This is a genomic window from Lentzea sp. NPDC055074, from assembly GCF_053608005.1.
The window spans coordinates 342,090-454,081 of sequence record NZ_JBSGUQ010000005.1 but is presented as its reverse complement, the minus strand read 5'-3'; the positions used below and the strand labels follow the sequence as shown (position 1 = coordinate 454,081).

Sequence of the window (111,992 nt, the reverse complement as noted above, 5' to 3'; positions counted from 1 at the left end):
ACACGGCCGCCGTTGGCGAGGTACGTCTCCAGCGCCGCACGCATCTCCGGCGTCCAGTACTCGGGGTGCGTGGCGAGCACGAGCGTCTTGTACTGCGCGAGCCATGACGGGTCGTGCAGGTCCAGGTCCTGGTAGCAGTCGTACGCGACGTTGTTGTCCGCGAACCACTTCATCAGCAGCAGATCACCGTAGAACCGCACGTCGATGAACCCGGGAGCCTCGATGTAGGCGTTCGCGAACGGCCGCCTGATGGAGAACTGACGGCGCCCGTAGGCCGGCTCCCAGGAGTACTGGAAGTGCCCGCCCCAGTGGTTGTAGGCGTTGTGCGTCAGGTACGGCAGGAGCAGCGCCACCTTCTCTCGCGGCTGCTTCGGCTTCACCACGAACGGGATGTACTGCCTCATGCCGTGCGGGCCTTCGAGCTTCACGACGTGGAACCCGGACTGCCAGTCGTCCGGCACGGTGAACGAGAACGCCGCAGGCCAGCCCGGTCCGTTCGCCCGGTAGCCGGACCTGAGCAGGTGCCGCTGTCCCCGGTACGTCTGCGGTGCCCTGACCTGCGTCGCGCCGCCCTGCTCGATCGGGCCGGTCAGCCGCAGGACGCTGGCGCTGAACGCGTCGAACGTCGTCGAGACCGCCACGTCGAGCCTCTGACCAGGGGCGACCGACCAGCTGGTGTACCCCTGCAGGTTCGCGGTCCTCGCCACGCTGAAGCCCGTGCCGACCAGCGCGCCCGTGCCGTTGGGCCAGAACACGCCGGACGTGTCGATCGTGAGGTGGTTCGCGAGCTTGTACCAGCGGAGCTCGTGGTCGGTCTGCGTGTGGTCCCGGTTGACCCACACGACGTAGACGGCGCCGTTCTCGGCGAACCGCTCGACGCCCGAGCCGAAGTCGAAGCCGGTGCCGAGGTGGATGGCGTTGCCGTTGTTCGCCCACGCGCCCGGCCCGTTGGTCCCGTCACCGGCGAGGTAGCGGAACCAGTGCAGCACGGCGCCGTGCCGCACGCCGTAGATGACGCCGTTCAGGTCGGCGAAGAACATGTCGTAGTCGCGCTTCTCGCTCGCGATCTTCTGCCCGACACCGTTGTTCTCCCACGCGCCGGGACCGTTCGAGCCGTCACCCGCGATGTACTTGAACCAGTACATGTCGCCGTGGGCGTCCACGGCGTAGAAGACGCCGTCCCAGCCGCCGAAGACGTACGAGTACTGGCCGAAGCCGCGGTGGATGATGTTGTTCGTGCCGGGCGCCCAGTAGCCGTCGCCGTTGGCGGGGTTCGTGAGCACCCACTTGTGCCACCACATCGTGCCGTCGCCGCAGAGCCCGAAGAGCTGGCCGTGCTGGTCCGCGAGCACGTTCGTGTGGATCTGCCAGCCGCTGCCGATCTCCCGGCCGTCACCGCTGGCCCAGCTGTAGGTGCCGTTGTCGCGGCCCAGGTGCTTGAACCACTTGATGCGCCCGTCGGCGTACAGCGTGTAGATGATCCCGTTGCCGCCCGGCACGATCTGCAGCAGCCGCTGTTCCGGGTCCTCCGCGGCCGCGTGTGCGACCGGCTGCTGACCCGCCGCGAGCGCGACCCCGGCGAGTGCGGCCGCCGTGCCCTTCAGGACGGTCCGGCGCGCGACGGATCCCTTTTCGTCATCCCCCAGATGCATGCGGCCATCGTGCAGCACAATGCGAGGCGTTATGAGCAACTGTGTTGATTTCAGATGGGCACCGTCACCCGCTGACTGGCGGGCCAGCCTGCGAGCGATGGTCCCGATGTTCAAGTGGGCGCCGTGGTTCGCGCTCGTGCTCGGGATCTTCTCGCTCGTGCTGCTCGCCGGCTTCGAGGACACGCTCGTCGTGGCGCTGTTCGGCCTGGTGTGCGCGCTCGTCATCGGTCTCATGGAGCCGGTCGCGGTGTGGTGGCGCTTCTCGTCCGACGAGATGATCAGCCGGACCGTGATGGGCAGCGCCGACGCCCGGTCGTTCCGGCTGGCCGTGGGCACCGCGGTGCGCGAGGAGATCGTCTGGGAGGAGCTGCCGGGCTGGACCGAGACGCGGCAGGGCTTCGTCCTGGAGACGCTGGACGAGGGCGCGGCCTCGCTTTCCGTGCCGCACCGGGCCTTCGCGTCCGATGAGGACCTCACGTCGTTCCGGTCGCTGCTCGAGCAGCACATCGGTCCGGCCAAGTAGGTGTCTCGGATCGGGCACACCGGGTGGGGCTCGCGGGGCCGGGCAACGTAATCTCGTCGGGTGTCCTGTGCGAGTGCCACGCTGGTCGTGTGGACGTCGGGCTGGCTGCACGGTCTAGCCGCCGCCGACGACGTCCTCGACGCCCTGCACACGTGGGCCGAGCAGCACGAGGTGGTGGCCGACGACGACGGCACCGCCACGGCGCTCGACCTCCCCGGTCCCGACGAGGCCCCTGTGGGCCCCGCCCTGCTGCTGGCCGCCCTGCGGCGCGCGGGCGCGACCTCAGCCCGGCTGGTGCTACCAGTACCGGGCGACGTGCGGGGCCTGGGAGGCAAAGGCACCCTCGCGACGTGCGCGCTGCGCTCCGGCGAGGCGCTCGTCGTCCCGTCCGTGCACATCGGGCTGGTGCCGAAGATCGTGGCCGACGGCGTGATGCGCTGGACGGTGTTCGACCTGCCGTCCTCCAACGGCCTCGAGCACATCCCGATCGGCGAGGCGGAGCACGGCCTGGGAGCGGCCCTGCGCGAGGCGACGTCGGCACTGGCCGCTCTCGACGTGGCCAAGCACCGCCCGAACGTCCGCAAGGAGATCGCCGACCTCGCGGCCGAGAACTCCACCCTCCCGTGGCCCGACGCGATGCCTCCGCGCTCGCTGCGCGTGCTGCAACGGGCGGCCGAGGTGGCCGCGATCGTGTCCGTGGCCAGCTCGGACTCCCCCGGCGGCGCCCTGTCCGCCTCCGCGGTGACCGCCCGCGCCGAAGCACTGCGTCCGGTCGCCGAGGCCGTGCGCCGCGCACGCTGCGCAGCCGTCGACGAGGCCGTACGGGTCCTGGCGGACAGCGGCGCCGGAAGGCACTGACCCAAACGAGTGGTTCTCCCCCGGTGACCTCTCCGGAGCGCGCAACTCCGCCAGAACCGTCGGTGCCCCCGCATAGGGTGCCGGTGGGGAGGACGCCGAATGGAGGACGTCGACCAGCGCCGGTCGAGCACCGCGCCTCGGTACGCGGGTGCCCTCATGCTGGCCGCGGTCGCCGGGCACCTGCTGTCCGAGACGGCGACGGGGGCGCTCACGACCTGGCAGTCGTGGGTGCTCTACGGCATCGGCACCTCGCTGCTGGTGCTGTCGGCGTCCGCGATCGACTCGCTGAACCAGTGGGTCAAACGCATCCGGCTGCGCTGGGTCGTGTTCACGGCCGTGCTGGTGGTCTGCGCGGGGCTGGCCGCGGTCGCCGGGCCGCCCGTGGTCGCGTGGGGGCGGGTACTGGTGCTGGGCTGCCCACAGCCGACCGAGGTGCGGGTGCTGACGTCGCAGGACGCGGCGCCCGCGATCGGTGAGGTGGCGCGGAAGTTCGAGCGGCACACGGCGCAGAAGAACCACGGCTGCCGCACGGCGCGGCTCTACGTGTTCTCGGCACCCGGCGACGAGGGCGCGGTCGCGTTGCGGTCCTCGTGGTCGTCCCAGGACCTGAGGAGGATCGGGCCGCACCCGGACGTGTGGCTGCCGGACTCCACAGCGGAGGCGGACGAGGTCGTGCGCCGCACGGGCGGTCCCGGGTCGGCGGTGCGCATCACGCCGGGTGGGTCGATCGCGTTCTCACCCGTCGTGCTCGCGGTGCCCCCGCCGATCGCGCGGGACGTCGCCGCCGGCCCCCAGGAGAAGTGGGGCGACCTGCTGACCAAGGTCGGCAGGACGGGCATCGAGATCGGCAGGCCGAACCCGCTGACGAAGATCGACGGCAGGTTCGCCACGACAGCGTTGTACGAGACGCTCGACCCGGCCGTCGTCGAGCGCCGGCTCACCGAGGCCGACCGGCCGCAGCCGGACGCCGCGATGATCACGACCGAACAGGTCCTGTTGCGGCACAACAAGACCGCCTGCGCGCAGGTGCCCTGTCTCACCGCGCTGTACCCGTCGGACACCTACCGCGCCGACTACCCGCTGAACCTCGTCGACTGGGTCGCGGCGGACGTGTCGAACGTCGCCGCCCGCGAGCCGGCGAAGGAATTCCGGACGTGGCTCGGCACGCAGGAGGGCATGACGGCGCTCAACACCGCCGGGCTGCGTCCCGCAGGGCAGGCCGCGGGTGCGGAGTTCCGCGAGGAGTTCGGCGTGCGGGCGGGGCTGGCGCTCGACCGCACCGAGGCCGCACCCGGCGAGCAGGTCCAGACCGAGTTCCAGAAGAAGTACGACCAGGCCAAGAGGAACGGCCGGGTCTGGCTCACGCTCGACGCCTCCGGGTCGATGGTGGAGCCGACGGCCACCGGGGAGACGCGGTTCGCCGTCGCGGTCGACGGTGTCGGCAAGGCCCTCACGCAGATGGGCCCCAAGGACACGTACGGCCTGTCGGTGTTCAACAACACCGAGGTCCGGCCGCTCATCCCCCTCGGCCGTCGTGACAAGGAGGCCGCGGCCGCCGCGCTGAGCACGGTCGCGCCGTCCGGTGGCACGCCGCTGCACCAGGCGATCGTCGACAGCCTCGACCGGGTCGGTGCCGACGACGCGGACCACGTCAGCGCGGTGATCGCGTTGACCGACGGCGAGGACACGGCGAGCGCGCAGACGCGGCAGGACGTCGTGGACGCGGTGCGGCTGAAGGGGATCCGCGTGTTCGTGATCGCCGTCGGCGGTGCGAGCTGCGCGACGCACGCGCTGACGACGATCACGGACGCGTCGGGCGGCGAGTGCCGCGACTCGACGACGGACACGCTCGGGGACGACCTGGCGGAGCTGTTCCGCCGGGTGTGGGGAGGTTCCGCTTGAGATGGGTGCGGCGCGTGTGGGCGGGGTTGCCGAGGCTGGGCCCGCCTGGCGTGGTGTGGGCGAACCGCTCGTGGCTCGCGATGGGCGTGGCCGTCGGCGTCGTGCTGACGATCCTGTTCACGAACGGGGTGCAGCCGCTCTTCCGCGAGTCGACGGAGTGGGAGAAGGGCACGCTCGTCGTGCTCAGCGGCCGCGACCAGAGCGACGGCGGCCAGCGGCGCGCGCTGATCAACCAGTGGAACGCCGAGCACCCCGAACAGCCGGCGGAGATCGTCGAGCTGCCCTCGGAGGCGGACGGTCAGCGCAGTGAGATGGTCGCCCGCGCCAGGGAGAAGACCGACAACGTGGACGTCTTCAACCTGGACGTCACGTGGACCGCCGAGTTCGCCCAGTCGGGTCACCTGCGTCAGCTGTCCACCGTGGACACCAGCGGGTTCCTGCGCCGGCCGCTGGAGAGCTGCCGCTACCAGGGCGTCCTGTGGGCACTGCCGTTCAACACCGACGCGGGTCTGCTCTTCCACCGCAAGGACCTGGTGAAGGAGGAGCCGCTCGACCTCGACGACATCGCCACCACCTCCACCCGCACGCTGCGCGCGTCACAGGACGCCCGCCTCACCGCCGGTTACGCGGGCCAGTTCGCCGACTACGAGGGCCTCACCGTGAACGCCCTGGAGCTGATCTGGGCGGAGAAGGGCGACGTCGTCGACGAGAACGGCAAGGTCGTGATCGACTCCGAGCGCACCCGCCGCGCCCTGCGCTGGCTCGCGGACGGGCTCAAGGGCGAGAACCCCGTGGTGCTGCCCGAGTCCCGCACGCAGAACGAACAGCTGACCACGCAGGCGTTCCGCGACGGCAAGATCGCCTTCATGCGGAACTGGCCGGTCGCCCACCGCACCCTGCAGGGCAACCAGGACGAGTCTGCGGGCAGACCGCGGATCGACTTCGGGGTGACGCAGCTGCCCGGGCCGAGCGTCCTGGGCGGGCAGAACCTCGCCATCTCCTCCAAGTCCACCAAACCCCGCGCGGCCCAGGCCCTCATCGAGTTCCTCACCGGCCCGCGCAGCCAGCAGCTGCTCTTCGAACGGGGAGGCCTCGCCGCCACCCGCGGCATCGTCTACCAGGACAGCCGGGTCGCCACCGAACATCCCTACGCGAGCACCCTGCTGGACGCGATCGAGGACGCCCGGCTGCGCCCGGTCACGCCCTACTACTCCCGTTTCAGCGACGAGTTCCGCGCCGTCGTCCGCTACGCCCTCGACCACGACGGCGCCTTGCCCGCCAACGCGGAGCAGGCGCTGACCGAGGCGCTACAAGGCCGTTAGGTGCGCGCGGGCCTCTTGACCGGTTCGCAGCACAACGGCGCACACGGCGCACCGTTCACCGTGCACCCCGCCACCACGAACGACGACAACTTCCGCACGGGCGCACCGGAAGTGTGCTCGGCGACGAGTTCGGTCACGAGCTCGGCGAACCGCGGGTCCGCGTTGGGCGTGGCGGCGCGGGCGAACTCCATCCCGAGCTCCAGCGCACGGTCGCGGGCCTCGGTGTCGAGGTCCCACACCACCTCGAGGTGGTCGGACACGAACCCGATCGGGCAGATCACCACCCCGGTGACACCCTTGGCGTGCAGGGCGTCGATGTGGTCGACGACGTCCGGCTCGAGCCACGGGATCTGGGGCGGCCCGGACCGCGACTGCCACACCACGTCGTACTCGGTGATGCCCAGTTCCGAAGCCACCAAACGGGAGGCCTCGACGACCTGACGCGAGTAGCGGTACCCGCCCTCGGCAGGCGGCCCGGCAGCCTTGTCGGCGGACACCGGCACCGAGTGCGCGGTGAACACGAGGCGGTAGGCGCCGTTCAGCGACGCGGCGGCGGCGCGCACACCGTCGGCGAAGGACGAGACGAACAGCGGGTGGTCGAAGAAGTGGCGCAGCTTCACCAGTTCGGGGCCGCCCGGCACGGCCTGCAGGGCGCGGACGATGTCCTCGTCGTACTGCCGGCACGCGGAGTAGCCGCCGTACGCGCTCGTCGGGAACACGAGCGCACGCTGGACGCCGTCGGCCTTCATCTGCGCGACGACGTCCTCGACCATGGGGTGCCAGTTGCGGTTGCCGAAGTAGATCGGCAGCTCGAAACCGGTGGCGCGCACCGCCTCGATGGCTTCGAGGTTCAGGCGGTTGATCGGCGACACGCCGCCGAAGTGCTGGTAGTGGGCCTCGACCTCGTCCAGCCGCTCCGGCGGCACGCCACGTCCGCGAACCACGTTCTCCAGGAAGGGACGGACGTCCTCAGGACCTTCTGGGCCGCCGAAGGACAGCCAGAGCAGCGCGTCGAAACTCACCACTCCATCCAATCAGACGCCCGAACACCTCACATGACGAACGGATGTGACGTCAGAGACCCAGGAAGTGGACGCCGCCGTCGACGAACACCATCGAGCCCGTGGTGGCCGGGAACCAGTCGGACAGCAGGCCGCAGACGGACTTCGCGACCGGCGTGGGGTCGTCGACGTCCCAGCTCAGCGGAGCCTTCTCGCCCCACATCTTCTCCAGCTCGCCGAAGCCCGGGATGGACTTCGCGGCCATGGTGCGGACCGGGCCGGCGGAGATCAGGTTCACGCGGATGCCGTCCGGGCCGAGGTCGCGCGCCATGTAGCGGTTGATCGACTCGAACGCCGCCTTCGCCGCGCCCATCCAGTTGTAGGCGGGCCACGCCTGGCGGGCGTCGAAGTCGAGGCCGACGACCGACGAGCCGTGTGACAGCAACGGGCGGACGGCCTGCACGAGCGACTTGTACGAGAACGCCGAGACGTGCATCGCGACGGAAACGTCCTCCCACGGCGCGTCCATGAACGGGGCGCCGAGGCAGCTCTGCGGGGCGAAGCCGATGGCGTGCACGACGCCGTCGAGGCCGTCGACGTGCTCACGCACCCGGTCGGCGAGCGTGTCGAGGTGATCCTGGTTCTGCACGTCGAGCTCGACGACGGGCGCGGGCTTGGGCAGGCGCTGGGCGATGCGCGTCACGAGGCTCATCCGGCCGAACCCGGTCAGCACGACCTCGGCGCCCTGTTCCTGGGCGACGCGTGCGACGTGGAAGGCGATCGACGCGTCGGTGATCACACCGGTGATCAGCAGTCGCTTGCCTTCGAGCAGTCCGGTCACTTGATCCAACCCTTTCGCAGTACGGGAAACCAGCCGTGGTTCGGGTAACTCAGTGGCCCATGCCGAGGCCGCCGTCGACCGGCAGCACGGCACCGTTGACGTAGCCGGACTCGTTCGCCGCGAGGAACGTGACGGCGCGCGCGATCTCGTCGGCGGCGCCGTAGCGGCCGGCCGGGATCTGCTTCAGAGCGGCTTCGCGGACGGCCTCGGGCAGCTCGTTCGTCATGTCCGTGGTGATGAAGCCGGGCGCGACGACGTTCGCGGTGATGTTGCGCGAGCCGAGCTCCAGCGCGATCGAGCGCGCCATGCCGACCATGCCCGCCTTGGACGCGGCGTAGTTCACCTGGCCCGCGCCACCGGTCAGGCCGACGACCGAGGAGATGAAGACGATGCGGCCGAACTTCTTGCGCAGCATGCCGCGAGAGGCGCGCTGGGCGAAGCGGAACGCGCCGGTGAGGTTCGCGTCGACGACCGACGTGAACTGCTCCTCGCTCATGCGCAGCAGCAGCGTGTCCTGCGTCATGCCCGCGTTGCAGACGAGCACCTCGACGGGACCGTGCGCGGCCTCGACCTCGGTGAACGCGGCGTCGATCTCCTCCGAGCTCGTGACGTCGCACTTCACGCCGAGCAGACCTTCGGGAGCGCCGGACCCGCGGTGCGTCACCGCGACCTTGTCGCCCTGCGCCGCGAACGCCTGCGCGATCGCGAGGCCGATGCCGCGGTTGCCTCCGGTGACCAGAACGGACCGACTCACTAGCTCTCCTGAGAATCGCTGCTGGTTGACCGGGTGAGGCTATCGGCTACCGGCAGGTAGTCCGGCATCGGCGGAGCCATGTCACATCCATCCAGGCATGATCGGGTGATGCGGGCCTTTCTCGACCAGCTCCGGCGCGACGTGGACGGTGACGTCCTGGACGACCCGGCGAGCCGTGCCCTCTACTCGGCGGACGCGTCGAACTACCGCCACGTGCCGCGGGTGGTCGTCCGTCCACGCACGACGGACGCGGTGGTGGCGGCGGTCGCGATCGCGGCCGAGCACCGCGTGCCGATCACCAGCCGGGGCGCGGGAACGTCCATCGCGGGCAACGCGTGCGGCACCGGCCTGGTGATCGACTTCAGCCGGTACCTGACCGCGTTCGAGATCTCCGGCGACCGGGCGTTCGCCCAGCCCGGCGCGGTGCTCGACCAGATCAACGCTCGGGCGGGCGAGTACCTGTTCGGCCCGGACCCGTCCACGCACTCGCGCTGCACGATCGGCGGGATGATCGGCAACAACGCGTGCGGCGCGCACTCGGTGAAGTGGGGCAAGACCAGCGAGAACGTCGCGAACCTGAGCGTGCTCACCGCCGATGGCCGCACGTTCGACACCACGAACCCGCCCGAGCTCGCGCTCCCCGGTCACGACCCGGCGTGGTTCCCGCGGCTCACCCGCCGGGTCAGCGGGTACGCGCTGGACGCTCCGACGCTGACGCAGCAGCTCGTCGGCACCGAGGGCACGTGCGTGGTCCTGCTGGGCGCCGAGCTGAAGCTGGTGCGCAGGCCGGAACGCCGCGTCCTGGTCGTGCTCGGCTTCGCGGACACCTACGACGCCGCCGACAGCGTCACCGGCATCGAGGACGCGCTCGCGATCGAGGGCCTGAACGAGGCGCTGGTGCACAGCGTCCGCACCCGCCCCGACCTGCCGGAGGGCCGCAGCTGGCTGTTCGTCGAGGTCGAGGACCACCCCGAACGCGTCGCGAAGCTCTCCAAGAACTCGATGGTCATCCACGACGCGGCGCAGCAACGGGCGCTGTGGCGGATCCGCGAGGACGGCGCCGGCCTCGCCACCCGCATGGCCGACGGCAGCGAGGCCTGGTCGGGCTGGGAGGACGCGGCCGTCCCGCCGGAGCGCCTCGGCACCTACCTGCGCGAGTTCGACCAGCTCCTGAGCAGGTACGGACGGCGCGGCATCACCTACGGCCACTACGGCGAGGGCTGCCTGCACGTCCGCATCGACTTCGACCTCGCCCACGGCTACCGCGAGTTCCTGCAGGACGCCGCGGACCTGGTCGTCGGCCACGGCGGCAGCCTGTCGGGCGAGCACGGCGACGGCCAGGCGCGCTCCGAACTGCTCGGCCGGATGTACCCGCCGGAGGCGATCCGGGCGTTCGGCGAGTTCAAGCGCGCCTTCGATCCGGGGAACCTGCTCAACCCGGGCCGGATCGTGGAACCGCTGAAGCTCGACGACGACCTGCGGATCCTCGTGGCGCCGCCGAAGATCCCGACCAGGGCGGAGTTCGCGAGCGACACGCGCCGGTGCGTCGGCGTCGGCAAGTGCCTGAACACCAAGGGCGGCGTGATGTGCCCGAGCTACCGCGTCACCCGCGAGGAGAAGCACTCCACCCGAGGGCGCGCGCACCTGCTGTTCGAGATGCTCAACGGCGACGTGGTCAAGGGCGGCTGGAGGTCGCCGGAGGTGGCCGAGGCCCTCGACCTCTGCCTGGGGTGCAAGGGCTGCAAGCGCGACTGCCCGGTCGACGTCGACATGGCGAGCTACAAGGCCGAGTTCCTGCACGAGCACTACAAGAAACGGGTCAGGCCGCTGTCTCACTACAGCATGGGCTGGCTGCCGACGTGGCTGAAGTACGGGCTGGTCAACAGGTTCACGACGAAGCTCGGCCGGTTCGCGGGCATCACCCCGCAACGCGAGCTGCCGACGCAGACCACCCGTCTGGTCCGCCAGCTGCACCCGCTCGGCACCGGCGACCCGGTGCTGCTGTTCCCCGACACGTTCACGAACTACTTCGAGCCGGGCATCGGCCTCGACGCCGCGACCGTGCTGGCACACCTCGGAAACCGCGTCGAGGTGCCGTCCGCGAACGTCTGCTGTGGACTGACGTGGCACTCGACCGGCCAGCTCGCCAAGGCCCGCCGGGTGGTCGAGCGCACCGCGCGGGCGTTGCTGCCGTGGACGAGCCGGGGCGTCCCGGTGATCGGCCTGGAACCGAGCTGCACGGCGTTCCTCCGCGTGGAGGCCCCGAAACTGTCGGACGACCTGGCGGTGCAAGCGCTTGCCAAGGCCACCCGGACGTTCGCCGAGCACGTCGCCCCGAAGCTGCCCGCACTCGACGGCGCACGCGAGGCCGTCGTGCAGACCCACTGCCACCAGTACGCCGAACTGGGTTTCGCCCCGGACCGCGAGGCGATGGCCAAGGCGGGGCTGCAGCCGAAGGTCGTCGAGGGCTGCTGCGGCCTGGCCGGCAACTTCGGCTTCGAACAGGGCCACTACGACGTCTCGATCGCGTGCGCCGAGCAGGACCTGCTACCGGCGTTGCGGGACAACGAGGACGCGCTGGTGATCGCGGACGGTTTCAGCTGCCGCACGCAGATCCGCCACACCACCGAACGCGAGCCGGTGCACCTGGCCAGCGCGCTCGCGGCCCGCCTGGGCGTGTCCACCGGTCAGTAGTCCAGTTCGAAGTCCCGGTGGTCGTCGGGATCGACTGTCGCGACGAGCTCGTTCCCCGGCCTCAGGGCGGGGTCGTACCTGGTGTCGTGCTCGATCACGAACTCGGGCACGTCCGGACCCCTGATCAGGAGCCGGACGCGGACCGTGGCGTCCTCGCTGATCGACTCCGTGGTCAGGACGTGGGCGGTCGCGGGTAACCCCACCTCGTCCAGGCGCAGCAGCCGCCGCTTGGCGCGCGTGATGCCCCGCCACACGGCGATGCCCAGTGGCAGCAGCACCACGGTGAGCACGATCCCGACGGTGCCACCGTCGTTGGCCGCGCAGACGATCGGCCCGGTGACCATCAGCCCCACGGCGAAGAGGCGCAGGACCACGTTCCTGTCCCGGTTGGCCCCGCGCACCTCGACGAACCCGTCCCCCGCCATTCCGGCACCTCATCTCGTCAGTCGCGGTCGAGGACGGAGTCCTTCGACGTCTCGCGCATGAACCCGTAGACCAGCAACGAGATCAGCACGCACCCGGCCACGTAGTAGAAGAACACGGACTCCATGCCGGCCTGCTTGAACCACAGCGCCACGTACTCGGCCGTGCCACCGAAGATCGCCACGGTCAGGGCATACGGCAGGCCCACGCCCAGCGCGCGGATGTTCGTGGGGAACAGCTCAGCCTTCACGATCGCGTTGATCGACGTGTAGCCGGTGACGATCACCAGTCCGCCGAGCATCAGCAGGAACGCGGGCAGCGCCTCGGACGTCTTCGCGAGCGTCGAGAGCAACGGCACGGTCGCGAGCGTGCCCAGCACACCGAACCCGAGCAGCAGCGGACGGCGCCCGATCCGGTCCGACAGCGCGCCCGCAAGCGGTTGCAGCACCACGAACACGAGCAGCGCGGCGAAGTTGATCCAGCTGACCGTCGCGGCGTCGATCTTGCTCGTGTTCACCATGAACTTCTGCAGGTAGGTCGTGAACGTGTAGAACGCGACCGTGCCGCCCAGCGTCAGGCCGACGACGAGCAGACATTCCCTGGGGTGCCTGAGCAACGCCCTGAACGTGCCCTTCTCCGGGTTCTCCTTCTGCTTCTCGTAGTTGGCCGACTCGTCCATGCCGCGCCGCAGCCACATCACCACGACGGCCCCGGTCGCGCCGATGACGAACGCGATCCGCCAGCCCCACTCCATCATCTCGGTCTTGGAGAGGAACTGCTGCAACACGATCTGCACGCCCAGCGCCACCAACTGGCCCGCCGTCAGCGTCACGTACTGGAAGCTGGAGTAGAAACCGCGCCGTGCCGGAGAGGCCACTTCGGACAGATAGGTCGCCGACGTCGCGTACTCACCGCCGACCGACAGGCCCTGCAACAGCCGGGCGAGCACCAGCAGCACCGGCGCGGCCACACCGATCGTCGCGTACGACGGCGTCAACGCGATGATCAGCGACCCGAACGCCATCAGCGTGACGGACAAGGTCAGCGCGGCACGGCGTCCGTGGCGGTCGGCGTAACGCCCGAGCAGCCAGCCGCCCAGCGGGCGCATGAGGAAGCCGACGGCGAACACGGCGGCGGTGTTGAGCAGCTGCGCGGTCTGGTCGCCCTTGGGGAAGAACGCGGCCGCGAAGTAGATGCTGAACGCCGTGTAGGCGTACCAGTCGTACCACTCGATGAGGTTGCCGACCGACCCGCGCAGCACGTTCGCCACCACACGGCGTTCGCTGCTCTTCTCCTGAACGACTGTCATGGCGGACACCATCGCGACGCGGCAGCACCCCTCACAACCAGGGCTAAGGCTTCTTTACAGTCACTTAAGCGCGTCGGTACGCGCGGGCAACAGTCTTCATGGCCGATACTGCTCCCATGCGGGTGCTGTTGGTCGAAGACGACGACGGTGTCGCGAACGCCCTGGTGGAGGCGCTGCGGGCGAACGGACACCGGCCTACCCGCGTGCGCAGGGGCGCCGACGCCCTGATCGCCCACCGGGACGCCGACGTGGTGCTGCTCGACCTCGGGCTGCCCGACCAGGACGGCCTGGAGGTGCTGCGCAAGCTCCGCAAGATCGATCCGGTGCCGGTGCTCGTGCTGACGGCACGCGGCGACGAACGCACCGTGGTGCGCGGCCTGCGGCTCGGTGCGGACGACTACCTGGTCAAGCCGGTGCGGCTGGCCGAGCTCCTCGCCCGGATCGACGCGGTGGCGCGCAGGAGTGCGGCGCGGTCTCAGGAACCGGACGAGCTCGTGCGGGTGTCCGATGTGGAGATCGACCTGCAGAGCCGTCAGGTCGTGGTCGGCGGGCGTGAGATCTCGTTGACCACCAAGGAGTTCGACGTGCTCGCGGTGCTCGCGCGCAGGCCCGGCACGGCGGTGAGCCGGCAGCAGCTGATGGACGAGGTGTGGGGCAACGCGTTCGTGGCGGTGTCGCGGACGCTGGACGTGCACCTCACGCAGTTGCGCGCCAAGCTCGACCGGCCGGGGCTGCTGCACACGATCCGCGGTTTCGGCTACCGGCTCGGTGAATAGATGCGGCAACGGCTTCTGTTGGTGCTGCTGCTGTTCTCGCTGTCGGCCGTCACGGCGTTCGCGTTCCCGTTGCTGATGAGCGTGGCCTCGGAGCGCACCCAGCAGTTCGTGATCAGCCGCACCGCGGACCTGGACCGCTTCGCGACGCTGCCCGTCGACGTCGTGGTGTCCGAGGCCGAGCGCTACGCCGAGGTCTACGGCGAGGAGATCGTGGTCGTCGACGCGTCCGGCACGCCCGTCGTCGAGTCGGGCATGACGGTCGAGGACGTGTCCGCGCAGATCGACGCGGCGTTGCGCAACCAGCCCGCCGCACCCGTGCCGACGGTGATGCCGTGGAGCGGTGGCGACGTCCTGTTCGCCCGGCCCGTCGGCATCGGCACGAAGGTCGCGGGTGCGGTGGTGCTGCGTGCCTCCACACGGGTGGCGGCCCTGGACGTGGCACGGCGGTGGGCGCTGGTGCTGGCCGGGGCGTTGCTGGCGGCGTGCGCGTGCGTGCTGCTGGCTCTCGTCGTGTCCCGCTGGTTGATCAGGCCGCTCAAGGAACTCGATCGCGGTGTTCGGGCCGTCGCGGAGGGACAGCGGCGCACGCACGTCGCGGACACCGCAGGCCCGGCCGAGCTCCGGGCGTTGTCGGAGTCGTTCAACCGCATGTCCGACGCCGTCGCCGAGGCCGCCGACCAGCAACGACGCCTGATCGCCGACGCCTCGCACCAGCTGCGCAACCCGATGGCGGCGCTGCGGCTCCGGGTCGACATGCTGCCGTCCAACGGCTCGCTGCTCACCGAGGTCGAACGCCTGGAGTCGTTGCTGGACGGGCTCCTGGCGCTCGCCTCGGCCGAGAGCACCGCCACCGAACGCGCCGCGGGCGGTGTCGAACCCGAACTGGCCGATCTGCAGGTCGTGGCGCACGACCGAGTCGACGCGTGGCGCGCCGCGGCGCAGGCGGAGAACGTCACGATCACCATCGACGACCGCGCTCCCGGACTCGTGCGGTGCGCGGTGTCGGACCTCGCGCAGGTGCTGGACGTGTTGCTGGACAACGGCATCAAGTACGGCGCCACCGAGGTCACCGTGATCTGCGACCGCGCCACGCTGACCGTGCGGGACAACGGACCAGGACTGTCCAAAAAGGACATCAAGCACGCCACCGAACGGTTCTGGCGCGGCGACGACTCCCGCCGCGGCACGGGCCTGGGCCTCGCGATCGCGGAACGCATCGTCACCGCACACGACGGAAAGCTCGAGCTGCACACCGACAACGGCCTGGTGGCCACGGTCGAGCTGCCGAAGGAGCCGCTGCTGTGAAGCGCCGGACGTTCCTGCTCGGAGCACTCGCCCTCACCGCCTGCGGGACGAGCGAGCCCGACGGCACCATCAGGATCGCCGGCGGCGAGCCCGGCGGTTTCTACAACGACTTCGCCGCCCTGATCTCCCGCCTGGCCCCCGCCCCGCTGACCATCACCCCGCTCCAGACCGGCGGCAGCGCCGACAACCTCAGACACCTCCGCGAGGGCGGCGCCGACATAGGCCTCTCCCTCAGCGACAGCGCCCACATGGAGCCCGGCCTCGTCGCCCTGGGCCGCGTCTACGAGAACTACCTGCAGCTCGTGGTCCTGGCCGAGTCGCCGTACAGGTCCGCCGCCGACCTGATCGGCAAACCGGTGTCACTGGGCGCGGACGGCTCCGGCGCCGCCCTGCAGGGTTCGCGGCTCGCACTGGGCGTGCAGGAGGAGCACTACCCGTTGCGCAACGCCATCGACGCCCTGAAGTCCGGTGAGATAGCCGGCCTGCTGTGGTCCGGCGGCGTCCCGACACCGGAGCTCGACAAGGCCAGCGGCATCCGGCTTCTCGCGCTCGACGGCTTCCTGCCGAGACTGCGCCAGGACTACGGCAAGGTCTACGAACGCGTCGACGTCCGCATGGGCGTCTACGGCTCCCCCGTCGACGTCCCCACGATCGGCACGCCGAACCTGCTGGTGTGCAGGCCTGATCTCAGCGCCGAGTTCGCCGGTGCGGTCGTGCGGCTGCTGGTGGGCCGGGCCGCCGAGCTCGTGCCGGAACAGGCGCTCGGCACCCAGTACCTCGACGTGCGCAGTCTCATCGACACGGGCAAGGTGCCACTACATCCCGGCGCGGCGGCGGAGTACCGGAGGTTGCACGGATGATCAGCACGATGGCGTCGGTCTCGCTGGACGGGTTCTTCGAGGGCCCCGATCACGACATCGACTGGCACCACATGAGCGACGAGCTGCACTCCCACATCAACGCCGAGCTCGCGCGGTTCGGCACGTTCGTCGACGGCCGCCGCAACCACGAGCTGATGCTCGGCGCGTGGCCGCACGCCGAGGACAACCCCGACTGGCCGCAGGCGATGCTCGACTTCGCGCCGATCTGGCGGAACACGCGCAAGATCGTCTACTCGCGCACGAAGAAGTTCACCGGCTGGAACACCGAGACCCGCACCGAGGTGGACCCGGACGAGGTCCGCGCGCTCGAGGGCGACGTCATGGTCGGCGGCAACGAGCTGCTGCAGACGTTCTTCGAGCACGACCTGATCGACGAGATCCGGCTCTACGTCAACCCGGTCGCGATCGGCGCCGGCACGCCGTTCTTCCGCAAGCCGAACGCCCTGGCGCTCAAGGGCACCAGGGCGTTCGACAACGGAGTCGTGCTGCTCACCTACGGCAGGCGCTGACCCAGCAGCAGAGCGGCGGCGGCCGCGAACATCGCCGTCATCGTGCCGAGCAGCAGCCACGGCTTCGACGCGTCCGCCTGCTTCTTCTCGTACCCGATCTGCTCGCCGAGCGTGTCGTAGACGCGCTTGAGCTCCTCGGCCGAGGCGGCCTTGAAGAACTCGCCGCCGGAGATCTTCGCGATCTCCTTCATCGAGTCGTCGTCGACGGGCACGGACTGCTGCCGGCCCTCGATGTCGACCACACCGTCCTCGGTGCCGAACGAGATCGTGGAGATCGGGATCCCGGCCTTCTTCGCGTCTTCCGCCGCGTCGAAGGCCTTCCTGGTGCCCACGGTCTCCTTGCCGTCCGTCATCAGCACGATGCGGGCGGGCGGAGGTCCTTCGGCGCCACCGACGACCTTGCCGAACGAGTCGATCGACGCCATCGCGGCCACCAGCGCGTCGCCGGTCGCGGTCGACTGGGCGAGCTTGAGCCCGTCGATCGACTGCGTCACGGCGGGACGGTCGGTGGTCGGCGCGACCAGCACGGTCGCGGAGCCCGCGAACGAGATCAGGCCGAGGTTGATGCCCGGCGTGAGGCCCTCCGCGAACGACTTGGCGGCCACCTGCGCGGCCTCCAGGCGGGACGGCTTCACGTCCGTCGCCTTCATCGACAGCGACACGTCGACCACCAGCATCACGGTCGCCCGGTTGCGCGGGACCCGCTGCTCGGACGTCGGACCGGCCAGCGCGACCGTCAGCAACGCGAGCGCCGCCAGCAGGAACGCCGCCGGGACGTGCCGCGACCAGCGTTCCCGCTTGGGCGCGACCTTCTCCAGCAGCTCGAGGTTCGTGAACCGCAGCACGCGCTTGCGGCGGATCCGTTGCGCCACCACGTATCCGGCGGCGAGCAGTGCCACGCCGAGCAGCAGCAGGAACCACCACGGGGTGACGAAGTTCGAGAAGCTCATGCGACACCCCCGGACCAGCGGCGCTTGCGCGCCACCACGAAACGAACCGTGTCCGCGATCCAGTCCGAGTCGGTCCGCAGCACCAGGTGCCCGGCGCCGGCGCGGCGCAGCCCGGCGGCCACCTCGCCCCGGTGTTCCGCGGCCGCGGCGTTGAACTCCTTGCGCAGCAAGGCGGACGCGGTCACCTCGCGCTGCCGCCCGCTCTCCGGGTCGGACAGCACGACGGTGCCGACCTCGGGCAGGTCGACGTCACGCGGGTCGACGATCTCGATGGCCACGATGTCGTGGCGCGCGGACAGGGCGCGCAACGGCCGTTGCCACTCCATGCCGCCGAGAAAGTCGGAGATCACGACGATCAGGCCGCGGCGGCGCGGCGGCCGGCGCAGCTGTTCCATCAACGCGGCCAGGTCTCCGCGCGTGCCCTCGGGCGCCCGATCGATCTCGGCGATCTTGCGGATCATGCCGCGCGCGTGCGCCAGGCCTCCGCGCGCCGGGATGCGGACGCTCTCCGCACCCGTCGAGACCGCGGCGCCGATCCGGTTGCCGCCACCCCGCGTCAGGTGTGCGACGGCGGCCGTCGCGGCGATGACGAGATCGCGCTTCTCGCACGCGGCGGTGCCGAAGTCGAGCGACGGCGACAGGTCGATCGCCATCCACGTCTCCAGCTCGCGGTCGGCGACCGTCTCGCGGATGTGCGGGACCGTCGTGCGGGCCGTGACCGCCCAGTCCATCCGGCGCACGTCGTCACCGGGCTGGTAGGTGCGCGCCTCGCCCGGTTCGGTGCCCGGCCCCGGCACGAGGCCGAGGTGGTTGCCCTGCAGCAGACCGTCGAGACGGCGCCGGACCTCGAGCTCCAGCATGCGCAGCGCGGCTTCCATCCGGACGCCGCGCAGGACGGGCGGCGCCCAGGACGGGCGCTCCTCGGCTTTCTCCCGGCTCACGGCCTACCAGCCGGAACCGGCTGCTGCGGACGGGCCGACACCTGCGGCAGCGGCACGATCTGCAGCACTCGGGTGATGATGTGGTCGATCGGCACGCCGTCGGCCAGCGCGTCGTACGAGAGCACCAGGCGGTGGCGCAGCACGTCCGGGACGACGTCCACGACGTCCTGCGGCAGCACGTAGTCACGGCCGCGCACGAGCGCGAGGCCGCGGGCGGCGGCGATGATGCCGAGCGACGCACGCGGCGAGGCACCGTAGGCGACCCAGCCGGCGACGTCGGTGAGACCGTGCTCGCCGGGCGCGCGGGTCGCGATCACCAGGCGCACCACGTAGTCGACGAGTGCGTGGTGGACGAAGACGCGCGACGCGACGCCCTGCAGGCGCACCAGTTCCTCGGGCGAGAGGACCTGGTTCGGCGTGGGCGCCTCGACGCCCATGCGGTAGACGATCTCGCGCTCTTCCTCGGCCGTGGGGTACTCGACCTGGATCTTGAACAGGAAGCGGTCGCGCTGCGCCTCGGGCAGCGGGTACACGCCCTCGTTCTCGATCGGGTTCTGCGTCGCCAGCACCAGGAACGGGTTCGGCATCGGGAACGTGCGGCCACCGATGGACACGTGCCGTTCGGCCATGACCTCGAGCATCGCGGACTGCACCTTGGCGGGCGCGCGGTTGATCTCGTCGGCGAGCACGAAGTTCGCGACGACGGGACCGAGCTCGACGTCGAACGTCTCGGTGGACTGGCGGTAGATGCGGGTGCCGAGGATGTCGGCGGGCACCAGGTCGGGCGTGAACTGCACGCGGGAGAACGAGCCTCCCACGACGCGGGCGAACGTCTCGACGGCGAGCGTCTTCGCGACGCCCGGCACACCTTCGAGCAGCAGATGGCCTTTGGCCAGCAGCCCCACGAGCATCCGCTCGACGAGCCGGTCCTGGCCGACGATGACCCGCTTCACCTCGAACACGGTGCGTTCGAGCAGCTGGGCGTCACGAGCCGGGGTGACGGGCGCCGATGCGTTCGGCGTTGCCTCGGCGGCGGGCTCGGTCACGTGCGGGCCTCCATGCGGAACAGGGTTTACCGATCGTTGACAGTCTTACTCCTCGCCTGTTCAACCGCTGTGAAGGGTGTCCAGGTCGGCGGGTGTGTCGACGTCCTGGGCCTCACCGGGCAAAGCGGACACTTCGACGGGGTCGAGTCGCAGGAGGGTCTTGCGCAGCGGCAGGTCCCGGGGCTCTTCGGGCAGTGCTTCGCGCAGCTCAGCCGCGTTCCAGTAGCCGATCAGCCACTGCACCCGGTCGTCCTTGAGCACGGCGTTGCGGCCGGCTTCCCTGAGCCGCGCGATCGTGTCCCTCGTGAGGCCGGGCTGGTCCACGGCGAGCACCGCGACCCACTCCTCGGTGACCTTCGCGAGGCCGGCGGCCAGACCGGCGAGCGGGCCGCCGCCAGGTGGGTCCTCCCGTGCCCAGACGACTCCCGGCAGATCCTTTTCCGGCCCGACAACGACTTTCTGCGCCGCGTCGTCCACAACGGACAGCACGTGGTCGAGCAGGGTGGCGTCCCGATAGGACAGCGCGGCCTTGTCGACGCCCCCGAGCCGTTCGCCCCTGCCTCCGGTGAGAACGATCACCGCGTACGTCATGACCGGCCTCCGATGTGCGCCGAGACGCCTTCCAGGAACAGGTGCAGGCCGAAGTCGAACTCGGCGGCCATGTCGTCGGCGTCGAGCAGGTCGTCCACGTCGAAGACACCGGACGCGACGATCTTCGCGAGCGCGGGCATCCTGCGCGGGTCGACGACCTCGCGCAGCCGCTGCCCGTACTCGCGGCTGAACTGCGCCGGGTCCTTCTCGAAGCCCTGCGTCAGCGCGATGTTCAGCCACGCCTCGCCGTGCACGAACGTCATCAGGCTCATCACCACGCCGACCTTCTCCCCCGGCTCCAGCGGGGTGTCGTCGAGCGCCCCCAGCGCGCTGTCGAACCAGAGCAGGCTCTTGGGTCCGCTCGGTGGGCCGTTCAGGGGGATCTGCAGGAACCACGGGCGCTTGCGGATGCCCGCGAGCAGCGACTTCGCCCAGACCTCGAACTTGGCGCGCCACTCGCCGTCCGGCAACGGGGGCGGGTCCTCGAACGCGGCGTCGGCCATCAGCTGGAGCAGCTCGTCCTTGCTCTTCACGTGCCGGTAGAGCGCCATCGTCGCGTTGCCCATCTCCTGCGCGACGCGGGCCATCGACACGGCGGCGAGCCCCTCGGCGTCCGCGATCGCGATGGCGGCGCGCGTGATGTCGGCGGCGTCGATGGTCGGCTTGCGCCCCCTTTTCATACCCCCTAGTCAAACAGATGCGTATGTCATACGCTAATTTAGGTTTTGCGTATGAAGTACGCATAAAGGGGGTTCGATGATCGTCGAGACAGAGGGTCTGACGAAGAGGTACGGCTCGGCCACGGTGCTGGACGGGCTGGACCTGAAGGTCGCGGAGGGTTCCGTGCTCGCGCTGCTCGGCCCGAACGGCGCCGGCAAGACCACCACGATCCGCATCCTGAGCACGCTGACCAGGCCGGACGGCGGCGAGGCGCGGGTGTGCGGGTTCGACGTGACGCGCTCGGGCGCCGACGTGCGCGGCGTGATCAGCCTGACCGGGCAGTACGCGGCGGTGGACGAGGAGCAGACCGGGCGCGAGAACCTGGTCATGATCGCCCGGCTGCGCCGTTTCGCCAGGCCGGCGGCACGCGCACGGGCCGTCGAGCTGCTGGAGCGGTTCGGCCTGACCGACGCGGCGGACCGGCGGGTGCGCACCTACTCGGGTGGCATGCGCCGCCGCCTGGACCTCGCGATGAGCCTGGTGACCCGGCCGCGGCTGCTGTTCCTGGACGAGCCGACCACCGGCCTCGACCCGGTCAGCCGCACGACGATGTGGGACGCGATCGGCGACCTGGTGCGCGACGGCGTGACGATCTTCCTCACCACCCAGTACCTGGAGGAGGCGGACCGCCTCGCCGACCGGATCGTGGTGCTGCACAACGGGGGCGTCGTCGCGGACGGCACCGCGGACGCGTTGAAGAACTCGGTCGGCGGCACCCGCCTCGACCTCGTGTTCTCCTGCGCCGAGGACGCCCTGCGCGCCCGGGACGTGGTCGGCGGGGCAGCCGAGGGGCCGACGTTGAGCGTGCCGTCCGACGGCGGCGCGGCCCACCTGCACCGCGTGCTGGACGACCTGCTCGCGGCGCGGGTGACCGTGCTGCGGGTGTCCGCGCACCGCCCGACGCTGGACGACGTCTTCACCTCGCTGACGGCGGTGGCCGCATGACCGCCTCCGTGACGATGATCGGCCGCAGCATCCGGCTGAGCCGCCGCAACTTCGACCTCGTGATCATGGCGATCGTGCTGCCGGTGCTCATGATGGCGCTGTTCGTGTACGTGTTCGGCGGCGCGATCAGCTCGACGCAGTCCTATGTGGACTACGTCGTGCCCGGCATCCTGGTGCTGTGCACGGGGTACGGCGCCACGTCCACCGCGATGTCCGTGACCGACGACATGCGCAAGGGCGTGGTCGACCGGTTCCGCTCGATGCCGATCAGCGGGTTGTCCGTGCTGACCGGGCACGTCGTCGCCTCGGTCGCCCGCAACGCGCTCGCGACGTCCGCGGTGGTGCTCGTGGCGTTCCTGATGGGCTTCCGGCCGTCCGCCTCGGTCCTCGCGTGGGCCCTGGCGATGGGCGTGCTGCTGCTCTACGTGCTGGCCCTGTCGTGGCTCGCGGCGGGCTTCGGCGTGATCGCGCGGACCGTCGAGTCGGCGAGCCTGCTCGGGTTCTTCATGCTGTTCATCCCGTACCTGAGCAGCGCTTTCGTGCCGGTGGCGACGATGCCCGCGTGGCTGCGCGCGGTCAGCGAGCACCAGCCGATCACTCCGGTCATCGAGACCGTGCGGGCGCTGCTGACCGGTCAGCCGGTCACCTCGGGCTGGCTCGCGCTGGCCTGGTCGGGCGGTCTGCTGCTCGTGGCGTTCGGGTGGGCGACCTGGTTGTTCGGCCGGATCAGCCGTCGCTGAGGTGGGCGGCGTCGAGGCGGGTGAGCTCGTCGGCGGTGAGCCGCAGCTCGCCCGCCTCGACGTTCTGCCGCAGGTGTCCGGGGTCGCCCGTGCCGGGGATGACGAGCACGTGCGGCCCGCGCGCGAGGGTCCACGCCAGCCGGACCTGCGCGGGCGTGGCGTCGTGGGCGTGGGCGATCTCGGTGACGACGTCGTCCTCGGCCGACGTCCCGGCCTCCTGGTTCGCGCCGGCGAGCGCGAAGAACGGCACGAACGCGATGCCCCGCTCCCCGCAGACGCCGAGGAAGTCGTCCTGCTCGGGGTGGTGGCCGAGCCCGTAGGCGTTCTGCACGCACACGACCTCGGCGACGCGTTGCGCCTGGTCGAGGTGGTGCGGCCGGACGTTGGACAGCCCGAGGTGCCGCACCAGCCCGGCCCGCTGCAGCTCCGCCAGCGCCTCGAAGTGCGCCGTGACGTCGTCGAGCCCGCTGATCCGCAGGTTCACCACGTCGAGGTGGTCGCGCCCGAGCTGGCGCAGGTTCTCCTCGACCTGGCCCCTGAGCTGTCCCGGCGTCGCGAGCGGCAGCCACTCCCCCTGCGGCGTGCGGCTCGGCCCGATCTTGGTGACGATCACCAGGTCCTCCGGGTACGGCGCGAGCGCGCTGTTGATCAGCTCGTTCGCCGACCTCGTGGCGGAGAAGTAGAAGGCGGCCGTGTCGACGTGGTCGACGCCGAGCTCCACCGCCGTCCGCAGGACCTCGATCGCCTGCGCCCGGTCCCGTGGCAGCGCGGCGGGGTCGAACGCCGTCCCCCGCTGCGGCAGCCGCATCGCGCCCAGCCCGACCCGGTTCACGGTGAGGTCACCCAGTCGCCACGTCATTCCGCCCACTGTGCCAGCCTTGGCGCCGTGGGACTGTTCACGCTGGACGAAGCACGGACCGAACTGGCGAAGCTGCTGCCGGTGCTGGACGAGATCGTGCGCCTGCGCGCCGATGCCGCCGAACTGGCCGTGGGCGGGTCCTCGCTGGGCGGGCTGCCGGAGTTCAAGGCGGCGCAGGCGCGGCTGGACGAGCTGATGGAGTCCGTGCAGCAGACCGGGGCGGAGCTGAAGGGCCTGGCACCGTTGCTCGTCGACTTCCCCAGCGAGAGGGACGGGGTTCCGGTGCTGTTGTGCTGGCTGGAGGGTGACCGGTCGTTGAGCTGGTACCACCGGACGGATCTGGGCTTCGCGGGCCGCCGCCCTCTCTGATCTTGCCGTGGTGACCGGATCCGTCCGCTCCTCAGCCGGGTCGTGCCTGCCTGCCACCGTCGTGACCCGCGAGGCTGGAGGTCATGAAGCGAGCATTGATCGTCATCGACGTGCAGGAGTCGTTCCGCCAGCGCCCCAACTGGGCCGAGGTGTCCAACCCCGACGTCGTCGGCAAGGTGAACCGGCTGGTCGACATGAGCCGCGACGCCGGTGACCTCGTCGTGTGGGTGCTGCACTCCGAACCTGGTTCCGGCGACGTGTTCGACCCCGCACTGGGGCACGTGCGGCTGATCGACGGGCTGAAGCCGCTCGACGACGAGCCCGTGCTGACCAAGACCGCGCACAACGCGTTCACCACGACGAACCTGCAGCAGACGCTGACCACGCGGGGTGTGCGGGAGCTGCTGGTCAGCGGCATCCGCACCGAGCAGTGCTGCGAGACGACCACTCGGGTGGGGTCGGACCTCGGGTTCGACATGACGTTCGTGACCGACGCGACCGCGACCACGCCGTTGCCGCACTGGCGGACCGGGAAGGTGCTCGGGGTCGAGGAGATCATCGAGCGCACCGAGTACGTGCTGGCGGGCCGGTTCGCGCGGATCTCGGATGTCGCTACGCTGACCGGATCGTGACCAGAGTCGTCTTCCTGCTCGTTCCCGGAGTGCACCTGCTCGACCTCGCGGGGCCGGCGCAGGTGTTCTCCAGCGCTGCCGATCTCGTGGACGGGTACGCGTTGTCGTACGTGGGCGACATGGAGACCGTGCTCAGCCATCAGGGCGTGCCGCTCGGCGCGTCACGCGAGCTGCCCTCTCTCGAGGCGGACGACCTCGTGTTCGTGCCGGGCTGGCGGTCGCCGAAGATCGTGGGCACCGGGCACTTGAGCGAACGGGCGTTGGCGTGGGTGCGCGCTCACCACGGCAACGGTGGCACGGTGGCGAGTGTGTGTGCCGGCGCGGATGCGTTGGGGCGCGCCGGTTTGCTCGACGGACGGCGTTGCACCACGCACCACGAACTGCAGGAGGAGCTCGCACGGCGGTACCCGTCCGCACACGTCGTGCGTGACGTGTTGTTCGTGGAGGACAACAGGGTCGTGACGTCCGCGGGCATCGCGAGCGGTATCGACCTCGCGTTGCATCTGGTCGCCGTACGTCATGGGCCCGTTGTCGCCGCCGCGATCGCACGCACGATGGTCATCTACGCGCGCAGGAACGGTGACGACCAGCAGGCCAGTGTGCTGATGCGGCACCGTTCGCACGTCAACGAGACGGTGCACCGCATTCAGGACGTCATCGAGTCACGGCTCGCCGACAGGCTTTCGCTCGCGGAACTGGCCGTCCACGCCGGGTGCAGCGAACGGACCGTCACGCGGTTGTTCGGCCGCGCGACGGGCATGACGCCGTTGAGGTACCAGCAGGCGTTGCGCGTCGAACGGGCCGAACACCTCATCGGACAGGGCGCGACGGTCGAGACGGCGGCACGCCGAGTCGGGTTCGAGGACGCGAGGATGTTGCGCCGGCTGCGTTCGCGCTGAGCCGCACGCGTGCGGCCGTCCACTGCCGACGGAACACCCTTGCACCCCATCGGAACAGGCCTAAGCTGAGCCGGGTGACGACTCTGGCGAACCGCCCCAACACCGCGTTGCTCGTGATCGACGTGCAGAACGGCGTCGTGAACCACGCCCACAACCGCGACGAGGTCGTCGCCAACGTGGCCGCTCTGGTCGACAAGGCGCGCGCGGCCGGTGTCGACGTCGTGTGGGTGCAGCACAGCAACGCGGAGTTCATGCCCAAGGAGTCCGACGGCTGGCAGTTCGTGCCCGAGCTGAAGGTCGCCGAGGGCGAACCCGTGGTGCACAAGACCTACGCCGACTCGTTCGAGGCGACCGATCTCGAGGAAGTGCTGGCGAGCAAGGGGATCGGCAGCCTCGTGGTGTCCGGCGCGCAGACCGACGAGTGCATCCGCTCGACCCTGCACGGCGCCCTCGTGCGCGGCTACGACGCCCTCCTGGTCAGCGACGCGCACACGACCGAGGACCAGTCGGAGTGGGGCGCCCCCACCCCGGACAAGGTCATCGCGCACACGAACCTCTACTGGGAGAACCACACCGCGCCGGGCCGCAGCGCGGGTGTCGTGAAGACGGAGGACGCGTTCAAGCCCGCGTGACGAGGTGCCCGCTGGGCGTGTAGTCGATCTTCCAGTCCTCGTACACGCCGCACAGCCCGCATCCCAGGCACCGCAGGCCGACGGTCAGCCAGCGCACCTCGCCGTCCGGCAGGCACGACGACCCGAGAGCGGCGGCGAACTCCTCGCCGCCGCACGTGCACGCGCACTCCTCCGCGTCGTCGGCGTCCCAGTGCTCGTCGGAGTCGCCGATGAACTCCGCGAGACCGCAGGCGAGGCACGTGCGGCGCATCGCCTGGTCCTCGGTCAGCTGCACCACGAACGACCTGCCACCGCACCCGCCGCACACGGACTCGACGACGTGCGTGACCTCGTACCCGTCCTCCTGGTACTCCCGGATCGCCTCTTCGAGCGTCATCCGGCGAGCCGGTTGATCTCGTCGCTGCGCAGGACCCGCGACGCCGGCGCGCCCTTGGCCAGCGCCACCATCGCGCGGCCGAGCAGGTCGGTGGCCGTGACGTAGCCGGGCGCCACCTTCCGCAGCACCGGGAAGAGCCACGAGGACCACGAGTAGAGGTACCGGTAGATCCGGGTGCGCGAGGTGATCCCGTGCCGCGGCTGGATGAACCCGGGCCGCACCACGAACACCGGCCGGTCGAGCGCCAGCAGTTCGTTCTCCGTGCGCCCCTTCACCCGCGCCCACATCGTCTTGCTGTCCGCGCCCGCACCTTCACCGGACACGTACACATAGGTGCCGCCGACGACCCGTGCGGCCTCCAGCGCGTAGTCGTGCGTCACGGGCGTGTACTCGGCCTCGGTCAGACCCGCGGACGTGACGCCCATGCAGTAGAAGCACGCGTCGGCGCCGGCCAGTTCCGCGGCGACCGGCGACAGGTCTCCGAAGTCGGCGTGCACGACGTGCCGCAGCTTGGGATCGCTCGCACTCGACGGCGACCGCCCCACTGTCACCACGGACTCCACCGCGGGGTCGAGCAGGCATTCGCGCAACGCGCCTCGGCCGACCATTCCGGACGCACCGAAAATCACTACCTTCACGGCGTCAACCTAGTCGCCAGCGCCGCGGTGACGCGGTCACCGTCCCCGGTCGCCAGCAGGTCCAGCAACGCTCCTCGCAGCAACGCGAGCTCTCGCGTGCGCGACACCAGCCCGGCCTCGGTGTCACGCACGTCCTCGGGCTGAGCCGCGCGCAGCACCTCCAGCCAGTCCTCCACGGTCGCGCGCGCGAAGCCCGCCCACGGCCCGTCGGGCTCCACGAGAGAGCGCGCGTACGCCTCCAGCCACAACGTCAGCAACGGCCGGTGCGCGGGCGCGGCCAGCCAGTCCCACAGCCGCGCGACCACGTCCGGTCCGGTGCCGATGTCGGCGAGCAGCGCCAGTTCGTCGGTGCGCGCCCGCGCCAGCAACGCCTTGACCAGTCCTTCCTTGCTGCCGAACAGGTAGAGCAGCACGCGCGTGCTCGACCCGATCGCCGCCGCCAACGGCCGCAGCGAGACGTCGGCGAGGCCGTGCGTGAGCACGTACCGGTAGGCGGCTTCGAGCAGTTCGGTCTCCCGGGCGGACGGCATGGGCGCTAGTGTCGCACTACTGAAACACTCGTGTCAGTGGAGGCGACCATGCTGATCCGCCCGCTCGGCCACCCCGGCGACCTGGGCTGGGTGGTCCAGGCGCACGGTGAGCTCTACGCGTCCGAGCTCGCCTGGGACACCTCGTTCGAGGCGCTCGTCGCCAAGATCGTCGGTGACTACGCGGCGGACCACGATCCCGCGAGAGAGGGCGCCTGGATCGCCGACCTCGACGGCCAACGCGTCGGATGCGTGATGTGCGTTCGTGAGGACGACACGACAGCGAAGTTGCGCGTGCTGCTCGTGCATCCGGACGCTCGCGGGCACGGTGCGGGCAACAAGCTCGTCGGCACGTGCATCGAGTTCGCGCAAAAGGCGGGTTACGAACGCATGGTGTTGTGGACGGTCGCCGGTCTCTCGTCCGCGAAAAAGATCTACGAAGCGCACGGCTTCACACTGGAGGAGGAGACCCCGCAGCACAGCTTCGGCCACGACGTCACCGGCCAGCTCTGGGCGCGCGACCTGCGGATTTCATGATCGCCGAAGAGTCCCGCAATCGCGCTTCGCCACGTTCTCCCCAGCGTCACCACAGAGAGGGGAACGAGCATGAAGGTGGTCACCACCGCGGTCGTCGGCGTCCTCGCCGCGGCGTTCGCGAGCACCCTGGCCATGGGCACCGCCCAGGCCGCACCGGGGCAGTACCGCATCGAGGTCCGCACCTGCAACGTCGACAAGGCGGGCACGGACTCCCGTGTCGAGGTGCGCCTGAACGGCACCACGTCGTCGGGCTGGATCAACCTCGACAACCCGGGCGACGACCGCGAGCGCGGCAAGACCGACGTCTACGACTTCACGCTGTCCGAGGTCGGTCCGCTCACGTCGTTCGACATCGCGTTCGACAACAAGGGCGACAGCTCGCACTGGTGCCTGGAGGAGGTCGTCGTCCGCGGTCCGCAGGGCGTGACGATCCACCCGCACCACAACTGGCTGCGCAGCGCCACCACGAAGACCAACCCGCTGCGTCTCGGCGCGGCCTGAGTGGACGGTGGCCCGCTCACGGGCGGGCCACCGGTTCCTCGCTACGAACAGGCCCAGGTGGACGGACCCCAGAAGTTGTCCTCGGTGCGCCACCGGCGGTAGCCCGCCAGCAGGCCGGTGTCCGTCACGCCCACGACGTGCAGGTCCTGGCTGGAGCCGACGTCACCGACGAGCGTGCTGCCCTGCCACGCGCCGTACCTGTTGCCGGACTTGAAGTACCCGCTGGCGAGCAGGCCGTCGCGGTTGATGCCGATCGGGCTGCTCGGGTTGATCACGTAGTCGCGCACCACCACGCCCGCCGGGGTCCACTCCCGCAGCTTGGTGAAGGCGCGGTCGACGCGGCCGACCACCCGGCCGCGCTGGAACTTCTCGATCGTCACCGCGGGGAAGCCGGCGATCTGCACGATGGTGCCGTCGGCCGACCGGATCGTCCCGTCGCGGAACGCGATGCGGCCCTCGTCGTCGATGGCGACCGGGTCGGCCTTCTCGATCAGCTCGTACGCACCGGGGTTCGCGGCCTTCCACACGACCGTCGTGTTCCCGCCGTCGAGGTACCCGACGACGTCGCCCGCCTCGTTGATGTTCCGGAGGAAGGACCTGCGGCCGGCGGGCAACGGCAGGTACTGCCGGGCGCCGTCGCGGTACACGAAGGAGCCGGTGTCGTCGATGGCGGCGACGTGCCCGCTGTTGTTCACGCCGAACACCCTCCAGGCGCTCTCCGTGCCCGGCAGCTCGATCAGCTCGCGGTCGTGCCAGAGCAGCAGCACGCCCTCCTCGACCTGCCCGGCGAAGTACCTGCCGTCCGGGCTGGCGGCGCTCAGCGTCCCGCTGGGCGCGGTCGCGGGGAGCGGCAGGTCGGTCGATCTCCACACACAGCCGGACTGTGCCTGAGCGGGCACGGCGGCCGTCAGAACGGTGATGACGGCAGCGCACAACGCAACTACACGCATGATGGATCCCCCAGGTCGAAATGATGCCGCTGTCGCGGAGCGACATCATCTACGACGAGGTCACAACATGCGAGTGACATACGGCATGATGCCGCCGTACCGCACCGGAGAGATCCTCACGACGGCACCGGAATGCGGCGCCTCCACCATCATCCCGCCGCCGAGGTACAGCGCCACGTGCGTGCCACCGCCCGGTCCCCAGAAGATCATGTCGCCGGGAGCCATCTGCGACAGCGGCACCTTGCGGCCGGAGTTGTACTGGTAGCCGCTGTAGTGCGGCAGGTACACGCCGGCGCCCGCGAAGGCGTACATCATCAGGCCGGAGCAGTCGAAGCCGATCTTGCGGTAGTCGCCGTAGGAGTCGGCGACGCCGCCGTCGCGCACGCCGTACGTCGGCCCGTAGTGGTTGCCGCCGCCCCACGCGTAGATGACACCGCGTTGCGCCAACGCCCGGTTGATCACCGTCTGCACGCGGTTGCCGGACGGCGCGGGGGCCGAGGCGATCGGGCGGGGCGACTGGGGCTGGGGCCTCGGCGCGGCCGCGGCGGCTGCCGCGGCGGCGGCGCGACGGGCGTTCTCCTCGTCCTCGCGCCTCTTCGCCTCGGTCCACTGGTCGTACTGCTGGCGTTGCGCCTCGAGCCCGTTGACCGCGCCCCGCGCGGCGGCGAGCTCACGTTCGACGGCGTCCTTGTTGGACTGGAGCTCCTCGGTGGCCGCGGCCTGCGCGGAGTGCGCGTCGACGGCGACCTGCTGGGCCTGCTCGGCGACCTTCTTGGCCTCGTCGGCGGCCGCCTGCTTGATCTCGGCCTTCTTGAGCGCGGCACGGGCGGCGGAGTCGAGGTTCGCCGCGGTGCCCTGGTCGCGGGTGACCTGGTCGAGGCGGTTGAGGCTGGACGCCGACACCGCCTCCAGCATCTGGGCTCGGGCCAGCAGGTCCTCGGGCGACTTGGCGCCGATGTACGCGGAGAACGAGCCGACGGTGGTGCCCTGCGCGTAGGAGGCCGCCGCGAACTCGTCCAGTTCCAGACGGCTCTTCTCCACGGCCTTGGTGGCCGCGTCGGCCTCGACCCTCGCGTTGGTGGCGTCCCGCCGGGCGGCCTCGGCCTCGGAGATCGCCGTCTCCAGGTCGACGCGCGCCTTGTTGGCGAGCTCTCGCTTGTACGAGACGTCGTCGAACAGCTCCTGCAGGCGTGACTCGGCCTGCGTGAGCCTCCCGGTCAGCTCGCCCACACGGGCCGCCTTCGCGTCCGCTTCCGCCCGCGACGCCGAGATCTCCGAGTCGCTGGGGTTCGGCGGCGGAGGTGGCACAGCGGCGGCCGTCCCTGTGAGGACGGCCGTCATCATCACCGCTACGACGGCGGAGAGTCGTGTCAGCACGGGACATCACCTCCGACCGCATTAGACCAATCAGACGCATCCGGCGCATCAGGAACTAACGCACCGTCAACCACTCGTGTCACAGTGGAACACGGGCGGTGGTCCTTTTGGGACGATCGGAGTCCGGCGTGTCGCCGGTATGGACTAGTCGGGCTCCAGCGGCCTGGCTCAGAACGTCGCCGGTGCATTCGCGGTCAGACGGGTGCATCGTGCTGCCGCCCCCACGTCCTCGTACTGGTTGTACGGGGGCGTGGGGGCGGTGCCGCGAGGCGCCCTGCTGAGCGTGAACGCACCGCCGACGTTCTGTGTCACGCCGCTAGTTCACGCCGCGGTCCCGGCCCGCCCAGAACGGCTCGCGGAGCTTGAACTTCTGGATCTTGCCGGTCGCCGTGCGCGGGATGGAGTCGCGGAACTCGATCGACGTCGGCGCCTTGTACCCGGCGAGCCGCTCCTTGCAGTGCTTGATCAGCTCGGCCTCGGTGGCCTCGCCGGAGAGCACGACGAGCGCCTTGATCGTTTCACCCCACTTCTCGTGGGGCACGCCGATGACCGCGACCTCGGCGACGGCCGGGTGCGAGAACAGGCAGTCCTCGACCTCGATGGACGAGACGTTCTCGCCTCCAGTGATGATCACGTCCTTCTTGCGGTCCGAGATCGTCAGGTGGCCCTCGTCGTCGAAGAAGCCGCCGTCGCCGGTGTGGAACCAGCCGTCCTCGAGGGCGTCCGCGGTGGACTCCGGGTTCTCCCAGTAACCCTCCATGACCACGTTCGAGCGGGCCATCACCTCGCCGTTCTCCGAGATGCGCAGCTTCGCTCCCAGGGCCGGCGCCCCCGCCCGCGACTGCTTCTTCGCCTTCTCCTCGCCGACAGGCCCCGGCCGGGCGCGGTTGAAGGTGAGCAGCGGGGCAGTCTCGGTCAGGCCGTAGATCTGCAGGAACTCCCAGCCGAGCTCCTCGGTCACGCGCTGGATCGTGCGCGAGGGCGGCGGCGCGCCGGCACACACGATCCGCACGGTGTCACGGCCGGGGATCTCGCCGTCCCACGTCTGCGCGGCGTCGAGCACCGCGTTCCACACGGCCGGTGCGCCGCACATGAGCGTGACGCCGTGGTCGCGCACACGGCGCAGGATCTCGGCGCCGTCGACCTTGCGCAGCACCACCTGGGGCACGCCGAGGCCCGCGAGCCCGAACGGCATTCCCCAGCCGTTGCAGTGGAACATCGGCAGCACGTGCATGTACACGTCGCCCTCCCACGCACGCGTGTGCATGGCGAACGTGACCGCGTTGAGCCAGATGTTGCGGTGCGTCAGCTGCACGCCCTTGGGACGCGCCGTCGTTCCCGACGTGTAGTTGATCGTCGCCGTCGCGTCCTCCGAGGGCTCGCTCCACGGCCGTGGCTCCACGTCGAACCGGAGCAGCGACTCGGACTCCTCGCCGAGCGTGAACCGGTGGCGTGCCACGACGTCGTCCAGCTCCAGCTCGGGGTCGACGAACAACGCGGAGGCGCCGCTGTGCTCGACGATGTACTTCACCTCGTCGGGGCGCAGGCGGAAGTTCACCGGCACGCAGATCCGCCCGCTGCCGGGCAGCGCGTGCAGCAGTTCCAGCATCCGCGCGGAGTTGTGGCTGACGACGGCGACCCGTTCGCCCTCGCCGACGCCGAGCGCGTCGAACCCCGCCTGCCACGCGCGCACCCGGGCCGCCATCTCCGCGTAGGTCGTCGTCGCGACCGGTTTCGCGGGCTGCTCGGGTTCGTCGATGGTCGCCGTGGTCGCCGCGAACGCGAACGACGCCCGGTCCAGGAAGTCCGTGGTGATCAGCGGTACGCGCATGGGCCCGACCCTACGACCAGGTGCTCGGATCTCCCCAGGACGAGAATCGGCCTCCCCCGGATGGAGGAACGGAGCTGAGGTCCGGAAGCACGTCTCCAACAGGTTCGTGCAGCACAACGGCTGCCACGGAGTCGTACGGCGTCGGCTCGGCGTTGCAGATGATGACCTGCGCGCCTGCTTTGGCCGCCAACGGCACGAGGCCCGCGGCGGGCTGCACCGACAACGATGTTCCCGCCACGAGGAGCACGTCGCAATCCAGGGCGGCGAGCCGGGATCGGCGCAGCACCTCGGCGTCGAGGTGCTGGCCGAACGAGATCGTGGCGGACTTGAGCACTCCCCCGCACCGCTGGCAGTCCGGGTCCTCCTCACCCTCGGCCACGCGCTTGAGCGCGTCCCGCATCGGGCCCGAGGCCCCGCATCCCATGCACACGGTGGTGTGCAGGGTGCCGTGCACCTCCAGCACCCGATGGGGGTCCGAGCCCGCCCTCTGGTGCAGGCCGTCGATGTTCTGGGTGATGACGGTGCGCAACCGGCCGGACCGTTCCAGTTCCACGAGGGCCTTGTGCGCGGCGTTCGGCTTGGCCGTCCACACGGGACTGGTGAGCTTCGTCTGCCAGGAGAGCCTGCGCAGTGCGGGGTCCGCGAGGTAGGCCTCGAGCGACGACCCGCGCCCGGCGTCCGCGTCGCGGGTCCACAGCCCGTCCGGCCCCCGGAAGTCGGGGATGCCCGAGTCGGTGGAGACCCCGGCCCCCGTCAGCACCGTGATCCGGTGGGCTGACGCGACCAGCTCTCGTGCCACTGCGCACGCCTGGGAGGCCATCAGTTCACACTAGTCCGGTGCGCAGCGCTGTGGGAGCCGCCATCGCGGCAGTGGGCTTGGTCACCACCATCGCAGGGACTTTCCTGCCGTGGCTCAAATCGGGATCGACCACGAGGGACAGTTACGAGGTGCTCTCGCTCCGTGATCTCGCCGGGTTGGACGGGGTGGCGGGCACCGTCGTGACGTCGGTCTGGGTGGGACTGACACCTCTCGCGATGGTCACGATCGCGCTGTACGTGGTCCGATTTCCACGAATTGCCGCGTGCGTTGGCATTCTCTTTGGCACGATCGGGGGAACCGTGGCCCTAGTCGCCACAGTCCAAGGGGGTAGCAAGGGCTCGTTGGTCGGAATCTCCACCTCCGGACCAGTCACGACCCTTGCCGGTGCCGTACTGACGATCGTGGGGGCGATCACGGTGCTCACCTCGACCAGGCGCAGCGCAGTGAGAACCTCAGGAGGGAACCCGTGAGCTACCCAGGTGGTGGCGGCCAGTGGCAGCCGCAGAACAACCCGTACGGGCAGCAGCCCCAGCAGGGCGGCTACCCGCAGCAGCCCCAGCAGCCGGGTGGCTACCCGCAGCAGGGCGGACACCCGCAGCAGCCGGGCGGTTACCCCCAGCAGGGCGGACACCCGCAGACCGGACCCCAGGGGTTCCCCCAGCAGGGCTTCCCGCAGACGGGTCCGCAGGGCTTCCCGCAGCAGGGCTTCGACCAGCAGCCCTACGGTTACGCGCCGATGGGCGGCGAGCCGCCGAAGAAGAAGCGCACCGGCCTGGTCGTCACGGCCGTCGTCGCCGTGTTGCTGCTGATCGGTGGCGGTGTCACGTTCTTCGCGCTGAAGAAGGCCGACCCCGGTTCGAACGCGGGCCAGGACACCCCGGCCGTCGCGGCGAAGAACCTGGTCGAGCAGCTCGGCAGCGGTGACGTCGTCGGCATCATGGCCTCGCTCGCGCCCGCCGAGGCCGCGTTGTCGAAGGACTACATGGAGTCGATGACGAAGGAGATGAAGCGTCTCGAGATCCTGAAGCCCGACGCCGACCCGAACAAGCTGACGGGCGTCGAGTTCAAGAGCGAGAACATCAAGTTCGACGAGGCCGCCGCCGAGAAGATCAACGACCACCTCACCATCAACAAGCTGGTCGAGGGCAAGATCACGATCACCTCGGACGCCTCGAAGATCCCGCTCACCGACAAGCTCGTGGACGCGCTCGGTGACGACCTGAACCTGACCTCGTCGAAGTCCGAGACCCTCGACATCACGGCCGAGGTCAAGAAGCGCGGCACGCCGATCGGCATCGCGTCGATCAAGGTCGGCGACAAGTGGTACCCGAGCGCCTTCTACACGATCGCCAACGCGGTCCTGGAGGAGGAGAAGCTGAAGTGGCCGTCGCAGGGCATCGCGGCGCAGGGCGCGAGCTCGGCCGAGGACGCCGCGAAGCAGATGGTGAACGCCGCGCTGGACGCCGACCTGACGAAGGTCATCGCGCTGCTGCCGCCCGACGAGGCCGGTGTGCTGCAGGACCTCGGCCCGCTGCTGCTGAAGGAGGCCGGGACGCAGAAGCCGACCGGCGCCAAGCTGAACGCGCTGGAGACCGACGTCAAGGACGTCACCGGCGGCAAGCAGGTCACGATCAAGAAGCTGTCGATCACCGCCGAGGGTGAGACGGTGACGATCACCCGCGAGGGCGACTGCTACGCGGCCGAGGTGCCCGGCCAGGGCAACCAGAAGCTGTGCGCGGACGAGATCACGCAGCTCCTGCAGCAGCAGGGCGGCAAGAAGATCCCCGCCGAGGCCGTCGAGATCATCGGCCGGGTCGCCGGTTCGATCATGAAGACCGGTGTCGGCGTCGTCGCCACCGAGGTCGACGGCAAGTGGTACGTCAGCCCGGTCCGCTCCTACTACGAGCTGGCCCTGACGCTGTTCCGCGGCTTCGAGCCGAAGGACGTCGACGCGCTGATCGAGCTGCTCAAGAAGTAAGTTCCCGCAGTTCGCACGAGGCCCTGTCACCCGCAACAGCGCGGTGACAGGGCCTTGGCAGTTCCGGGGCCGAGCGTGGACGCCATGGACACACAGGTTCTGATCATCGGCGCCGGCCCGACCGGACTCACCCTCGCCCTCGACCTCGCCCGCCGCGGCGTCCCGTTCCGGATCGTCGACGCCTCGCCCGCGCCGTTCGCCGGCTCGCGCGGCAAGGGCCTGCAGCCGCGCAGCATGGAGGTCTTCCACGACCTGGGCGTGATCGAGCAGGTGCTCGCGTCCGGACGGCTCGACATGACGATGCGCGCCTACAACGGCCGCGAGGTGGTGCGCGAGTGGGACGTGCACGAGGGCCGCCACCCGACCGCGGAGCGCCCGTACGCGCGCACGATGCTCATCCCGCAGTTCCGAGTCGAGCAGATCCTGCGCGAGGCGCTCCCCCAGTCCGTCGAGTACGGGATGCCGCTGACCTCCTTCGCCCAGGACGACTCGGGTGTCACCGCGGTGGTCGGCACGGAGACCGTGCGCGCCCGGTACCTCGTCGGGTGTGACGGCGGGAAGTCGTTCGTGCGCAAGGAGCTCGGCGTCTCGTTCGTCGGCGAGACCCACGAGGACATGCGGATGCTCGTCGGCGACCTCCGGATCTCCGGCCTCGACCGCGACCACTGGCACCAGTGGGGTGGCCGCGCCGACCGCTGGCTCGCCCTGTGCCCGTTGCCCGGCACGGACCTCTTCCAGTTCCAGGCGACCGGCGACGGCGAACCGTCGCTGGAGCTGTACCGGGAGATCGTCCGCGAACGCACCGGCCGTGACGAGGTAGTCGTGCGGGAGGCGACGTGGATGTCGTTGTACCGCATGAACGTCCGCATGGTGGACAGGTTCCGCGCCGGCCGGGTGTTCCTCGCGGGCGACGCGGCGCACGTGCACTCCCCCGCCGGCGCGCAGGGCATGAACACCGGCATCCAGGACGCGTACAACCTGGGCTGGAAGCTCGCGATGGAGACGTTGCTCGACACCTACGAGTCGGAGCGCAAGCCCGTCGCGGAGTGGTTGCTGGGCATGACGACCGCGATCATGACGTCCGGCACCCCGTTCGAGAAGCGCGACGACGAGACGCTGCAGCTCTCCCTGTCGTACCGGACCGAGGACGGGCCGGGCCTGCGACCCGGCGACCGCATGCCCGACGGCGTCACCGAGCAGGGCCGGATCTTCGACCTGCTGCGCGGCCCCGACTTCGTGACGCTCGACCTCCCCGACGGCTTCCCCGACGGCCCGGTGCTGGTGCGCCCGGACGGCTACGTCGCCGCGATCGGCAGGTCAGCGATCGACGCCTACTTCGGCGCGAACCCGGTCACGCAGCTGCACCACCGCCGGGTCGGTGCTAGGACCGCCGCGTAGCCGTTCCGCCTCGTCCAGGGCCTCCCCCGCACCGCGGGGGTCGCCCTGGGCGGACAGCCAGTCCGCGTACTGCTCCAGGATCATCGCGCGAGCGGGCCCGTCCGCACTCCGCTCGACGGCCGCCAGCGCCAGCACGTGCTCCTCCCGCGCCTCGCCCAACCGGCCGAGCCGCGTCAGCGCCAGCCCGAGTCCGGCGTGGACGGTCGCCCGGAACTGACTCGACGGAAACCCCGCGTTGCTGTGGAGCGCTTCGCGGTACAACGCCACGGCCTCCTCGAAGTCACCGCTGAAGTACGCCACCTCGCCGTGTGCCAGAGCGACCCGCCCCTGGTCGAGCTCGACCTGCGACGAGGCCATCCGAGCCAGCTCGTCACGAGCCCCAGCGAGATCCCCGAGCCGGATCTTGATGCGCGCCGTCTGCACCAGCACCGACATCGGCACGAGCATCATGTCGGGCTCGCCGAGCTCCTCCGCGACCTCACGGGCCTCGGACACCGCCTTGAACCCCTCGGCGAACGCACCGCGGTTCACGAGCACCATCACCAGGCACGACAGTCCGAACACCACGGCCCACCGATCACCGACGGCCCTGAACCGCTCCAACGCCCACCGGTACTGCTCCTCCGCCCTCGGCGCCGCGCCTTCACTGAACTCCCCGGCCACCACCCCGCGGATCAACGCCGAGAAGGCCCGCATCCACTCGTCGGACGACCGCTCCAGCTGGTCCGCCAGCACGTCGAGCCGCCCACCCAGCCCAGCGTCGCCCCACACCCGCCCACTGGTCAGCATCAACGCGCACAGCGCCGTGGGAACGTCCTCGTCCCACAACCGCTCCGCCGCGACCATGGCGTCCGGCGTGCCGAGCGACAGCAGCACCTCCGACAGCGGGTCGTCCGGCGTCAGCGGCGCCCACCGCCGGATCTCCTCGAACCGCTTGGTCATCACCAGCCAATGCCACGTGCGGGCGGCCATCATCCGCCGGGCGATCACGGCGTCGTGCCCGACGGCCCACGCCTGCGCGGCGTCGAGGTTGGCCCGCTCGACGTCGAAGACCGCGAGCGCCTCCAGCTGCCGCGGCCCGCGCAGCAGCGGCTCGTACCGCTCGGCCAGCTCCACGTAGTAGGCGGCGTGCGCGCCCGGGTCGGTCCGGCGCTGGTCCGCGGCGTACTCGCGGACCGTCTCCAGCAGCCGGTAGCGCTCGCCGGTGCGGACCACCAGGGACTTCTCGACCAGGGCGGCGAGGAGGTCCTCGGTGTCCCAGAGATCTCCGCTGCCGCACACGAAGTGCACCGCCGCCGCACTGGCCCCGCCCGCGAACACCGCCAGCCGCGCCAGCAACCCCCGCTCGGCCTCGTCCAGCAGCTCCCAGCTCCAGTCGATCACCGCCCGCAACGTCCGGTGCCGCGCCGGCCCCGTCCGCGCGCCGCGGTCGAGCAGCCGCAGCCGGCTGTCCACACGCGACTCCAGCTGCGCGGCCGAGAGCGACCGCGCCCGCGCCGCCGCGAGCTCCACGGCGAGCGGGATCCCGTCCAGCGCGGCACACACCCGCCGCGCCACGTCGGGATCGAACGCCGAGCCGACCCGCGCCGAGAACAACCGCACCGCGTGGTCCAGGTCGAGCGGTGCCACCGGGCACACCACCTCGCCCGGGATGCCCAGCGGCTCGCGTGACGTCGCCAGCACCCGTGTGTCCGGCGCCTCGGCCAGCAGGCGCTCGCACAGAGCGGCGGCCGCGTCCACGACGTGCTCGCAGTTGTCGAGCACGACCAGGGACGACCCGAGCCGGGAGAACAGGGGCGCTGCCAACGGGTTCGGGCCCAGGGCGGCGTCCAGCGCCGCAAGTGGTTCGGCCGTCGAGTCCAGCTCGACGAACCACGCTTGCGGTACCGAGGCGGCGTGCGTCAGCGCGAGACGTGTCTTGCCCACGCCGCCGAACCCGGTCAGCGTCACCAACCGGTTGGCGCGCAACAGCGACGCCAACGCGGCCAGGTCCGCGTCGCGCCCGACGAACGAGCCGACCGGGGCCGGCAGGTTGCCGCGCGCGACGCGTTCGCGCAGCACCGTCAGGTGGGCGGCCGCCAGCGCCTCGCCGGGGTCCACGCCCAGGTCGTCGGCCAGGGCCGTGCGCACGCGCGCGAACACCGCCAGCGCGTCCGACCGCCGTCCGGCAGCGTTCAACGCCAGCATCAGCCGGGCCTGCACGTCCTCGCGCAACGGGTGCGCGGCCGCCAGTGCCTCCAGCCCCGCGAGGTCGTCGCGCAGCAACGCCAGCCGCACGGCCTCGTCCACCGCGAACGGTGCCTCCTCGAACGCCGCACCGCGCCACAGCGAGGCGTCCCGCGTCCGCGCGAAGGCCTCGACGTCGGTCGACGCCTCCAGCCGGTACCCCGACGCGTGCGACGAGATCGCGGCGGCACCGAGCACCCGCCGCAGCCGCGACACGAGCGACTGCAACGCCGCGGCACCGTCCACCGGCGGCTCGTCCGGCCACAGGTCCGCGATCAGCCGATCGGGAGCGACGACGGATCCAGGTTCCATCGCCAGCCTGATCAGCAACCACCGCAGCCGCCGGCCGCGCACCTCGACCGGTGCGCCGTCCGCGGCCACGACCCGCAACGGCCCGAGCGCGTCGACCCTCATCAGGCCCGCCGCACCCCGGCCACCACCGCGGCCGCCACGAGCGCGACGCCGACCGCCGCCGTCCCCAGCAGGGACAGCGACACCCGGTTGTGCCCCAGGGCGTCCAGCACCCACCCGAGCGGGGTGACCCGGCCGAGCGGATAGGTCAGCACCACCACCGCGAACACCGCCAGCACGGTGCGCCCGATGGAGTCGAGGACGGGGCGGGCGAACAGCAGGCCCACACCGACGCCGAGCAACGCGCATCCAGTATGCGCGGCGAGTCCGACAAAAAATTTGCCGAGCGTGTACGGGTGCGGGTTCGTCACCACCGGCCACACCGCCGCCAGCAACGCCATCGCCAACGCGATCAGCACCGCGACCAGCGCCGCCGCCGTCAGCACCCGCGACCACCCACCGGCGGACACGACCGTGATCTCACGCCGCACCACGTCCTCGGACGTCGCCACCACGACGGCCATCCACGCCGCGATCGGGTACAGCAACGCCGACGACCCCGAGTAAGCCTCCAGCGGCTGCCCCGCGTCGGACGAGAACAACATCCCCAGCACGCCGAGGAACACCAGCAACGGCGCCAAATACCGTTGCCCGCGAAAGACGTCGGCCGCGAGGTACCGGACGAGGGAGATCACCGCACGCTCCGCACCGAGCACCCGAGCCGCAAAGCCTCCGCCAGCACCTGATCACTGCGGTCCGGCGCCACGACCACCCGCACCGACGACCCGCGAGCCTGCACGGACTGCACGCCTTCCAACGCCTCCAAGACGTCCAGCGCCGCGACCCGGCTGAGATCGATCGTCACGTGCCCGCCGGCGAGGTCGACGCGCGTCGCCGACGCGAGGTGTCCCTCGTGGTCGGACACCAGCGCCGTCCGTCCCTCCAGCATCGACACGAGCTCCGCGGAGGCCGCGGGGTCGAGACCCGTCCACGGCTCGTCGAGCACCAGCGCGTCCGAGGCCAGGAAAGCCTGTGCCAGAGCCACTTTCTGCGCGTTGCCCTTCGACAGCTCGGACATCGGCGCCGTCATCGAACCGACGAACCCCAGCCGCTCCAGCACATCCCCCGCCGTGGCGCCCCGGATCCGTCCCATGTGCGCCAAATACGATGAAGCGGACATCTTGACGTCCGAAGGGAAGCGTTCGGGCACGTACCCCACCGAGGCGGGCCGCGAGACACGGCCGGTCGTCGGCCTCAGCACCCCTGCGGCGATCTTGAGCAACGTCGACTTGCCGGTGCCGTTCGCGCCGGTCAGCACGGTCAGGCCGGACACCTCCAGCGTGAGGTCGCGCAGCACCCAAGGCCCGCGTCCGTACCGCTTCGAAACCTGATCGAGGAGCACCACGCCAAGATAACCACCTATGACACCGCTACCGCTCGCTTTGGCGTGCATCTGGCTCGGCATGGTGCTGGCGATCTCGATCGAGGCGCCGTTGAAGTTCCGCGCGCCCGGCATCACGCTGCCGCTGGGACTCGGCATCGGCCGGCTCGTGTTCCGCGCCCTGAACTCGGCGGAGATCGTGCTCGCGGCGGCCACGGCGATCACGTTCGCGCTCGCCGCGCGCCCGGCGGCCGCGACCGTGCTGCTGGTCGCGCTCGCCGTGACACTGGCCGTGCAGGTGACGGTGCTGCGGCCCCGGCTCGAAGCCAGGGCCGCGGTCATCATCGCGGGCGAGACCCCGCCGAAGTCCCGCACGCACGTCGTCTACATCGCGCTCGAAGGTGTGAAGGTGCTGATGCTGATCGCGTTCGCGGTCATCCTGCTGTGATCAGGTCCGCCAGCTGAGCCGGACGCGACAGGAACGGCGAGTGCGAGCCCGGCAGCTCCAGCGCACCCCGTGCCCGGAGCCGGTCCGCGAACAGCGCAGGGAAGGCCACGTCCTCCGCGCACACGATCGACGTCGTGGGCACGGTCCGCCACGCCGCCGCCGTCACCCGCTCCTCGAACGACCGCGCGCTCTGCGGCCGCAACCGCTCGGCCGCCCACGCCGCGCGCTCGTCGGGCACGTCGGCGAACAGCACGTCCCGCGCGGGCTCCGGCACGTCCAGCAGCTTCGTCCCCGCCTCGTACCAGGGCCCGCCCAGCGGGGAGACCACGGACTCGCCGAGCTCCAGCAGGTGCGCGGCCAGGTAGACGAGCCGGTCAGCGGCCTGGGCGGCCTCGCCGACAGGCACACCGGCGTACGAGTGGGCCAGCACGGTCACCCGTCCGCCGAGGGCGTCGATCGCCTCCCGCACCACGTCGGCGTCCTCACGAACGCCCGCGGCCGGTGCTCCCGACGCGCTCGGCAGGTCGACCACGGCCGGAGTCCAGCCCCGCGCCTCCAGCTCGGGAACGAGCAGGTCCCAGCACCACGATCCGTGCCAGGCACCGTGCACGAGCAGCAGGTTCCCCCGGTCCATCACGATCTCCTTCATCCGTTTGGCCCTACGCTAACCGGGCAAGATCAGCGGTCACCGTCGTCAGAGTCCGCCGTCGTGTCGGGAGAGTCCGTGCTCAAGACAGGTGCTGTCGGCGCTGAGCGTGAACTGGGTCGTCGCGACGCCCCTGCACGCGGGCGGGCGGTGGGCGCTGCACTTCGTGGGACGGCTGGACCTGCGGGTGGAGGTCGTCGTACGCGGCCGCGTGCACGTGACCGTGGGCGGCGAGGGCTTCTGGGCCGAAGAGGGCGACTGCTACGTCATCGCCGGCCGCCGGCCGTACCGCATCGCCGCCGATTCGGACACACCGTCGGTGTTCGCCGCCCCCTACTACGAGGACGAGCACGCCACACCGCGCGACCGGGCCCAGGTCGGCGAAGGCCACGACACGACGTTGCTCGGGGCGGGCTTCGTCTGCGCACCGGAGGACGCCCGGCTCCTCGACGTCCTGCCACCGGTGATCCACGTCCGCGCGGGCGTGGCGGCGGCGACCATCGAGCTCATCCGGTGCGAGATCAACGGCGGCCGGATGATCCTGGACCGCCTCTGCCAGGTCCTGCTGCTCCAGGTCCTGCGCGACCACGTGTCGGACGACCCGCGGCTCGGACCGGCCCTGACGGCGATGCACGACGACCTGAGGCATCCGTGGACGGTCCGCGAACTGGCGGCGGTGGTGGCGATGTCGCGGTCGACGTTCTTCCTGCGGTTCCGCGAAGCGACGGGCATGACCCCGCTCGACTACCTCTACCGCCTGCGCATGCGGCACGCGGCCCGGCTGCTGCGGGACACCTCGGACACCGTCGGCTCGATCGCCACCGCGGCCGGATATGGCACCGAAAGCGCGTTCGGCGCGGCGTTCAGGAGGTTCGCGGGACGATCACCGGGTGAGTACCGGACGGCCGAGTGACTTAGGGCAACCTGGCTTGAACCGGCTTACAGGACAAGCGTACTGTTTGGGGTCGAGGGGCAGCGGTCAACCGCTTGAGGAAGACTCTGACCCATCCCGAACTGACCACCGCGCTGTCACCAGTTATGGAGTTGCACGTGACTGCACCAGCTAGCAAGGACAGCTTCGGCGCCCGCGGCACGCTCAACGTCGGCGACGCCTCGTACGAGGTGTTCCGGCTGAGCGCCGTGGAGGGCGCCGAGCGTCTTCCGTTCAGCCTGAAGATCCTGCTGGAGAACCTGCTGCGGACCGAGGACGGCGCGAACATCACCGCCGACCACGTGCGCGCTCTCGCCAACTGGGACCCGGCCGCCGAGCCCAGCACCGAGATCCAGTTCACGCCGGCCCGCGTCGTGATGCAGGACTTCACCGGTGTGCCCTGCGTCGTCGACCTCGCCACCATGCGCGAGGCCGTCACCCAGCTCGGCGGCGACGCCGAGAAGGTGAACCCGCTCGCGCCCGCCGAGCTCGTGATCGACCACTCGGTCATCGCCGACATCTTCGGCCGCCCGGACGCGTTCGAGCTGAACGTCGACCTGGAGTACGAGCGCAACCGCGAGCGCTACCAGTTCCTGCGCTGGGGCCAGACCGCGTTCGACGAGTTCAAGGTCGTCCCGCCGGGCACCGGCATCGTCCACCAGGTCAACATCGAGCACCTGGCCCGCGTCGTCATGGTCCGCAACGGCCAGGCGTACCCGGACACCCTCGTGGGCACCGACTCGCACACCACGATGGTCAACGGCATCGGCGTGCTGGGCTGGGGCGTCGGCGGCATCGAGGCCGAGGCCGCGATGCTCGGCCAGCCGGTCTCCATGCTGATCCCGCGCGTCGTCGGCTTCAAGCTCTCCGGTGAGCTGCCCCCCGGCGCCACCGCGACCGACCTCGTGCTCACGATCACCGAGATGCTGCGCAAGCAGGGCGTCGTCGGCAAGTTCGTCGAGTTCTACGGCGAGGGCGTCAGCGCCGTGCCGCTCGCGAACCGCGCCACGATCGGCAACATGTCGCCGGAGTTCGGCTCCACGGTCGGCATCTTCCCGATCGACGGCGAGACCATCGACTACCTGCGCCTGACCGGCCGTTCCGAGGAGCAGATCGCGCTCGTCGAGGCCTACGCCAAGGAGCAGGGCCTCTGGCACGACGCGTCCCGCGAGCCGGTGTTCTCCGAGACGCTGGAGCTCGACCTGGCGACGGTCGTCCCGTCCATCGCCGGCCCGAAGCGCCCGCAGGACCGCATCGAGCTGACCAACGCCAAGGAGTCGTTCCGCCAGGCCCTGGGCGCCTACGTCGCGCACGCCGACTCCCCGGAGCTGTCCGGTGTGGACGAGGCCGTCGACGAGTCCTTCCCCGCGAGCGACCCGGCCGCCATCCACGAGGGCGGCAACGGCTCCGGCACGCCGAAGGTGTTCCAGTCCGCCGCGGAGGGCGCCACCGGCCGCGTGTCGAAGCCGGTCAAGGTCACCCTCGACGGTGCCGAGTTCGAGCTGGACCACGGCGCCGTCGCGATCGCCGCGATCACGTCGTGCACCAACACCTCGAACCCGTCCGTGATGCTGGGTGCCGCCCTGCTGGCCAAGAAGGCCGTCGAACGCGGCCTGGAGCGCAAGCCGTGGGTCAAGACGACCCTGGCGCCGGGCTCCAAGGTCGTCATGGACTACTACGAGCGCGCCGGCCTCATGCCGTACCTGGAGAAGCTCGGCTTCCACCTGGTCGGCTACGGCTGCACCACCTGCATCGGCAACTCGGGCCCGCTGCAGGAGGAGATCTCGGCGGGCGTGCAGGAAGGCGACCTCGCGGTCGTCTCGGTGCTGTCCGGCAACCGCAACTTCGAGGGCCGGATCAACCCGGACATCAAGATGAACTACCTCGCGTCGCCGCCGCTCGTCGTGGCGTACGCGCTGGCCGGTTCGATGGACAAGGACATCACCACCGAGCCGCTCGCGTACGACCCCGAGGGCAAGCCGGTGTACCTGTCGGAGATCTGGCCGACCCCGGCCGAGATCGCCGAGGTCATCTCGACCTCGATCTCCGCGGAGGGCTTCACCAAGGGCTACACGAACGTGTTCTCCGGTGACGAGCGCTGGCAGTCGCTGCCCACGCCGACCGGCAACACGTTCGAGTGGGACAGCGAGTCCACCTACGTGCGCAAGCCCCCGTACTTCGAGGGCATGGAGATGGAGCCGAAGCCGGTCACCGACATCTCGGGCGCTCGCGTGCTCGCGCTGCTGGGCGACTCGGTCACGACCGACCACATCTCCCCCGCCGGTTCGATCAAGGCCGACTCGCCCGCGGGCAAGTACCTGACCGAGCACGGCGTGGAGCGCAAGGACTTCAACTCCTACGGCTCCCGCCGCGGCAACCACGAGGTGATGATCCGCGGCACGTTCGCGAACATCCGCCTGCGCAACCTGCTGCTCGACGACGTCCAGGGCGGCTTCACCCGCGACTTCCTGGCCGACGGCGCCCCGCAGACCACGATCTACGACGCCTCGGTGTCGTACGCGGAGGCCGGCGTCCCGCTCGTCGTCCTGGCGGGCAAGGAGTACGGCTCCGGCTCGTCGCGCGACTGGGCGGCCAAGGGCACGTCGCTGCTCGGCGTCCGCGCCGTCATCGCCGAGTCCTACGAGCGCATCCACCGCTCGAACCTGATCGGCATGGGCGTGCTGCCGCTGCAGTTCCCGCAGGGCGACAACGCGTCCTCGCTGGGCCTCGACGGCACCGAGACGTTCGACTTCAGCGGCGTCACGGAGCTGAACAACGGCACCACGCCGTCGACGGTCCACGTGACCGCCACGAAGGCGGACGGCTCGAAGGTCGAGTTCGACGCGGTCGTCCGCATCGACACGCCCGGTGAGGCCGACTACTACCGCAACGGCGGCATCATGCAGTACGTGCTGCGCAAGATGGTCCGCAGCTAGTCACCTCTGACGAAAGGGCCGTCCACCGCTGGGTGGGCGGCCCTTTCGCCGTCAATGCACTCGTAACGGTCGGCGTGCGGCTCGCGATGCCAAGTAACCCTGATCATTGCGGAGACCTCATGAGCTTGAGCGTGCTCGGCGACCTGAACTGGTTGGCCGTCGTCGTTGCCACGATCGCGTACTTCGCGCTGGGCATGGTCTGGTACGCCGACTACGCCTTCGGCCGGGCGTACCAGCGCGCATCCGGCCAGGACCTGAGTCCGCCGGAGAACCAGAGCGCTGCCGTCTACGCCATCCCGCTGCTCACGTGCTTCGTCATCACCCTCGCGACCGCGATGCTCGGCAACGCCTCGGGCACCGACAACATCATGGAAGGCATCCTGCTCGGCCTCGTCGTCGGTCTCTGCATCGCGCTGCCCGTCCGGATGGTGACGGGCGCCTACGACATGACGAAGCCCGGTCCGATCACCTTCGCGGCGATCGGAGCGGGCTATCACGTCGTCGGACTCACGCTCGCGGGCGCGATCCTCGGGTTGTGGACTTAGATCCGTGCTGCCTTGTGCAGTTCACGCAACGCGCGCACTGACGACACGGCGTACTCACGATCCACGGCCTGCACGGCCATCACCGAGATGTACTCGTCCTCCGGCAGCTCCAGCCGGGCCCACGCGGCACCGTCCGGGAAGCTGACCGACAGCACGTCGTTCCAGTCGAAGTGGTGCGACGTCACGACGTTGCGCACGTCGACACCCGTGGCGTCGGCCGTGACGCGCGGACGCGTCAGCAGCAGCACACCGCCGGCCAGCAGGAAGCCCAGGAAGATCATGGCGACCTGGTCGGACGTCCGGAAGATCACGCCGGTCGGCGTGTTGCCCAGCAGCAGGCCCACCACCGTGAACACCGCGACGAGGCCGACCGCGCACGCCCACGCGACGCGGCGGATCTTCTTGGGACGCAGGACGATCGCTTCCGCCGTCATCATTCGAAACCCCGCTCGGTCCAGGGCTGGCGCAGGCCGCGCAGCACCAGTGCCGTGTCGATCGCGGCAACGGTCGCCTCGTACCCCTTGTCCTCCACCGACTCCGGCAGCCCGGCGCGGGCCAGGGCCTGCTCCTCGGTGTTCGTCGTCAGCACGCCGTTGCCCACCGGAGTGGACTCGTCGAGCGCGACGCGCGTCAACCCGTCCGTCACCGAGTCGCAGACGTACTCGAAGTGCGGGGTGCCACCGCGGATGACCACGCCCAGCGCGACCACCGCGTCGTGGTGACGCGCGAGTTCCTGCACCACGACGGGAAGCTCGATCGCTCCCGCCACGCGCACGACCGTCGTGTCGACACAACCGGCGTCCTCGGCGGCCTTGAGGGCGCGCTCGACGAGCTGGTCGGTGATCTTGGTGTGCCAGCGCGTCGCCGCGATCGCGACGCTCAGCCCCTTGCCGTCGAGCTTGGCCTGATCTGGACGGCCCTCGCCGCTCATTCCTTGTCCTCCGTAGCGGAAACAACGGCCTCGTACTGCTCCAGCTGAGTCAGTTCGTGGCCCATCCGGTCGCGCTTGGTGCGCAGGTACCGCAGGTTCTCCGGGTTCGGGGAGATCGGCAGCGGCACCCTGTCGAGCACCCGCAGACCGTATCCGGCCTCCAGTCCGACGCGCTTGGCCGGGTTGTTCGTCAGCAGCCGCATGGACTTGATGCCGAGTTCCACGAGGATCTGCGCGCCCGTGCCGTAGTCGCGCGCGTCGGCGGGCAGGCCCTGCACGAGGTTCGCGTCCACGGTGTCGGCGCCCTGGTCCTGCAGCTGGTACGCCTGCAGCTTGTGCATCAGGCCGATGCCGCGACCCTCGTGGCCGCGCATGTACAGCACGACGCCACGCCCTTGTGCCGCAACGGCTTCCAGCGCCGCGTCGAGCTGCGGGCCGCAGTCGCAGCGCAACGAGCCCAGCACGTCACCGGTGAGGCACTCCGAGTGCACGCGCACCAGGACGTCCTCGCCGTCGCCGATCTCGCCGTACACCATCGCGACGTGCTCGATGCCGTCGAGCAGGCTGTCGTAGCCGAACGCGGTGAACACGCCGTGCGCGGTCGGGATGCGGGCCTCGGCGGCGCGCACGACCTGGGTCTCGACCCGGCGGCGGTACGCGATGAGGTCGGCGATCGTGATCAGCGCGAGGTCGTGGTCGGCCGCGAAGACCTCCAGCTCCTCGCGGCGGGCCATGTCGTTCTCGTCCTTCTGCGACACGATCTCGCAGAGCACGCCGGCGGGCGACAGGCCCGCGAGACGCGCGAGGTCGACGGACGCCTCGGTGTGGCCTGGACGGCGCAGCACGCCGCCGTCGCGGGCGCGCAGCGGGACGACGTGGCCGGGCCGGTTGAAGTCGTTCGCCTTCGCGGTCGGGTCGGCGAGCAACCGGATCGTGCGGGCGCGGTCGGCCGCCGAGATGCCCGTGCTGATGCCCTCACGCGCGTCCACCGTGACCGTGTACGCGGTGCCGCGCTGGTCCTGGTTCGTGTGGTACATCGGCGGCAGGTCGAGGCGGTCGCAGTCGGAGTCCGTCAGCGCCACGCAGACGTACCCGGACGTGTAGCGGACCATGAACGCGAGCAGCTCGGGCGTCGCCTTCTCGGCGGCGAAGATCAGGTCGCCCTCGTTCTCGCGGTCCTCGTCGTCCACCACGACCACGGGCCGTCCGGCGGCGATGTCCTTGACCGCGCGCTCGATGTCGGCGAAGTCGGTGCTCACTGGGCCTCCTCGCCCGCGATGGCCCGCAGGTGCGGGATCGCCAGTCGTTCAACGTACTTCGCCAGCACGTCGACCTCCAGGTTCACCAGGTCGCCAGGCAGCCGTCGCCCGAGCGTGGTGAGGTCAAGGGTCGTCGGGATGAGGCTCACGGTGAACTGGTCCTCGGAGACGGTCACGACCGTCAGCGAGACCCCGTCGACCGTGATGGAGCCCTTCTCCACGACGTAGCGGGAGAGGCTGGGCGGGAGTCCGATGTGGACCATCTCCCAGTGCTCCGCCTTCTCCCGCGCGAGAATCGAGCCGGTGCCGTCGACGTGGCCCTGCACGATGTGGCCGCCGAGGCGCTGGCCGACGGCGGCCGCGCGCTCCAGGTTGACCCGGTCGCCCGCGGCGACCTTCGCGAGGCTGCTGCGGTTGAGGGTCTCGCGCATCACGTCGGCGGTGAACGCGCCGTCCTCCACCTCCACGACGGTGAGACAGACGCCGTTCACCGCGATGGAGTCGCCGTGCTTCGCGTCGCTGGTGACGATCGGCCCGGCGATGCGGATCCGTGCCGCGTCCGGCAGGTCCTCCGTCGCTACGACGTGGCCGAGTTCCTCGACGATCCCGGTGAACACCGCTCCTCCTAAGTTCGCGGAACCGCGCTGATCCGCAAGTCCGGTCCGCTCATGGTGACGTCTTCCACGGTCAGCCTCACAGCGTCCGTGATGGTTGACACGCCCGCGTCCAGCACCGCCGCGGGACCGTTCCCGAGCAGCGCGGGCGCGATGTAGGCGAGCACGCGGTCGACCCGGCCGGCGCGCCAGAACGCACCGGCCAGCGTCGGGCCGCCCTCCAGCAGCACGTCGACCACACCCCGTTCGGCGAGCGCCTTCAGGACGTCGTCGGGTTCGTGCGTGCGCAGGTGCAGCGCGGTGTGCCGGAGCTTCGCCCCGGCCGGCAGGTCACTCGTGCCCACGACCACGGGCAACGGCTGGCGGGCCAGCGGCATTCCATCGGCGCCCCTGGCCGTCAGCGCGGGGTCGTCGAGCCTCACCGTGTTCATGCCGACGACGATCGCGTCGAGCTTGGTGCGCAGGGCGTGGACCTCCTCGCGGGAGGTCTCCGAGCTGATCCACCGGCTGGTGCCGTCGCTCGCCGCGATCCGGCCGTCTAGCGAGGCCGCGTACTTCCACGTGACGTGCGGACGGCCCGTGCGCGCGTAGTGCAGCCACGCCCTGAGGGGACCTCGACTGACCTCCTGCTCCAGCAGGCCGCTCTGCACCGTGATGCCGGCGTCTTCGAGGACCTTCGCACCGCCCGCGGCCCTGGGGTTCGGGTCGCTGAGGGCGTGGAAGACGTGCTTGATGCCGGCTTCTCGCAGCGCCTCGGTGCAGGGTGGCGTACGGCCGTAGTGCGAACACGGTTCGAGGGTGACCACGGCCGTGCCGCCGCGTGCCTTCGCGCCGGCAGCTTTGAGCGCCATGACCTCGGCGTGCGGACCGCCGACCGGCTGCGTGCCGCCGAAGCCGGCCGCGTCGCCGTTCTCGTCGAGGATCACGCACCCGACCGGCGGGTTGGGGCTCGTGGTGCCCCGCACCCGCTCGCTCTCCGCGATGGCCAGCGCCATCGCGTCCTCGGGGGTCACCGCGCGCCGGCTGCCTGCGCGCGCAACGCCTCGACGGCCTTGCCGGGGTCCGCGGCGTCGTACACGGCGGACCCGGCGACGAAGCAGTCCACCCCGGCCTGCGCGGCCTGTTCGATCGTGTCGGCGTTGATGCCGCCGTCGATCTCCACGAGCAGCTTGAGGTGCCCGGTGTCGACGAGGTGACGGGCCTGGCGGACCTTGTCCAGCACGTCGGCCATGAAGCTCTGCCCGCCGAAGCCCGGCTCGACCGACATGACCAGCAGCGTGTCGTAGTGCTTGAGGACCTCGACGTACGGCTCCAGCGGCGTGCCCGGCTTGATGCTCAGACCGGCCTTGCTGCCCGCGGCCCGGAGGTTCTTCGCGAGCGCGACCGGGTCGTTCGCCGCCTCGACGTGCACGGTCACGTTGTACGCGCCCGCCTCCGCGTAGCCGATGGCCCAGCGGTCCGGGTCCTCGATCATGAGGTGGCAGTCGATCGGGATGTCGGTGACCTTCAGCAGCGACTTCACCACGGGCAGGCCGAGCGTCAGGTTCGGCACGAAGTGGTTGTCCATGACGTCGACGTGGATCCAGTCCGACGTGGGCACCGCGGCGAGCTCGTCGGCGAGGCGCGCGAAGTCGGCGGACAGGATGCTGGGGGCGATCATCGGCGTGTGGACCACAAGGGTGAAGTCTAGGTGTCCAGCAGGTCGAGCAACGTGCCGGGAGCCACGTCTGAGACCACGACGACACCCGCATTGGTGAGCGTCGTGACGTGCGTCTCCCACATCGGGTGACGGCGCTTGTCCGCGTTGGCCTGGGGCATGACGACGACCCGGCAGTCCTCGACGCCGATGGCCTCGTTCAACGCGGTCAGCGCCTGGTTGTCGCCGATGCCCAGGGCCAGCTTGGCCACGGAGTTCGCGCTGGCGGGGGCGAAGACGAACGCGTCCGGCGTCGGGTAGGGCTTCGGCTGGCTAGGCAGCCTCGGCTCCCAGCGGATCTCCAGATCGGTCAGCGCCTGGATCCTGCCGAGCTCGCCCGCCTCCTCGAACCACGGGACGACGGCGGGAGTGAACGTGATGGCCAACCGCCACCCCCGTCGCACGGCGGGCTCGGCCAGTTCCGTGCGGAACCAGGTCTCGACGCCGCCGCAGCCGGAAGCGACCAATCCGAGCAGTCCACGCGTCGTCACCGCTGCGATGTTAGGCGGTCCTCCTGGCCGTTCTCCGTCGATAGCGTCCGGTGCGGCGGGTGATCACCCGCACACTGAGGGGAGCAAGATGCGCAAGTGGAACCGGTGGCTCAGTGCCACCGCGATGACGGCCGCCCTGGTGGCCGCCACCGCTCTGCCCGCGAACGCCGAACCGCCGCAGCGCACCGTGCCGCTGGCGCTGAAGTCGTTCTCGGACATCGTGGTGGACCCGACGCTCGGGCACGTGTTCGTGAGCAGCAAGGCTGACAACGCTGTCGCCGTCACGGACCTGTCCGGCAACGCGGTCACGAAGCTGTCCGACCTGCCCGGCGCCACGGGTCTGGCGCTGAGCCCGGACGGGAGCACCGTCTTCGTCGCGCTGTCGCAGTTCGGCGCGATCGCCGCGCTGGACACGCTCACGCTGACCGAACGGGCCCGGTACCCGGTCGGTGAGGTGTGCCCGTCCGATCTCGCGATCACCAACGACCGCCTGTACTTCAGCTACGGCTGCGACACGTGGGGCGGCGGGATCGGCCGTGTCGCGTTCAACGGCGCGGAGGCCCGGACGGGTCTCGTGACCGGGCACTACAGCCCGCAGCAGCTCGCGACGTCGCCCGCCAGGCCCGGTCTGCTGGCGGCGGGCCAGCCGAGCCTGTCGCCCTCGGCGCTCGTGGTCCTGCGGGAGCAGGGCGACGGGCTGGCCGTCCAGGCGACGCGGGACGCGGGCAGCAACCTGGCCGACGTCGAGTTCTCGAAGGACGGCAGCCAGGTCCACGTGGCGGGCGGGGCGCCGTACCAGATCCAGTCCTACACGACCGACACCCTCGCGGTGCGCGGCAGCTACAACACCGGCCCCTACCCGGTGGCGGTGGCGGTGAGCGCCGACTCGGGCGCCCTCGCCGCGGGCGTCAACAGCGACACCTCCGTGCGGCTCTACCCGTCGGGCTCGCTCGACGAGTCGCGGTCGTACGAGGCGCCGTACCTGTACCAGGCGTGCCTGGCGTGGGGTCCCGGCGGCCGCTGGGTCTACGCGGTGGGCAACCGGTTCGGCCAGCCCGCGCAGCTGCACGTGCTGAAGGCCTGACGTGTCCGGCCGGGCGGGCTGCGGCCCGCCCGGCCTCTCCGGCTTCGGACGTCACTCGAACCGGTGAACCCCGAAGCCGTTGTGCCCCAGTGCGGGCCGACGGGGCCCGAACCTGTCAGACCCCGTCGCTAGCGTCCTTTGCGAGCGCTCAAACCGGGCGTCGCAGCACCGCGCAGAACATGGCGTCGGTGCCGTGCAGATGAGGCCAGAGCTGAACGTGCGGTCCTTCCCCGAGGTCCGGAACTCCAGGGAAGAGCTCCCGCGTGTCCAGCACCTCGGCCCCCGTCCGCTTCGCGACGTCCGTCACCACCCCTACGGTCTCCGAGAGATGAGGTGAGCACACGACATAAGCCACCACACCGCCAGGGCGCACCAGCCGCAACGCCTCGGTCAGCAGCTCGCGCTGCAGCTTCGTGAGCGTGCCGACGTCGGCGGGCTGGCGCCTCCACCGCGCCTCCGGGCGCCTGCGCAGCGCACCGAGACCGGTGCAGGGCGCATCGACCAGCACGCGGTCGAACGCTCCTTCGACGAAGCCGGTCTCGAGGCCGTCGGCCACCTCCACGGTGACCGGCAGGCCCGAGGTGAGCTTGCGCACGAGCTCGGCGCGGTGGGGTGCCTTCTCGACGGCGATCAGCTCGCCGCCCTCGATGCCGACCAGCGCGGCCAGCAGGGCGGCCTTGCCACCGGGGCCCGCGCAGAGGTCCAGCCAGCGGTCGTCCGTGCCCCCGTTGTCGCCGCCCTCCAGCGGCGCCCGCGTCAGGGCCAGCGCGCAGAGCTGGCTGCCCTCGTCCTGGACGTTGGCGAGGCGTTCCCGGACGGGCTCGAGATCGCCCGGGTCGCCCGCACCGGCTTCCAGGTGCACGCCGTAGGGCGAGTACGGCGCCACGTCGCCACCGGTGATGGCGGCGAGCTCGTCGGCGCTGACCTCGCCGGGACGTGCCACCAGGTGCACGGCCGGGCGCGCGTCGTCGGCCGCGAGGGCCAGCTTCAGCGGTTCCTCGCGGCTGCCGAGGGCCTCCGCGAACGCCTGCGCGATCCAGCGCGGGTGGGCGTGGGTGAAGGCCAGGTTGCCGATCGGGTCGGTGTCCGGGTCGGGTGCGAGCTCGTCGACCCAGGCGGCCTCGTCCTGCTCTGCCACCCGGCGCAGGACGGCGTTGACGAAGCCGGCGATGCCGGACCCGAGCTCGGCCCGCACGAGGTCGACGGTCGAGGCGACCGCGGCGTGCGACGGGATCCGGGTGCGCAGCAGCTGATACGCGCCCAGCCGCAACGCGTCGAGCGCCGAGCCGTCCACTTCGGACAGCGGGCGGTCCGAGCACGCCTCGATGACGGCGTCGAGCAGGCCCTGGGCCCGTGACGCGCCGTAGGTGAGCTCGGTGGCCAGGGCGGCGTCGCGGCCGGTGATGCGCCGGTCGCGGAGCATCTGCGGCAGCACCAGGTTCGCGTACGCGTCCCGTTGCCGCACGGCGCGCAGGGTCTCCAGCGCGGCGAGGCGTGCCGGGTCCTCCACGGGTGGCCGGGAGGGTCCGGTGCGCCGGCGCGGCGGGTGCGGCCTGCTCGGGCGGGACGGCTTGGAGGCGCCTCGCGAGTGGTTGGTCATGCGGTGTACTCCACTGTCTCGGGCTCCCCTGCGGCGGCACGGATCACGCGCGCCGCGGTCGTGTCCTGCCACTCGGGGGCGATGCCCGCCGAGCTCGGCCGGGTGCGCCTCATGCGATGCGCTCCCCTGCTTCGATCCGCACGCCGCGCGCCCAGTCGGTGGCGGCCATGCGCTTCTTGCCCTGCGCCTGGACCTCACCGAGGGCCACGGCGGTGGTCGCGGTGCCCACGAGCACGCGCTTGCGCTCGACGAGCACCTCGCCCGCCGGCAGCGTCACGTCGGCGACCGGTGTCACGGGGCCGAGCTTGAGCCGCTCTCCCCGGAACTCGGCCCACGCGCCGGGCTCCGGCGTCACGGCGCGCGCCAGGCGGTCGACGGCCGCGGCGGGCGTGGTGAAGTCGAGGCGCGCGTCCTCGACGGAGATCTTCGCGGCGTAGGTGACGCCGTCGGCGGGCTGGTCGACCGCGACCAGGCTGCCGTCCTCGATGCCGTCCACAGTGGACAGAAGCAGGTCGGCTCCCGAGACGGACAGCCGGGTCAGCAGGTCGCCGGAGGTGTCGCGGTCGCGCACCTTCTCGGTGACCACGCCGAACACCGGGCCCGCGTCGAGCTCCTTGACGATGCGGAACGTCGAGGCGCCCGTGATGTCGTCGCCGTTGCGCACGGAGGCCTGCACCGGCGCGGCGCCGCGCCACGCGGGCAGCACGGAGAAGTGGAGGTTGACCCAGCCGTACCGCGGCACGTCGAGCGTGCGCTGCGGGAGCAGGTTGCCGTAGGCGACGACCGGGCAGAGGTCGGGTTCGAGGGCGCGCAGGCGGTCCAGGAACTCGGGGTCCCCTGCCTTGGCCGGGGTGAGGACCTCGATGCCGTGCTCGTCGGCGAGCGCGCCCACCGGGGAGCGCTCGAGCCGGCGGCCGCGGCCCGAGGGGGCGTCGGGGCGGGTGACCACGGCGACGACGTCGTGGCGGGAGGAGTCGATGAAGGCGCGCAGCGAGGGCAGTGCGACCTCGGGCGTACCGGCGAACACGAGTCGCATGGTCAGCTGGACCTGCCGAAGAGTGGGTGCGGGCTCTGCTTCAAGGTGGGGACCGTACCGTCGAACCACTCGGCCTGCCGGATTTCCCGCATGGCCTGCTTGCGGGTGTCGGCGTCGAGGCGGTCGAGGAACACCACGCCGTCGAGGTGGTCCGACTCGTGCTGGATGCAGCGGGCCAGCGTCTCGGTGCCCTCGACCTCGACGGGCTCACCGTGCATGTTCCAGCCCTTGGCCACGACGTGCAGGTGGCGCTTGCAGTCCCACGACATGCCGGGGATGGACAGGCAGCCCTCGGAGCCGTCCCGCATCTCCTCGCCCACCACGTCCCAGGTGGGGTTGACGAGGTGGCCCGCGAAGCCGTCGCAGTGGTACGTGAACACACGCAGTCCAACACCGAGCTGAGGCGCGGCGAGTCCTGCTCCTCCCGCGTCCTGCATCGTGTCCCACAGGTCCTTGACCAGGGTGCGCAGTTCCTTGTCGAAGTCGGTGACCTCGGTCGCCGCGGTGCGCAGCACGGGGTCGCCGAACAGGCGGATGGGTTGGACGGTCACGCAGTGCTCCTCGTGTGGACTGGAGGCCAGTCTACGAGGAGCGCGCTCAGTGCTCGGACGCGCTGCCGAGGAAGATCACGCCCACCAGCGCCACGACGAAGTGGCCGGTGAACCGCAGGGCCGTGAGCACGGGCCGCAGCAGTGCGTGGAAGTCGAAGTGGGCAACCGGGGCGTGTGAAACGGTGGTCGTCGTCATGCCATGAACTGTGCCGTTCGCGCAGGTCAGCACACATCGGCTCGGAGTATCGAGCCTGCATCAGCCCACAGTAGGAAGATCACGGCCGAGCCTCGGCCACAAGGTGGAGACACCCCGGTCATGAGGCTGATGCAATGAGCGCATGACCTGGACGGCACCCGAAGTCACCCCGGCCGACGAACCACTGCTCGGCGCCGAGCGCCCGATGCTCGAGGCGTGGCTCGACCGCCACCGAGCCACCTTCCTGGCCAACTGCGCGGGCCTGACCGGCGAACAGCTCGCCCTCGAGTCCACGCCCCCGTCGAACCTGTCGCTGCTGGGCCTGATCCGCCACCTCACGGACGTGGAACGCGTGTGGTTCCGCCGCCGTCTCGCCGGCGAGGACGTCCAGGGCCTCTACAGCGTGCCGGGCCGCGGCGGCGGTGCCTTCGAGAGCCTCGACCCCGGCCGGGCGGAGGCGGAGTACGCCGCTCTCGTCGCCGAGATCATCGAGTCCCGCGCGGCAGCGGCGGGCCGGGACCTCGACGACACCTTCGTGCACGAGCGCGTCGGCGAGATCTCGGTGCGGTGGCTCTACATCCATCTGATCGAGGAGTACGCGCAGCACAACGGCCACGCCGACCTCATCCGCGAGCGCATCGACGGCCGCACCAACGCCTGACAGCCTTCCCCGCTGTGCGAGCGCGTCCGGACTGTCGGTGCCTCGTGCCGGCATCAGGCTGACCACCATCGGAGGGCAGCCGAGCACGCTCACCGTGCGCGGTGCCTACCGGCTGCTCGGCACGGTCCCGGCCACGTCGCCGACGACAGCACCGCTGATGGCCGACGGCTGGGGCGTGTGACTGAAGCTCGACATGGACGTGCTGGGGCCCGAGCTTCGCGGCGTGCGACGGGGCGTTCGCGGCCTCACCTTCGACCAGCTCGCCGCCGGAGTCGCCGGCCAGGCGTCCGACGTGTGGTTCACCTGCCACACGTTCACCGACCCGCAGACGTGCATGAGCGCCGACACCGCGGATCCCGGCCAGGACCTGTTCCGGAGCGAGCCCCTCGTCGCGTGACCGGCCCGGGCGGAGCGCGGCGGTCCGCGTTCCACCCAGGCCGGCTGGTGCTATCCGACCTTCACGACGCGGGCCGCTCCACCTCCGCGCCTGGTCGGCTCGGCGACAGCGCGCCAGCGGCCGTCCTTCGCGCGTTCGACGGCCGTGGCGGCGCCGATCTCGGCGTTCTGGCTGAACTTGTGCCCGATGGCCTGCAGGCCCGCCGTGGTCGAGGCCGCGATGAACGCCGCCTCGGCCGGGGTGGTGGCCGCGTTGCGCTGGGAGGCGCGCGGGGCCGCCACGGCGTCGACGAGGGACATCTTGCGGTCCAGGCGGGCGGTCAGGATCTGGGTGACCGTGGTGATGATCGTGGCGCCGCCCGGTGAGCCGACGGCGAGCAGGACCTTGCCGTGGTCGAGGACGATCGTCGGGGCCATCGACGAGCGCGGGCGCTTGCCGGGGCCGGGGAGGTTCGGGTGCGGAACGCCGGGGGTCGGCGCGACGAACTCGAAGTCGGTGAGCTCGTTGTTGAGCAGGAAGCCGCGGTTCGGGACGACGATGCCGCTGCCGCCCTCCGCCTCGATGGTCAGCGTGTAGGCGACGACGTTGCCCCAGCGGTCGGCGGTCGTCAGGTGGGTGGTGCGCTCGGCGTCCTCGCGCAGTGCCGAGATGCCGGCGGTGGCTTCGCAGGCCCGGGGGTTGCGCGGGTCGGCGGCGGGCTGGGGTGCGGGCAGCACGGCGTCCGGCTTGATCAGGCACGCGCGGCTGTCGGCGAACTTCTGCGAGAGCAGCCCCTCGGTGGGCACGCGGGAGAACTTGGGGTCGCCGACCCAGCGCAGGCGGTCGGCGAAGGAGAGCTTGGTCGACTCGATGAAGCGGTGCAGGTACTCGACGTCGGAGACCTTCGCGAGGTCGGTCGACTCGAGGATGTTGAGCGCCTCGCCGACGGTCGTGCCGCCGGACGACGGCGCCGCCATGCCGTAGACGTCGAGGCCTCGGTAGCGCGTGTGCGTCGGGTCGCGGCGTTCGACCTGGTAGCGGGCCAGGTCGGAGACCTGCATGTCGCCGGCGCGGACGTTGCGGGTCGAGCCGGGCACGACCGGCGGCTTGCGCACGGCGTTCACCAGGTCGCGGCCGACCGCGCCGCCGTACAGCGACGCCAGTTCGGTGCGGGCGAGCTCGCGGTAGGTGTCGGCGAGCTGCGGGTTGCGGAACGTGCTGCCGACCGCGGGCGGCTGGCCGCCGGGCAGGTAGAGGTCGCGGGTCGAGGTGAAGTCGGCGAAGCGGGCGGCGTTGTTCGTGATCTGCGAGTTGAACGTCTGGTCGACGACGAACCCACGCCGTGCCAACGCTTCCGCGGGCGCCATGGCCTCGCGCAGGTTCAGCGTGCCCCACTTGCGCAGCGCCTGCTGCCACGTCTTGGGAGTGCCGGGGACGCCGACGGACTTGCCGCTCGTCATCGCCTCAGCGAACGGCAGGGGCTGGCCGTTCTCCACGAAGAGCTGGTCGGTGGCGGACCGCGGCGCGGTCTCACGTCCATCCAAAGTGGACACACGACCGGAACGGGCGTCGTAGTGGACGAAGAACCCGCCGCCGCCGATGCCCGCGCTGAACGGGTCGGTCACGCCGAGCGCGGCGGCGGTGGCGACGGCGGCGTCGACGGCGTTGCCACCGCGGCGGAGCACGTCGACGCCGATCTGGGACGCGTCGGGGTCGACGCTCGAGACCGCGCCTCCCCAGCCCACCTGCTCGGGCACGCGGGGCGCTTGTTCCGCCGCGCCTGCCGGAGCAGGCGCGACCATCACGACGGAGAGTGTGAGCGCGGCAACCGTTCGCAACATGCGGAAACTTCTACTCCGTTGCGACCGGATGGCAACACTCCTTGAGGAAGGCCTAAGGTGCGGGCGTGTCGATCGATCTTGACCAGTTGCGAACCAGTTTCACGAACACCCCGCTCGACGAGGCCGACCGCGAGGAGGCGTTGCACCTCCTGCTGCGCGAACGCCGCGACAGCGACGCCGACCTGCTGCGTCACCTGCTCGCCGAGGAGACCGCCGCGCACCAGGAGGGCTGGGGCGTCAGCGAGGCGCTGGGACTCGCCGCCCTGCTGCTCGCCGAGTGCGGCCGCGAGGACGACGTCTGGGCGCTGTGGGAGGCCAAGAACGCCTCCTTCGACACCATGGCGGGCCTCGACGGCTTCCTGCTGTTCCCGGCGGGCATCGCGGGCACGACGGCCCACGTGATCGCGGGTGAGGACCACCCCGAACGCGGCGACCTCATGACCTACCTCAGCGAGTACCTCGAGTACGAGAAGCTCACCGACGAGGACATCCGCGAGCACATGGCGGGCCTGCGCTCCCACTACGAGGGCTGAACCGCCGCCCTACAGGACCTCCAGCGGGTCGAGCTTGATGCGCACCAGGTCCTGTTCCTTGCGGGCCGTCCGCACGGCCTGCGCCTCGGCCAGTACGGCGGCGAGCTGACGGCCCTCGCCGCGCGCGACCCGCACCAGCGCGCGTTCCTTGGTCTCGTCGTCGCCCAGCGGCACCGGGCCGAGGATCTCGCCGGTCGGCGGCAGGTGGAGCTCGTCGAGCATGGCGTTCACCGCGTCCGGGGTGCCGTCGACGGTCGCCATCCGCACCGCCGGCGGGAAACCGAGCTCGGTGCGCGCGGCGAGCTCGGTGGCGGCGTGCCACACCGGGTCCCACCGGACCAGCGCCTGCACCGGCGTGAGCGACGAGTCCGCGATCACGACCACGCGCCCGGTGCCCGGCCGGACCAGCCCCGCCGCCGTCATCCACCGCCGCAGCGCCTCCTCGGAGGCACGGAGGTCGGCCCGGCCCAGCAACGCCCACCCGTCCAGCAGCAGCACGGCCCCGTAGCCGCCCTCGGCCACCGGTTCGGCGCCTGGCGTGGCGACCACCAGCGACGGCTTGCCCGGTACCTTGGTCAGCACCTCGTCCGCGCCGCTGGTCCGCACCGGGTACCCGGGAAACGCCCGTCCGAGCTCCTCCGCCGTGCGCCGGGCACCGATGATCTGCCCGCGCAGCTTGCGCGACCCGCACGTGGGACAGCGGAACCCGGCCTCCGTGGCCGCGCACCACCGGCAGTACGCGGGCTTCGGCACCCCGTCCTGGGTCCCGCCGGGCAACGCCAGCGGCCCAGCACACCGACGGCACCGAGCAGGCCCCCGGCACTGCCCGCAGGCGAGCGACGGCACATACCCGCGACGCGGCACCTGGATCAACACCGGCGAGTCGGCCAGGGCGAACCGAGCGGCGTCGAACGCGATGGACGGCAACCGAGCCGTGCGCGCGGCCGAGTCCTTGACGTCCTGCCAGTCGTTGTCCCCCACCGACACCACACGCGGCGCGACAGCCCTCAACGTCTCGCGCGACGCCACGATCTCGTGTGCCCACCCGGTCTCCACCAGCAACTGAGCCTCGGCCGTCCGCGCGAAGCCACCGATGAGCAGCGCCGCCCCCGTCATGTGCGCGCGCTGCACCAGCACGTCGCGCACGTTCGGATACGGCGAGCGCTGCTCGACGTGCAGGTCGTCCCCGTCGTCCCACACGACGAGCAGCCCGGGGTCCTTGACCGGCGCGAACGCCGTCGCACGAGTGCCCACGACGACCCGGGCGACACCCCGGCGCACCGCCAGCCAGCGCTTGTACCGCTCCGACGGCCCGAGGTCGGCCGACAGCGTCACCACGCCCTCGATCAACGCGGCGCACGCCTCGGCGACACGGGCCAGGTCGCGGTGATCGGGCACCACGATGGCCACACCGCGCCCGGACGACGCGACCGCGGCGGCGGCCTCCGCGAGGCGGGCGGGCCAGTCCTCGGAGGGCAGCGCCTGCCAGACGGCGTGGGCGGGGCGGCCCTCGCGCAGGGCCTCCAGGTACTTGGGCCCGCGGGGGTAGCGCGACCAGGCGTCGGCGGGGACGGGCGGCAGCTGCGACCGCGCGGGCTTTCCGGCGGGAGCAGGTGCCTCGGCCGCCTGCTCCGCGGAAGTCCCGCCGGCCGCACCGGCCGACTGCTCCGCGGAAGTCCCGTCAGCCACCTCGGCCAGCTGATTCCCGGAAGCCCCGTCGTCCACCTCGGCCAGCTGATTCCCGGAAGCCCCGTCGTCCACCTCAGCCTGCCGACCCCCGGAACTCCCGTCAGCCACCTCGGCCTGCCGATCCCCGGAAGCCGCGTCGGCCACCTCAGCCTGCCGATCCCCGGAAGCCGCGTCGACCACCTCGGCCGGCTGCTCCTCGGCCACGGCGGCCGGCTCCCCCACCCAGGCGGGAACCTGCGGCAACGGCGGCGCCTCCCCCGACGAAGCCGCCTCCGCTCGCGCGTGCCGAGGCGGGATCGCCAGCCGCAGCACGTCGATCATCCCGCCCGCGTACCGGTCCGCGATCGCCCGCGCCAGCACCGCGATCTCCGGCGCGAGCACCGGCTCCGGCGACACCACCTTCTCGATGAACGCCAGCTTCTTGCCGTACTCCGACGTCTCGACGCGCTCCAGCAGGTACCCGTCGACCAGCTGCCCCGCGAACCTCACCCGCACGCGGCAGCCGGGCACCGCGGCACCGTCGAGTTCGGACGGAACCGAGTAGTCGAAGGGCCTGTCCAGGTGGGCCAGCGGCACGTCCACCACGATCCGGGCGACCGGCAGCGACTCCGCGGGGACCCGCTCCCCTTTTCTCGCTCCGGTCTTCACGCTCATGCCTCCTGGTGTATCAGACACCCCCGACAGTCACGCGTTGCGCCTCACCAATCCGGTGAAGCCCGCCACGAACAGGGTGGCGAACGCCCATGCCAGGATCTGCAGCAGCCACGTGGACGCCAGCACCAGCCGGCCGGCGCCGGAGCCCGCGTCCACGGTGCAGCGGGCGGCGTCGACCTTCACCAGCGGCGTCGCCACGTTCAGGGCGTAGCCGACCTGTTCGACCGTCGAGCACCGCACCGCGCCGGAGACCAGCACCACACCGATCGACACCGCGAGCACCCCGGCCAGCCACACGAGGGCGAGGCCGGGGCGGTACCCGTGCCCGACCGTCACACCGCGCACGAGGTGCCAGGCGCGTCCCCACCGCGAGAGCTGGCCGCGGCGGCGCAGATCGCGTTGCTGGGCAACGCGGATGCGTCGCACGTCCTGTTCGTGACCGGCGGCCTGGTGCGCCGAGGCGAGCTGGGCCCACGGCTGGGCCGAGTAGCGGAGTGTGCGCGTCGAGAGCAACGACATCCATTCGTCCACAGTGGCGTCGCGCGGCAGTCCCTCGTAGACGAGCCCTTCGAGCTGGACGTCGCCGTCGATCCCGGCGAACGGCATCAGCAGGTCCTTGCCGACGCGCACGTGCCGCAGGTCGAGCGCGACGCCGGAGCTGAAGCGGCCCTCCCGCGCGACGACCTGGCCGTCCACGCGGGTTCCGCGCAGCCGCACCGCCGCGTGCCTGCCGCCGCCGGAGACGTCGCACCCCTCGTTCAGGAAGATCCCGTCGCCGATCTGCATGTCCACCAGCGTCAGGCCCGCCTCGAACCGCCCGCCGCCGCACATCAGCACGCCGGACACGCGCGACCCGCTGAGCGTCACGGAGCCCGCGGCGTGGAACCCCTCGTCCAGGTAGACGCTGCCGCCGATGCGCATGTGCAGCGCGTCGATCGACTCCTCGGCACCCAGCCGGGCGCCGCTGAGCCGGAGGTGGTGGTCCACGGTCAGGCCGCGGGCCTCGATGCCCGGCGCGTCGAGCCCCGCCAGGTCGAGCAGGGTGAACTGCGCCCTGCTGAGCAGCACCGGCTGCTCCGTCGTGCAGTCCTGCAGCACCAACGGCCTCTTCGCCACGACGTCGGACAGGTCGAGCTGCCCGGTGATCTTCGCCCCGATGATCCTCAGCCCACCGGGATCCAAAGATTCGTGATCGATCATCCGCCGCCGGATCTCGTCCCCCGTGATCTCCACGGGAGCAACGTTAACCGGAGATCGACTCCCGGCCGTTCTCGATGTGACCGCACAGACGGCGGCGGAACGTCGGCTCCTCCTCCACCGTCACCGTCAGGTCGTACCAACCGGAGTTCATGACGGTCAGCCACGGGATCACGTGCCGATGCCCCGGCCTCACGGCGTAACGACGCCGCCCCAGCACAAACGTCAGCCGCGTCGATCCGCTGTTCTCGAACGTCAACGTCAGCACACGGCTGTATCCACGCACCGACGACGAGACGCGCGCACGGTCCGTGGAGGAGCCGGCGAACTCACGGCGGAACCCGTTGGGACCCAACAACACGAGGTCGTGATCACCTGTGACCTCGACCGAAGCCGATGAGGCGACATCGAAGTGCTGTGGCAGTGCGAACTGCCCGGAGTACGGGTACAGCGCGAAGTGCACGGACTCCGCCCCGGAGTTCGACATCTCCAGCGAGGCCCCGCGCAACGACGCGTCCGGCTGGTACGGAAGGGCGCGCGCTCGCCGTCGTCCGGTCTCCTGCTCGGGCATCTTCTGCTCGGACGGGGGCACGGGCCGCCAGCGCGGCGTGGCGGGTGGCACCGGGGCGGGCTCGCCCACGTCGGGCCACGTGCGGCGCCGGTCGAAGTCGAACGCCGAGGTCAGGTCACCGGCGACGGTCCGGCGCCACGCGGAGATCTCCTCCGACCGCACCCCGGTCCACTTCTCCAGGAACCGCGTCATCGACGTGTGGTCGAACACCTGCGAGTTCACGTAACCGCCCACGGACCACGGCGAGACGACGGTCATCGGCACGCGCGCACCCAGTCCCAACGGCCTGTCGCCCACGTACTCGTCGGTGACGGACAACGGCGGGCGCGGCGGCGGCACGTGGTCGTAGAAGCCGTCGTTCTCGTCATAGGTGATGAAAAGGACCGTCGACTCCCACACCTCCTGGTTGGACGCCAGCGCGTCCAGCACCTGGTAGGTGATCGAGGCGGAGGCCGCGGGCGACGACGCGCCGGGGTGCTCGGAGTCCACAGAGGACGGGACCAGGTACGACACGGCGGGCAACCGACCGGAGGCGACGTCCGCGCGGAACGTCTCCCCCAACCCGCCCGGCTTCACCCGGTGCAACCCGCGCGAGTACAGGGACTTCTCCGCCGCGGAGAGCTTCGACAGGTCCAGCGAGCCGATCAACGCCGCGTCGCCCGTCCCGTACAGCTTGTCGAGTGACTTGAACCCGGCGGGCAGCACCTTGCGCGCGATCTCCTTGAAGCGCACGTAGAACTCCAGGTTGTTGTCCTGGAAGTTGTCCCACTCCTGGTACACGCGCCACGACTTCCCGGCGGCCTCAAGGCGTTCGGGATACGTCTTCCACGTGTAGCCCGTGTGCGTGTCCTCGCTGTAGGCGGCGTTCCCGGTCGCACGGCCACCAGAGGGTTCATAGCCCGTGTACCCGGACACCCAGTAGTTGCGGTTCGGCGAGGTCGAGGACGGCACCGAGCAGTGGTAGGCGTCGCACAGCGTGAACGTGTCCGCGAGCTCGTAGTGGAACGGGATGTCCTGACGCGTGTAGAACGCCATCGTCGCCCCGGTCTTCGCCGGCACCCAGTTGTCGTTCCACCCGCCGCGCAACGCCGAGTGCCCGCCGTTCCAGCTGTGGTCCAGGTCGCCGATGTACTGGATGTCCCGGCCAGACGCCGCCTCACGCACCGGGAACGGCAGCACACCCGACTGGTTGAACACACCCCTCAGCGCGTTGCGGTCGGAGAACCCGCGCACACCACGGAGAGTGCCGTAGTAGTGATCGAACGAACGGTTCTCCTGCATCAACAGCACGACGTGCTTGATCGCGCGCAAGCCTCCCGCACGGGGCTCACGCGCCAACGCGGCGTACACCGACGGTGGCAGCAGCGTGCCGGCACCAGCAGCAGCGACGGCAGCCATGAACCCACGACGAGAGAGCGACATGTATCGAGTTTGTAGTCCCGGTACATGTCGCGTAACCAACCCTCGCATGAACAAAGGCCCCGGATGACCAGGGCCTTGTTCACAGATCACATCAGGCGGCGGCGATGGCGGCGGCAACGCTCTGCCGCGCGTCGAGCAGCCCCTTGCCGCACTGAGCGGCCGCGGGGAGCACCTTCGCCTTCAGGTGCAGCAGCACCTGTGCGGGCGTCAGCAACGCCTTGCCGTTCTGCACACGGGCGTGCTGCATCAACGCCACGACACCGGCGACGTGTGGCGTGGCCATGCTCGTGCCCTGGTAGCGCTGGTAGATCGACCCGGCGGGCACCGTCGGGCCGTTGTTCAGCGTCGACAGGACACCGTTCGCGGCCAGCGGCGAGGTCTCGCCACCGGGTGCGCAGATCTCGATCGTGGCGCCGAAGTTCGCGTACGACGCCCTGTTCGCCTGCCGGTCCGTGGCACCCGTGGTGATCACACCGGCGCAGTTCGCGGGTGTGGCGCCGGCGGCGTTGGCCGAGGAGTTGCCCGCGGCCACCACCACGGTGGCGCGGTGCACGTTGCGAGCCGTGTTGATCGCGTTCTGCAGCGTCGCGGGGCACGCCGCCGAGGGACCGCCGAGCGACAGGTTCAGCACCTTGGCCGGGTTCGGGTTCGCCGGAACACCCGGAACGGCGCCACCGGCCGCCCACACGATGCCCGCGGCGATGTCCGCCAACGTGCCACCGCACGTGCCGAGGACGCGCACGGGCACGACCCTGGCCGACGGTGCGACGCCCGTGACACCGGTCGCGTTGTTGCGCACCGCCGCCACGGTGCCGGCGACGTGCAGCCCGTGCCAGCTCGACGCCCGCGCCGCCGTGCCGGGACCGCACTGGTTCGCGAGCCGCCAGTCGCCCTGGTCCGTCGGGTTGGCGTCCCGGCCGCCGCCGTCCTTGGCGTAGGCCGCGTTGCTGATGAAGTCGTAGCCGCCGACGTAGTTGGCGGACATGTCCGGGTGAGCGGTGCGGCCGGTGTCGATCACCGCGACGCGCTGGCCCGCCCCGGACGGACCTAGGTCCCACGCGGGCGAGAGCTGGATGCCGCCGGTCGCCTCCCAGTAGTGCCACTGCTGCGGCCACATCGGGTCGTTCGGCACGGCCGTCGCCTCGAGCACGATGTTCGGCTCGGCGTACTCGACGTCGCCGCGGGCCATCAGCACGCGGATCGACTCGGCGGCGTCCCTCGACGCCAGCACCTCGGCGCCGTCGGTGGCGTCGGCGACCGCCCGCGACTTCGACTCGGTGAGCGCGTCCCCTCGCGACGCACCGTCGCGGAACTTGACGATGATCTCCTGCTCCTCGGGTTCCTCCTGCGCCGCCGCGGTCAGCGGTGTCACCGTCAGCGCCATCACGACGCCGAGCAGAGCTGCCATACCTGTTCTCACGGTCTTCCTCCCCTTCACGAGCGGACTGACGGCGAGAAGCAGAGACCGGCGTGGTTGTGGCACGGATGCGAAGGCCACAACAGATCCACAACAGGCGACGCGTACCCACGTGCTCAACGTCTTCGAGGGGGGAACGCCATGCTCACGCTCGTCGTCGCGGCCGCACTGGCCGCATCGGGAACCGCCGCCGCACCAGAACCCGCGACCGTCGCGCGGGTCGAGGCCGGCAGGCTCGTCGTCACCGGGGCGCTGGCGCGCGCCAGCCAGATCCACGTCTCCGGCACCACCATCAGCGATGCCGGCACGATGCGGCCGGGCACCGGGTGCACGCGCCTGTCGGCCTCACGCGTCCAGTGCGCCCAGGTCCAGAAGATCGTCCTCTACCTGGGCAACCGCGACGACTCCGTGCTCTACGACAGCGCCGTGCCCACCGAGCAGCACGGCGGCCACGGCGACGACTCGCTGAACGGCGGATCGGGCGCGGACGTCCTGCAGGGCGGCGAGGGCGACGACGTGCTCAGCGGCGGACTGGGCCCCGACCAGCTGTTCGGCGGGGACGGCGACGACGTGCTCGACGAACCGCAGGCCGACGCGGGCGGCAACTTCCTGCAGGGCGGCTACGGCAACGACAAGATCGACGGCGCGAAGCTGAACATGCGCGACCGGGCGGACTTCAGCGACCACACCGAGGGCATGACGATCGACCTCGCCGCGGGCACGGCGAGCAGGCCTGGCGAGATCGACGAGGTCGGGAACGTGCAGGACGTCTACGGCACCCAGGGTGACGACGTGCTCAGCGGCAACGCCTGGCCCAACAAGATGTACGGCCTCGGCGGCAACGACACGTGCACGCAGGGTCCGCTCGACCAGTGCGTTCAGTGAGTTCGGCCGGCTGATGTATCAGAGTCGGCCTTAGGAACTCCGCTCGTGCGTGGACCCACTAGACGTCCGCCTGCTCGGACCCCTTGAAGTCACCGGGCCAGGCGGCGTGCTGCGCCTCGCCGGCACGCGCCAGCGCTCCCTCCTGGCGCTGCTGGCGTTGCGCGCACCCTCGGTGCTCCCCGCAACGCGTCTGATCGACGCGTTGTGGGGCACCGAGCCCCCACCCACGGCGTTGCGGACGTTGCACAGCCACATCGCGCGCGTCCGTTCGGCTCTCGCCGCGATCGGCCTCCCGGACGTCCTGGTCACCACCACTGCGGGCTATGCGCTTCGGATCGACCCGTCGCACGTCGACGTCACACGGTTCGAGCGCGCTTCGTCGCCTCGTGCGGCACTCACGTTGTGGCGCGGCGATCCCCTGACCGACTGCGCCGTCTCCGAGTGGGCGTGCGCCGAGATCACCCGGTTGCACGAGGCACGTCTCGCCGCCGAGGAGGCGTTGGCGCAGCAGGAGATCGGCCGTGGCGCCTATGGAGCCGCCGCCGCGCAACTCGAACGGCTCGTGGTCGGGCATCCGTTGCGAGAACGCTTCTGGGAGCTGCTCGCCGACGCACAACTACGTGACGGCCGACGGGCCGATGCGTTGAGCACGGTCCGTCGGGCACGCAAAGTGCTCGTCGACGAGTTGGGTGTCGATCCCGGACGGGGCCTGCGCGCGGTCGAGGCGGAGGCGCTCGCGTGCCCTCCCCCGGACTCCGGCGCGGGGCTGGTCGGACGGCAGCGCGAGACCCAGGACGTCGTGCGGCTGCTGGAGAGGTCGCGGCTCGTGACGCTCACCGGACCGGCGGGCTGTGGCAAGTCCCGGCTCGCCCAGCACGTCACGCCGTCGTCCACGGTGGTCGACCTGACGTCCGCGTCGTGCGTCGAGGACGCCGTCGCAGCGGCGTTCGCGATCACCACCCGTGAGCTGAGCACGCTCGGGAACACGTTGGTGGTGCTGGACAACTGTGAACACCTAAGGGCCGCGTGTGCTGCGTTCACCGAGGCACACCCTCAGCTGCGTGTGCTCGCCACGAGCCGTGAACCGCTTGCCGTGCCCGGTGAAACGGTCTACCCGCTGCCGCCGTTGGCCGTTCCCGACCCGGAAGTCCCACGCTCGTTGACCGAACTGGCCGCCTATGACGCCGTGCAGCTGTTCCTGGACCGTGCGGCGCACACGTACACAGACGCTGATGCACCCGCTATCGCGCAGCTCTGCGCTGCGCTCGACGGCTTGCCGCTGGCGCTGGAACTGGCCGCTGCCCGCACGTCCGTCCTCACGCCCGCGCAGATCGTGCGACGGCTGCGTGACCGGTTCGGGCTGCTGGAGCCGTTGCGGGCCGCGATCGCGTGGAGCCATGACCTGCTGACGCCGCCGGAACGCGCGCTGTTCGCCGATCTCGCGGTGTGCGCGGGCGGGTTCCCGGCGGACCTGGTGGAGGCGCTGGCGAGTTCGCTCGACGCGCTGAGCGGGCTGGTCTCCAAATCGCTCGTGCGGGTGTCCCGGGTGGCGGGCGAGACCCGTTTCTCCATGCTGGAGACCGTTCATGCGTTCGCGGTGGAGCAACGCTCTTCCGCACACGCACGTGCCGCCGGCTTCTTCTTGTGTCTGGCCGAACGCGCTGAGGCCGACCCAACAGGCACCTTGCTCAACGAGTTGCGTGTGGAGCACGCGAACCTGAGACGCACCATGGACTGGTTCGAGTCGACCGGTGACGCAGGCAAGATCCTTCGCCTCGTGGTGGCGTTGACCCGTTACTGGCACCGCACCGGCAACTACGGCGAGGGCCGGCGGTGGCTCGCGGTAGCACTGGAAGGCTCGGGACCGTTGCGCGGCAAGGCTTTGGCCTCCGCGGCGGCCCTGGCGCTGCTGGAGTGCGACTACCCCGAAGCGGTGCGCTATGCTGAAGATGGATTGGAGACCGATCCATCTCTGGCCGGAAGGCTGCACCGGCTGCTCGGCTCGGTCGCGCGAGAACGCGGTCATTACGAAGCTGCGCTCCACCATTACCAAGAGGCCGCGCGTGCCTCGAACCCGATGAACGCCGCCTACGCCCGTCAGCTCGCGGGCGCCACGTCCTGGCTGGCCGGTGATCTCGTCGTGGCCGAGGCCGATCTTCAGGCATCACTGAAGTCACTGCGTGAACTGGGTGACCGTCGCGGTGCCACGTCGTCGCTCGCCTACCTCGGTGCCGTCGCCTGGTACCGGGGCGATGCCGCGCGGGCGCGCAGGATGCTCGACGAAGCGCTGGACGCGTTCGGAGAACTGGACTTCAAGGAGGGCATAGCCTGGGCACTGAACCTGCTCGGTGTGGTCGAACAGGGCACCGGCAACCCGCGGGCCGCGCGGCCGTTGCTGGAGCGCAGTCTCACGCTGCACCGCGAACTGGGCGACCGCTGGCGTGAGGCGAGCGTCCTGGAGGCACTCGCCCGCTCGACGGGCAGGCGCGAGCTGCTGAGCGAGGCCGCGGCGATCCGGACCAGGATCGGCGCGCCGGTGCCGACCGTGGAACAGGACATGGCGCACTCCGGTTAGCGTTCGGGCAACGCCTCGTCGTCACTCTCTCCTCAGGCAAGAAACCGAAGAGGGGAAACGACAATGAGACTGCGCATCGCCGCCGCCGCGCTCGCCATCGGACTGTGCACCGCCGGTGTCGCCCAAGCGGACGACGTCCCGCCGGAGTTCCAGAACAGACCGCCCCAGGCGGCCTGCTACAACGCCGTGCCCACGATCGTCGGGGCGGGCTTCATCTCCGGCGGCCCCGGGCCGGACGTGATCCTCGGCAGCAACGGGCCGGACGTGATCGTCGGCCTGGGAGGCAACGACGTCATCCTCGGTCTCGGTGCCGACGACGTGATCGTCGGCGGCCCCGGCAACGACCTGATCTGCGCCGGTTGGGGCGACGACAAGGTCGACGGCGGTCTGCACCACGACACCGTCTACGGCGAGCCCGGCGACGACAAGCTGCTCGGCGGTGACGGGATGGACCTGCTCTCGGGTGACCTGAACTCCGACGAGGGCGACGGCGAGGCCGGGTTCGACTTCTGCACGGCGTCCACCGAGGCCCAGATCAGCTGCTAGCGACCGCCTGCCGCAACAGGATCTCCGTGGCCGGATCGGGTCTGACCCCGAGCTGCCGCAACGAGTCCAGCACGCGCGCACGCGTCCTCACCATCCTGTGGGGATTGCGTGCGCGCACTGCCGCGGCGAGCGCGAGCCGGTGCCCGCGCGGGTCGAACGGCTCCAGCGCCAGCGCGCGTTCCGCCAGCTGGTGGGCCTCGGCCGGGTCTCCCGTGACGAGCCTGAGTTCGCCGAGTGCCAACAGGTTCCGCACGTGCGTGGCCCTGATGCCGGTGATCTCGGCCTCGCACAGGTCGGTCAGGTCCGGGAGCGGTTCGCCTCGCCACAGCGCCACGGCGTCGTCTGCGCCGCACTCCTGGAACGACCACAGGTCCACGGTCAGCTGGTCGCTGCGGACGAGCCGGATCGTCTCGCCGTCGCTGCGCAGGAAGTAGCTGGCCTCACCGCCCGCCCGGCCGGGTTCGAGCAACCGCCTGAGGTGGGTCATCGTCACACGCAGGTTCCGCGCGGCGCTCGCGGCGTCGAGCTCGGGCCACAGCAGGTCCATCGCCTGCTCGCGGGGCAGCGAGGCGCGCAGCGTGAGAAGGCCGAGCAGTTGCCGGACACGGGCCCGGCGCAGCTCGGGCGCGTCGATGGCGACGCCGTTCCGCGTGACGCGCATCGGCCCGATGACCTCGATGCCGATCGGGTGGTCCGGCGGCGCGGGCACGGTGGCGAGCAGTCTGGCGGCACCGGCGGCGAGGTCCGGATCCCGGGCGAGCACGCGGAACTGGCGGTGCACGGCCGTTCCGACGCGGTCGGCGAGCCAGGTGCCCAGGTGCGTGCTGCCCGCCGCAGCCTGACGCGCGGCGAGTTCGACGGACCACGGCAACGGCAGGAAGCACAACGCGTGGGCCGCTGGCAGATCCTTCCGCAGATCGCCTTGCCTGGCATCGAGGAACGCACGTCCGGCGGCTCGCGCCTTCCGGTGCGAAGGCCCCAGATCGGTGCTGTCCCACCGTTCTCTGAGCTCGTCGCTGAGCACGTACCCGAGCGTCAGGAACCGGCGCAGATGCCGTTCGGCGAGCGCGATCTCCAACGGCCACCGGTCCAGGTGCCGCTTGTAGATGTCGCGGGCCAGATCCTCCTCCCCGCGTGTGACGGCCGCGGCCGCTTGCGCCGCACACGCCAGCACCGCGTCACGAGGGTTGTCCTGCTCCGCCGACAGTTCCGGCGCCGTCTCACCGAACGACGCCGCGACGACCGCGTGAACGGCCCGCGCCACGAACTCGTCGCGAGCCGTGCTGTCAGTGCCATCCCCGTGGAACTCAACGGCTTCGCCGTCGAACCAGCGCGCCGTGGCAGCATGACGATGCGCCAGTTCGTCGTCGAGCATCCGTTCGGCGAGCTCGGCCGCGTCCCGCCCCCGCCCGCACATCGCGAGGCAATGCACGTGGAATCTGATCGTGGACACCGCAAGCGCTTGGGGCACAGCGTTCACAGGTGCCTGCGCAAGGTGCGTGAGCGCCGCCTCGGGTTCACCGGCGAGCTCGGCCACCACCGCGGCGACGCTGTGCTGGAGCACCTTCAACACCGGCGACTGCGCGTCAAGCTGGTGCGCCCGTTGGGCGACGGCGGCCAGCCGCACCAGATCCCCTCGGGAATGCGCCGTGATCACGGCCTGCCCCAGCGCCACCGCCGCACCCTCGTGGTCGCCGGCGTCGAGCATCCCCGCACAGGCCCGGTCGACCAGACAGTCGATCGAAGAGTCACTGAAGTCGTGAGCGTGCACCACCGCGGCCTTCAACAACAGAAAGGCCGCCTCCTCCTCGTGCTGCAGAGGAACCGCCTCGAGCCACTTCTGAGCCGTGGCAACCGGCAGGACCGACAACGTCGTCCGCACGAGCTCCACCGCAAGCTCCGCGAGCATCGCCCAGTCACCAGCGCGGCAAGCGACCCGCCCCGCCGCAGCCAGGTCCCCGCGCCCGACGAGCACCTGCACAGCCCTGCCCCGCAGATGACCGGTGGACACGAGGCTCGCCCACAGGTCATGGGCCCGATAGCGCCCGTCGTCGAGCCGATCGACCAGCGGAACCTCCCGGGCGACGTGCTCCAGGTCGGTGGGCCCACCTGCCACCACGCCGACCTCCTCGGCCGTGGCCGACCCGAGAACCACCAGCGCGGCCAACGAGGTGCGCGTCCGCTCGGACAGCCCGCTCAGCACCTCCTCAGCGGCATAACGCCACGACGCGGCCGGCCCAGCCGTGAGCGACAACCGAACGAGTGCGGGCCACCCCTGCAGATCCTCCTCGAGCTCACGCCCCAGCTTCCGAGCCAGCGCGGACGTCTCAGCCCCGGTGAACGCCAGATCCGTCGTCTCGATCACCGCCACCTCCCCTGCCGCCTGCCGCCGAGCCAGGGGAAGGGCAGGCGTCGTGCGCCCGGACAGCACGAGGTGGGCGGTGTCCGGCAGCGCCCGAGCGACCTGCGCGAGCAAGTCAGCGCCCGGCGACCCGTCCGGAACCTCGTGCACGTCGTCGAGCAACAGGCACACGTCCAGCGGCGCCTTGCCTTGCAAAGCCGCGAGGACCTCACGCGAACCGCCCCCAGCACCCGGATGCCCGAGAGCACCCAGGATCGCCGCCGCCAGCCGGGAGGCGTCCTCGTGGCCGGGCCCGCACGTCACCCAGGCGTCGATGCCGCGCGGCGCCAGGAGGTTCGCGCGGACGGCCTGCGCCAGCGCCGTGGTCTTGCCGAAGCCGGGCCCGGCCGTGACCAGCGTGACCGGGAGCGACCAGCGGGTGCCGAGGCGGTCGACCAGGCGCAGGCGGGGCAGCTCGACGTCGAGCGGGCGCGGTACGGCGCGCAGACCGGTCGTTGTGTCCCCCACGGTGAGCGGAGGTGCTCGGAGGGCGGGAAATACGCGCCCGGCACGCTCGCGCAGGGATACCCCCGGGCTGGGAACCCCTGCATCTCAACGCATCCACCAGGTTCCACCGCTCACCAGCCTCGCCACGTGCACTTGCGATCACAACGCTCCGGAGGCTGAGGTCGTGAACGGTTCGCGACCGCTGCAGCAGTCCCTGTTACGGCCGACTCGGCGCTCCTCGCAGACGCCATCGGCAACCAGGGCGGACGCGGTGACCGTGTCCGCCCTGGTCACGCGTCGGTCACCAAGTCGGCAGAACCCAACGTACTCAGCAGGTCCGACAAGATCGGCGGCTGTGGAAGGTTCGCAGGTCAGCAGGTCACCATGACCAGCGGTGAAGTGCACACCAGGCCTGGGCCCGTGCCAGAACCACCGCCGAAGGCTCGGCCTCGACAGACACGCCAACGCACGCAGAACAACCCGAGAGGCAAGACCTTGGCGGGAGGCCGCACCAGAACCAACTCCGGCGACTCGGGATCGACGGACGGGCCGACTTACGCGGAACACCCCGTGAGCCGAGACCCTTCAGCGGGAGGCCGTGCCAGAACCAGCTCCGAAAGCACGACATCGACAGACAGGCCAACGCACGCAGAACAACCCGCGAGCCAACACCTTGGCGGGAGACCGCACCAGAACCACCGCCGAAAGCACGGCCTCGACAGACAGGCCAACGTACGCAGAACAACCCGTGAGTCGAGACCCTCCGGCGGGAGGCCGTGCCAGAACCAGCTCCGGCAACCCGGGATCGACGGACGGGCCGGAGAAGCGGAACGGCCCGCCTCCCCCAAGGGATAGCGGGCCGTTCCAGACGTGCGGGGCGATCAGGCGCCGGCGGCGCTGCGCAGGGCCTCGGCGCGGTCCGTCGACTCCCAGGGGAGGTCGACGTCGGTGCGGCCGAAGTGGCCGTACGCGGCGGTCGGGGCGTAGATCGGGCGCAGCAGGTCGAGGTCGCGGATGATCGCGGCGGGCCTGAGGTCGAAGACCTCCGAGATGGCCTGCTGGATCTTGGACGGGTCCACGGTCTCGGTGCCGAAGGTCTCGACGAAGAGGCCGACGGGGGCCGCCTTGCCGATGGCGTAGGCGACCTGGACCTCCACGCGGGTGGCGAGGCCGGCTGCGACGGTGTTCTTCGCTACCCAGCGCATGGCGTAGGCGGCGCTGCGGTCGACCTTCGACGGGTCCTTGCCGGAGAAGGCGCCGCCGCCGTGGCGGGCCATGCCGCCGTAGGTGTCAACGATGATCTTGCGGCCGGTGAGGCCCGCGTCGCCCATCGGGCCGCCGATGACGAAGCGGCCGGTCGGGTTGGTGAGCAGGCGGACGTTCGAGGTGTCGAGCGTGAGCTCGGCGATCTCGGGAGCCACGACGTGCTCGCGCAGGTCGACGCCGAGGAGCTTCTCGAGGTCGATGCCGTCGGCGTGCTGCGTGCTGATGACGACGGTGTCGAGGCGCACGGGCTGGTCGCCCGCGTACTCGATGGTGACCTGGGTCTTGCCGTCCGGGCGCAGGTACGGGACGGTGCCGTCCTTGCGGACCGCGGTCAGGCGGCGCGAGAGGCGGTGGGCCAGCGCGATCGGCAGCGGCATGAGCTCGGGCGTGTCGGTGCACGCGTAGCCGAACATCAGGCCCTGGTCGCCGGCGCCCTGCTTGTCGATCTCGTCGTCGGCACCCTCGACGCGGTTCTCGAACGCGGTGTCGACGCCCTGCGCGATGTCCGGGGACTGCGCGCCGATGGCGACGTTCACGCCACAGGAGTTGCCGTCGAAGCCCTTCTGCGACGAGTCGTAGCCGATCTCCAGGATCTTCTCGCGGACGATCGTGGGGATGTCCGCGTAGGCCTCGGTGGTGACCTCACCCGCGACGTGGACCTGGCCGGTCGTGACGAGCGTTTCCACGGCGACGCGGGAACGCGGGTCCTTGGCCAGCAACGCGTCCAGGATCGAGTCGCTGATCGCGTCGCAGATCTTGTCGGGGTGTCCCTCGGTCACCGACTCACTCGTGAACAGCCTGCTGCTGTGCTGGCTCACGGACACTCCTTCGTTGCGGGTTGGACTCGGGAAAATACTACTGAGACTGCGTCAAGCGAGCGGTAACCGCGTCCCACACAGCGGACGCCACTTGTGTTTTGGGGCCATGGGGTATAGGCGTCTCGGCGCCGTCCGGGGACAGCAGCCAGCCGGCGTTGTCGTCCTGCTCGAACGCCTTGCCGTCGCCGACCGCGTTCAGCACCAGGAGGTCGCACCCCTTGCGGCGCAGCTTCGCCCGGCCGTAGTCGAGCACCGACGTCGTCTCGTCGCCGGTCTCCGCGGCGAACCCGACGATCAGCTGGCCGGTCCTACGTGCGGAAACGAGTTCCACGAGGATGTCCGGGTTCTTCGTCAGCGCGATCGGGTCGGGGTCGCCGTCGGTCTTCTTGATCTTGTGTCCGGTGAGCGACAACGGGCGGAAGTCGGCGACCGCGGCGGCCATCACGACCACGTCCGCGTCCGCCGAGACCTTGTGCATGGCGTCGCGCAGCTCCACCGCCGAGCCGACCTTCACGAGGTCGACACCCGCCGGCGTACTGAGATCCGCGGTGTTTCCCGCGACCAAAGTCACGCGTGCGCCACGTTGGGCCGCCACCCGAGCGAGTGCATATCCCTGTTTGCCGGACGACCGGTTGCCGATGAACCGCACGGGGTCGAGTGGCTCTCGCGTGCCGCCCGCGGAGATCGCGACGTGCACGCCCTCCAGGGTCCGCTCCAGCGCGTCGCGGCGGACCAGCAGCAGCCGGGCCAGCTCGACGATCTCGGCGGGGTCGGGCAGCCGGCCCTTGCCGGTGTCCTTGCCCGTGAGCCGGCCGGAGGCGGGTTCGGCGACGACGACACCGCGCGAGCGCAGCAGCGCCACGTTGTGCTGGGTGGCCGGGTGCTCCCACATCTCGGTGTGCATCGCGGGCACCAGCAGGACCGGGCAGCGCGCGGTCAGCAGGGTGTTGGTCAGCAGGTCGTCCGCGAGGCCGTGCGCGGCCTTCGCGATCAGGTTCGCCGTCGCCGGGGCCACCACGACCAGGTCGGCGTTCTGGCCGAGCTTGACGTGCGGCACCTCGTGCACGGCGTCGAACGGGTCGGCGGACACGACCTGCCCGGACAGCGCCTCGAACGTGGCGGCTCCCACGAACTTCAGCGCGCCCTCGGTGGGGATCACCCGGACGGAGTGACCGGACTCGGTCAGCCGCCGCAGGACCTCACAGGCCTTGTACGCGGCGATGCCCCCGCCCACCCCGAGAACGATCCGGGGTTTGACGGAGGCATCGGCGTCAGACGAAGCGGAGTTCAAACCTTCTCCCGTGAGACTGGACCAGCGAAGGTCACGTCCTCACGAGATGAGGAACCCCGCTGGGGTCCGGGGGCGTGCCCCCGGCGTGGTGTGGGGGCCAGGCCCCCACCAGACACGGTGCGATGATCTGGTCCGCGCTCCCCCGGGAACTCGCCCCGGCCGAGCAGCGGCCCACACCTCACCCAGCGTCTCGAACGCTCACTCGCCCTCGGTGTGCTCGAGGAGACCCGCGTGGATCTCCCGGAGCGCGATGGAGAGGGGCTTCTCACGCGGGCCCGGCTCGACGAGCGGGCCGACGTACTCGAGCAGGCCCTCGCCGAGCTGCGCGTAGTAGTCGTTGATCTGGCGGGCACGCTTCGCGGCGTAGATCACCAACGCGTACTTCGAGCTCACCTGCTCAAGCAGGTCGTCGATCGGCGGGTTGGTGATGCCCTCCGGAGAACCGGTCAGGTGACCGAGCTCGGTGTGGGTGATCACTCGTCAATCTCCTGAAATTCGTGGTCCGACCATCAAGGATAGCAAGTCGGCCGCGGCCGACTTCACGTCGGCGTTCACGACGACCTCGTCGAACTCCTTTTCGGCCGCCAGCTCCTCACGAGCGATGGCCAGCCGGCGTTCGACGACGTCCGGGTGTTCGGTGCCCCTGCCGGTCAGCCGGTCGACCAGATGCTCCCAGGACGGGGGCATCAGCATGACCAGCTGGGCCAGTGGCATTGCCTCGCGGACCTGCCGCGCGCCCTGCAGTTCGATCTCCAGCAGGGCGGGACGGCCGGAGGCCAGAGCTTCCTCGACGGGCCTGCGAGGGGTTCCGTAGCGGTTGCCGGCGAAGTCGGCGTGCTCGAGAAACTCGCCCGCCTCGACCATCTGCTGGAACTTCTCGTGGTCCACGAAGTGGTAGTGCACTCCGTCGACCTCGCCCGGCCTCGGCTTCCTGGTGGTCGCCGAGACGGAGAAGTAGACGTCGGGTTGCTGCCTGCGCAGCTCCGCCAGGACGCTGGACTTGCCAACGCCGGACGGCCCGGACAAGACGGTGAGGCGGGGACGGGCAGAGCCCGTCCCCGCCTCGCTGCCAATCACTCTCCGCTGAACTCGGAAAGCAGGGCCTTGCGCTGACGGTCACCGAGACCGCGCAGGCGACGGCTGGGAGCGATCTCGAGGCGCTCCATGATCTGCTGCGCGCGCACCTTGCCGACGCCCGGCAGGGCCTCGAGCAGCGCGGACACCTTCATCTTGCCCAGGACCTCGTCGCTCTCGGCGGCCTTGAGCACGTCCGTCAGGGTCGTGCCGCCGCGCTTGAGGCGCTCCTTGAGCTCGGCCCGAGCGCGACGAGCGGCAGCAGCCTTCTCCAGCGCTGCGGCTCGCTGCTCCTCGGTAAGCTGGGGAAGAGCCACGATTTCCTCCGTGGTGTGGATTCTTTTCGGATCGGTGCCGCGACCGTACCGACCGCAATTGCCTGAGTACAACGTGACCCAGTCAGGTAAATCTTCAGCGGTCATGAGTTGAGGCGGCGGGTGGTAGTAGTACCAACACCCTCCGGCGGCCTGATCACTGCCCTCCGGGAACTCGTCGCACACTCAAGGTGTGCTATGAGGCCGGTGACCAGCGGGGCAGCCGGTGGCGTGGACCCTACCAACACATGTTTGCCCAGGTGAGCGCGCCACACCCCAAAAGGCGTGGCGCGCCCCTCCTCAGAGGCTCTCTTGGATCTTCCGCACCGCGCTGACCAGCGAAGACACGTCCGGCCCGTGCCTGAGAACATCTCGTGAAGAAGTCGGAAAGACGTTGCGCATGTCGGGTCCGAAGAGCCGTTTTAGATCGGCCACCGAGCCGCCCTGAGCGCCGAAACCGGGGGCCAGAACCGGTCCGTTGAACCCGGAGAGGTCCACATCCGTTTCCCCGATCGTGGCACCTACGACGAGACCGACATCGCCGCACGGGGAAATGCCTGAATTCCGAGCCGCGGCGAAATCGATGATCGTCTGCGCCACGGTTCGCCCGTCCGGAGCAACCACGCGCTGGACCTGCGCGCCCTCCGGGTTCGACGTGAGGGCGAGCACGAACACGCCCCGGCCCGTCTCCCGCGCCGTGTCGAGCGCGGGCTGCAGCGATCCGAACCCGAGGAACGGGGAGACCGTCACGGCGTCCCCGGCCAGCGGCGAGCCCTCGCCCAGGTACGCCTGGGCGTAGGCGGCCATGGTCGAGCCGATGTCGCCGCGCTTGGCGTCCACGAGCACGAGCGTGCCCGAGTCGCGCAGCTCCGCGATCACCCGCTCCAGCACGGCGACGCCCCGCGACCCGTAGGCCTCGAAGAACGCCGCCTGCGGCTTCACCATCGACACCTGGCCGCCGAACGCCTCCACGGCCGTCAGGGCGAACCTTTCGAGGCCCTCCGCGGTCCGGGAGAGGCCCCAGGCGTCCAGCAGGCTCGGGTGCGGGTCGATGCCGACGCACAGAGGTCCGTGCGCCCCAACGGCTTTGGCGAGCTTCTCGCCGAAGTTCACGACCGGCGTCACGCGTCACCCCGCAGAGCCGCCTGGAGCGCCTGCAGCGGCTGGACCCCGATGTCACCCCGGATGAGCGCCTCGATGCCGTGCACGGCCGCGGCAGCGCCCTGGATCGTGGTCACGCAGGGGATGTCCTTGGCCACGGCGGCGGTGCGGATCTCGTACCCGTCGATGCGCGGACCGCTGTTGCCGTACGGCGTGTTGAAGATCATGTCGATCTCGCCGGCCAGGATCATGTCGACGACGTTGCCCTCGCCCTCGAAGTGCTTGCGCACCTCGGTGCACGCGATCCCGTTGCGCTTCAACACCTCCGCCGTGCCCGAGGTCGCGAGGATCTGGAACCCGAGGTCGGCGAGGCGCTTGACCGGGAAGATCATCGCGCGCTTGTCGCGGTTCGCGAACGACACGAACACCTTGCCCTTGGTGGGCAGCGAGCCGTACGAGGCCGTCTGCGACTTCGCGAACGCCTTGCCGAACGACGAGTCGATGCCCATGACCTCGCCGGTGGACTTCATCTCCGGGCCCAGCAACGAGTCGACGCCATGGCCCTCGGGGGTGCGGAAGCGGTGGAACTGCATGACGGCTTCCTTGACCGCGACCGGGGCGTGCTCGGGCAGCCGGGCACCGTCACCGGTGGCCGGCAGGATGCCCTCGACGCGCAGTTCCGCGATCGTGGCGCCGAGCATCACGCGCGACGCGGCCTTGGCCATCGACACGGCCGTCGCCTTGGACACGAACGGCACCGTGCGCGACGCACGCGGGTTCGCCTCCAGGACGTACAGCACGTCGTCCTTCAACGCGTACTGGACGTTCAGGAGCCCCTTCACGCCGATGCCGCGGGCGATGGCCTCGGTGGAGCGGCGGACGTTCTCGATGTCCGACGCGCCGAGCGTGATGGGCGGCAGCGCGCACGACGAGTCGCCGGAGTGGACACCGGCTTCCTCGATGTGTTCCATCACACCGCCGATGAACACCTCTTCGCCGTCGCACAGCGCGTCGACGTCGATCTCGATGGCGTCGTCGAGGAACCGGTCGACCAGCACCGGGTGCTCGGGCGTCACCTCGGTCGCGCGGGCGATGTAGCCCGACAGCGACTCCTCGTCGTACACGATCTCCATGCCGCGCCCGCCGAGCACGTAGGAGGGGCGCACGAGGACCGGGTAGCCGATCTCGTCCGCGATCTCCTTCGCCTCGTCGAACGACGTGGCCGTGCCGAACTTCGGCGCGGGCAGCCCGGCCTCGGTCAGCACCTTGCCGAACTGGCCGCGGTCCTCGGCGAGGTGGATCGCCTCGGGCGTGGTGCCCACGACGGGCACACCGGCGTCGGCCAGGCGCTTCGCGAGCCCCAGCGGCGTCTGGCCGCCGAGCTGCACGATCACGCCCGCGACGGTGCCGGAGCGCTGCTCGGAGTGCACGACCTCCAGCACGTCCTCGAACGTCAGCGGCTCGAAGTACAGGCGGTCGGAGGTGTCGTAGTCCGTCGACACCGTCTCCGGGTTGCAGTTGACCATGACGGTCTCGTACCCGGCCGCCCGCAACGCCATCGCCGCGTGCACGCACGAGTAGTCGAACTCGATGCCCTGGCCGATGCGGTTCGGGCCGGAGCCGAGGATCAGCACCTTCGGCTTCTCCCGCTGCTCCGCGACCTCGGTCTCGGCGTTCGGGTCCAGCTCGTACGCGGAGTAGTGGTACGGCGTCTCGGACTTGAACTCCGCCGCGCACGTGTCGACCGTCTTGTAGACCGGGCGCACGCCCAGACGGTGCCGCAACGTGCGCACGCCGTCCTCACCGGCCAGCTCGGACCGCAGCACCGCGATCTGCCGGTCCGAGAGCCCAGCGCGCTTCGCCTTGCGCAGCAACGGCTCGTCGAGCACGGGAGCGTCCAGCAGCTCCTGCCGCAACGTGCCGAGCCACGCGATCTGCTCGATGAACCACGGGTCGATCTTCGACGCGTTGTACACGTCCTCAATGGACGCACCGAGCCGAAGAGCACGCTCGACCGTGTAGAGGCGGCCGTCGTGGCCGCGCTCCAGCTGCTTCAGGGTCGACTCGAGCGTAGCGCCCTCGGGGTCGGGCTGAGTCCAGAAACCGACCGATTTCGTTTCCAGCGAACGCAGCGCCTTGCCCAGCGCCTCCACGAAGTTCCGGCCGATCGACATGGCCTCGCCGACCGACTTCATCGTGGTCGTCAGCGTCGGGTCCGCACCGGGGAACTTCTCGAACGCGAACCGCGGCGCCTTCACGACGACGTAGTCGAGCGACGGCTCGAACGACGCCGGGGTCTCCCCCGTGATGTCGTTGGTGATCTCGTCGAGCGTGTAGCCGATGGCGAGCTTCGCGGCGATCTTGGCGATCGGGAAGCCCGTCGCCTTGGACGCCAGCGCCGACGACCGCGACACGCGCGGGTTCATCTCGATGACGACCATGCGGCCGTTGTCCGGGTGGATCGCGAACTGGATGTTGCAGCCACCGGTGTCGACGCCGACCTCGCGGATGACCTGGATGCCGACGTCGCGCATGTGCTGGTACTCGCGGTCGGTCAGCGTCATCGCGGGCGCGACCGTCACCGAGTCGCCGGTGTGCACGCCCATCGGGTCGATGTTCTCGATCGAGCAGATGACGACCACGTTGTCGTTGCGGTCGCGCATGAGCTCGAGCTCGTACTCCTTCCACCCGAGCACGCTCTCCTCGATGAGCACCTCGGTGACGGGAGACTCCTCCAGGCCGATCGCCGCGAGCCGCTCCAGGTCCTCCGGCGTGTACGCCATGCCGGAACCCAGGCCGCCCATGGTGAACGACGGCCGGATGACGACCGGCAGGCCGAGGTCGGCGACGGTCGCGCGGACCTCGTCCATCGTCTTGCAGACGGCGGAGCGCGGGACGTCGGAACCGATCTTGCGGACCAGGTCCTTGAAGATCTGCCGGTCCTCACCGCGCTGGATCGCGTCGATGTCGGCGCCGATCAGCTCGACGTCGTACTTCTCCAGCACACCGCGCTCGTGCAGCGCGATGGCCGTGTTCAGCGCGGTCTGCCCGCCCAGCGTCGCGAGGATCGCGTCGGGACGCTCCTGCGCGATGACCTTCTCCACGAACTCGGCCGTGATCGGCTCGATGTAGGTGGCGTCGGCGAACTCGGGGTCGGTCATGATCGTCGCCGGGTTGGAGTTCACCAGGCTGACCCTGATGCCCTCCTCGCGCAGCACGCGGCACGCCTGGGTGCCGGAGTAGTCGAACTCGCACGCCTGACCGATGACGATCGGGCCGGAGCCGATGACCAGGATGTGCTTGAGATCAGTCCTCTTCGGCATCAGCGGGCCTCATTCATCATGGTCACGAAGTCGTCGAACAGGGGCGCGGCGTCGTGCGGGCCCGCCGCGGCCTCGGGGTGGTACTGCACGGAGAACGCCGGCGCGTCGAGCAGCCGGACGCCCTCGACGGTGCCGTCGTTCGGGCAGTAGTGCGACAGCACGGCGCGGCCGAACTCCGAGGAGAACTCCTCACCCGGCGTGCCCTCCAGCGCGAACCCGTGGTTCTGCGAGGTGATGGCGACCTTGCCGGTGGTCACGTCGATGACCGGGATGTTGATGCCGCGGTGGCCGTAGCGCATCTTGTACGTGCCGCGGCCGACCGCGCGGCCCAGGATCTGGTTGCCGAAGCAGATGCCGAACAGCGGCAGCTTGCGGCCCAGGGCCTCCCTGGTCAGCGCGATGGCGTGGTCCTGCGTGGCCGGGTCGCCCGGGCCGTTCGACAGGAACAGGCCGTCCGGGCTCGTGGCGAGGATGTCCTCGAACGAGCTGGTGAGCGGCAGCACGTGCACCTCGATGCCGCGCGCCGCCATCATCCGCGGGGTGTTCGACTTGATGCCGAGGTCGAGCGCCGCGACGGTGAACTTCTTCTCGCCGATGGCCTCGACCACGTACGGCTTGTCCGTGGTGACGTCGACCGCGAGGTTCGCGCCGACCATCTGCGCGGAGGCCTTGACCTGCTCGACCATCGACGCGTCGTCGGACAGCTCGGAGCCGGAGAACACCCCGGCGCGCATCGCGCCCTGCTCGCGGATGTGGCGGGTCAGGGTGCGGGTGTCGAGGCCCGCGATGCCGACGACGCCCTGGTTCGCGAGCTCCTCGTCGAGACCGCGCTGGGAGCGCCAGTTCGACGGCGTGCGCGCGGGGTCGCGGACCACGTAGCCGGCGACCCAGATCCTGGACGACTCGTCGTCCTCGTCGTTCCAGCCGGTGTTGCCGATCTGCGGCGCGGTCTGCACCACGATCTGGCGGTGGTAGGACGGGTCGGTCAGGGTTTCCTGGTACCCGGTCATGGCCGTGGAGAACACGACCTCGCCGAGCGAGACGCCGGTCGCTCCGTACGCCTCACCGCGGAAGACACGTCCGTCTTCCAGCACCAATGCCGCGTTCGTCACGCCTTGCCTCCCACGAGTGCTGCAACCCATTCTTCGTAAACGTCTTTGTCGTCGCCACGGAAGCCCGTGTCGAAAAGGTGGCCTTCGTTCTCCCACTGGACCACCAGGAGACCCTCTTCGCTGAACATGACCTTCCCGGCGAGGCCGCGGTCGGTGCGGGCGTCCCGGATGGACTCGGCGGGGATGAACAACGGCGAGGCGCCGACGCGGTCGATGGCGACGCCCTCCGGCACGAGGCTCAGCGTGGCCTCGGCGCGGAAGCCGATGTCCCCGACCTGGATGCGGTCCTGCCAGTTGCCCGCGTTCGTCGTTCCGATGTAGACGCCCGTGGTCGCGAGCTTCGGCGCGCCCAGGGCGGCCGGCGTCGAGGGGAACGCGGGGAGGCCGGCCTGCTTGCGCTGGCGTCGCTTCCAGCCGTGCCACATGCCGTAGACGCACAGGGCGAAGAAGACGAAGACCGCCAGGGAAAGGAGGATCCGGGTCATTGCGCAATCCTCCCCGCCAGTGCGGTCACCCGGCCACGCAAGATGGTGGCCGTCACCGCGGCGGGCAGCTCCATGCCCTCGAACGGGGTGTTGCCGGCGATGCTCGCGAGCTGCGCGCCGCTGACCGTCCACGACGCGTCCGGGTCGACCAGCACGAGGTTCGCGGGCTCACCGACCGCGATCGGACGGCCCTGGTCGGTCAGGCCGGCGATCTCGGCGGGCTTCTCGCTCATCACGCGGGCGACACCGCGCCAGTCCAGCAGGCCCGTCTTGACCATGGTCTCGACGACGATTCCCAGCGCGGTCTGCAGGCCGAGCATGCCCGGACGGGCGGCCGACCACTCGCAGTCCTTGTCCTGGATCGCGTGCGGGGCGTGGTCCGTCGCGACGCAGTCGATCGTGCCGTCGGCCAGGGCCTGGCGCAGCGCGTCGACGTCGGCCTGCGTGCGCAGCGGCGGGTTGACCTTGTTGACCGGGTCGTAGGTGGCGAGCCGGTCGTCGGTCAGGATCAGGTGGTGCGGGGTGACCTCGGCGGACACCTTGGTGCCGCGCGCCTTGGCCCACTTCAGGACGTCCGCCGTGCCGGTGGTGCTGACGTGACAGACGTGCAGCCTCGCGTCGACCTGCTTCGCGAGGATGCAGTCGCGGGCGACGATGGACTCCTCGGCGGCGGCGGGCCAGCCCTGCAGGCCGAGCCTGGAGGCGTTCTCGCCCTCGTGCGCCTGGGCACCGACCGTGAGGCGCGGTTCCTCGGCGTGCTGGGCGATCACGGCGTCGAGGGACTTGGAGTACTCCAGCGCTCGGCGCATGATCAGCGGGTCGTGCACGCAGTGGCCGTCGTCGGAGAAGACCCGGACGCGTGCCTTGGAGTTCGCCATCGTGCCGAGCTCGGCGAGCTTCTCGCCCTTGAGCCCGACGGTGACGGCGCCGACCGGGTGGACGTCGACGAGGCCGACCTCCTGGCCGCGGCGGGCGACGTGCTCGACGATGACGGCGTTGTCGGCGACCGGGTCGGTGTTGGCCATGGCGAAGACGGCCGTGTAACCACCGAGCGCGGCGGCGTGGGAGCCCGTCTCGATGGTCTCGGTGTCCTCACGGCCCGGCTCACGCAGATGGGTGTGGAGGTCGACGAAGCCCGGCAGCAGGACCGCGCCGTTGCCTTCGATGATCTCGGCGTTGTCGTCCGCACCTTCTGCGATCACGCCGTCGCGGATCAGCAGATCGATCGGTTCACCCTCGCCGTAAGGCCTGACTCCCTTGAGAAGCAAGGGTTTCACGCGTTTTCCTCCTCGTGGGCAAGCAGGTGGTACAGCACGGCCATGCGCACGTGGACACCGTTGCGGACCTGCTCGGTGATGGCGGCCTGCGGGCTGTCGGCGACGACGGAGGCGATCTCCATGCCGCGCAGCATCGGGCCGGGGTGCAGCACGACGGCGTGCTCGGGGAGCAGCTTCAGACGCCGCTCGTTGAGGCCGTACGCGATCGAGTACTCGCGCGAGCTCGGGAAGAACCCGCCGGTCATCCGCTCGGCCTGCACGCGCAGCAACATCACCGCGTCCTGGGACGCGAGCTGCGAGTCGATCTCGTGCGAGACCGTGACCGGCCAGTTCTCGACGCCGGTGGGCAGCAGGGTCGGCGGGGCGACCAGCGTGACCTCGGCACCGAGGGTGGTGAGCAGGTGCACGTTCGAGCGGGCCACTCGGCTGTGCAGGACGTCGCCGACGATCGCGACGCGGCGGCCGTCGAGGCTGCCCAGGCGGTCGCGCAGCGTGGCGGCGTCGAGCAACGCCTGCGTGGGGTGCTCGTGCATGCCGTCGCCGGCGTTCACCACGGACGTGCTGGTGTGCTTGAGCCAGCCCGCGAGCCGGTGGGCCGCACCGGACGCCGGGTGACGCACGATCACGCAGTCGGCGCCCGCGGCCTGCAACGTCAGAGCGGTGTCGCGCAGCGACTCGCCCTTGCTGACGCTGGAACCGGAGCTGCTGACGTTGATCACGTCCGCGGACATCCACTTGCCGGCGATCTCGAAGCTGACGCGGGTGCGGGTGCTGTTCTCGTAGAACATCGTGATCACCGTGCGGCCGCGCAGCGTCGGCAGCTTGCGGACCTCGCGGCCGAGCAGCGCCTGCTTCAGCCGGTCCGCGGTGTCGAGGATCGCGATCGCCTGGTCGCGGTCGAGGCCGTCGGTGGAGAGCAGGTGCTTCACTTCAGCACCACTCCGTCGCGGCCGTCGAACTCTTCCAGGTTCACGACGACGTCCTCGTTCTTGGACGTCGGCAGGTTCTTGCCCACGTAGTCCGCGCGGATCGGCAGCTCGCGGTGGCCGCGGTCGACGAGCACGGCCAGCTGGACCGCGCGCGGCCGTCCGTGGTCGCGCAGGGCGTCGAGGGCGGCGCGGATCGTGCGACCGGAGAACAGCACGTCGTCCACGAGCACGACCAGCTTGTCGTCGATGCCGCCCTCGGGCAGCTTCGTCGCCTCGAGGGGCCGCGTGGGGCCTCTGCGCAGGTCGTCGCGGTAGAGGGTGATGTCGAGCGTGCCCTCGTGCACCGTCCGGCCGGAAAATTCGGCGATCTTAGCGGCTAGACGCCGTGCGAGGGGGGCTCCCCGGCTGGGAATACCCATCAAGACGACGTCGGGTGCGCTGGGTGCATCGAGAGCGGTCTTCTCGATGATCTGATGGGCCATTCGGGCGACAGTGCGCGCGACGTCACCGGCCGAGAGAATCTCGCGATCCCCGGCCGGATCCGTCGCGCCACGTTGACGTGACGCCACGGCTGGACCTCCTTCCCCGCCTCACTGGACGGGTCCTTAAAGGACGTCGGACACCTAGTGACAACTAGGCTGACCTGCACCGTATCACCTACGGACGGTCAACCATCCGAGTGGTAGGCCAGGCGTGGCGCGCGTCTCTCCTTGAGATCAGCTTGACCTGTCGACCACGGCGAGTAATCATTACTCTGCGTATCGATCTAAGCCTCCCCGCAGCACGCGCGTACTGCTGACGGGGCGAATGAACGGAGAACCGCCACATGGGCGACTACGCCAAGGCGTTGGGGGCCAAGCTCCGCGCTATCCGCCAGCAGCAGGGTCTTTCCCTGCACGGCGTCGAGCAGAAGTCCGGCGGTCGCTGGAAGGCCGTGGTCGTCGGCTCCTACGAGCGCGGTGACCGCGCGGTGACCGTGCAGAAGCTGGCCGAGCTGGCCGACTTCTACGGGGTTCCCGTCGCCGAGCTGCTGCCCGAGGGCCGCGTGCCCTCCGGTGCCGAGCCGGCCACCAAGATCGTGATCAACCTCGAACGGCTGCAGCAGCTCCCGGTCGAGAAGGTCGGACCGCTGGCGCGCTACGCCGCGACCATCCAGTCCCAGCGCGGTGACTACAACGGCAAGGTCCTCTCCATCCGCACCGAGGACCTGCGTTCGCTCGCGATCATCTACGACATGACGCCGGGCGAGCTCACCGAGCAGCTCATCGACTGGGGCGTGCTGCCTCCCGAGGCCCGTCCCGCCAAGGAAGACTGAGCTCCGCTTCCGCTTTCGGAGCAGTGGCTCCCCTGACGTCCTGCCAGTCGCCCTGAGGACGTCGGGGGAGCCACTGCTGCTTTCTGCTGACGCTCCGTGTCAGCGCGGTGCCATCAGCCGGCGGACGTGCTCCCGGTCCGTGATCGCGTGGACGGCGGCGATCCTGCGCTCCCGCACCGTGAACGCCACCAGCGCGACCGGCTGACCGTCCACTGTCGACACGAGACCGGCCTCACCGCCGATGACGGCGGGTTCCACGCACGGCGCCGCCTGCAGCACCGACGCCTTGGGCCCGACCACGCCGGCGCCGCGCAGCCAGATGTCCTCCGAGCGCAGCGTCACGTCGGGGTCCAGCACGTCCTTGCCCGCCAGGAACGCGTCGACGACCTCGCGCTGCCCGGCCAGGTCCACGTCGGACACCGGTCTGTCCGCCACCCGCTTGCGCGCCCGTGCCTCGACCTGCAGCGCCCCCAGCGGCGTGCGGCCGATCAGGGGCGCCACCTCCTCGAACGACTCCTCGAACATGTCGTGCAGCACGTACGCGACGCGTTCGTCGGGGGTCAGCGCGTCGAGCGCGGTGAGCACACCGAGGCCGGGTTCGTGGTTCGGCTCCCTGCTCACCACGGGGTCCGGCATCTGGAAGCCGTTCCTGGCCCGCACGCGGAGCATCGTGAGGCTCACCCGCGCGACCACCGTGCCGAGCCAGCCCGGCTCACCGCTCTTCTCGATCCTGCGGCTCGCCTCGCGCACCGCGTCCGCAGCGTCGGCGAACCGGCCGAGCATGCGGTAGGCGAGCCTGTCCCCTTCCAGCTCACCGATCATCGTTGGTCCCCCTTCACGTCGAGCGCCCACTACGAATAGACACTTCACAGGCGTTCGACGTGACCAGCGACCCCAGTGGTATTGCTCACGGCACAAGCGCGGCCAGCTGCTCCTTGTCCTGGATCACGTGGATCGCGGCGATCTGCCCGTCGAGCACGGTGAAGGCCATGACCGAGAACGGCACGCCGTCCACCCGCGTGATGAAGCCGGCCTCGCCGCCGATGACCGCGAACTCGACGGTCGCACGCGAGGCGAACCGGCGGAACAGGCTCGCGCGTCCCGCGACGGAACGGCCACCGATGACCTCCAGGGCACCGGCACGCAGCACGGCGTCCGGGTGCAGCACCGCGACCAGGCCTTCCAGGTCGCCCTCCCGCGAGGCCTTGATGAACGCCCGCACCACCTCGCGCTGCTTCGGCAGGTCGACGTTCGGCTGCGGCCGGTCCTGCACGCGCTTACGCGCGCGCGAAGCCAGCTGACGGGCCGTGGCCGGAGTCTTCTCGATCAACGGCGCGATGTCGTCGAACGGCACGGCGAACATGTCGTGCAGCACGAACGCGAGCCGCTCGTCGGGCTTCAACGAGTCCAGCACGATCAGCATCGCAAGCCCGATCTGGTCCTTCGCGACGGCCTGCTGCTCGGGCTCCTCCCCCGTCCCGATCACGGGGTCGGGCATCTCGAACGCGTGCTCCCGCCTGTCCCGCAGCATGTTCAGGCACACCCGCCCGACGACGGTGGTGAGCCACGCGGCCGGGTTGTCGATCTCCGTCGTGTCCGCGCGTTCGACCCGCAGCCAGGCGTCCTGCAACGCGTCGTCCGCCTCGGCGAACGAGCCCAGCATGCGGTGGGCGATGGCGCGCAGCCGCGTGCGCTCCTGCTCGAACTGCGCGATCAACGCTTCCCCCTGTGGCCTGGCACACAGCCTGTCACGTTCCCGGGCGCTGCCGGGTCGAGCGGGCAACGGACTCGTTCTGGAGGGTAACCATGAAGATCGTCGTCACGGGTGGAACAGGCACTCTGGGCAGGCACGTCGTCCCGCTGCTGCGTTCGGCCGGAGCGGACGTGACGGTGCTGAGCCGTCACGGCGACATCGCCTGCGACCTGCTCGGCGAGGTCCCGGCGATCGAGGCCGACGTCGTGGTGCACCTCGCCGGCGGGCAGAAGGGCGACGACGTCGCGACCCGCAACCTGCTGGCGGCCTGCCGCGGCGTCCGGCACCTCGTGCACATCTCGGTGATCGGCGCCGACACCGTGCCGCTGGCGTGGCTGCGCACGAAGCTCGCCTGCGAGGAGGCGGTCGAGGCGTCGGGCGTCCCGTTCACGATCCTGCGCGCCGCCCAGTTCCACGACCTGACGCTGACCGTGGTGCGCGGCCTCGCGAAGCTCCCGGTCGTGCCGGTGCCGGGGATGCGGTTGCAGCCCGTCGACGTCCGGGACGTGGCCGCACGGCTGGTCGAGCTCGCCCTGGGACGGCCCGCCGGTCGCGTGGCGGACCTCGCCGGCCCCGCGGTCTACGAGATGCGGCAGCTCGTGCGGGACTACCTGACGACCGCGGGCAAACGCCGGTTCACGGTGCCGGTGCGGCTGCCGGGCAAGGCGGGGAAGGCCTACCGGGGCGGGCAGAACCTGACGCTGGACGGCGACCACGGCACCCGCACGTGGGAGGAGTTCCTCGCCGGTCGGTAGAATCCCGGCAACGTGACAGGACTTCTCGCTGATCAGAACCCGTTGCCGTCCGGTGTGGACTCCCGGCTGCGCGAGCACCTCACGTTCCTGATCGAGGTCGACCGGCTCAAGACCGTGCTGCGCGCGTCCCCTCTCGCGGCGGCGGACAGGCGTGAGAACGACGCGGAGCACTCGTGGCACCTCGCGCTGATGGTCATGACGCTCGCGGAGTACGCCGACGAACCGATCGACGTCGGCCACACGGTGAAGCTCGTGGTGGTGCACGATCTCGTCGAGATCTACGCGGGGGACACGCCGATCTACGACACGGCGCTGGGCGAGAGCCAGCAGGAACGCGAGGAGGCGGCCGCCGACCGGTTGTTCGGCCTGTTGCCCGAGGACGCGGGCCGGGCGATGCGCGCGCTGTGGGACGAGTTCGAGGCGCGCGAGACGCCCGAGGCGCGGTTCGCGAAGGCCATGGACCGGCTGCAACCGTTGCTGCTCAACTGGATGGCCGAGGGCGGGACCTGGCGCACGCCCGGTGTCACCGCGAACGACGTGCGGGCGCGCAAGGCCGTGATCGGCGACGGATCGGCGAGGCTCTGGGAGGCGGCGCTGCGGATCATCGACGAGGGCGAGCGGCGCGGCTGGGCGCGGAGCTGAACGCGCGACGGCCGCCTGTCCTCGCGAGGACAGGCGGCCGTCGGCAGCAGAACTACAGAACCGCGCGGAGCTGGTCCGCGATGACCGCGATCCGGCCGAGCACACCGTTCACGAACCGCGGCGAGTCGTCCGTGGACAGGCCCTTGGCGAGCTCCACGGCCTCGTCGATGGCCACCGCGTCCGGCACGTCGGCCGCCCACAGCAGCTCGTACAGGCCGAGGCGCAGGATCGCGCGGTCGACCGCCGGCATGCGCTGCAGGGTCCAGCCCTCGGCGTGCTCCGAGATGAGGTCGTCGATGCGCGACCGGTGTGCGGTGACGCCCTCGACGAGCGTCACCGTGTAGTCGTTCACCGGCGGTACGTCAGGAGACCCGACGCGCGAGGCCAGCAACGTCACCGCGTCGCTGCCCAGCAGGTCGGCTTCGTAGAGGAAGTCGACCGCGCGCTTGCGGGCCTTGCTCCGAGCACCCATCAGGACTTGTCGCTGATGCGGCCGAGGTAGCGGCCGTCGCGGGTGTCGACCTTGATCTTCTCGCCGGTCGTGACGAACAGCGGGACCTGGATCTCGGCGCCGGTCTCGAGGCGGGCGGGCTTGGTGCCACCCGTGGAGCGGTCGCCCTGCAGGCCCGGGTCGGTGTGCTCGATGACGAGCTCGACCGACGTCGGGAGCTCGATGAACAGCGGGACGCCCTCGTGCGTGGCGACCATGGCTTCCTGGTTCTCGAGCATGTAGTTCGCGGCGTCACCGACGGTCTCGGTCGGAACCGGGATCTGGTCGTAGGTGTCACCGTCCATGAAGATGAAGTCGGTGCCTTCCTTGTACAGGTAGGTCATGCCGCGCTTGTCCACGGTGGCGGTCTCGACCTTGGTGCCCGCGTTGAAGGTCTTGTCGACGACCTTCCCGGTCAGCACGTGCTTGAGGGTCGTGCGCACGAAGGCGCCACCCTTGCCGGGCTTGACGTGCTGGAACGCGGTGACGGTCCAGAGCTGGCCGTCGAGGTTCAGCACCAGGCCGTTCTTCAGGTCGTTCGTGGTGGCCACGGTGGGATTTCTCCTGTGTAGGACGGGGGTGTCAGACGACCACGAGTTCCTTCGTGGTCAGGGTGAGGAGCTCCGGCCCGCTTTCACGGACCACCAGAGTGTCCTCGATGCGGACCCCGCCCCGCCCCGACAAGTAGACGCCGGGCTCGACGGTGACCGCCATACCGGCCGAAAGTGTACCGGCACCCGCCTTCGACAACGCCGGTGCCTCGTGGATCTCCAGCCCGACCCCGTGGCCGAGGCCGTGCAGGAACTCGTTCCCGTGCCCGGCCTTCTCGATCACCTCGCGCGAGGCGTGGTCGACGTCGCTGACCCGCGCGCCCGGCGTGAGAGCGCCGCGGCCCGCCGCCTGCGACCGCGCGACCAGGTCGTACAGGTCGCGCTGCCAGTCCGCGGGCCTGCCGAGCACGAGCGTGCGGGTCATGTCGGAGTGGTAGCCGTCGACGAGGGCGCCGAAGTCGAGCTTGATGAGGTCGCCCGTGTGCAGCGTCGCGTCCGTCGGCGAGTGGTGCGGCACGGCCGAGTTCGCGCCGAACGCCACGATCGAGGAGAACGACGGGCCCTCCGCGCCGTGGTCGAGCATGCGGCTCTCCAGCTCGCGCGCGACCTCGCGTTCGGTCCGGCCCGCCCGCAGGCCGCCGTGCCCGATCAGCGCGCCGAGCGCCCGGTCGGCCGCCGCGCACGCCATCCGCAGCGCCTCGATCTCGACCTCGTCCTTGACCAGCCGCAGCTTCTCGACCAGGCCACCGGCCTTGTGCAGCTCGGCCTTGGTGGCGGCCGCGGTCAGCTCGTCGAGGCCGTCGACCGTGACGTGGTGGCTCTCGAACCCGAGCCTGCCCTTCGCCCTGGCCGCGAGCGTGGTGTCGCACGGCCGGTCGATCAGCCTTTCGAGGTCCGGCACCTGCTTCGCCGACTGCGTGAGGTAGCGGCCGTCGGTGCAGAACACGTCGTCTTCGCCGTCCGCGCCGATGAGCACGGCGGCGTTCGATCCGGTGAATCCGGTGAGGTACCGGACGTTCAGCAGGTTCGTCACGAGGAGCGCGTCCAGGTTCGTGGACTGGAGCTCTCGGCGCAATGCGGTTCGGCGTGCGGCGTACGACGACATGTCTCGCAGAGTACGGCCAGTCCTAAGCTGTCCGCATGAGTCCTTGGTTCGCCCGTGCGTTGTGGATGGGGCTCCTGCACGGAGCCGTGCAGACCGGCGTGGCGGCCGTGGGCGTGCGCAGCCCCGAGGCCTCGTCGGTCCGGCCGATCGCTCTCGGGCTGCTGATCGTGGCCGCGGTGCTCTGGGGTGCCGTCGACACGGTGCGCGAACTGGAGGGGCGCGGCATGCAGTGGTTCATCGCGGCGCTGATCGCCGGTCCGTTCGCCGGTGCCCTGGGCGTGATCGGGTCGGCGCTGCTGGTCGACCAGACCGGGCAGGAGGCGCTGTGGGTGGCGCTGACGGGCGGCGCGGCGTTCACGGCGTTGCTCGTGCTGGCCCCCGCCGGTCTGGGGATGCTGCTGGGCGGGTTCCTGGCCGGGAAGGCCGCTAGTCCGAAGAGCTGACGATGAGCACGTAGCGCGCCGTCGTGCTGAAGTCGCCCGACTGCCCTTGGACCACCATTTCGTGCTCGCCCGGCTTGAGCGGCGGGATCCACGCCCACAGCCCGCACCCCTGTCCCGCCACGCGTCCCTCGCGCTGTCCCACGACGTTGTCCTTGGCGGCCTGGTAGGTGACCGCGACCGGCGTGATCCGCCGCAGTTCCACCAGCTGCCCGTCGAGCGTCACCGAGCCCTTGGCACCGTCCATGAACGCCGCGCAGTTCGCGTCCGTGGAGAGCAGGTTGAGCGCGGGACCGGCGAGCGGACGCCCGGCAGGCACCCGGCACCGGCGGTTCACGGTGCCGCCGAACGTGCCGGCGAAGAACCACACGTCCCGCGGCTGGTTCTCGGCGCACCACTGCCCGGTGTCGTCGACCACGGGGTTGCGGTTCTCCGGCGTCGACGCGGCCCACGTCCACCACTTCGCCTGCAGCTCCTGGTCGGACAGCTGCGCGCTCGTCTCCGTCGTCGTCTCACTGCTGACGGGGGCGGGCCCCTGCGCGGCCGAGCACCCGGCCAGGAGCAGGGCGAACGCGGCGATGAACAGTCTCGGCACGATCGGCATCCTTACACGGTCAGACGCCTACGAGCTCGATTTCGAACCCGTCTTCGTTCTCCATGAACGCGGCGTAGTGGTCTGGTCCTCCCGCGTGAGGATGGCGGTCCGCGAACATGAGCTTCCAGCCCCTGGCCTCGGATTCCCGGGTCAGGCGGTCGACGTCGTGCTTGCTGCCCGCGTGCAGAGCGAGGTGGTTCAGGCCCGCCTTCGTGCGGTCGTGCGGGCCCGTCATGGCCGGGGACTGCTCGGCGACGATGTACGTCTCCTGCTGTTTCCAGCTGACGCCCGCTTCCCAGCGCTGGTGTTCGGTCCAGCCGAGCTCGGTGAGGAGCCAGCCGAGGGTGGCCTCGGCTCGGGCGATGTCGGGTACCCACAATTCCACGTGGTGGAGCACGATCTTCCTTACGTGTCAACGAATTGGCTAGAAATCCATGCCGCCGAACGGGTGGTTCTTCCCTAATATCCCCGCCCATGCACAACGAGTTGACCGGCCGGGTCTCGGGCGCCAGCCTCCAGATCGGGGAGGTGCACGGCGACGTCGTGGTGGACGTCGGGACAGCGACCCCCGCGCCCGACCGCGGCCGTGCACCGTCGAAGGCGCGGAAGCCGAGCAACGCCAGGTTCGCCGTCGTCTACTTCACCGCGGGCGTCCTGTTCATCGTCATCTTCACCGCCGTCAGCACCTCGTGGGGCGGCAGGGCGCCGCAGGCCGAGTCCCACGGGATCCCGCGTCCCGCGGGGGTCGACGACAACGCGCCGATCCAGGTGACCGTGAACAAGCTCGATCAGTGCACGGCCGCGGTGGCCGCGGCCCCGGTCAACTGCCCACAGGCCGTCTCAGTCCGTTCCCCGCGCAACCTCGACTGGTGGCTCGCCAACGACCCAGGCGACGACATCAGCGTCAAGTGGAGCGGCGGCAGGTTCCTCGTCCGCGGCACGGCCGTGATGGTCGCCGACTTCGACCGCGGGACCATTCCGGACCGCATCGTCGACGCGTTCTACTTCGAAGCAGAGGTGCACTGGCGCGGAGCGAAGGCCGAGATCGGCGTGATCCGCCGCCTCAGGTCTGCTCCGGAGTCCGGCCAGGTCACCAAGCAGCGGTACGACCTGCCGGACAGCGACCTCGACAGGGTGACGCGGGCCGGATTCGCCACGTGCACCGCAGCGACGTCCTCGCCAATGCCTCGGACATGCCCGCGCACGTCCTTCACGCCGAGCGTCCCGAAGGTCGCATGGACGCTCGATGGTGATCCGGTCGCCAACGTGTCCAGGCACAGAGACGCGGAATTCGGACTGCTCCGGGTGAGAGGCGACTACTCAGCGGACGCGCAGTGGACGACCACGTTTCCCTGGACCATGCAGCACTCCTACCCTCAGAGCGGCAACTACGAGGCGACGATCGTGCGGAACCCGAACGGCACCCCGCAGTTGCTGGCGATCAAGGAGCTGCCCTGAGAGGCGACGCCGCTACTTCTTGAGCGACAGCCAGCGCAGGGCCAGCAGGTAGCCCTCGACGCCGAGGCCCGCGATCACGCCGGTCGCCACCGCCGAGATCACGCTGTGGTGCCGGAACTCCTCGCGCTGGTGGATGTTCGAGATGTGCACCTCCACCAGCGGCGCCGTGAGCTGGGAGCACGCGTCGCGCAGCGCGATCGAGTAGTGCGTCCACGCCGCGCCGTTCAACACGACCGGGGTGCCGGCGTCGGCGGCCTCGTGCAGCCACCCGACCATCTCGCCCTCGTGGTGGGTCTGGCGGACCTCCACGTCGAAGCCGAGGGTCTTGCCCTCGGCCACGCACATCTCGACCAGGTCGGCGTGGGTGGTGCTGCCGTAGATGAGCGGCTCGCGGGTGCCCAGGCGGTTGAGGTTCGGACCGTTGAGCACCAGGACCTTCACAGCAGCACCGTCCCGCCGGAGGAGGGCTTCTGCTCGGCGGCCACGGCCGAGTACGCCGCGGCGATCAGGGCCGGGTCCGGGCCTTCGAGGCGGCCGGGCTTGGCCAGGCCGTCGAGGACCACGAAGCGGAGCACGCCGGCCTTGTTCTTCTTGTCGACCTTCATGCCCTCCATGAGCTGGCCCAGGGCGTCCGGGTCGTAGGACGTCGGCAGGCCGAGGAGCTCGAGGACGCGCTTGTGGCGGTCCGCCGTCTCGTCGTCGAGGCGGCCCGCCAGGCGGGCCAGTTCGGCGGCGAAGACCAGGCCCACGCTGATCGCGGCGCCGTGACGCCAGCGGTAGCGCTCGCGGCGTTCGATGGCGTGGCCGAGGGTGTGGCCGTAGTTCAGGATCTCGCGCAGGTTCGACTCGCGCAGGTCGGTCGTGACGACGTCGGCCTTGATCTGGATCTTGCGGCGGACCAGGTCGGCGAGCACCTCGCCGGTGGGGTCCAGGGCGGCCTCGGGGTCGGCCTCGATCAGGTCGAGGATGACCGGGTCGGCGATGAAGCCGCCCTTCACGATCTCGGCCATGCCGGCGATGAGCTCGTTGCGCGGCAACGTCTCCAGCGTGGCGAGGTCGACGAAGATGGCGTCGGGCTCGTAGAACGTGCCGACGAGGTTCTTGCCCGCGTCGGTGTTGATGCCGGTCTTGCCGCCGACCGCCGCGTCGACCATGCCGAGCAGCGTCGTCGGGATGTTGACCAGCCGCACGCCGCGCATCCACGTGGACGCGACGAAGCCCGCGAGGTCCGTGACCGCGCCGCCCCCGAGGCCGACGACGACGTCGGAGCGCGACAGGCCGATCTTGCCCAGCACGTCCCAGCAGAAGCCCGCGACGGCCAGGTCCTTGCCGTCCTCGGCGTCCGGGACCTCGACGCGGTGCGCGTCGGCGCCGACGGCCTTGAGCTCGTCGACCAGCACCTTGGCGGTCTCGGCGAGCGTCGGCTGGTGCACGATCGCGATCTTGGCGATGCCGCCGAGGAACTCGACGACGTCGCCGAGCAGGCCGCGGCCGATCACCACGTCGTAGGGCTTCTCCGCGGCGACCCGGATGCGCACGGGCTCGGTCATGCTTGCTCTCCCTTGATCACCGCGTCGGTCACCTGGCCCGCGTCGAGCGAGTCCGTCAGGACCTCGATCGTCGCGACCTCGCGGTACAGCGGCAGGCGCGCGTCGAGCAGCGCCTTGAACGTGGCGCGCGGGTTGATGCCCGTCAGCAGCGGGCGGTTGGACGCGAGCCCGGTGCGGCGCACGCCCTCGGCCATGCCCACGTTCAGGAACACCACGGTGTGCCCGGCGAGGCGCTCGCGGGTCGTCGCGGACAGCACCGCTCCCCCGCCCAGCGCGAGCACGCCCTCGTGCTCGACCAGCGCCTTGGCGACCGCTTCCTCCTCCAAGGCGCGGAAGGCGGGCTCGCCGTCGTCGGTGAAGATGTCCGAGATGGGCTTGCCGGCGAGCTCCACGACGTCCGCGTCGACGTCGCGGAACGGCAGCCCCAGGCGCGCCGCCAGCAGCTCGCTGACGGTGGTCTTGCCCGCACCGGGCGGGCCGACCACGACGTAGCGCGGGCTCACATGCCCTCCCAGCGGGCTTCCAGTGCCTTGAGGTACGCGTGGGCGTTGCGGCGCGTCTCGTCGAGCGAGTCGCCGCCGAACTTCTCCAGCGCGGCCTCGGCCAGCACCAGCGCCACGACGGACTCCAGCACCACACCGGCGCGCGGCACGGCGCAGACGTCCGAACGCTGGTGGATCGCGACGGCGGGCTCACCGGTGCGGACGTCCACAGTGGACAGTGCGCGCGGCACCGTCGAGATGGGCTTCATCGCCACGCGGACGCGCAGGATCTCGCCGTTGGTGATGCCGCCCTCGAGGCCACCGGCGCGGTTCGAGCGGCGCGTGACGCCGATCGGGCCGGTGCCGCGGTCGATCTCGTCGTGCGCCTGCGAACCCCAGCGCTTGGCGGAGGTGAAGCCGTCGCCGATCTCCACGCCCTTCATCGCCTGCACGCCCATGAGGGCGGCGGCCAGGCGCGCGTCGAGGCGGCGGTCCCAGTGCACGTGCGAGCCGAGGCCCGGCGGCAGCCCGTAGACGAGCACCTCGATGACGCCGCCGACCGTGTCACCGGCCTCCTTGACGGCCTCGACCTCGGCGACCATCGCGTCGGTGCCGCGGGGGTCGAAGCAGCGCGTCGGCGACTCGTCGATCGCGGCGAGGTCGTCGGGCGTGGGCAGCGCGGCGTCCTCGGGCGTCTCGGCCTGGCCGATGGACACCACGTGGCTCAGGACCTGCACTCCGAGCAGCTGCTGCAGGAACTGGCGGGCGACCGTGCCGAGCGCGGTGCGGGCCGCGGTCTCCCGGGCGGAGGCGCGCTCCAGCACCGGGCGGGCCTCGTCGAAGCCGAACTTCTGCATGCCCGGCAGGTCTGCGTGGCCGGGACGGGGGCGGGTGAGGGCCTCGTTGCGGCCGGTGGGCTTGAGCAGGCTCGGGTCCACCGGGTCCGGCGACATGACCGTCTGCCACTTGGGCCACTCGGAGTTGCCGATCGTGACCGCGACCGGACCGCCCTGGGTCTTGCCGTGGCGGACGCCGCCGAGGATCTCGACCTCGTCCTGCTCGAAGCCCATGCGCGGCGAGCGACCGAACCCGAGCCTGCGGCGCCCGAGCTGGGCGACTAGGTCCTCGGTGGTCACCTCCACCCCGGCGGGCATGCCCTCCAGGACGGCGACTAGGGCGGGGCCGTGTGACTCTCCAGCGGTGATCCAGCGCAGCACGCTCACGATCCTTTCACAGCGTCGTCAATGCCCAGGTGGCGGCCAGCAACCCTGGCCCGTGAGGCACCGCGCGCCGGCGCCGCAGCGCCGAGATCGCCAGCGTCACCGCGCCGGCGACGGCCGCCGCGGGTAAGAGTGACGGCAACGGGAGTGCCGCGCCAAGACCGAAGGCGAGCTTCACGTCACCTCCGCCCATGAACGCGGGCCGCCAGGCCCGGACGGCGAGGTGCGCGCCACCGAAGACGAGCGCCGACAGCACCGCCGCCCCCAGCCCGCCGACCTGCAGGAGCAGCAGCGACGCACCCAACGGGACGGTCAGCGCGTCCGGCAACCGGTGGTGCCGCAGGTCGATCATCGCGAGCACGATGCCGAACCAGGCCAGCAGGAACGACGAGGGTGGAGCGTCCAGGACGGCGGCGACCGTCCACAGCGAACCCAGCACAGACGCGAGCAGGACCGTGGTCATGGCACCACGGTCCTGCTCGGTACGGCTGAGGACAAATCCGGACCCGTCGTGAACGGACCGTTCACGCACGGCCCTCACAACGCCCAGGTCAGGGCGGCGAACGCCCCGGATCACACGGTCAGCGAGACCAGTCGAACAGCGCGTCGTTCGCCGTCACGTCCACGCCCACGGCGAGGTCGCCCAGCACCTCGGCGGACGCGTCGAGCGCGATCACCGGGCAGATCGGCGCGAACCCGGCCGCCTCGACCTCGGCCGGGTCCCACGTCACGATCTTCTGACCGGCCTGGACCTGCTCGCCCTTGACGACGTGGAGCTCGAAGCCCTCGCCCTTGCGCTTCACGGTGTCGATGCCGAGGTGGACCAGGACGGCCGCCCCGTCACCGTTGGCGACCACGAACGCGTGCGGGTGCAGCGTGACCACGGTGCCGTCGAGCGGCGAGACCACATCGGCCTTCGATCGAACGGGCTCGACCGCCACACCGGGGCCGACCATCGCCTCGGCGAAGACCTGGTCCGGAACCTCGGAGAGCGCGACCACCCGGCCGGCCACGGGGCTGCCGACGCGGAGGCTCACAGCAGGTCCTCGATGTCCGACGCGATGGTGTCCGCCTCCGGTCCGACGACGACCTGGACGACGTTGCCGGAACGCATGACTCCGTGCGCTCCCAACGCCTTCAGGGCCTTCTCGTCCACGACGGAACCGTCTTCGAGCTCGCACCGCAGGCGGGTGATGCAGGGCTCGATCTCGATGATGTTGTCGCGCCCGCCCAGCGCCTCGAGGATCTTCTGAGCCTTCTCGTCAGCCACGTTCGTACCTCTCGTTCCCGTAACAGCGGTTGACACCCGCTCGGTGCGCGGAGCATTCTCCCGCACCAACTGGTCTAGACCGGAAAGTACCACTAGCGAGGAGGTGACCGAGTGAACGAGATCGTGGACGGGCCCAAGCCCAAGCACGCGCAGCTGCGCGAGATCCTGCGGCGGCTGGCTGAACAGGAGCTCGCACCCGGTTCACCGATCCCGTCCGAGCGCGATCTCGCCGAGCGGTACGGAGTCTCGCGCATCACCGTGCGGGCCGCAGTCGGCCAACTGGTCGCCGACGGCCTGCTCACGCGGGCCAAGGGGCGTGGGACGTTCACCGCCAAGCGGCGCTACGACCTGCAGCTCTTCCTGGCTTCGTTCACCTCGGACATGAAGGCGCGCGGGGTCGAACCCAGCACCGAGGTGATCAGCTGCGGCCAGGCGGCACCCGGCTCGAAGGCCTCGCTGGGCCTGGAGGCCGACGAGTACGCGTACCGCGTCGTGCGGCTGCGCAAGGCCGACGGGGCCCCGTTGGCGCTCGAGGCCGGCTGGTACAGCCCGCACGTGCTTCCCGAACTAGACCGATGTGACCTGACCGGGTCGATCTACGAGATCATCGCGACCCGGTACGGCGTCCAGCTCGACCACGCGCGGCAGACCGTGTGGGCCGAGACCGCCGACGCGGAGACCGCGAAGGCGCTCGACGTCCGCAAGGGCAGCCCGCTTCTCGTGTTCAGGAGGGTCGCCAGCTCCGACGGGCGGCCCTGTGAAGACGTGACTTCCTGGTACCGGGGCGATCTCTACCAGGTGACCATGCAACTGGACCGGACCGTCCCGGGTTCCGGCCTCAACTCCGCCAAGGGAGGAACCCGATGAGCACGGACGCCGCAACCGGTGGTCGTGAGATCAAGGGCCTCGCCACGTTGCAACGCTTCGGTCGCAGCCTCATGCTGCCGATCGCCGTGCTGCCCGCGGCAGGTCTGCTGCTCCGCTTCGGTCAACCCGACATGCTGGGCAAGGACGGTCTCGGCTGGAACGCCGTCGCCTCGGTGATCGGTGCGGCGGGCGACGCGCTGTTCAGCAACCTCGCCCTGCTGTTCGCCGTCGGCATCGCCGTCGGTTTCGCACGGCGCGGTGACGGCTCCACGGCGCTCGCCGGCGTCGTCGGCTACGTCGTGCTGACGAGCGTGTTCAAGGCGATGTCGCCGCTGGTCCTCGACCAGCCGACGGACCCGGCCGCCAAGCCCGAGGTGATCAACTACGGTGTCCTCGGCGGTATCGTCGTCGGCATCCTGACCGCCCTGCTGTGGCAGAAGTACCACCGCATCAAGCTGCCCCCGTACCTGGCGTTCTTCGGTGGCCGCCGGTTCGTCCCGATCATCGTCGCCGGCGTCATGACGATCATCGGCGTCCTGCTCGGCCTGGTCTACCCGTGGTTCGACGCGGGCCTGACCGCGATCGGCGAGTGGGTCACCGGCAGCACGATCATCGGCGCGTTCATCTACGGTGTCGTCAACCGCCTGCTGATCCCGCTCGGCCTGCACCACATCGTCAACAACGTCGTGTGGTTCCAGTTCGGCGAGTACAACGACAAGACCGGTGACATCCCGCGCTTCCTCGCGGGTGACCCGACCGCCGGCACGTTCCAGACCGGCTTCTTCCCGATCCTCATGTTCGCCCTCCCGGCCGCCGCGCTCGCGATCGTGCACACCGCGCGTCCCAGCCAGCGCAAGCTCATCGGCGGCATCATGGGCTCCGCCGCCCTCACCGCGTTCATCACCGGTGTGACGGAGCCCCTCGAGTTCGCGTTCATGTTCGTGGCGTGGCCGCTGTACCTGATCCACGCGTTCCTCACGGGTACGTCGCTCGCGATCTCGAACGCCCTGGGCGCGCACGACGGCTTCTCGTTCTCGGCGGGTGCGATCGACTTCATCCTGAACTGGAACATCGCGCAGAAGCCGTGGCTGCTGATCATCCTCGGTGCGATCTACGCCGCGATCTACTACTTCCTGTTCCGCTTCGTCATCACCAAGTGGAACCTGAAGACCCCGGGACGTGAGGACGACGAGTCCCCGGAGGCCGACGAGAGCGTGGTCGGCAGCGCCGGTGACACCGCGGTGCGCGAGACTCGCACCCAGCGCGAACAGCAGTAAGCACAACCAGTTCTACCGAAGGGAATCATCATGGCCGAGCGACGGGTCACCGTGGCCAGCAAGGTCGGACTGCACGCCCGGCCTGCCGCACTGCTGGCGAAGGCCGCCGCCGACCAGCCGGTGACGGTCAGCATCGCCAAGGACGGCGGCGAAGCCGTTGACGCGGCGAGTGTTCTGGGTCTGATGACCCTGGGCGCCATGCACGGTGACGAGGTGGTGCTCAGCGCCGAGGGGGACGGAGCGGATGCCGCTTTGGACGCCATCGCGGAACTGATCGCCACCGATCACGACGAGTGATCCCTGCTGTGAGTGGTCTCGGTCGCCCCGACGGCCGAGACCACTCACGGCCCACCCGAAGTGCAGCACCACACCCGCGGTCACGACGCCGGCCAAGGTCGACGGCGTGGCCTGCGGGTAGCTCACCATCAGCCAGACGCCGCCCACGGCCAGCACGGGCGGCACGACAAGCCCCGCGGTCCACTTGCGCAGCACCAGGAACGCGAGCGTCGAGACCAGCAGCGCCGCGCCGAGCGTGTCGCTGAACCGGTGCCAGCCGAGCGACACCGTCTCCGCCGCGACCGCCCCCGCGCCGATCGCCCCCGGAACCGCCACGACCAGCGCGAACCGCTGGGGCACCGCCATCGTCACCGCGATCACCGACGCCACCGCGGCCGTCGTGTGTCCACTCGGGAAGCTGTTGTGCACCAGCACCGCGTCGTCGTCGAGCGGCGGACGCACCAGCACGTAGAGCTTCAGTGCCTGCGCACCGAGCACCGAACCGCCGAGCAGCACCAACGGCCCGAGTGACTTCTTGCGCGCGAAGAGAACCACGAGGACAGCGGCGACAAGGATCGCCATGTCCACGTTGGACGCCCACGAGCGCTGGAGTGAGAGCTCGGGCAGCGCGGCGTTCTCCGCCTTCTGCCCGAACGACGTCCACACCAGCGCGAAGTACGTGAAGAGGAATCCCAGCAAGCTTCCGGCCATGGGTTCGACACTCCGCGAGCCGCTCTATGGGAACGTCCACGCCGTGTCATGGTTCCGCTACAGATCGGGCGCCGCTGCCGTTTCCCGCAGATAATGACTCTCGTGGCGATGGTGTTGCTGGTGGAGGACGACCCCTCGGTGCGTGAAGGACTCGGGCTGGCGTTGCGCCGCCAGGGACACGACGTCCGAGCAGCGGAAACAGGTGAGGAAGGCGTCGCCAGGCTGCGCGAGTCCCGTCCCGACATCGTGGTCCTCGACATCATGCTGCCGGGCATCGACGGCTTCGAGACGTGCCGGCGGATGCGCACGCACGCCGAGGTGCCGATCATCATGCTCACCGCGCGCGGCGACGACTTCGACGTGGTCGCGGGCCTGGAGGCGGGCGCGGACGACTACGTGGTCAAACCCGTCGAGCCCCGCGTGCTGGAGGCCCGGATCCGCGCGGTGCTGCGGCGGACGATCTCCGAGCCGTCGTCGGTCGAACGGCACGGCTCGCTGGTGATCGATCGGGCAGGGTTGCAGGTGCTGAAGAACGACGTGAAGGTCGCGCTGACCCCGACCGAGCTGAAGCTGCTGCTCGAACTGTCCCGCACCCCCGGCCGCGTGCTGACCCGCCAGCAGATCCTCGAGGCCGTGTGGGAGCACGACTACCTCGGCGACTCGCGGCTCGTCGACGCGTGCGTGCAGCGGTTGCGCGCGAAGATCGAGGACGTGCCCTCCGACCCCGGTTACGTGCACACGGTGCGCGGCTTCGGTTACCGCTTCGGCCCCCGATGAGGTCGTTGTTCCGCGGCCTGCGCCCGAGGCTGATGGCGGCGTTCCTGCTGCTGACGGTCCTCGGCGCGGTAGGAGCCGCGGGCGCCTCCTACGCGACCGCCCGCACGTTGCTGCTGGAGGACGCGCAGGACAACTTCATGAACCCGCTCGTGAAGGACGTGCGCGACTACGCGCACCGCCTGACCGTGCCGCCGGCGCAGGAGGACCTGGACGGCTTCGGCACGTACCTGCGCGGCTCGGCGGTCGTGGTCTACCAGGACCTGCGCTCCGCCACCGGCCCTGATCCGGCGTTCATCCCCGCCGAGATGCGCGAGATGCTCAAGACGAGCCGCACGACCCTCTGGCAGCGCCGCACCGACCTGACCGAGCCGTACGTCGTCGTGGGCATCCCGCTGGTCCGCGAGGACGGCACGCCCACCGGCGTCGAGGTGTGGGCGCTGCTGTACCTGAAAGGCCCGCAGGCGGCCATCGACAGCTTCTCGACCGCCGCCTGGGTCGGCGTCAGCCTCGTGCTCCCCCTGGCCCTCGGCCTCGCGCTCTTCACGGCACGCGGCGTCCTGCGACCGGTCCGCCGCCTCGGCACCGCCGCCCGAGCACTCGGTTCCGGCCGCCTGGACACCCGTGTGGACGAACGAGGCTCCGACGAGCTCGCCGACCTCGCCCGCACGTTCAACCGCGCGGCGGAGCAGCTGGAGGCCTCCCAGGCCGCCTCCCGCCGGTTCGTCGCGGACGTGTCGCACGAACTGCGCACCCCGCTGACGGCGATGAACGCCGTGACCGGCGTCCTGGACGAGGACGCCGACACGCTGCCACCCGACACTGCCGTGGCGGCGCGCCTGGTCTCCGCCGAGACCCGCAAGCTGACCCGCCTGGTCAACGACCTGATGGAGATCTCCCGCTTCGACGAGGGCCGCAACCTCCTGGAGCTGGACGACTGGGACATCGGCACCGCGGTCCGCGACACCCTCGCCGCCCGAGGCTGGACCACGTCCGTGGAGGCGTCCCTGCCAGAAGGCGTGGTCGCGCGCGTGGACCGCCGCCGTCTGGACGTCATCGTCGCCAACCTCGTGGGCAACGCACTGAAGCACGGCGGCGTTCCAGTCCGTGTGACCGTAAGACCAGGCGTCATCGAGGTGGCCGACCACGGCCCGGGCATCCCACCGGACGCCCTCCCCCACATCTTCGACCGCTTCTACAAGGCAGACACGGCCCGCTCCCGTTCCGAGGGCAGCGGACTGGGATTGGCGATCGCATGGGAGAACGCACGCCTGCACGGCGGCACCATCGAAGCGGCCAACGCGCCCACGGGCGGCGCGGTCTTCACCTTGCGCTTGCCCTCGTGACCCTCACGGCCTGCGGCATCCGCCCGACCCCGGTCCTCACCGGAGCCGAGGCCCCGACGGTCTCGTCCCACACGCTGACCATCTACCTAGTCACAGCCGAGCACGACGGCCTGGTCCGCCGCACCCGCACCTACACGGGCAGCGTCGACATAACGACCGCGATGAACCTCCTCCTGGCCGGCCCGAACGACGAGGAGAAGAAACTCGGCCTCACCACCGAACTCCCCACCACGTCATCGAAGGCGGTCCCGATCCAGGACGTGATCGTGATGCCGGAGGACGTCGCACCGCCGACGTCGAAGTGGGCGATGTTCCAGGTGCACTGCACGGCCCTGGCGAGCCGCGCGAAGGTGGCGGGCGTCGCCCCCGTCACGGACGAGTACTGCCCCTAGCGCTCATACACGACGTCTGGGGGTGTGTTGGTGAGGTGGCCGTCGTACGGCCCAACCTTGGTCACGCGCGCGCCGTCGCGGAACACGACCTGCAGGCCGTGTTCGACCTCCCACTCGCACTCGGCTTCCAGGGAGATGTAGACAGATCCGTTGTCGCGCTGCACAAGGACGTCGTGGCGGTCGAAGGTGACGTGGTTCCAGACGTGTGCGGGGCTGGTTATGCGGGGGAAGTCGTCCAGGCCTTCGCCGAAGACTTCGTACATGTGCTGGTAGTAGTCGAAGACTGCTGGGGCAGCCGCTTCCAGCGCTCGGTGGTCCAGAGCCAAGAAGGTCTGGATGGCGGCGTGGAAGTCTTGCGGCGCTTGGTCTTCCGGGTAGCCCTCCACATGGAACTTGAGGGGGATGCCACCGAGGGCCGGGATCGGGATGGGTGCGCTGGCGAGGCCTTCGTAGTCGTCCTCGGTGACCGGGCCCAGGCCGGGGATCTCCATGGGAGCGATCTTAGGCAGGCTTGCGCAGGGGTCCCCTGTGATTTCGGGTCCCCCGCGACCCAACTTAGCCACGAGGTCTGACAGTCCCAGGTGACACAAGCGGCACAGGCGGCACGGGCAGCCGAAGACGAGTCAGGCAGCAAGGGCGGGGCAGGGCATGCGGGCAGGCGGGCAGGCAGGCGGGCAGGCAGGCGGGCAGGCGGGCGGGGCGGTCGGCAAGGCAGGGCGGTCGGCAGGGCAGGGCGGTCGGGCAGGGCGGCCGAGCGGACAGGGGTCGGGCGGACAGGGGTCGGGTTAGGCGGGGCTGCGAGGCGGTTGGGCGGGCAGGGCGGTCGGGGCCTTGTCGTCCATCGCAATGGCGGAGCCGAGGCGTCACTCCAGACGCGTCGGGCAACGGCGAAGCCGAGCCACCCTGCCACCAGCGGCAATGGCGAAGCCGAGGCGTGCGTACCTCTACCAGTCTGGTCAGCGGCGACAAAGGCGGGCACCGCGCGATTGGGGCTTGACCTTGAGGGGCTGGATGCGACCGTGGCAGGAATCGGCTGGGTTCTTATGCCCAGCTTGTAAAGGTCCGATATGGCATCCAGCTAGAGGCTCAAGGTCAAGCCCCAATCGCGATCGTCGCGAAGCGGCGATGCCCCACACCGCCACGTCACGACCCAACCCAGCCACCCATACAAGGCGACACAACGCACGGCAGGCGACCACCCCGCTGGAACGCGACCAGCCAACGCAAGCCGCCCCACGCCCCACGCCAAAGCCCCAAGCCCGCCAAAGTAAAGGAGGGACGCACCGGCGGCCGTGGTGCCGGACCGGTCGGCCCACGCGCCCAAGCGAGGCCTCCGGCAGGCACACCCGTGCGCCCCACCCACCGGTCCCCTCCCAAGGTGAGGGCACCGGCATGCGATGACTCCGGCCGAGTGGCACATCGTCCGCAGCCAAACGAGTCGGACGTAGGGAACCACAGGACGAGCATCGGCCGATACCGAACAACCCGAGATCAAGCCGAAAGTTACGACCGCGCGGTGAGCTCCGCGGCCAGCGCCTCGCGCATGACGTCCTGCGGCGCGGGCATACCGGTGAACTGCTCCACCTGCCCGAAAGCCTGGTGCAGCAACATGTCCAGCCCGGTGGCCAGCCGCGAACCGGAGAGCTCCACGGCCGAGGCGACGGGCGTGGGCCAGGGGTGGTAGATCACGTCCAGCACGTACGGGGCCCGCGCCAACGCGTCAGCCAACGCGACGGTGGCCGCGGCGGGCACGGTCGACACCACCACGTCCGCGGCACCGGCCAGCAAGGCCAGGTCCACAACGGACAGTTCCAGCACCTCGACCGAGACCCCGACCCGAGCCGCGGTCTCCAAGGCCTCGACTGCGCGCAGAGGATCGCGCACCACCAGGGACACCGTCGAGACACCGAGCGAAGCGAGACCGGCCAGCGCCGCCGTCGCCGTCCCGCCGGCACCCAGTACCACACCGTGCGAGCCGCCGGAGAAACCCTTCTCCTGCAACGCCCCCACGACGCCGTCCACGTCGGTGCAGTCGGCGTGCCACTCGGAACCCTTGCGCACCAGCGTGTTCGCCGCACCCACGGCGGCGGCTCGCGGAGTCACGACCGAGGCGAACGCCAGTGCGGCGCGCTTGGTCGGCATCGTGCAGGACAAGCCTGCCCACTCCGGGCCCAGCGACGAGACCAGAGCGGGCACCTCGGCTTCGGTGCACGACAGGCGCGTGTACTCCCAGCCGAGGCCCAGTGCCGCGTACGCGGCGTTGTGCAGGACTGGCGAGAGGGAGTGCTCGATCGGCGAACCGATCACCGCAGCCTTGCGCACCACCACTAGTAGACGCCTTCCTTCTGCGCCTTCTGGTCCTTCACCTGGTGTTCCTCGTAGGTGTTCGAGAAGCACGACGTGCCGTCCGTCTGGCACTTCACGAAGTACTCGATGGCACCGCCCGAAGGCTTGATCGCGGCGGCGATGGCCTGCTGCGACGGCGAGCCGATCGGGGTCGGCGTCAGGCCCTGGTTCTTGTAGGTGTTGTACGGCTGGTTCGCGTTGCGATCCGCGTCGGAGGTGCGGATGTGCGGCTGGTTGTTGCGGTAGTTGATGGTCGAGTCGAACTGCAGCGGCATGGGCTTCGCGATGCGGTTGTAGATGACCTGCGAGACCTGCGCGAAGTCCTTCTCGATGGCTTCCTTCTCGATCAGCGAGGCGATCACGAGGACCTCGTACGGGCGGAAGCCGGTGTTCATGGTGCCGCCGGGAATGCCGGCGCCCTGCAGCTTCTGGGCCGAGGCCACGATGACGCTGCGGATCAGCTCGACGGCGGTGACGCCCGGCTTGACCTGGTACACGCCGCGCATGATCAGGCCTTCGAGGCGGAACGCGGGCTCGGCGGCCTTCACGTCCGCGATCGCCCAGTCCGGCACGCCCAGGGCCACCGGGTCGGTCTGCTCGGCCGCGGCCTTGATCTCGTCCACGGTCAGGCACGTCTTCGCGCCGTCCTTCTCCGTGCAGCTCGCACCCGCGAGCTGGGAGTAGATGCCGGGGACGGTCTTGCCGTTGGCCTGGATGTCGGTGAGCTTCAGGCCACCGACGATCTGCACGGCCGGGACGCGCGTCTTCGGGTCGATCATCTTGGCCACGGCGCTCTGGCCCGACATCTTCGTCTTCATCAGGTAGAAGCCGGGCTGGATCGACGTCACGCGGGCGTCGGTCTTGCTGGCCTGGACGAAGGCGGTCGCGGACGCGACGACGCCGTTCTCCTGCAGGGTCGACGCGATCTTGCTGACCACGTCGCCGTCCTGGACCTCGACGATCGTGTCCGTCTCGCCGGTGCCCGGGAAGTCCTCGAACGACCCGATGCCGCGCAGCTCCTGGTAGCCGTAGTACGCGCCGCCCATGCCGACGGCGAGGATCAGCGCGACGACCAGCCACAGGACCGTCTTCTTGCGCTTCTTCGCCTTGGCCCGCGCGGTCTCACGCTGACGGTCGCGCTTCTTGAGCGGTCGCCGCTCATCCACTTCGGGGTCGGTGAACAACCCGAGATCGTCGCCGCTCACGCCTCGTCCTTTCGGGCGGACACCGAACGTGCCCGTGCGTCCAGCCAAGATTGCAGGATCTCGACAGCAGCGGCCTGATCGACCACGGCACGCTGTTTCTTGCCCTTCACACCGCGCTGCGCCAGCACCCGGCTCACCACGACCGTCGTCAGGCGTTCGTCGCAGAGCCTCACCGGCACCGGGGCGATGCGCCCGGCCAAGGCCGCAGCGTACGCCGTCGCCGCCTCGGCAGCGGGGCCGTGTCTGCCCGCCAACGTCTTCGGCAAGCCGACCACGACCTCTACGACGTCATGCTCGGCGACGAGACGTACGAGCTCCGTGAGGTCGGAGCCCTTCTTCTCGTCACGCTGGAGGGTAACCAGCGGAGTCGCCAGAAACGGGCTCGGATCGCTGAGAGAAATTCCCACGCGAACCGATCCGACGTCGACGCCGAGCCTCCGTCCGAGGCCCGGATCGTCGACACCAGGAACATCAGCGCTGCTCAAGCACCTTGTCCAGTTCGTTGGTCAGGGCCGTGATGGCCTCCGGAACACCGCCCGGGTTCGTGCCACCGCCCTGGGCCAGGTCCGGCTTGCCGCCACCGCGGGCGGCGATGGCCGGGCCGAACACCGGGACGAGCTTGCCGGCGGCGAGACCCAGGTCGCGGGCGGCGGCCGTGGTGGCCACCACGAAGCTGACCTTGTCGCCGTCGGCCGAGAACAGGGCCACCACGCCGGGCTTGCTGCCCAGGCGGTTGCGGACCTCGCCACCGAGGGTGCGCAGGTCGTTGCCCGACACGCCCTCGAGGCCCAGGGCCACGAGCGACAGGCCGCGGATGTCGAGGGCCTTGTCGGCCAGGGCGCCGGCGTTGCCGAGCAGCTCGGCGGCGCGGACCTTCTCGAGCTCCTTCTCGGCGGACTTCAGGCGCTCGACCAGCGACTCGATCCGCTCGGGCAGGCCCTCGGAACCGACCTTGAGCATGTCGGAGAGGTTCTGCACGATGGCGCGTTCCTTGGCGAGGAACCGCATGGCCTCGATGCCGACGTAGGCCTCCAGGCGGCGCACGCCGGAGCCGACCGACGACTCACCCAGCAGGGTGATCGGGCCGATCTGCGACGAGTGCTCGACGTGGGTGCCACCGCACAGCTCACGGGACCACTCGCCACCGATCTCGATGACGCGGACGGTCTCGTCGTAGGTCTCGCCGAACAGGGCGACGGCGCCCAGCTCCTGAGCACCGGCCATGTCGGTGTAGACGACGCTGACCGGCAGGTCGCGGCGCACGGCGAGGTTCGAGACCTCCTCGATCTCACTCTTGGCCTCGGCGGACAGGCCACCGGTCCAGGCGAAGTCGAGACGCAGGTAACCGGGCTTGTTGTACGAACCGCTCTGCAGGGCCGACGGGCCGAGCACGTGCCGCAGGGCGGCGTGCACGACGTGCGTGCCCGAGTGGCCCTGGCGGGCACCGACGCGCCACTCCGGGTCGACGCGGGCCTCGACGTGCTCGCCCTCGCTGACCTCGCCGGAGCGGACGCGCACCTGGTGCACCCACAGCTTGCGGGCGACCTTCTGCACGTCGAGCACCTCGAGCTCGGCGTTGGCCGTGACGATGGTGCCGGCGTCGGACTCCTGGCCACCGGACTCGGCGTAGAGCGGCGTGCGGTCGAGCACGACCTCGACGATGTCGCCCTCGCGAGCCGACTTCACCCGAGCGCCGCCCCGCACGATGCCGCGCAGCGTGGCCTCGGAGGCGAGCTCGGTGTAGCCGGTGAACTCGGTCGGGCCCTGCTCCAGCAGCTCGCGGTACACCGACTGGTCGCCGTGGCCGGTCTTCTTGCCGGCGGCGTCGGCCTTGGCGCGGGCGCGCTGCTCGGCCATCAGCTTGTGGAAGCCGTCCTCGTCGACCGTGAGACCGGCCTCGGAGGCCATCTCCAGCGTCAGGTCGATCGGGAAGCCGTACGTGTCGTGCAGCTGGAAGGCCTTGTCACCGGGCAGCGTGGCGCGGCCGTCGGACTTCACCTCGGCGGCGGCACCCTCGAAGATCCGCGATCCGGCGTCGAGCGTGCGCAGGAACGTGTCCTCCTCGGCCTTGAGCACCTGCTGGATGCGGGCGAACCCGCTGACCAGCTCGGGGTAGGCCTCGCCCATCGAGTCGCGGACGACCTCGGCGAACTGCTGCAGCACCGGCTCGTTCACGCCGAGCAGGCGCGAGGAGCGCACGATGCGGCGCAGCAGGCGGCGCAGCACGTAGCCGCGGGCCTCGTTGCCGGGCGTGACGCCGTCGCCCACGAGCAGCACACCGCTGCGGGCGTGGTCGGCGATGACGCGGAAGCGGACGTCGTCGACCTCGTTCGTGCCGTACTTGCGGCCGGAGAGCTCCTCGGCCTTGTTGATGACGGCGCGGACCAGGTCGGTCTCGTAGACGTTGTCGACGCCCTGCAGCAGGTAGGCGACGCGCTCGACGCCCATGCCGGTGTCGATGTTCTTCGACGGCAGCTCACCGATGACCGGGTAGTCCTTCTTGGCACCACCCTCGCCGCGGATGTTCTGCATGAAGACGAGGTTCCAGATCTCCAGGTACCTGTCCTCGTCGACTACCGGGCCGCCCTCCTTGCCGTACTCGGGGCCGCGGTCGAAGTAGATCTCCGAGCAGGGACCGCACGGGCCGGGGACGCCCATGGACCAGAAGTTGTCCTCGACGCCGCGGCGCTGGATGCGCTCCAGCGGCATGCCGGCGACCTTCTGCCACAGCTCGATGGCCTCGTCGTCGGTCTCGTAGACCGTGACCCAGATGCGCTCGGGGTCGAAGCCGTAACCGCCGTTCTCCTGGGAGTTGGTGATCAGCTCCCAGGCCAGGCGGATGGCGTCTTCCTTGAAGTAGTCGCCGAGCGAGAAGTTGCCGGCCATCTGGAAGAACGTGAGGTGGCGCGTCGTCTTGCCGACCTCGTCGATGTCGGGGGTGCGCACGCACTTCTGGATGCTCGTCATCCTGGGGGCGGGCGGCGGGGCCTCACCGAGGAAGTACGGCTTGAACGGCACCATGCCGGCGTTGACGAACA

The 111,992-nt window shown here is 70.4% G+C and carries 115 protein-coding genes and 1 pseudogene (2 of these 116 cut by a window edge); 43 read left to right on the top strand and 73 right to left on the bottom strand.

Annotation, left to right across the window (positions count from 1 at the left end; translation table 11 throughout):
* On the bottom strand, window positions 1-1,652 hold the 5' portion of the coding sequence (locus ACWF7A_RS15460; protein ID WP_452251096.1) for a N,N-dimethylformamidase beta subunit family domain-containing protein. The gene continues 493 nt to the left of window position 1, outside the view; 1,652 of the gene's 2,145 nt are visible here — the first part of the coding sequence; it begins with the start codon at window positions 1,650-1,652; the stop codon falls past the left edge of the window.
* 97 nt (window positions 1,653-1,749) lie between these two features.
* On the opposite strand from ACWF7A_RS15460, the gene ACWF7A_RS15455 reads away from it, so the two are divergent.
* From ACWF7A_RS15455 to ACWF7A_RS15440, 4 genes are all read left to right on the top strand, one after another.
* Window positions 1,750-2,175 (top strand): hypothetical protein, encoded by a 426-nt coding sequence (locus ACWF7A_RS15455; RefSeq protein WP_452251095.1) that lies wholly within the window; start codon window positions 1,750-1,752, stop codon window positions 2,173-2,175.
* Window positions 2,176-2,235: 60 nt separating this feature from the next.
* The gene (locus ACWF7A_RS15450) at window positions 2,236-3,033 is read left to right on the top strand and encodes a hypothetical protein (RefSeq protein WP_452251094.1); all 798 of its coding nucleotides are present in this window, start codon (window positions 2,236-2,238) and stop codon (window positions 3,031-3,033) included.
* A 99-nt stretch (window positions 3,034-3,132) separates the two neighbouring features.
* On the top strand, window positions 3,133-4,935 hold the full coding sequence (locus ACWF7A_RS15445) for a substrate-binding domain-containing protein (RefSeq protein WP_452251093.1): 1,803 nt from the start codon (window positions 3,133-3,135) through the stop codon (window positions 4,933-4,935).
* Between the two features lie 5 nt (window positions 4,936-4,940).
* A complete protein-coding gene (locus ACWF7A_RS15440; protein ID WP_452251158.1) occupies window positions 4,941-6,257 on the top strand; it encodes an extracellular solute-binding protein in 1,317 nt (438 codons plus the stop codon).
* Here ACWF7A_RS15440 and ACWF7A_RS15435 read toward each other — a convergent pair.
* The 3 genes from ACWF7A_RS15435 to fabG are packed head-to-tail and all read right to left on the bottom strand — an operon-like array spanning window position 6,254 to window position 8,853.
* Window positions 6,254-7,279, bottom strand: a complete 1,026-nt coding sequence (locus tag ACWF7A_RS15435) for a ferrochelatase (RefSeq protein WP_452251092.1) — start codon at window positions 7,277-7,279, stop codon at window positions 6,254-6,256. The genes ACWF7A_RS15440 and ACWF7A_RS15435 overlap by 4 nt on opposite strands.
* A 52-nt stretch (window positions 7,280-7,331) precedes the next feature.
* Window positions 7,332-8,099, bottom strand: coding sequence for an enoyl-ACP reductase FabI (gene fabI, locus ACWF7A_RS15430; RefSeq protein WP_452251091.1), 768 nt, complete (start codon window positions 8,097-8,099; stop codon window positions 7,332-7,334).
* Window positions 8,100-8,148: 49 nt separating this feature from the next.
* On the bottom strand, window positions 8,149-8,853 hold the full coding sequence (gene fabG / locus ACWF7A_RS15425) for a 3-oxoacyl-ACP reductase FabG (RefSeq protein ID WP_452251090.1): 705 nt from the start codon (window positions 8,851-8,853) through the stop codon (window positions 8,149-8,151).
* 108 nt (window positions 8,854-8,961) lie between these two features.
* Between fabG and ACWF7A_RS15420 the strand changes: the two genes are divergently transcribed.
* Entirely contained in the window at window positions 8,962-11,547 is a 2,586-nt protein-coding gene (locus ACWF7A_RS15420; protein ID WP_452251089.1) for an FAD-binding and (Fe-S)-binding domain-containing protein, read from the top strand.
* Here ACWF7A_RS15420 and ACWF7A_RS15415 read toward each other — a convergent pair.
* Complete coding sequence (locus ACWF7A_RS15415; protein WP_452251088.1) at window positions 11,541-11,972, bottom strand: hypothetical protein; 432 nt, start codon at window positions 11,970-11,972, stop codon at window positions 11,541-11,543. The two genes, ACWF7A_RS15420 and ACWF7A_RS15415, sit on opposite strands and share 7 nt — an antisense overlap.
* Window positions 11,973-11,989: 17 nt before the next feature.
* Window positions 11,990-13,279 carry an MFS transporter gene (locus ACWF7A_RS15410; RefSeq protein WP_452251087.1) on the bottom strand — a complete coding sequence of 430 codons (1,290 nt, stop codon included), beginning with the start codon at window positions 13,277-13,279 and terminating at the stop codon, window positions 11,990-11,992.
* 116 nt (window positions 13,280-13,395) lie between these two features.
* Here ACWF7A_RS15410 and ACWF7A_RS15405 point away from each other — a divergent pair, with 116 nt between their 5' ends.
* The 4 genes from ACWF7A_RS15405 to ACWF7A_RS15390 are packed head-to-tail and all read left to right on the top strand — an operon-like array spanning window position 13,396 to window position 16,750.
* Entirely contained in the window at window positions 13,396-14,055 is a 660-nt protein-coding gene (locus ACWF7A_RS15405) for a response regulator transcription factor (RefSeq protein WP_452251086.1), read from the top strand.
* Window positions 14,056-15,360 carry an ATP-binding protein gene (locus ACWF7A_RS15400; RefSeq protein ID WP_452251085.1) on the top strand — a complete coding sequence of 435 codons (1,305 nt, stop codon included), beginning with the start codon at window positions 14,056-14,058 and terminating at the stop codon, window positions 15,358-15,360.
* A complete protein-coding gene (locus tag ACWF7A_RS15395; protein ID WP_452251084.1) occupies window positions 15,357-16,220 on the top strand; it encodes a TAXI family TRAP transporter solute-binding subunit in 864 nt (287 codons plus the stop codon). The genes ACWF7A_RS15400 and ACWF7A_RS15395 overlap by 4 nt, the downstream gene beginning before the upstream one ends.
* Window positions 16,217-16,750: a dihydrofolate reductase family protein gene (locus tag ACWF7A_RS15390; protein ID WP_452251083.1), complete on the top strand. Its 534-nt coding sequence runs from the start codon at window positions 16,217-16,219 to the stop codon at window positions 16,748-16,750. Before ACWF7A_RS15395 ends, ACWF7A_RS15390 begins: the two co-directional genes overlap by 4 nt.
* On the opposite strand, the gene ACWF7A_RS15385 is transcribed toward ACWF7A_RS15390, so the two are convergent.
* The 5 genes from ACWF7A_RS15385 to ACWF7A_RS15365 are packed head-to-tail and all read right to left on the bottom strand — an operon-like array spanning window position 16,735 to window position 20,958.
* The gene (locus tag ACWF7A_RS15385; RefSeq protein ID WP_452251082.1) at window positions 16,735-17,700 is read right to left on the bottom strand and encodes a VWA domain-containing protein; all 966 of its coding nucleotides are present in this window, start codon (window positions 17,698-17,700) and stop codon (window positions 16,735-16,737) included. The two genes, ACWF7A_RS15390 and ACWF7A_RS15385, sit on opposite strands and share 16 nt — an antisense overlap.
* The gene (locus ACWF7A_RS15380; protein WP_452251157.1) at window positions 17,697-18,578 is read right to left on the bottom strand and encodes a DUF58 domain-containing protein; all 882 of its coding nucleotides are present in this window, start codon (window positions 18,576-18,578) and stop codon (window positions 17,697-17,699) included. The genes ACWF7A_RS15385 and ACWF7A_RS15380 overlap by 4 nt, the downstream gene beginning before the upstream one ends.
* A gap of 59 nt (window positions 18,579-18,637) precedes the next feature.
* The gene (locus ACWF7A_RS15375; protein ID WP_191304813.1) at window positions 18,638-19,687 is read right to left on the bottom strand and encodes an AAA family ATPase; all 1,050 of its coding nucleotides are present in this window, start codon (window positions 19,685-19,687) and stop codon (window positions 18,638-18,640) included.
* Between the two features lie 60 nt (window positions 19,688-19,747).
* Window positions 19,748-20,278: a molybdenum cofactor guanylyltransferase gene (gene mobA / locus ACWF7A_RS15370; protein ID WP_452251081.1), complete on the bottom strand. Its 531-nt coding sequence runs from the start codon at window positions 20,276-20,278 to the stop codon at window positions 19,748-19,750.
* Window positions 20,275-20,958 (bottom strand): TetR/AcrR family transcriptional regulator, encoded by a 684-nt coding sequence (locus ACWF7A_RS15365; RefSeq protein ID WP_452251080.1) that lies wholly within the window; start codon window positions 20,956-20,958, stop codon window positions 20,275-20,277. Before ACWF7A_RS15365 ends, mobA begins: the two co-directional genes overlap by 4 nt.
* Window positions 20,959-21,034: 76 nt before the next feature.
* On the opposite strand from ACWF7A_RS15365, the gene ACWF7A_RS15360 reads away from it, so the two are divergent.
* The gene (locus ACWF7A_RS15360) at window positions 21,035-21,943 is read left to right on the top strand and encodes an ATP-binding cassette domain-containing protein (RefSeq protein WP_452251079.1); all 909 of its coding nucleotides are present in this window, start codon (window positions 21,035-21,037) and stop codon (window positions 21,941-21,943) included.
* A complete protein-coding gene (locus ACWF7A_RS15355; RefSeq protein WP_452251078.1) occupies window positions 21,940-22,683 on the top strand; it encodes an ABC transporter permease in 744 nt (247 codons plus the stop codon). Before ACWF7A_RS15360 ends, ACWF7A_RS15355 begins: the two co-directional genes overlap by 4 nt.
* Here ACWF7A_RS15355 and ACWF7A_RS15350 read toward each other — a convergent pair.
* Window positions 22,670-23,542, bottom strand: a complete 873-nt coding sequence (locus tag ACWF7A_RS15350) for an oxidoreductase (RefSeq protein WP_452251077.1) — start codon at window positions 23,540-23,542, stop codon at window positions 22,670-22,672. The genes ACWF7A_RS15355 and ACWF7A_RS15350 overlap by 14 nt on opposite strands.
* A 27-nt stretch (window positions 23,543-23,569) precedes the next feature.
* Here ACWF7A_RS15350 and ACWF7A_RS15345 point away from each other — a divergent pair, with 27 nt between their 5' ends.
* The 4 genes from ACWF7A_RS15345 (at window position 23,570) to ACWF7A_RS15330 (ending at window position 26,074) form a co-directional block, all read left to right on the top strand.
* A complete protein-coding gene (locus tag ACWF7A_RS15345; protein WP_452251076.1) occupies window positions 23,570-23,911 on the top strand; it encodes a DUF2203 family protein in 342 nt (113 codons plus the stop codon).
* A gap of 83 nt (window positions 23,912-23,994) precedes the next feature.
* Window positions 23,995-24,543: a cysteine hydrolase family protein gene (locus ACWF7A_RS15340; protein ID WP_452251075.1), complete on the top strand. Its 549-nt coding sequence runs from the start codon at window positions 23,995-23,997 to the stop codon at window positions 24,541-24,543.
* The gene (locus tag ACWF7A_RS15335; protein WP_452251074.1) at window positions 24,540-25,442 is read left to right on the top strand and encodes a GlxA family transcriptional regulator; all 903 of its coding nucleotides are present in this window, start codon (window positions 24,540-24,542) and stop codon (window positions 25,440-25,442) included. The genes ACWF7A_RS15340 and ACWF7A_RS15335 overlap by 4 nt, the downstream gene beginning before the upstream one ends.
* 74 nt (window positions 25,443-25,516) lie before the next feature.
* A complete protein-coding gene (locus tag ACWF7A_RS15330; protein ID WP_452251073.1) occupies window positions 25,517-26,074 on the top strand; it encodes a cysteine hydrolase family protein in 558 nt (185 codons plus the stop codon).
* On the opposite strand, the gene ACWF7A_RS15325 is transcribed toward ACWF7A_RS15330, so the two are convergent.
* The 3 genes from ACWF7A_RS15325 to ACWF7A_RS15315 are packed head-to-tail and all read right to left on the bottom strand — an operon-like array spanning window position 26,061 to window position 27,618.
* Window positions 26,061-26,450, bottom strand: a complete 390-nt coding sequence (locus ACWF7A_RS15325) for a hypothetical protein (RefSeq protein WP_452251072.1) — start codon at window positions 26,448-26,450, stop codon at window positions 26,061-26,063. The genes ACWF7A_RS15330 and ACWF7A_RS15325 overlap by 14 nt on opposite strands.
* Window positions 26,447-27,088: an epimerase gene (locus tag ACWF7A_RS15320; protein WP_452251071.1), complete on the bottom strand. Its 642-nt coding sequence runs from the start codon at window positions 27,086-27,088 to the stop codon at window positions 26,447-26,449. Before ACWF7A_RS15320 ends, ACWF7A_RS15325 begins: the two co-directional genes overlap by 4 nt.
* On the bottom strand, window positions 27,085-27,618 hold the full coding sequence (locus ACWF7A_RS15315; protein WP_452251070.1) for a TetR/AcrR family transcriptional regulator: 534 nt from the start codon (window positions 27,616-27,618) through the stop codon (window positions 27,085-27,087). The genes ACWF7A_RS15320 and ACWF7A_RS15315 overlap by 4 nt, the downstream gene beginning before the upstream one ends.
* A 48-nt stretch (window positions 27,619-27,666) precedes the next feature.
* Between ACWF7A_RS15315 and ACWF7A_RS15310 the strand changes: the two genes are divergently transcribed.
* Window positions 27,667-28,152, top strand: a complete 486-nt coding sequence (locus ACWF7A_RS15310) for a GNAT family N-acetyltransferase (protein WP_452251069.1) — start codon at window positions 27,667-27,669, stop codon at window positions 28,150-28,152.
* Between the two features lie 69 nt (window positions 28,153-28,221).
* Window positions 28,222-28,653, top strand: coding sequence for a PLAT/LH2 domain-containing protein (locus ACWF7A_RS15305; protein ID WP_452251068.1), 432 nt, complete (start codon window positions 28,222-28,224; stop codon window positions 28,651-28,653).
* A gap of 41 nt (window positions 28,654-28,694) precedes the next feature.
* Here the strand turns inward: ACWF7A_RS15305 and ACWF7A_RS15300 are convergent, their stop codons facing one another.
* From ACWF7A_RS15300 to ACWF7A_RS15280, 5 genes are all read right to left on the bottom strand, one after another.
* Window positions 28,695-29,603, bottom strand: coding sequence for a hypothetical protein (locus ACWF7A_RS15300; protein ID WP_452251067.1), 909 nt, complete (start codon window positions 29,601-29,603; stop codon window positions 28,695-28,697).
* A gap of 60 nt (window positions 29,604-29,663) precedes the next feature.
* Window positions 29,664-30,980 (bottom strand): NlpC/P60 family protein, encoded by a 1,317-nt coding sequence (locus tag ACWF7A_RS15295; RefSeq protein ID WP_452251066.1) that lies wholly within the window; start codon window positions 30,978-30,980, stop codon window positions 29,664-29,666.
* A gap of 168 nt (window positions 30,981-31,148) precedes the next feature.
* The gene (locus tag ACWF7A_RS15290; protein WP_452251065.1) at window positions 31,149-31,292 is read right to left on the bottom strand and encodes a hypothetical protein; all 144 of its coding nucleotides are present in this window, start codon (window positions 31,290-31,292) and stop codon (window positions 31,149-31,151) included.
* Between the two features lie 4 nt (window positions 31,293-31,296).
* The gene (locus ACWF7A_RS15285) at window positions 31,297-32,811 is read right to left on the bottom strand and encodes a class I adenylate-forming enzyme family protein (protein WP_452251064.1); all 1,515 of its coding nucleotides are present in this window, start codon (window positions 32,809-32,811) and stop codon (window positions 31,297-31,299) included.
* Between the two features lie 10 nt (window positions 32,812-32,821).
* Window positions 32,822-33,631 (bottom strand): SIR2 family NAD-dependent protein deacylase, encoded by an 810-nt coding sequence (locus ACWF7A_RS15280; protein WP_452251063.1) that lies wholly within the window; start codon window positions 33,629-33,631, stop codon window positions 32,822-32,824.
* A gap of 17 nt (window positions 33,632-33,648) precedes the next feature.
* Here ACWF7A_RS15280 and ACWF7A_RS15275 point away from each other — a divergent pair, with 17 nt between their 5' ends.
* The 3 genes from ACWF7A_RS15275 (at window position 33,649) to ACWF7A_RS15265 (ending at window position 37,007) form a co-directional block, all read left to right on the top strand.
* Window positions 33,649-34,101: a hypothetical protein gene (locus ACWF7A_RS15275; RefSeq protein WP_452251062.1), complete on the top strand. Its 453-nt coding sequence runs from the start codon at window positions 33,649-33,651 to the stop codon at window positions 34,099-34,101.
* Complete coding sequence (locus ACWF7A_RS15270) at window positions 34,098-35,609, top strand: proline-rich domain-containing protein (protein ID WP_452251061.1); 1,512 nt, start codon at window positions 34,098-34,100, stop codon at window positions 35,607-35,609. The genes ACWF7A_RS15275 and ACWF7A_RS15270 overlap by 4 nt, the downstream gene beginning before the upstream one ends.
* Before the next feature lie 84 nt (window positions 35,610-35,693).
* Window positions 35,694-37,007 carry an FAD-dependent monooxygenase gene (locus ACWF7A_RS15265; RefSeq protein WP_452251060.1) on the top strand — a complete coding sequence of 438 codons (1,314 nt, stop codon included), beginning with the start codon at window positions 35,694-35,696 and terminating at the stop codon, window positions 37,005-37,007.
* Here ACWF7A_RS15265 and ACWF7A_RS15260 read toward each other — a convergent pair.
* From ACWF7A_RS15260 to ACWF7A_RS15250, 3 genes are read right to left on the bottom strand one after another with little or no spacing between them, the layout of a single operon-like run.
* Window positions 36,927-39,647 (bottom strand): ATP-binding protein, encoded by a 2,721-nt coding sequence (locus ACWF7A_RS15260; protein ID WP_452251059.1) that lies wholly within the window; start codon window positions 39,645-39,647, stop codon window positions 36,927-36,929. The two genes, ACWF7A_RS15265 and ACWF7A_RS15260, sit on opposite strands and share 81 nt — an antisense overlap.
* Entirely contained in the window at window positions 39,647-40,279 is a 633-nt protein-coding gene (locus ACWF7A_RS15255; RefSeq protein WP_452251058.1) for a hypothetical protein, read from the bottom strand. The genes ACWF7A_RS15260 and ACWF7A_RS15255 overlap by 1 nt, the downstream gene beginning before the upstream one ends.
* Complete coding sequence (locus ACWF7A_RS15250; RefSeq protein ID WP_452251057.1) at window positions 40,276-40,986, bottom strand: ATP-binding cassette domain-containing protein; 711 nt, start codon at window positions 40,984-40,986, stop codon at window positions 40,276-40,278. Before ACWF7A_RS15250 ends, ACWF7A_RS15255 begins: the two co-directional genes overlap by 4 nt.
* Before the next feature lie 19 nt (window positions 40,987-41,005).
* Here ACWF7A_RS15250 and ACWF7A_RS15245 point away from each other — a divergent pair, with 19 nt between their 5' ends.
* Window positions 41,006-41,413, top strand: coding sequence for a hypothetical protein (locus ACWF7A_RS15245; RefSeq protein ID WP_452251056.1), 408 nt, complete (start codon window positions 41,006-41,008; stop codon window positions 41,411-41,413).
* Here the strand turns inward: ACWF7A_RS15245 and ACWF7A_RS15240 are convergent.
* Window positions 41,400-42,062 carry an alpha/beta fold hydrolase gene (locus ACWF7A_RS15240; RefSeq protein WP_452251055.1) on the bottom strand — a complete coding sequence of 221 codons (663 nt, stop codon included), beginning with the start codon at window positions 42,060-42,062 and terminating at the stop codon, window positions 41,400-41,402. The two genes, ACWF7A_RS15245 and ACWF7A_RS15240, sit on opposite strands and share 14 nt — an antisense overlap.
* An 88-nt stretch (window positions 42,063-42,150) precedes the next feature.
* Here ACWF7A_RS15240 and ACWF7A_RS15235 point away from each other — a divergent pair, with 88 nt between their 5' ends.
* The 3 genes from ACWF7A_RS15235 (at window position 42,151) to ACWF7A_RS15225 (ending at window position 46,471) form a co-directional block, all read left to right on the top strand.
* Window positions 42,151-42,972 carry a cupin domain-containing protein gene (locus tag ACWF7A_RS15235; protein WP_452251054.1) on the top strand — a complete coding sequence of 274 codons (822 nt, stop codon included), beginning with the start codon at window positions 42,151-42,153 and terminating at the stop codon, window positions 42,970-42,972.
* Window positions 42,973-43,109: 137 nt separating this feature from the next.
* Window positions 43,110-45,926 (top strand): aconitate hydratase, encoded by a 2,817-nt coding sequence (locus tag ACWF7A_RS15230; RefSeq protein WP_452251053.1) that lies wholly within the window; start codon window positions 43,110-43,112, stop codon window positions 45,924-45,926.
* A gap of 119 nt (window positions 45,927-46,045) precedes the next feature.
* Window positions 46,046-46,471, top strand: coding sequence for a DUF1761 domain-containing protein (locus ACWF7A_RS15225; protein WP_452251052.1), 426 nt, complete (start codon window positions 46,046-46,048; stop codon window positions 46,469-46,471).
* On the opposite strand, the gene ACWF7A_RS15220 is transcribed toward ACWF7A_RS15225, so the two are convergent.
* From ACWF7A_RS15220 to ACWF7A_RS15190, 7 genes are read right to left on the bottom strand one after another with little or no spacing between them, the layout of a single operon-like run.
* Complete coding sequence (locus ACWF7A_RS15220) at window positions 46,468-46,905, bottom strand: PH domain-containing protein (RefSeq protein WP_452251051.1); 438 nt, start codon at window positions 46,903-46,905, stop codon at window positions 46,468-46,470. The two genes, ACWF7A_RS15225 and ACWF7A_RS15220, sit on opposite strands and share 4 nt — an antisense overlap.
* The gene (gene ribH, locus ACWF7A_RS15215; RefSeq protein ID WP_452251050.1) at window positions 46,905-47,402 is read right to left on the bottom strand and encodes a 6,7-dimethyl-8-ribityllumazine synthase; all 498 of its coding nucleotides are present in this window, start codon (window positions 47,400-47,402) and stop codon (window positions 46,905-46,907) included. The genes ACWF7A_RS15220 and ribH overlap by 1 nt, the downstream gene beginning before the upstream one ends.
* Window positions 47,399-48,661, bottom strand: coding sequence for a bifunctional 3,4-dihydroxy-2-butanone-4-phosphate synthase/GTP cyclohydrolase II (locus tag ACWF7A_RS15210; RefSeq protein WP_452251049.1), 1,263 nt, complete (start codon window positions 48,659-48,661; stop codon window positions 47,399-47,401). Before ACWF7A_RS15210 ends, ribH begins: the two co-directional genes overlap by 4 nt.
* Entirely contained in the window at window positions 48,658-49,278 is a 621-nt protein-coding gene (locus ACWF7A_RS15205; protein WP_452251048.1) for a riboflavin synthase, read from the bottom strand. The genes ACWF7A_RS15210 and ACWF7A_RS15205 overlap by 4 nt, the downstream gene beginning before the upstream one ends.
* A gap of 8 nt (window positions 49,279-49,286) precedes the next feature.
* Window positions 49,287-50,270 (bottom strand): bifunctional diaminohydroxyphosphoribosylaminopyrimidine deaminase/5-amino-6-(5-phosphoribosylamino)uracil reductase RibD, encoded by a 984-nt coding sequence (gene ribD, locus ACWF7A_RS15200; RefSeq protein WP_452251156.1) that lies wholly within the window; start codon window positions 50,268-50,270, stop codon window positions 49,287-49,289.
* A gap of 14 nt (window positions 50,271-50,284) precedes the next feature.
* Window positions 50,285-50,935: a ribulose-phosphate 3-epimerase gene (rpe, locus tag ACWF7A_RS15195; RefSeq protein ID WP_452251047.1), complete on the bottom strand. Its 651-nt coding sequence runs from the start codon at window positions 50,933-50,935 to the stop codon at window positions 50,285-50,287.
* A gap of 26 nt (window positions 50,936-50,961) precedes the next feature.
* The gene (locus tag ACWF7A_RS15190) at window positions 50,962-51,462 is read right to left on the bottom strand and encodes a flavoprotein (protein WP_452251046.1); all 501 of its coding nucleotides are present in this window, start codon (window positions 51,460-51,462) and stop codon (window positions 50,962-50,964) included.
* An 88-nt stretch (window positions 51,463-51,550) separates the two neighbouring features.
* Here ACWF7A_RS15190 and ACWF7A_RS15185 point away from each other — a divergent pair, with 88 nt between their 5' ends.
* Window positions 51,551-52,546, top strand: coding sequence for a YncE family protein (locus ACWF7A_RS15185; protein WP_452251045.1), 996 nt, complete (start codon window positions 51,551-51,553; stop codon window positions 52,544-52,546).
* Window positions 52,547-52,694: 148 nt separating this feature from the next.
* Here ACWF7A_RS15185 and ACWF7A_RS15180 read toward each other — a convergent pair whose 3' ends face one another.
* The 4 genes from ACWF7A_RS15180 to ACWF7A_RS15165 all read right to left on the bottom strand — a co-directional run bounded on the left by ACWF7A_RS15180 (window position 52,695) and on the right by ACWF7A_RS15165 (window position 55,929).
* Window positions 52,695-54,146, bottom strand: coding sequence for an RsmB/NOP family class I SAM-dependent RNA methyltransferase (locus ACWF7A_RS15180; protein WP_452251044.1), 1,452 nt, complete (start codon window positions 54,144-54,146; stop codon window positions 52,695-52,697).
* Window positions 54,147-54,255: 109 nt separating this feature from the next.
* Window positions 54,256-55,182, bottom strand: a complete 927-nt coding sequence (fmt, locus tag ACWF7A_RS15175; protein ID WP_452251043.1) for a methionyl-tRNA formyltransferase — start codon at window positions 55,180-55,182, stop codon at window positions 54,256-54,258.
* Between the two features lie 2 nt (window positions 55,183-55,184).
* Entirely contained in the window at window positions 55,185-55,733 is a 549-nt protein-coding gene (gene def / locus ACWF7A_RS15170) for a peptide deformylase (RefSeq protein ID WP_452251042.1), read from the bottom strand.
* Between the two features lie 46 nt (window positions 55,734-55,779).
* A complete protein-coding gene (locus ACWF7A_RS15165; RefSeq protein ID WP_452251041.1) occupies window positions 55,780-55,929 on the bottom strand; it encodes a hypothetical protein in 150 nt (49 codons plus the stop codon).
* A gap of 142 nt (window positions 55,930-56,071) precedes the next feature.
* On the opposite strand from ACWF7A_RS15165, the gene ACWF7A_RS15160 reads away from it, so the two are divergent.
* The 3 genes from ACWF7A_RS15160 to ACWF7A_RS15150 are packed head-to-tail and all read left to right on the top strand — an operon-like array spanning window position 56,072 to window position 56,987.
* A complete protein-coding gene (locus ACWF7A_RS15160) occupies window positions 56,072-56,590 on the top strand; it encodes a DinB family protein (protein ID WP_452251040.1) in 519 nt (172 codons plus the stop codon).
* Window positions 56,591-56,627: 37 nt separating this feature from the next.
* Window positions 56,628-56,771: a hypothetical protein gene (locus tag ACWF7A_RS15155; RefSeq protein ID WP_452251039.1), complete on the top strand. Its 144-nt coding sequence runs from the start codon at window positions 56,628-56,630 to the stop codon at window positions 56,769-56,771.
* A 12-nt stretch (window positions 56,772-56,783) separates the two neighbouring features.
* Window positions 56,784-56,987 carry a hypothetical protein gene (locus tag ACWF7A_RS15150; RefSeq protein ID WP_452251038.1) on the top strand — a complete coding sequence of 68 codons (204 nt, stop codon included), beginning with the start codon at window positions 56,784-56,786 and terminating at the stop codon, window positions 56,985-56,987.
* 50 nt (window positions 56,988-57,037) lie between these two features.
* Here the strand turns inward: ACWF7A_RS15150 and ggt are convergent, their stop codons facing one another.
* A complete protein-coding gene (gene ggt, locus ACWF7A_RS15145; protein WP_452251037.1) occupies window positions 57,038-58,807 on the bottom strand; it encodes a gamma-glutamyltransferase in 1,770 nt (589 codons plus the stop codon).
* A gap of 65 nt (window positions 58,808-58,872) precedes the next feature.
* On the opposite strand from ggt, the gene ACWF7A_RS15140 reads away from it, so the two are divergent.
* Complete coding sequence (locus ACWF7A_RS15140) at window positions 58,873-59,340, top strand: hypothetical protein (protein WP_452251036.1); 468 nt, start codon at window positions 58,873-58,875, stop codon at window positions 59,338-59,340.
* 9 nt (window positions 59,341-59,349) lie between these two features.
* On the opposite strand, the gene ACWF7A_RS15135 is transcribed toward ACWF7A_RS15140, so the two are convergent.
* The 4 genes from ACWF7A_RS15135 to ACWF7A_RS15120 all read right to left on the bottom strand — a co-directional run bounded on the left by ACWF7A_RS15135 (window position 59,350) and on the right by ACWF7A_RS15120 (window position 66,281).
* A complete protein-coding gene (locus ACWF7A_RS15135) occupies window positions 59,350-61,683 on the bottom strand; it encodes a primosomal protein N' family DNA-binding protein (RefSeq protein WP_452251035.1) in 2,334 nt (777 codons plus the stop codon).
* Between the two features lie 30 nt (window positions 61,684-61,713).
* On the bottom strand, window positions 61,714-62,916 hold the full coding sequence (locus ACWF7A_RS15130; protein WP_452251034.1) for a hypothetical protein: 1,203 nt from the start codon (window positions 62,914-62,916) through the stop codon (window positions 61,714-61,716).
* Between the two features lie 10 nt (window positions 62,917-62,926).
* Entirely contained in the window at window positions 62,927-64,873 is a 1,947-nt protein-coding gene (locus tag ACWF7A_RS15125; protein ID WP_452251033.1) for a phosphocholine-specific phospholipase C, read from the bottom strand.
* 91 nt (window positions 64,874-64,964) lie between these two features.
* Complete coding sequence (locus ACWF7A_RS15120) at window positions 64,965-66,281, bottom strand: S8 family peptidase (RefSeq protein WP_452251032.1); 1,317 nt, start codon at window positions 66,279-66,281, stop codon at window positions 64,965-64,967.
* A 150-nt stretch (window positions 66,282-66,431) separates the two neighbouring features.
* Between ACWF7A_RS15120 and ACWF7A_RS15115 the strand changes: the two genes are divergently transcribed.
* The 3 genes from ACWF7A_RS15115 (at window position 66,432) to ACWF7A_RS15105 (ending at window position 70,296) form a co-directional block, all read left to right on the top strand.
* A complete protein-coding gene (locus ACWF7A_RS15115) occupies window positions 66,432-67,175 on the top strand; it encodes a calcium-binding protein (RefSeq protein ID WP_452251031.1) in 744 nt (247 codons plus the stop codon).
* Window positions 67,176-67,224: 49 nt separating this feature from the next.
* Window positions 67,225-69,750 (top strand): AfsR/SARP family transcriptional regulator, encoded by a 2,526-nt coding sequence (locus tag ACWF7A_RS15110; protein WP_452251030.1) that lies wholly within the window; start codon window positions 67,225-67,227, stop codon window positions 69,748-69,750.
* Between the two features lie 63 nt (window positions 69,751-69,813).
* Window positions 69,814-70,296: a calcium-binding protein gene (locus tag ACWF7A_RS15105; protein WP_452251029.1), complete on the top strand. Its 483-nt coding sequence runs from the start codon at window positions 69,814-69,816 to the stop codon at window positions 70,294-70,296.
* On the opposite strand, the gene ACWF7A_RS15100 is transcribed toward ACWF7A_RS15105, so the two are convergent.
* The 13 genes from ACWF7A_RS15100 to pyrR form a co-directional block, all read right to left on the bottom strand.
* Window positions 70,286-73,165, bottom strand: a complete 2,880-nt coding sequence (locus ACWF7A_RS15100; RefSeq protein ID WP_452251028.1) for a hypothetical protein — start codon at window positions 73,163-73,165, stop codon at window positions 70,286-70,288. The two genes, ACWF7A_RS15105 and ACWF7A_RS15100, sit on opposite strands and share 11 nt — an antisense overlap.
* 860 nt (window positions 73,166-74,025) lie before the next feature.
* Window positions 74,026-75,228, bottom strand: a complete 1,203-nt coding sequence (gene metK, locus ACWF7A_RS15095) for a methionine adenosyltransferase (RefSeq protein ID WP_452251027.1) — start codon at window positions 75,226-75,228, stop codon at window positions 74,026-74,028.
* A gap of 37 nt (window positions 75,229-75,265) precedes the next feature.
* Entirely contained in the window at window positions 75,266-76,519 is a 1,254-nt protein-coding gene (gene coaBC, locus ACWF7A_RS15090; RefSeq protein ID WP_452251026.1) for a bifunctional phosphopantothenoylcysteine decarboxylase/phosphopantothenate--cysteine ligase CoaBC, read from the bottom strand.
* 198 nt (window positions 76,520-76,717) lie between these two features.
* On the bottom strand, window positions 76,718-76,996 hold the full coding sequence (gene rpoZ / locus ACWF7A_RS15085) for a DNA-directed RNA polymerase subunit omega (protein WP_045313812.1): 279 nt from the start codon (window positions 76,994-76,996) through the stop codon (window positions 76,718-76,720).
* A gap of 3 nt (window positions 76,997-76,999) precedes the next feature.
* The gene (gene gmk, locus ACWF7A_RS15080) at window positions 77,000-77,596 is read right to left on the bottom strand and encodes a guanylate kinase (protein ID WP_452251025.1); all 597 of its coding nucleotides are present in this window, start codon (window positions 77,594-77,596) and stop codon (window positions 77,000-77,002) included.
* Window positions 77,593-77,910: an integration host factor, actinobacterial type gene (gene mihF, locus ACWF7A_RS15075; RefSeq protein ID WP_030471603.1), complete on the bottom strand. Its 318-nt coding sequence runs from the start codon at window positions 77,908-77,910 to the stop codon at window positions 77,593-77,595. Before mihF ends, gmk begins: the two co-directional genes overlap by 4 nt.
* Before the next feature lie 297 nt (window positions 77,911-78,207).
* Complete coding sequence (gene pyrF, locus ACWF7A_RS15070) at window positions 78,208-79,032, bottom strand: orotidine-5'-phosphate decarboxylase (protein WP_452251024.1); 825 nt, start codon at window positions 79,030-79,032, stop codon at window positions 78,208-78,210.
* Window positions 79,029-82,331 carry a carbamoyl-phosphate synthase large subunit gene (carB, locus tag ACWF7A_RS15065; RefSeq protein ID WP_452251023.1) on the bottom strand — a complete coding sequence of 1,101 codons (3,303 nt, stop codon included), beginning with the start codon at window positions 82,329-82,331 and terminating at the stop codon, window positions 79,029-79,031. Before carB ends, pyrF begins: the two co-directional genes overlap by 4 nt.
* A complete protein-coding gene (gene carA, locus ACWF7A_RS15060; RefSeq protein ID WP_452251022.1) occupies window positions 82,331-83,473 on the bottom strand; it encodes a glutamine-hydrolyzing carbamoyl-phosphate synthase small subunit in 1,143 nt (380 codons plus the stop codon). Before carA ends, carB begins: the two co-directional genes overlap by 1 nt.
* A complete protein-coding gene (locus ACWF7A_RS15055) occupies window positions 83,440-83,928 on the bottom strand; it encodes a PH-like domain-containing protein (RefSeq protein ID WP_452251021.1) in 489 nt (162 codons plus the stop codon). The genes carA and ACWF7A_RS15055 overlap by 34 nt, the downstream gene beginning before the upstream one ends.
* Window positions 83,925-85,205: a dihydroorotase gene (locus ACWF7A_RS15050; RefSeq protein ID WP_452251020.1), complete on the bottom strand. Its 1,281-nt coding sequence runs from the start codon at window positions 85,203-85,205 to the stop codon at window positions 83,925-83,927. The genes ACWF7A_RS15055 and ACWF7A_RS15050 overlap by 4 nt, the downstream gene beginning before the upstream one ends.
* Window positions 85,202-86,134 carry an aspartate carbamoyltransferase catalytic subunit gene (locus ACWF7A_RS15045; RefSeq protein WP_452251019.1) on the bottom strand — a complete coding sequence of 311 codons (933 nt, stop codon included), beginning with the start codon at window positions 86,132-86,134 and terminating at the stop codon, window positions 85,202-85,204. Before ACWF7A_RS15045 ends, ACWF7A_RS15050 begins: the two co-directional genes overlap by 4 nt.
* Window positions 86,131-86,703, bottom strand: a complete 573-nt coding sequence (pyrR, locus tag ACWF7A_RS15040; protein ID WP_285642317.1) for a bifunctional pyr operon transcriptional regulator/uracil phosphoribosyltransferase PyrR — start codon at window positions 86,701-86,703, stop codon at window positions 86,131-86,133. Before pyrR ends, ACWF7A_RS15045 begins: the two co-directional genes overlap by 4 nt.
* Window positions 86,704-86,960: 257 nt before the next feature.
* Between pyrR and bldD the strand changes: the two genes are divergently transcribed.
* Entirely contained in the window at window positions 86,961-87,449 is a 489-nt protein-coding gene (gene bldD, locus ACWF7A_RS15035) for a transcriptional regulator BldD (RefSeq protein ID WP_030471611.1), read from the top strand.
* A gap of 99 nt (window positions 87,450-87,548) precedes the next feature.
* On the opposite strand, the gene ACWF7A_RS15030 is transcribed toward bldD, so the two are convergent.
* Window positions 87,549-88,271: an RNA polymerase subunit sigma-70 gene (locus ACWF7A_RS15030; protein WP_452251018.1), complete on the bottom strand. Its 723-nt coding sequence runs from the start codon at window positions 88,269-88,271 to the stop codon at window positions 87,549-87,551.
* Window positions 88,272-88,356: 85 nt separating this feature from the next.
* Window positions 88,357-89,166 (bottom strand): sigma-70 family RNA polymerase sigma factor, encoded by an 810-nt coding sequence (locus tag ACWF7A_RS15025; protein ID WP_452251017.1) that lies wholly within the window; start codon window positions 89,164-89,166, stop codon window positions 88,357-88,359.
* An 89-nt stretch (window positions 89,167-89,255) separates the two neighbouring features.
* On the opposite strand from ACWF7A_RS15025, the gene ACWF7A_RS15020 reads away from it, so the two are divergent.
* Both ACWF7A_RS15020 and ACWF7A_RS15015 read left to right on the top strand, forming a co-directional pair.
* A complete protein-coding gene (locus tag ACWF7A_RS15020; RefSeq protein WP_452251016.1) occupies window positions 89,256-89,957 on the top strand; it encodes an SDR family oxidoreductase in 702 nt (233 codons plus the stop codon).
* A gap of 12 nt (window positions 89,958-89,969) precedes the next feature.
* Window positions 89,970-90,599 carry an HD domain-containing protein gene (locus ACWF7A_RS15015; protein WP_452251015.1) on the top strand — a complete coding sequence of 210 codons (630 nt, stop codon included), beginning with the start codon at window positions 89,970-89,972 and terminating at the stop codon, window positions 90,597-90,599.
* A 52-nt stretch (window positions 90,600-90,651) separates the two neighbouring features.
* Here the strand turns inward: ACWF7A_RS15015 and nusB are convergent, their stop codons facing one another.
* From nusB to ACWF7A_RS15000, 3 genes are read right to left on the bottom strand one after another with little or no spacing between them, the layout of a single operon-like run.
* The gene (gene nusB / locus ACWF7A_RS15010) at window positions 90,652-91,071 is read right to left on the bottom strand and encodes a transcription antitermination factor NusB (protein ID WP_090005962.1); all 420 of its coding nucleotides are present in this window, start codon (window positions 91,069-91,071) and stop codon (window positions 90,652-90,654) included.
* A complete protein-coding gene (gene efp / locus ACWF7A_RS15005) occupies window positions 91,071-91,640 on the bottom strand; it encodes an elongation factor P (RefSeq protein WP_452251014.1) in 570 nt (189 codons plus the stop codon). The genes nusB and efp overlap by 1 nt, the downstream gene beginning before the upstream one ends.
* Before the next feature lie 31 nt (window positions 91,641-91,671).
* Window positions 91,672-92,745, bottom strand: a complete 1,074-nt coding sequence (locus ACWF7A_RS15000) for a M24 family metallopeptidase (RefSeq protein WP_452251013.1) — start codon at window positions 92,743-92,745, stop codon at window positions 91,672-91,674.
* Window positions 92,746-92,780: 35 nt separating this feature from the next.
* Between ACWF7A_RS15000 and ACWF7A_RS14995 the strand changes: the two genes are divergently transcribed.
* Entirely contained in the window at window positions 92,781-93,188 is a 408-nt protein-coding gene (locus tag ACWF7A_RS14995) for a B-4DMT family transporter (RefSeq protein ID WP_452251012.1), read from the top strand.
* Here the strand turns inward: ACWF7A_RS14995 and ACWF7A_RS14990 are convergent.
* Both ACWF7A_RS14990 and ACWF7A_RS14985 read right to left on the bottom strand, forming a co-directional pair.
* A complete protein-coding gene (locus ACWF7A_RS14990; protein ID WP_452251011.1) occupies window positions 93,172-93,780 on the bottom strand; it encodes a hypothetical protein in 609 nt (202 codons plus the stop codon). The genes ACWF7A_RS14995 and ACWF7A_RS14990 overlap by 17 nt on opposite strands.
* A gap of 19 nt (window positions 93,781-93,799) precedes the next feature.
* Window positions 93,800-94,165, bottom strand: coding sequence for a VOC family protein (locus ACWF7A_RS14985; RefSeq protein WP_452251010.1), 366 nt, complete (start codon window positions 94,163-94,165; stop codon window positions 93,800-93,802).
* Between the two features lie 89 nt (window positions 94,166-94,254).
* On the opposite strand from ACWF7A_RS14985, the gene ACWF7A_RS14980 reads away from it, so the two are divergent.
* Window positions 94,255-95,238, top strand: a complete 984-nt coding sequence (locus tag ACWF7A_RS14980; protein WP_452251009.1) for a hypothetical protein — start codon at window positions 94,255-94,257, stop codon at window positions 95,236-95,238.
* A gap of 12 nt (window positions 95,239-95,250) precedes the next feature.
* Here the strand turns inward: ACWF7A_RS14980 and aroQ are convergent, their stop codons facing one another.
* The 7 genes from aroQ to ACWF7A_RS14945 form a co-directional block, all read right to left on the bottom strand.
* Window positions 95,251-95,679 carry a type II 3-dehydroquinate dehydratase gene (aroQ, locus tag ACWF7A_RS14975; protein WP_452251008.1) on the bottom strand — a complete coding sequence of 143 codons (429 nt, stop codon included), beginning with the start codon at window positions 95,677-95,679 and terminating at the stop codon, window positions 95,251-95,253.
* Window positions 95,676-96,788 carry a 3-dehydroquinate synthase gene (gene aroB, locus ACWF7A_RS14970; RefSeq protein ID WP_452251007.1) on the bottom strand — a complete coding sequence of 371 codons (1,113 nt, stop codon included), beginning with the start codon at window positions 96,786-96,788 and terminating at the stop codon, window positions 95,676-95,678. The genes aroQ and aroB overlap by 4 nt, the downstream gene beginning before the upstream one ends.
* The gene (locus ACWF7A_RS14965) at window positions 96,785-97,291 is read right to left on the bottom strand and encodes a shikimate kinase (RefSeq protein ID WP_452251006.1); all 507 of its coding nucleotides are present in this window, start codon (window positions 97,289-97,291) and stop codon (window positions 96,785-96,787) included. The genes aroB and ACWF7A_RS14965 overlap by 4 nt, the downstream gene beginning before the upstream one ends.
* Complete coding sequence (aroC, locus tag ACWF7A_RS14960) at window positions 97,288-98,487, bottom strand: chorismate synthase (protein ID WP_452251005.1); 1,200 nt, start codon at window positions 98,485-98,487, stop codon at window positions 97,288-97,290. The genes ACWF7A_RS14965 and aroC overlap by 4 nt, the downstream gene beginning before the upstream one ends.
* Before the next feature lie 13 nt (window positions 98,488-98,500).
* Entirely contained in the window at window positions 98,501-98,953 is a 453-nt protein-coding gene (locus ACWF7A_RS14955; RefSeq protein WP_452251004.1) for a prepilin peptidase, read from the bottom strand.
* A 118-nt stretch (window positions 98,954-99,071) separates the two neighbouring features.
* Entirely contained in the window at window positions 99,072-99,527 is a 456-nt protein-coding gene (locus ACWF7A_RS14950; protein ID WP_452251003.1) for a PTS sugar transporter subunit IIA, read from the bottom strand.
* On the bottom strand, window positions 99,524-99,760 hold the full coding sequence (locus ACWF7A_RS14945; RefSeq protein WP_090005969.1) for a glucose PTS transporter subunit EIIB: 237 nt from the start codon (window positions 99,758-99,760) through the stop codon (window positions 99,524-99,526). The genes ACWF7A_RS14950 and ACWF7A_RS14945 overlap by 4 nt, the downstream gene beginning before the upstream one ends.
* Before the next feature lie 111 nt (window positions 99,761-99,871).
* Between ACWF7A_RS14945 and ACWF7A_RS14940 the strand changes: the two genes are divergently transcribed.
* The 3 genes from ACWF7A_RS14940 to ACWF7A_RS14930 are packed head-to-tail and all read left to right on the top strand — an operon-like array spanning window position 99,872 to window position 102,201.
* Window positions 99,872-100,627: a GntR family transcriptional regulator gene (locus tag ACWF7A_RS14940; protein WP_452251002.1), complete on the top strand. Its 756-nt coding sequence runs from the start codon at window positions 99,872-99,874 to the stop codon at window positions 100,625-100,627.
* On the top strand, window positions 100,624-101,904 hold the full coding sequence (locus ACWF7A_RS14935; RefSeq protein WP_452251001.1) for a PTS transporter subunit EIIC: 1,281 nt from the start codon (window positions 100,624-100,626) through the stop codon (window positions 101,902-101,904). Before ACWF7A_RS14940 ends, ACWF7A_RS14935 begins: the two co-directional genes overlap by 4 nt.
* A 30-nt stretch (window positions 101,905-101,934) precedes the next feature.
* Window positions 101,935-102,201 carry an HPr family phosphocarrier protein gene (locus ACWF7A_RS14930; RefSeq protein ID WP_170176508.1) on the top strand — a complete coding sequence of 89 codons (267 nt, stop codon included), beginning with the start codon at window positions 101,935-101,937 and terminating at the stop codon, window positions 102,199-102,201.
* Between the two features lie 198 nt (window positions 102,202-102,399).
* On the opposite strand, the pseudogene ACWF7A_RS14925 reads toward ACWF7A_RS14930, so the two are convergent.
* A pseudogene (locus ACWF7A_RS14925) lies at window positions 102,400-102,762 on the bottom strand (phosphatase PAP2 family protein); the annotation flags it as partial.
* 231 nt (window positions 102,763-102,993) lie between these two features.
* Between ACWF7A_RS14925 and ACWF7A_RS14920 the strand changes: the two are divergent.
* From ACWF7A_RS14920 to ACWF7A_RS14910, 3 genes are read left to right on the top strand one after another with little or no spacing between them, the layout of a single operon-like run.
* On the top strand, window positions 102,994-103,668 hold the full coding sequence (locus ACWF7A_RS14920) for a response regulator (protein WP_452251000.1): 675 nt from the start codon (window positions 102,994-102,996) through the stop codon (window positions 103,666-103,668).
* Window positions 103,665-105,011, top strand: a complete 1,347-nt coding sequence (locus ACWF7A_RS14915) for an ATP-binding protein (RefSeq protein ID WP_452250999.1) — start codon at window positions 103,665-103,667, stop codon at window positions 105,009-105,011. Before ACWF7A_RS14920 ends, ACWF7A_RS14915 begins: the two co-directional genes overlap by 4 nt.
* Window positions 105,008-105,403: a hypothetical protein gene (locus tag ACWF7A_RS14910; protein WP_452250998.1), complete on the top strand. Its 396-nt coding sequence runs from the start codon at window positions 105,008-105,010 to the stop codon at window positions 105,401-105,403. The genes ACWF7A_RS14915 and ACWF7A_RS14910 overlap by 4 nt, the downstream gene beginning before the upstream one ends.
* On the opposite strand, the gene ACWF7A_RS14905 is transcribed toward ACWF7A_RS14910, so the two are convergent.
* The 5 genes from ACWF7A_RS14905 to alaS all read right to left on the bottom strand — a co-directional run.
* Window positions 105,400-105,894: a DUF6985 domain-containing protein gene (locus tag ACWF7A_RS14905; protein WP_452250997.1), complete on the bottom strand. Its 495-nt coding sequence runs from the start codon at window positions 105,892-105,894 to the stop codon at window positions 105,400-105,402. The genes ACWF7A_RS14910 and ACWF7A_RS14905 overlap by 4 nt on opposite strands.
* A 1,012-nt stretch (window positions 105,895-106,906) precedes the next feature.
* A complete protein-coding gene (locus ACWF7A_RS14900; RefSeq protein WP_452250996.1) occupies window positions 106,907-107,725 on the bottom strand; it encodes a shikimate dehydrogenase in 819 nt (272 codons plus the stop codon).
* Between the two features lie 5 nt (window positions 107,726-107,730).
* Complete coding sequence (gene mltG / locus ACWF7A_RS14895; protein WP_452250995.1) at window positions 107,731-108,954, bottom strand: endolytic transglycosylase MltG; 1,224 nt, start codon at window positions 108,952-108,954, stop codon at window positions 107,731-107,733.
* Window positions 108,951-109,439 carry a Holliday junction resolvase RuvX gene (ruvX, locus tag ACWF7A_RS14890; protein WP_452250994.1) on the bottom strand — a complete coding sequence of 163 codons (489 nt, stop codon included), beginning with the start codon at window positions 109,437-109,439 and terminating at the stop codon, window positions 108,951-108,953. Before ruvX ends, mltG begins: the two co-directional genes overlap by 4 nt.
* A protein-coding gene (alaS, locus tag ACWF7A_RS14885; RefSeq protein ID WP_452250993.1) for an alanine--tRNA ligase crosses the window boundary here: on the bottom strand, window positions 109,426-111,992 show its 3' portion. Its footprint extends 103 nt past the window's final position; the window shows 2,567 of its 2,670 coding nt (coding positions 104-2,670); the start codon falls outside the window, past its right edge; its stop codon occupies window positions 109,426-109,428. Before alaS ends, ruvX begins: the two co-directional genes overlap by 14 nt.

Excerpts from the sequence above, each read along its gene's own strand:
- ACWF7A_RS15285 (WP_452251064.1), bottom strand. The coding sequence starts at position 32,811 with ATGCGCGTACCGCTGATCACCACGGACTTCCTGGACCGGGCGTCGTTC.
- ACWF7A_RS15030 (WP_452251018.1), bottom strand. The coding sequence starts at position 88,271 with ATGATCGGTGAGCTGGAAGGGGACAGGCTCGCCTACCGCATGCTCGGC.
- ACWF7A_RS15350 (WP_452251077.1), bottom strand. The coding sequence starts at position 23,542 with ATGACGTGGCGACTGGGTGACCTCACCGTGAACCGGGTCGGGCTGGGC.
- nusB (WP_090005962.1), bottom strand. The coding sequence starts at position 91,071 with ATGGGTGCTCGGAGCAAGGCCCGCAAGCGCGCGGTCGACTTCCTCTAC.
- mobA (WP_452251081.1), bottom strand. The coding sequence starts at position 20,278 with ATGACGTACGCGGTGATCGTTCTCACCGGAGGCAGGGGCGAACGGCTC.
- ACWF7A_RS15355 (WP_452251078.1), top strand. The coding sequence starts at position 21,940 with ATGACCGCCTCCGTGACGATGATCGGCCGCAGCATCCGGCTGAGCCGC.
- ACWF7A_RS15445 (WP_452251093.1), top strand. The coding sequence starts at position 3,133 with ATGGAGGACGTCGACCAGCGCCGGTCGAGCACCGCGCCTCGGTACGCG.
- ACWF7A_RS15135 (WP_452251035.1), bottom strand. The coding sequence starts at position 61,683 with ATGAGCGTGAAGACCGGAGCGAGAAAAGGGGAGCGGGTCCCCGCGGAG.
- ACWF7A_RS15240 (WP_452251055.1), bottom strand. The coding sequence starts at position 42,062 with ATGAAGGAGATCGTGATGGACCGGGGGAACCTGCTGCTCGTGCACGGT.
- ribH (WP_452251050.1), bottom strand. The coding sequence starts at position 47,402 with ATGAGCGGCGAGGGCCGTCCAGATCAGGCCAAGCTCGACGGCAAGGGG.
- ACWF7A_RS14905 (WP_452250997.1), bottom strand. The coding sequence starts at position 105,894 with ATGGAGATCCCCGGCCTGGGCCCGGTCACCGAGGACGACTACGAAGGC.
- ACWF7A_RS15410 (WP_452251087.1), bottom strand. The coding sequence starts at position 13,279 with ATGACAGTCGTTCAGGAGAAGAGCAGCGAACGCCGTGTGGTGGCGAAC.
- ACWF7A_RS14980 (WP_452251009.1), top strand. The coding sequence starts at position 94,255 with ATGCACAACGAGTTGACCGGCCGGGTCTCGGGCGCCAGCCTCCAGATC.
- ACWF7A_RS15315 (WP_452251070.1), bottom strand. The coding sequence starts at position 27,618 with ATGCCGTCCGCCCGGGAGACCGAACTGCTCGAAGCCGCCTACCGGTAC.
- ACWF7A_RS15115 (WP_452251031.1), top strand. The coding sequence starts at position 66,432 with ATGCTCACGCTCGTCGTCGCGGCCGCACTGGCCGCATCGGGAACCGCC.
- fmt (WP_452251043.1), bottom strand. The coding sequence starts at position 55,182 with ATGCGACTCGTGTTCGCCGGTACGCCCGAGGTCGCACTGCCCTCGCTG.
- ACWF7A_RS15455 (WP_452251095.1), top strand. The coding sequence starts at position 1,750 with ATGGTCCCGATGTTCAAGTGGGCGCCGTGGTTCGCGCTCGTGCTCGGG.
- ACWF7A_RS15020 (WP_452251016.1), top strand. The coding sequence starts at position 89,256 with ATGAAGATCGTCGTCACGGGTGGAACAGGCACTCTGGGCAGGCACGTC.
- carB (WP_452251023.1), bottom strand. The coding sequence starts at position 82,331 with ATGCCGAAGAGGACTGATCTCAAGCACATCCTGGTCATCGGCTCCGGC.
- ACWF7A_RS15120 (WP_452251032.1), bottom strand. The coding sequence starts at position 66,281 with ATGGCAGCTCTGCTCGGCGTCGTGATGGCGCTGACGGTGACACCGCTG.
- ACWF7A_RS15180 (WP_452251044.1), bottom strand. The coding sequence starts at position 54,146 with ATGACCAACCACTCGCGAGGCGCCTCCAAGCCGTCCCGCCCGAGCAGG.
- ACWF7A_RS15280 (WP_452251063.1), bottom strand. The coding sequence starts at position 33,631 with ATGGCCTCCCAGGCGTGCGCAGTGGCACGAGAGCTGGTCGCGTCAGCC.
- ACWF7A_RS14935 (WP_452251001.1), top strand. The coding sequence starts at position 100,624 with ATGAGCACGGACGCCGCAACCGGTGGTCGTGAGATCAAGGGCCTCGCC.
- ACWF7A_RS15125 (WP_452251033.1), bottom strand. The coding sequence starts at position 64,873 with ATGTCGCTCTCTCGTCGTGGGTTCATGGCTGCCGTCGCTGCTGCTGGT.
- ACWF7A_RS15405 (WP_452251086.1), top strand. The coding sequence starts at position 13,396 with ATGCGGGTGCTGTTGGTCGAAGACGACGACGGTGTCGCGAACGCCCTG.
- ACWF7A_RS15105 (WP_452251029.1), top strand. The coding sequence starts at position 69,814 with ATGAGACTGCGCATCGCCGCCGCCGCGCTCGCCATCGGACTGTGCACC.
- ACWF7A_RS15225 (WP_452251052.1), top strand. The coding sequence starts at position 46,046 with ATGAGCTTGAGCGTGCTCGGCGACCTGAACTGGTTGGCCGTCGTCGTT.
- ACWF7A_RS15415 (WP_452251088.1), bottom strand. The coding sequence starts at position 11,972 with ATGGCGGGGGACGGGTTCGTCGAGGTGCGCGGGGCCAACCGGGACAGG.
- ACWF7A_RS15310 (WP_452251069.1), top strand. The coding sequence starts at position 27,667 with ATGCTGATCCGCCCGCTCGGCCACCCCGGCGACCTGGGCTGGGTGGTC.
- ACWF7A_RS14930 (WP_170176508.1), top strand. The coding sequence starts at position 101,935 with ATGGCCGAGCGACGGGTCACCGTGGCCAGCAAGGTCGGACTGCACGCC.
- ACWF7A_RS15360 (WP_452251079.1), top strand. The coding sequence starts at position 21,035 with ATGATCGTCGAGACAGAGGGTCTGACGAAGAGGTACGGCTCGGCCACG.
- ACWF7A_RS15220 (WP_452251051.1), bottom strand. The coding sequence starts at position 46,905 with ATGACGGCGGAAGCGATCGTCCTGCGTCCCAAGAAGATCCGCCGCGTC.
- ACWF7A_RS15420 (WP_452251089.1), top strand. The coding sequence starts at position 8,962 with ATGCGGGCCTTTCTCGACCAGCTCCGGCGCGACGTGGACGGTGACGTC.
- ggt (WP_452251037.1), bottom strand. The coding sequence starts at position 58,807 with ATGTTGCGAACGGTTGCCGCGCTCACACTCTCCGTCGTGATGGTCGCG.
- ACWF7A_RS14915 (WP_452250999.1), top strand. The coding sequence starts at position 103,665 with ATGAGGTCGTTGTTCCGCGGCCTGCGCCCGAGGCTGATGGCGGCGTTC.
- ACWF7A_RS15160 (WP_452251040.1), top strand. The coding sequence starts at position 56,072 with ATGACCTGGACGGCACCCGAAGTCACCCCGGCCGACGAACCACTGCTC.
- ACWF7A_RS15265 (WP_452251060.1), top strand. The coding sequence starts at position 35,694 with ATGGACACACAGGTTCTGATCATCGGCGCCGGCCCGACCGGACTCACC.
- ribD (WP_452251156.1), bottom strand. The coding sequence starts at position 50,270 with ATGGCGCTGGCCATCGCGGAGAGCGAGCGGGTGCGGGGCACCACGAGC.
- ACWF7A_RS15400 (WP_452251085.1), top strand. The coding sequence starts at position 14,056 with ATGCGGCAACGGCTTCTGTTGGTGCTGCTGCTGTTCTCGCTGTCGGCC.
- ACWF7A_RS14955 (WP_452251004.1), bottom strand. The coding sequence starts at position 98,953 with ATGACCACGGTCCTGCTCGCGTCTGTGCTGGGTTCGCTGTGGACGGTC.
- ACWF7A_RS15325 (WP_452251072.1), bottom strand. The coding sequence starts at position 26,450 with ATGACGCTCGAAGAGGCGATCCGGGAGTACCAGGAGGACGGGTACGAG.
- ACWF7A_RS15185 (WP_452251045.1), top strand. The coding sequence starts at position 51,551 with ATGCGCAAGTGGAACCGGTGGCTCAGTGCCACCGCGATGACGGCCGCC.
- ACWF7A_RS15380 (WP_452251157.1), bottom strand. The coding sequence starts at position 18,578 with ATGGAAGCCGCGCTGCGCATGCTGGAGCTCGAGGTCCGGCGCCGTCTC.
- ACWF7A_RS15245 (WP_452251056.1), top strand. The coding sequence starts at position 41,006 with ATGACACCGCTACCGCTCGCTTTGGCGTGCATCTGGCTCGGCATGGTG.
- carA (WP_452251022.1), bottom strand. The coding sequence starts at position 83,473 with ATGGGTTGCAGCACTCGTGGGAGGCAAGGCGTGACGAACGCGGCATTG.
- ACWF7A_RS14995 (WP_452251012.1), top strand. The coding sequence starts at position 92,781 with ATGAGTCCTTGGTTCGCCCGTGCGTTGTGGATGGGGCTCCTGCACGGA.
- ACWF7A_RS15165 (WP_452251041.1), bottom strand. The coding sequence starts at position 55,929 with ATGACGACGACCACCGTTTCACACGCCCCGGTTGCCCACTTCGACTTC.
- ACWF7A_RS15150 (WP_452251038.1), top strand. The coding sequence starts at position 56,784 with ATGGACGTGCTGGGGCCCGAGCTTCGCGGCGTGCGACGGGGCGTTCGC.
- rpe (WP_452251047.1), bottom strand. The coding sequence starts at position 50,935 with ATGATCGCCCCCAGCATCCTGTCCGCCGACTTCGCGCGCCTCGCCGAC.
- aroB (WP_452251007.1), bottom strand. The coding sequence starts at position 96,788 with ATGACCGAGCCCGTGCGCATCCGGGTCGCCGCGGAGAAGCCCTACGAC.
- bldD (WP_030471611.1), top strand. The coding sequence starts at position 86,961 with ATGGGCGACTACGCCAAGGCGTTGGGGGCCAAGCTCCGCGCTATCCGC.
- ACWF7A_RS15385 (WP_452251082.1), bottom strand. The coding sequence starts at position 17,700 with ATGAGCTTCTCGAACTTCGTCACCCCGTGGTGGTTCCTGCTGCTGCTC.
- ACWF7A_RS15300 (WP_452251067.1), bottom strand. The coding sequence starts at position 29,603 with ATGCGTGTAGTTGCGTTGTGCGCTGCCGTCATCACCGTTCTGACGGCC.
- ACWF7A_RS15055 (WP_452251021.1), bottom strand. The coding sequence starts at position 83,928 with ATGACCCGGATCCTCCTTTCCCTGGCGGTCTTCGTCTTCTTCGCCCTG.
- ACWF7A_RS15365 (WP_452251080.1), bottom strand. The coding sequence starts at position 20,958 with ATGAAAAGGGGGCGCAAGCCGACCATCGACGCCGCCGACATCACGCGC.
- ACWF7A_RS15390 (WP_452251083.1), top strand. The coding sequence starts at position 16,217 with ATGATCAGCACGATGGCGTCGGTCTCGCTGGACGGGTTCTTCGAGGGC.
- ACWF7A_RS15260 (WP_452251059.1), bottom strand. The coding sequence starts at position 39,647 with ATGAGGGTCGACGCGCTCGGGCCGTTGCGGGTCGTGGCCGCGGACGGC.
- ACWF7A_RS15000 (WP_452251013.1), bottom strand. The coding sequence starts at position 92,745 with ATGTCGTCGTACGCCGCACGCCGAACCGCATTGCGCCGAGAGCTCCAG.
- ACWF7A_RS15340 (WP_452251075.1), top strand. The coding sequence starts at position 23,995 with ATGAAGCGAGCATTGATCGTCATCGACGTGCAGGAGTCGTTCCGCCAG.
- ACWF7A_RS15305 (WP_452251068.1), top strand. The coding sequence starts at position 28,222 with ATGAAGGTGGTCACCACCGCGGTCGTCGGCGTCCTCGCCGCGGCGTTC.